Annotated in this window: 116 protein-coding genes and 1 pseudogene (2 of these 117 cut by a window edge); 54 read left to right on the forward strand and 63 right to left on the reverse strand. The window is 43.6% G+C overall.

All coding sequences use genetic code 11. The annotated features are described in order from the left end of the window. Positions 1-808 carry the beginning of a Lon protease family protein gene (locus tag AB4154_RS02915; RefSeq protein WP_017066880.1) on the reverse strand. The gene continues 845 nt to the left of window position 1, outside the view, so the window shows 808 of its 1653 coding nt (coding positions 1-808); it begins with the start codon at positions 806-808; the stop codon falls past the left edge of the window. Between the two features lie 189 nt (positions 809-997). On the opposite strand from AB4154_RS02915, the gene matP reads away from it, so the two are divergent. The 4 genes from matP to AB4154_RS02935 all read left to right on the forward strand — a co-directional run bounded on the left by matP (position 998) and on the right by AB4154_RS02935 (position 3567). Continuing rightward, positions 998-1453, forward strand: a complete 456-nt coding sequence (gene matP, locus AB4154_RS02920; RefSeq protein WP_010440786.1) for a macrodomain Ter protein MatP — start codon at positions 998-1000, stop codon at positions 1451-1453. A gap of 23 nt (positions 1454-1476) precedes the next feature. Continuing rightward, the gene (locus AB4154_RS02925) at positions 1477-1785 is read left to right on the forward strand and encodes a DUF3634 family protein (protein WP_017059672.1); all 309 of its coding nucleotides are present in this window, start codon (positions 1477-1479) and stop codon (positions 1783-1785) included. Between the two features lie 105 nt (positions 1786-1890). After that, complete coding sequence (locus tag AB4154_RS02930; RefSeq protein ID WP_017059671.1) at positions 1891-2202, forward strand: hypothetical protein; 312 nt, start codon at positions 1891-1893, stop codon at positions 2200-2202. Positions 2203-2346: 144 nt separating this feature from the next. Next, positions 2347-3567, forward strand: coding sequence for a hypothetical protein (locus AB4154_RS02935; RefSeq protein ID WP_017066879.1), 1221 nt, complete (start codon positions 2347-2349; stop codon positions 3565-3567). 100 nt (positions 3568-3667) lie between these two features. Here the strand turns inward: AB4154_RS02935 and AB4154_RS02940 are convergent, their stop codons facing one another. The 5 genes from AB4154_RS02940 to AB4154_RS02960 form a co-directional block, all read right to left on the reverse strand. After that, a complete protein-coding gene (locus tag AB4154_RS02940) occupies positions 3668-4270 on the reverse strand; it encodes a DUF2971 domain-containing protein (protein WP_017059669.1) in 603 nt (200 codons plus the stop codon). 338 nt (positions 4271-4608) lie between these two features. Continuing rightward, the gene (locus AB4154_RS02945) at positions 4609-5211 is read right to left on the reverse strand and encodes a porin family protein (RefSeq protein ID WP_372122141.1); all 603 of its coding nucleotides are present in this window, start codon (positions 5209-5211) and stop codon (positions 4609-4611) included. A 938-nt stretch (positions 5212-6149) separates the two neighbouring features. Next, the gene (locus AB4154_RS02950; protein WP_372122143.1) at positions 6150-7871 is read right to left on the reverse strand and encodes an ATP-binding protein; all 1722 of its coding nucleotides are present in this window, start codon (positions 7869-7871) and stop codon (positions 6150-6152) included. Continuing rightward, complete coding sequence (locus AB4154_RS02955; RefSeq protein WP_372122145.1) at positions 7871-9055, reverse strand: FIST signal transduction protein; 1185 nt, start codon at positions 9053-9055, stop codon at positions 7871-7873. The genes AB4154_RS02950 and AB4154_RS02955 overlap by 1 nt, the downstream gene beginning before the upstream one ends. A gap of 114 nt (positions 9056-9169) precedes the next feature. Next, entirely contained in the window at positions 9170-9535 is a 366-nt protein-coding gene (locus tag AB4154_RS02960) for a hypothetical protein (RefSeq protein ID WP_017059645.1), read from the reverse strand. Positions 9536-9787: 252 nt separating this feature from the next. On the opposite strand from AB4154_RS02960, the gene ccoN reads away from it, so the two are divergent. From ccoN to uspE, 10 genes are all read left to right on the forward strand, one after another. Then, on the forward strand, positions 9788-11221 hold the full coding sequence (gene ccoN, locus AB4154_RS02965) for a cytochrome-c oxidase, cbb3-type subunit I (RefSeq protein ID WP_009846707.1): 1434 nt from the start codon (positions 9788-9790) through the stop codon (positions 11219-11221). A gap of 11 nt (positions 11222-11232) precedes the next feature. After that, positions 11233-11853 (forward strand): cytochrome-c oxidase, cbb3-type subunit II, encoded by a 621-nt coding sequence (ccoO, locus tag AB4154_RS02970; protein WP_017059643.1) that lies wholly within the window; start codon positions 11233-11235, stop codon positions 11851-11853. A gap of 9 nt (positions 11854-11862) precedes the next feature. Next, complete coding sequence (locus AB4154_RS02975; protein ID WP_004733679.1) at positions 11863-12036, forward strand: CcoQ/FixQ family Cbb3-type cytochrome c oxidase assembly chaperone; 174 nt, start codon at positions 11863-11865, stop codon at positions 12034-12036. Then, positions 12036-13010 carry a cytochrome-c oxidase, cbb3-type subunit III gene (gene ccoP / locus AB4154_RS02980; protein ID WP_017063857.1) on the forward strand — a complete coding sequence of 325 codons (975 nt, stop codon included), beginning with the start codon at positions 12036-12038 and terminating at the stop codon, positions 13008-13010. The genes AB4154_RS02975 and ccoP overlap by 1 nt, the downstream gene beginning before the upstream one ends. 108 nt (positions 13011-13118) lie before the next feature. Next, on the forward strand, positions 13119-13598 hold the full coding sequence (locus tag AB4154_RS02985; RefSeq protein WP_017059641.1) for a FixH family protein: 480 nt from the start codon (positions 13119-13121) through the stop codon (positions 13596-13598). A gap of 5 nt (positions 13599-13603) precedes the next feature. Continuing rightward, positions 13604-15976, forward strand: a complete 2373-nt coding sequence (locus AB4154_RS02990) for a heavy metal translocating P-type ATPase (protein ID WP_372122147.1) — start codon at positions 13604-13606, stop codon at positions 15974-15976. Continuing rightward, positions 15976-16212, forward strand: a complete 237-nt coding sequence (gene ccoS, locus AB4154_RS02995) for a cbb3-type cytochrome oxidase assembly protein CcoS (protein WP_017059639.1) — start codon at positions 15976-15978, stop codon at positions 16210-16212. Before AB4154_RS02990 ends, ccoS begins: the two co-directional genes overlap by 1 nt. Beyond that, positions 16202-16876: a sulfite exporter TauE/SafE family protein gene (locus AB4154_RS03000; protein WP_102428850.1), complete on the forward strand. Its 675-nt coding sequence runs from the start codon at positions 16202-16204 to the stop codon at positions 16874-16876. Before ccoS ends, AB4154_RS03000 begins: the two co-directional genes overlap by 11 nt. Before the next feature lie 86 nt (positions 16877-16962). Continuing rightward, on the forward strand, positions 16963-17709 hold the full coding sequence (locus tag AB4154_RS03005; RefSeq protein WP_017059637.1) for an FNR family transcription factor: 747 nt from the start codon (positions 16963-16965) through the stop codon (positions 17707-17709). A gap of 132 nt (positions 17710-17841) precedes the next feature. Beyond that, positions 17842-18792: a universal stress protein UspE gene (uspE, locus tag AB4154_RS03010; protein ID WP_017070547.1), complete on the forward strand. Its 951-nt coding sequence runs from the start codon at positions 17842-17844 to the stop codon at positions 18790-18792. A gap of 122 nt (positions 18793-18914) precedes the next feature. Here uspE and ttcA read toward each other — a convergent pair whose 3' ends face one another. From ttcA to AB4154_RS03030, 4 genes are all read right to left on the reverse strand, one after another. Continuing rightward, on the reverse strand, positions 18915-19808 hold the full coding sequence (gene ttcA, locus AB4154_RS03015) for a tRNA 2-thiocytidine(32) synthetase TtcA (RefSeq protein WP_017059635.1): 894 nt from the start codon (positions 19806-19808) through the stop codon (positions 18915-18917). Between the two features lie 320 nt (positions 19809-20128). Then, a complete protein-coding gene (locus tag AB4154_RS03020) occupies positions 20129-20779 on the reverse strand; it encodes a DUF2987 domain-containing protein (protein ID WP_372122149.1) in 651 nt (216 codons plus the stop codon). 122 nt (positions 20780-20901) lie between these two features. Then, positions 20902-21753 (reverse strand): glucosaminidase domain-containing protein, encoded by an 852-nt coding sequence (locus AB4154_RS03025; protein WP_372122151.1) that lies wholly within the window; start codon positions 21751-21753, stop codon positions 20902-20904. Next, positions 21746-22561 carry a membrane protein gene (locus tag AB4154_RS03030; protein WP_017063864.1) on the reverse strand — a complete coding sequence of 272 codons (816 nt, stop codon included), beginning with the start codon at positions 22559-22561 and terminating at the stop codon, positions 21746-21748. The genes AB4154_RS03025 and AB4154_RS03030 overlap by 8 nt, the downstream gene beginning before the upstream one ends. A 329-nt stretch (positions 22562-22890) precedes the next feature. Here AB4154_RS03030 and potA point away from each other — a divergent pair, with 329 nt between their 5' ends. The 5 genes from potA to AB4154_RS03055 all read left to right on the forward strand — a co-directional run bounded on the left by potA (position 22891) and on the right by AB4154_RS03055 (position 28049). Further along, positions 22891-24006: a spermidine/putrescine ABC transporter ATP-binding protein PotA gene (gene potA / locus AB4154_RS03035; RefSeq protein ID WP_017059631.1), complete on the forward strand. Its 1116-nt coding sequence runs from the start codon at positions 22891-22893 to the stop codon at positions 24004-24006. Next, the gene (potB, locus tag AB4154_RS03040; RefSeq protein WP_017059630.1) at positions 23990-24847 is read left to right on the forward strand and encodes a spermidine/putrescine ABC transporter permease PotB; all 858 of its coding nucleotides are present in this window, start codon (positions 23990-23992) and stop codon (positions 24845-24847) included. The genes potA and potB overlap by 17 nt, the downstream gene beginning before the upstream one ends. After that, positions 24847-25617 (forward strand): spermidine/putrescine ABC transporter permease PotC, encoded by a 771-nt coding sequence (gene potC, locus AB4154_RS03045; RefSeq protein WP_017059629.1) that lies wholly within the window; start codon positions 24847-24849, stop codon positions 25615-25617. Before potB ends, potC begins: the two co-directional genes overlap by 1 nt. Before the next feature lie 149 nt (positions 25618-25766). After that, positions 25767-26801, forward strand: a complete 1035-nt coding sequence (locus AB4154_RS03050) for an extracellular solute-binding protein (protein ID WP_017059628.1) — start codon at positions 25767-25769, stop codon at positions 26799-26801. A 210-nt stretch (positions 26802-27011) separates the two neighbouring features. Then, the gene (locus AB4154_RS03055; protein WP_017059627.1) at positions 27012-28049 is read left to right on the forward strand and encodes an extracellular solute-binding protein; all 1038 of its coding nucleotides are present in this window, start codon (positions 27012-27014) and stop codon (positions 28047-28049) included. Positions 28050-28143: 94 nt separating this feature from the next. On the opposite strand, the gene cobB is transcribed toward AB4154_RS03055, so the two are convergent. From cobB to AB4154_RS03110, 11 genes are all read right to left on the reverse strand, one after another. Beyond that, a complete protein-coding gene (cobB, locus tag AB4154_RS03060; RefSeq protein WP_017063867.1) occupies positions 28144-28878 on the reverse strand; it encodes a Sir2 family NAD+-dependent deacetylase in 735 nt (244 codons plus the stop codon). A 256-nt stretch (positions 28879-29134) separates the two neighbouring features. Next, entirely contained in the window at positions 29135-30355 is a 1221-nt protein-coding gene (locus AB4154_RS03065; RefSeq protein WP_372122152.1) for an ammonium transporter, read from the reverse strand. Positions 30356-30732: 377 nt separating this feature from the next. Next, positions 30733-31149: a hypothetical protein gene (locus AB4154_RS03070; RefSeq protein ID WP_004742273.1), complete on the reverse strand. Its 417-nt coding sequence runs from the start codon at positions 31147-31149 to the stop codon at positions 30733-30735. Beyond that, positions 31133-32206, reverse strand: coding sequence for a formate dehydrogenase subunit gamma (locus AB4154_RS03075; protein WP_017068194.1), 1074 nt, complete (start codon positions 32204-32206; stop codon positions 31133-31135). The genes AB4154_RS03070 and AB4154_RS03075 overlap by 17 nt, the downstream gene beginning before the upstream one ends. Positions 32207-32219: 13 nt before the next feature. Next, the gene (fdh3B, locus tag AB4154_RS03080; RefSeq protein WP_004742271.1) at positions 32220-32828 is read right to left on the reverse strand and encodes a formate dehydrogenase FDH3 subunit beta; all 609 of its coding nucleotides are present in this window, start codon (positions 32826-32828) and stop codon (positions 32220-32222) included. A gap of 11 nt (positions 32829-32839) precedes the next feature. Further along, on the reverse strand, positions 32840-35695 hold the full coding sequence (locus AB4154_RS03085) for a formate dehydrogenase subunit alpha (protein WP_372122154.1): 2856 nt from the start codon (positions 35693-35695) through the stop codon (positions 32840-32842). A gap of 10 nt (positions 35696-35705) precedes the next feature. Then, entirely contained in the window at positions 35706-35906 is a 201-nt protein-coding gene (locus tag AB4154_RS03090; RefSeq protein WP_008217926.1) for a twin-arginine translocation signal domain-containing protein, read from the reverse strand. Between the two features lie 78 nt (positions 35907-35984). Then, positions 35985-36623 carry a molecular chaperone gene (locus AB4154_RS03095; RefSeq protein ID WP_017059621.1) on the reverse strand — a complete coding sequence of 213 codons (639 nt, stop codon included), beginning with the start codon at positions 36621-36623 and terminating at the stop codon, positions 35985-35987. Positions 36624-36632: 9 nt separating this feature from the next. Then, positions 36633-38300 (reverse strand): 4Fe-4S dicluster domain-containing protein, encoded by a 1668-nt coding sequence (locus AB4154_RS03100; RefSeq protein WP_372122156.1) that lies wholly within the window; start codon positions 38298-38300, stop codon positions 36633-36635. A gap of 299 nt (positions 38301-38599) precedes the next feature. Continuing rightward, entirely contained in the window at positions 38600-39283 is a 684-nt protein-coding gene (locus tag AB4154_RS03105; RefSeq protein WP_372122158.1) for a DUF3306 domain-containing protein, read from the reverse strand. Next, positions 39273-39737: a DUF3305 domain-containing protein gene (locus AB4154_RS03110; RefSeq protein ID WP_017070541.1), complete on the reverse strand. Its 465-nt coding sequence runs from the start codon at positions 39735-39737 to the stop codon at positions 39273-39275. Before AB4154_RS03110 ends, AB4154_RS03105 begins: the two co-directional genes overlap by 11 nt. 397 nt (positions 39738-40134) lie before the next feature. Between AB4154_RS03110 and AB4154_RS03115 the strand changes: the two genes are divergently transcribed. Then, positions 40135-40956: a formate dehydrogenase accessory sulfurtransferase FdhD gene (locus AB4154_RS03115; RefSeq protein ID WP_017068189.1), complete on the forward strand. Its 822-nt coding sequence runs from the start codon at positions 40135-40137 to the stop codon at positions 40954-40956. Between the two features lie 222 nt (positions 40957-41178). Here the strand turns inward: AB4154_RS03115 and AB4154_RS03120 are convergent, their stop codons facing one another. Further along, positions 41179-42762 (reverse strand): ABC-F family ATPase, encoded by a 1584-nt coding sequence (locus AB4154_RS03120; RefSeq protein ID WP_009846736.1) that lies wholly within the window; start codon positions 42760-42762, stop codon positions 41179-41181. A 451-nt stretch (positions 42763-43213) separates the two neighbouring features. On the opposite strand from AB4154_RS03120, the gene AB4154_RS03125 reads away from it, so the two are divergent. Beyond that, positions 43214-45559, forward strand: coding sequence for an ATP-binding protein (locus AB4154_RS03125; protein WP_372122160.1), 2346 nt, complete (start codon positions 43214-43216; stop codon positions 45557-45559). A gap of 1 nt (position 45560) precedes the next feature. After that, the gene (locus AB4154_RS03130; protein WP_017059614.1) at positions 45561-46448 is read left to right on the forward strand and encodes a mechanosensitive ion channel family protein; all 888 of its coding nucleotides are present in this window, start codon (positions 45561-45563) and stop codon (positions 46446-46448) included. A gap of 130 nt (positions 46449-46578) precedes the next feature. On the opposite strand, the pseudogene AB4154_RS03135 reads toward AB4154_RS03130, so the two are convergent. The 3 genes and pseudogenes from AB4154_RS03135 to AB4154_RS03145 all read right to left on the reverse strand — a co-directional run. Continuing rightward, a pseudogene (locus AB4154_RS03135) lies at positions 46579-47142 on the reverse strand (methyl-accepting chemotaxis protein); the annotation flags it as partial. A gap of 282 nt (positions 47143-47424) precedes the next feature. Then, positions 47425-49452: a cache domain-containing protein gene (locus tag AB4154_RS03140; RefSeq protein WP_017059613.1), complete on the reverse strand. Its 2028-nt coding sequence runs from the start codon at positions 49450-49452 to the stop codon at positions 47425-47427. Further along, positions 49442-50905: a sigma-54-dependent transcriptional regulator gene (locus AB4154_RS03145; RefSeq protein WP_372122162.1), complete on the reverse strand. Its 1464-nt coding sequence runs from the start codon at positions 50903-50905 to the stop codon at positions 49442-49444. Before AB4154_RS03145 ends, AB4154_RS03140 begins: the two co-directional genes overlap by 11 nt. 302 nt (positions 50906-51207) lie before the next feature. Between AB4154_RS03145 and AB4154_RS03150 the strand changes: the two genes are divergently transcribed. From AB4154_RS03150 to AB4154_RS03175, 6 genes are all read left to right on the forward strand, one after another. Next, on the forward strand, positions 51208-52014 hold the full coding sequence (locus AB4154_RS03150; RefSeq protein WP_017068185.1) for a substrate-binding domain-containing protein: 807 nt from the start codon (positions 51208-51210) through the stop codon (positions 52012-52014). Positions 52015-52224: 210 nt separating this feature from the next. Then, on the forward strand, positions 52225-52923 hold the full coding sequence (locus tag AB4154_RS03155; RefSeq protein WP_017059610.1) for an ABC transporter permease: 699 nt from the start codon (positions 52225-52227) through the stop codon (positions 52921-52923). A gap of 10 nt (positions 52924-52933) precedes the next feature. Next, positions 52934-53653 carry an energy-coupling factor ABC transporter ATP-binding protein gene (locus AB4154_RS03160; protein ID WP_017059609.1) on the forward strand — a complete coding sequence of 240 codons (720 nt, stop codon included), beginning with the start codon at positions 52934-52936 and terminating at the stop codon, positions 53651-53653. After that, the gene (gene mobA, locus AB4154_RS03165) at positions 53631-54215 is read left to right on the forward strand and encodes a molybdenum cofactor guanylyltransferase MobA (RefSeq protein ID WP_050634342.1); all 585 of its coding nucleotides are present in this window, start codon (positions 53631-53633) and stop codon (positions 54213-54215) included. The genes AB4154_RS03160 and mobA overlap by 23 nt, the downstream gene beginning before the upstream one ends. Beyond that, positions 54215-56032: a bifunctional molybdopterin-guanine dinucleotide biosynthesis adaptor protein MobB/molybdopterin molybdotransferase MoeA gene (locus AB4154_RS03170; protein ID WP_017071478.1), complete on the forward strand. Its 1818-nt coding sequence runs from the start codon at positions 54215-54217 to the stop codon at positions 56030-56032. Before mobA ends, AB4154_RS03170 begins: the two co-directional genes overlap by 1 nt. Positions 56033-56331: 299 nt before the next feature. Next, on the forward strand, positions 56332-56598 hold the full coding sequence (locus AB4154_RS03175; RefSeq protein WP_017063882.1) for a DUF2960 family protein: 267 nt from the start codon (positions 56332-56334) through the stop codon (positions 56596-56598). A 174-nt stretch (positions 56599-56772) separates the two neighbouring features. Here AB4154_RS03175 and nagK read toward each other — a convergent pair whose 3' ends face one another. Both nagK and AB4154_RS03185 read right to left on the reverse strand, forming a co-directional pair. After that, a complete protein-coding gene (gene nagK, locus AB4154_RS03180; RefSeq protein WP_017059606.1) occupies positions 56773-57681 on the reverse strand; it encodes an N-acetylglucosamine kinase in 909 nt (302 codons plus the stop codon). A 163-nt stretch (positions 57682-57844) separates the two neighbouring features. Then, positions 57845-58591, reverse strand: a complete 747-nt coding sequence (locus AB4154_RS03185; protein ID WP_080582212.1) for a tRNA-uridine aminocarboxypropyltransferase — start codon at positions 58589-58591, stop codon at positions 57845-57847. Positions 58592-58659: 68 nt separating this feature from the next. Here AB4154_RS03185 and AB4154_RS03190 point away from each other — a divergent pair, with 68 nt between their 5' ends. Continuing rightward, entirely contained in the window at positions 58660-59463 is an 804-nt protein-coding gene (locus AB4154_RS03190; RefSeq protein ID WP_372122164.1) for a sterol desaturase family protein, read from the forward strand. 206 nt (positions 59464-59669) lie between these two features. Here the strand turns inward: AB4154_RS03190 and AB4154_RS03195 are convergent, their stop codons facing one another. After that, entirely contained in the window at positions 59670-61715 is a 2046-nt protein-coding gene (locus AB4154_RS03195) for a methyl-accepting chemotaxis protein (protein WP_372122166.1), read from the reverse strand. A gap of 104 nt (positions 61716-61819) precedes the next feature. Here AB4154_RS03195 and AB4154_RS03200 point away from each other — a divergent pair, with 104 nt between their 5' ends. Next, positions 61820-62305 (forward strand): C40 family peptidase, encoded by a 486-nt coding sequence (locus AB4154_RS03200; RefSeq protein WP_017059602.1) that lies wholly within the window; start codon positions 61820-61822, stop codon positions 62303-62305. A gap of 107 nt (positions 62306-62412) precedes the next feature. Here the strand turns inward: AB4154_RS03200 and AB4154_RS03205 are convergent, their stop codons facing one another. After that, positions 62413-62757, reverse strand: a complete 345-nt coding sequence (locus AB4154_RS03205; protein WP_010440912.1) for a DUF3802 family protein — start codon at positions 62755-62757, stop codon at positions 62413-62415. Between the two features lie 585 nt (positions 62758-63342). Here AB4154_RS03205 and AB4154_RS03210 point away from each other — a divergent pair. Together AB4154_RS03210 and AB4154_RS03215 are read left to right on the forward strand one after the other, a co-directional pair. After that, positions 63343-64209, forward strand: a complete 867-nt coding sequence (locus AB4154_RS03210) for a fructosamine kinase family protein (RefSeq protein WP_017059601.1) — start codon at positions 63343-63345, stop codon at positions 64207-64209. Positions 64210-64272: 63 nt separating this feature from the next. Further along, the gene (locus tag AB4154_RS03215; RefSeq protein ID WP_017059600.1) at positions 64273-64476 is read left to right on the forward strand and encodes a CPXCG motif-containing cysteine-rich protein; all 204 of its coding nucleotides are present in this window, start codon (positions 64273-64275) and stop codon (positions 64474-64476) included. Between the two features lie 108 nt (positions 64477-64584). On the opposite strand, the gene AB4154_RS03220 is transcribed toward AB4154_RS03215, so the two are convergent. Continuing rightward, complete coding sequence (locus tag AB4154_RS03220) at positions 64585-65193, reverse strand: riboflavin synthase (protein ID WP_017063887.1); 609 nt, start codon at positions 65191-65193, stop codon at positions 64585-64587. Between the two features lie 161 nt (positions 65194-65354). Here AB4154_RS03220 and AB4154_RS03225 point away from each other — a divergent pair, with 161 nt between their 5' ends. Then, complete coding sequence (locus tag AB4154_RS03225; protein WP_048611045.1) at positions 65355-66725, forward strand: MATE family efflux transporter; 1371 nt, start codon at positions 65355-65357, stop codon at positions 66723-66725. 101 nt (positions 66726-66826) lie between these two features. Here the strand turns inward: AB4154_RS03225 and AB4154_RS03230 are convergent, their stop codons facing one another. Next, positions 66827-67669, reverse strand: coding sequence for a DNA ligase (locus tag AB4154_RS03230; protein WP_065584423.1), 843 nt, complete (start codon positions 67667-67669; stop codon positions 66827-66829). Between the two features lie 311 nt (positions 67670-67980). Here AB4154_RS03230 and AB4154_RS03235 point away from each other — a divergent pair, with 311 nt between their 5' ends. From AB4154_RS03235 to AB4154_RS03315, 17 genes are all read left to right on the forward strand, one after another. Further along, positions 67981-68310, forward strand: a complete 330-nt coding sequence (locus AB4154_RS03235) for an STAS domain-containing protein (RefSeq protein ID WP_050621341.1) — start codon at positions 67981-67983, stop codon at positions 68308-68310. Positions 68311-68372: 62 nt separating this feature from the next. Next, positions 68373-69209 carry an OmpA family protein gene (locus AB4154_RS03240; RefSeq protein WP_017067078.1) on the forward strand — a complete coding sequence of 279 codons (837 nt, stop codon included), beginning with the start codon at positions 68373-68375 and terminating at the stop codon, positions 69207-69209. Further along, positions 69206-71305, forward strand: coding sequence for an SLBB domain-containing protein (locus AB4154_RS03245; protein ID WP_017067079.1), 2100 nt, complete (start codon positions 69206-69208; stop codon positions 71303-71305). The genes AB4154_RS03240 and AB4154_RS03245 overlap by 4 nt, the downstream gene beginning before the upstream one ends. Then, positions 71305-71994, forward strand: a complete 690-nt coding sequence (locus tag AB4154_RS03250) for a tyrosine-protein kinase family protein (protein WP_017063892.1) — start codon at positions 71305-71307, stop codon at positions 71992-71994. Before AB4154_RS03245 ends, AB4154_RS03250 begins: the two co-directional genes overlap by 1 nt. Before the next feature lie 555 nt (positions 71995-72549). Further along, complete coding sequence (locus AB4154_RS03255) at positions 72550-73542, forward strand: ABC transporter substrate-binding protein (protein ID WP_017063893.1); 993 nt, start codon at positions 72550-72552, stop codon at positions 73540-73542. Between the two features lie 147 nt (positions 73543-73689). Further along, positions 73690-74589, forward strand: coding sequence for a proline/glycine betaine ABC transporter permease (locus AB4154_RS03260; RefSeq protein WP_017059591.1), 900 nt, complete (start codon positions 73690-73692; stop codon positions 74587-74589). After that, complete coding sequence (locus AB4154_RS03265; RefSeq protein ID WP_017059590.1) at positions 74582-75814, forward strand: glycine betaine/L-proline ABC transporter ATP-binding protein; 1233 nt, start codon at positions 74582-74584, stop codon at positions 75812-75814. The genes AB4154_RS03260 and AB4154_RS03265 overlap by 8 nt, the downstream gene beginning before the upstream one ends. A 394-nt stretch (positions 75815-76208) precedes the next feature. Beyond that, a complete protein-coding gene (locus AB4154_RS03270) occupies positions 76209-76613 on the forward strand; it encodes an Hpt domain-containing protein (RefSeq protein ID WP_017066737.1) in 405 nt (134 codons plus the stop codon). Positions 76614-76836: 223 nt separating this feature from the next. Then, entirely contained in the window at positions 76837-78348 is a 1512-nt protein-coding gene (locus AB4154_RS03275) for a sigma-54 dependent transcriptional regulator (protein ID WP_136978470.1), read from the forward strand. After that, a complete protein-coding gene (locus AB4154_RS03280; protein ID WP_372122168.1) occupies positions 78329-79435 on the forward strand; it encodes a glycosyltransferase family 4 protein in 1107 nt (368 codons plus the stop codon). The genes AB4154_RS03275 and AB4154_RS03280 overlap by 20 nt, the downstream gene beginning before the upstream one ends. 252 nt (positions 79436-79687) lie before the next feature. Continuing rightward, entirely contained in the window at positions 79688-81064 is a 1377-nt protein-coding gene (locus AB4154_RS03285) for an O-antigen ligase family protein (protein ID WP_136982666.1), read from the forward strand. Between the two features lie 92 nt (positions 81065-81156). Further along, positions 81157-81942 carry a DapH/DapD/GlmU-related protein gene (locus tag AB4154_RS03290; protein ID WP_017068359.1) on the forward strand — a complete coding sequence of 262 codons (786 nt, stop codon included), beginning with the start codon at positions 81157-81159 and terminating at the stop codon, positions 81940-81942. Next, on the forward strand, positions 81935-83053 hold the full coding sequence (locus AB4154_RS03295) for a glycosyltransferase (protein ID WP_372122170.1): 1119 nt from the start codon (positions 81935-81937) through the stop codon (positions 83051-83053). The genes AB4154_RS03290 and AB4154_RS03295 overlap by 8 nt, the downstream gene beginning before the upstream one ends. Continuing rightward, positions 83050-84474, forward strand: coding sequence for a GumC family protein (locus tag AB4154_RS03300; protein ID WP_372122171.1), 1425 nt, complete (start codon positions 83050-83052; stop codon positions 84472-84474). The genes AB4154_RS03295 and AB4154_RS03300 overlap by 4 nt, the downstream gene beginning before the upstream one ends. Positions 84475-84880: 406 nt before the next feature. Further along, positions 84881-85981 (forward strand): glycosyltransferase, encoded by a 1101-nt coding sequence (locus AB4154_RS03305; protein ID WP_372122173.1) that lies wholly within the window; start codon positions 84881-84883, stop codon positions 85979-85981. Continuing rightward, a complete protein-coding gene (locus tag AB4154_RS03310; protein ID WP_229647965.1) occupies positions 85978-87165 on the forward strand; it encodes a glycosyltransferase family 2 protein in 1188 nt (395 codons plus the stop codon). Before AB4154_RS03305 ends, AB4154_RS03310 begins: the two co-directional genes overlap by 4 nt. A gap of 9 nt (positions 87166-87174) precedes the next feature. Beyond that, positions 87175-87834, forward strand: coding sequence for a sugar transferase (locus AB4154_RS03315; protein WP_017059580.1), 660 nt, complete (start codon positions 87175-87177; stop codon positions 87832-87834). Between the two features lie 478 nt (positions 87835-88312). On the opposite strand, the gene AB4154_RS03320 is transcribed toward AB4154_RS03315, so the two are convergent. From AB4154_RS03320 to artP, 12 genes are all read right to left on the reverse strand, one after another. Continuing rightward, positions 88313-88762, reverse strand: coding sequence for a DUF3291 domain-containing protein (locus AB4154_RS03320; protein ID WP_017059578.1), 450 nt, complete (start codon positions 88760-88762; stop codon positions 88313-88315). Positions 88763-88825: 63 nt separating this feature from the next. Next, positions 88826-89107, reverse strand: a complete 282-nt coding sequence (locus AB4154_RS03325) for a hypothetical protein (protein ID WP_123285506.1) — start codon at positions 89105-89107, stop codon at positions 88826-88828. A gap of 194 nt (positions 89108-89301) precedes the next feature. Then, positions 89302-89706, reverse strand: a complete 405-nt coding sequence (locus tag AB4154_RS03330; RefSeq protein WP_017059576.1) for a DUF1801 domain-containing protein — start codon at positions 89704-89706, stop codon at positions 89302-89304. A 65-nt stretch (positions 89707-89771) separates the two neighbouring features. Then, positions 89772-90263 (reverse strand): hypothetical protein, encoded by a 492-nt coding sequence (locus tag AB4154_RS03335; protein ID WP_372122175.1) that lies wholly within the window; start codon positions 90261-90263, stop codon positions 89772-89774. A gap of 26 nt (positions 90264-90289) precedes the next feature. Beyond that, positions 90290-90712 carry a hypothetical protein gene (locus AB4154_RS03340; RefSeq protein ID WP_102333315.1) on the reverse strand — a complete coding sequence of 141 codons (423 nt, stop codon included), beginning with the start codon at positions 90710-90712 and terminating at the stop codon, positions 90290-90292. 527 nt (positions 90713-91239) lie between these two features. Then, the gene (locus AB4154_RS03345) at positions 91240-91689 is read right to left on the reverse strand and encodes a hypothetical protein (RefSeq protein ID WP_022593433.1); all 450 of its coding nucleotides are present in this window, start codon (positions 91687-91689) and stop codon (positions 91240-91242) included. A 1-nt stretch (position 91690) separates the two neighbouring features. After that, positions 91691-92539, reverse strand: coding sequence for a hypothetical protein (locus tag AB4154_RS03350; protein ID WP_078608527.1), 849 nt, complete (start codon positions 92537-92539; stop codon positions 91691-91693). A 164-nt stretch (positions 92540-92703) separates the two neighbouring features. Continuing rightward, entirely contained in the window at positions 92704-93345 is a 642-nt protein-coding gene (locus tag AB4154_RS03355; protein WP_372122178.1) for a hypothetical protein, read from the reverse strand. Positions 93346-93665: 320 nt separating this feature from the next. Next, positions 93666-94334 (reverse strand): arginine ABC transporter permease ArtM, encoded by a 669-nt coding sequence (gene artM, locus AB4154_RS03360; protein ID WP_017068344.1) that lies wholly within the window; start codon positions 94332-94334, stop codon positions 93666-93668. Continuing rightward, the gene (gene artQ, locus AB4154_RS03365; RefSeq protein WP_372122180.1) at positions 94331-95017 is read right to left on the reverse strand and encodes an arginine ABC transporter permease ArtQ; all 687 of its coding nucleotides are present in this window, start codon (positions 95015-95017) and stop codon (positions 94331-94333) included. The genes artM and artQ overlap by 4 nt, the downstream gene beginning before the upstream one ends. Before the next feature lie 3 nt (positions 95018-95020). Beyond that, on the reverse strand, positions 95021-95752 hold the full coding sequence (locus tag AB4154_RS03370) for a lysine/arginine/ornithine ABC transporter substrate-binding protein (protein WP_004733839.1): 732 nt from the start codon (positions 95750-95752) through the stop codon (positions 95021-95023). A 120-nt stretch (positions 95753-95872) separates the two neighbouring features. Then, positions 95873-96601 carry an arginine ABC transporter ATP-binding protein ArtP gene (gene artP / locus AB4154_RS03375; protein ID WP_032545343.1) on the reverse strand — a complete coding sequence of 243 codons (729 nt, stop codon included), beginning with the start codon at positions 96599-96601 and terminating at the stop codon, positions 95873-95875. A gap of 563 nt (positions 96602-97164) precedes the next feature. On the opposite strand from artP, the gene AB4154_RS03380 reads away from it, so the two are divergent. Continuing rightward, a complete protein-coding gene (locus AB4154_RS03380; RefSeq protein ID WP_171733666.1) occupies positions 97165-99000 on the forward strand; it encodes an ABC transporter ATP-binding protein/permease in 1836 nt (611 codons plus the stop codon). Positions 99001-99180: 180 nt separating this feature from the next. Then, positions 99181-99645, forward strand: coding sequence for a thioesterase family protein (locus AB4154_RS03385; protein ID WP_017061819.1), 465 nt, complete (start codon positions 99181-99183; stop codon positions 99643-99645). 155 nt (positions 99646-99800) lie between these two features. Here AB4154_RS03385 and AB4154_RS03390 read toward each other — a convergent pair whose 3' ends face one another. Next, positions 99801-102056, reverse strand: coding sequence for a peptidase U32 family protein (locus AB4154_RS03390; protein ID WP_017063916.1), 2256 nt, complete (start codon positions 102054-102056; stop codon positions 99801-99803). A 173-nt stretch (positions 102057-102229) separates the two neighbouring features. Between AB4154_RS03390 and AB4154_RS03395 the strand changes: the two genes are divergently transcribed. Beyond that, positions 102230-102820, forward strand: coding sequence for a glutathione S-transferase (locus AB4154_RS03395; protein WP_017061817.1), 591 nt, complete (start codon positions 102230-102232; stop codon positions 102818-102820). 223 nt (positions 102821-103043) lie between these two features. Here the strand turns inward: AB4154_RS03395 and AB4154_RS03400 are convergent, their stop codons facing one another. From AB4154_RS03400 to AB4154_RS03430, 7 genes are all read right to left on the reverse strand, one after another. Then, a complete protein-coding gene (locus AB4154_RS03400) occupies positions 103044-103493 on the reverse strand; it encodes a GyrI-like domain-containing protein (protein ID WP_102319784.1) in 450 nt (149 codons plus the stop codon). Between the two features lie 67 nt (positions 103494-103560). Then, positions 103561-103794: a hypothetical protein gene (locus tag AB4154_RS03405; protein WP_371722212.1), complete on the reverse strand. Its 234-nt coding sequence runs from the start codon at positions 103792-103794 to the stop codon at positions 103561-103563. A gap of 8 nt (positions 103795-103802) precedes the next feature. Continuing rightward, positions 103803-104054 carry a Rho-binding antiterminator gene (locus AB4154_RS03410; RefSeq protein WP_372122183.1) on the reverse strand — a complete coding sequence of 84 codons (252 nt, stop codon included), beginning with the start codon at positions 104052-104054 and terminating at the stop codon, positions 103803-103805. A gap of 170 nt (positions 104055-104224) precedes the next feature. Beyond that, complete coding sequence (catB, locus tag AB4154_RS03415) at positions 104225-104857, reverse strand: type B chloramphenicol O-acetyltransferase (RefSeq protein WP_017063920.1); 633 nt, start codon at positions 104855-104857, stop codon at positions 104225-104227. 93 nt (positions 104858-104950) lie between these two features. Beyond that, complete coding sequence (locus AB4154_RS03420) at positions 104951-105682, reverse strand: glucose 1-dehydrogenase (protein ID WP_136974259.1); 732 nt, start codon at positions 105680-105682, stop codon at positions 104951-104953. A 106-nt stretch (positions 105683-105788) separates the two neighbouring features. Then, on the reverse strand, positions 105789-106172 hold the full coding sequence (locus AB4154_RS03425) for a nuclear transport factor 2 family protein (RefSeq protein ID WP_136974258.1): 384 nt from the start codon (positions 106170-106172) through the stop codon (positions 105789-105791). A 51-nt stretch (positions 106173-106223) separates the two neighbouring features. Beyond that, a complete protein-coding gene (locus tag AB4154_RS03430) occupies positions 106224-106940 on the reverse strand; it encodes an HAD family hydrolase (protein WP_372122185.1) in 717 nt (238 codons plus the stop codon). 255 nt (positions 106941-107195) lie between these two features. Between AB4154_RS03430 and AB4154_RS03435 the strand changes: the two genes are divergently transcribed. Then, positions 107196-107528, forward strand: a complete 333-nt coding sequence (locus tag AB4154_RS03435; RefSeq protein WP_017068336.1) for a PBPRA1643 family SWIM/SEC-C metal-binding motif protein — start codon at positions 107196-107198, stop codon at positions 107526-107528. Positions 107529-107647: 119 nt separating this feature from the next. Here the strand turns inward: AB4154_RS03435 and AB4154_RS03440 are convergent, their stop codons facing one another. The 12 genes from AB4154_RS03440 to AB4154_RS03495 all read right to left on the reverse strand — a co-directional run. Further along, entirely contained in the window at positions 107648-108175 is a 528-nt protein-coding gene (locus AB4154_RS03440; RefSeq protein ID WP_372122187.1) for a DUF1349 domain-containing protein, read from the reverse strand. 17 nt (positions 108176-108192) lie between these two features. Next, positions 108193-109221, reverse strand: a complete 1029-nt coding sequence (locus AB4154_RS03445; RefSeq protein WP_017061808.1) for a radical SAM protein — start codon at positions 109219-109221, stop codon at positions 108193-108195. Between the two features lie 138 nt (positions 109222-109359). Next, a complete protein-coding gene (locus AB4154_RS03450; RefSeq protein WP_017061807.1) occupies positions 109360-109584 on the reverse strand; it encodes a hypothetical protein in 225 nt (74 codons plus the stop codon). 132 nt (positions 109585-109716) lie between these two features. After that, the gene (locus AB4154_RS03455) at positions 109717-110232 is read right to left on the reverse strand and encodes an adenylate kinase (RefSeq protein WP_136978486.1); all 516 of its coding nucleotides are present in this window, start codon (positions 110230-110232) and stop codon (positions 109717-109719) included. Positions 110233-110499: 267 nt separating this feature from the next. Next, the gene (locus tag AB4154_RS03460; RefSeq protein ID WP_017061805.1) at positions 110500-110964 is read right to left on the reverse strand and encodes a DUF302 domain-containing protein; all 465 of its coding nucleotides are present in this window, start codon (positions 110962-110964) and stop codon (positions 110500-110502) included. Positions 110965-111115: 151 nt separating this feature from the next. Next, positions 111116-112120: a S66 peptidase family protein gene (locus AB4154_RS03465; protein ID WP_372122188.1), complete on the reverse strand. Its 1005-nt coding sequence runs from the start codon at positions 112118-112120 to the stop codon at positions 111116-111118. Positions 112121-112260: 140 nt separating this feature from the next. Further along, entirely contained in the window at positions 112261-112518 is a 258-nt protein-coding gene (locus AB4154_RS03470) for a hypothetical protein (RefSeq protein ID WP_017066541.1), read from the reverse strand. A 203-nt stretch (positions 112519-112721) separates the two neighbouring features. Continuing rightward, a complete protein-coding gene (locus AB4154_RS03475) occupies positions 112722-113303 on the reverse strand; it encodes an HD domain-containing protein (protein WP_372122190.1) in 582 nt (193 codons plus the stop codon). A gap of 129 nt (positions 113304-113432) precedes the next feature. Next, the gene (locus AB4154_RS03480) at positions 113433-113849 is read right to left on the reverse strand and encodes a VOC family protein (protein WP_017061801.1); all 417 of its coding nucleotides are present in this window, start codon (positions 113847-113849) and stop codon (positions 113433-113435) included. 119 nt (positions 113850-113968) lie between these two features. Next, the gene (locus AB4154_RS03485; RefSeq protein ID WP_017061800.1) at positions 113969-114313 is read right to left on the reverse strand and encodes a VOC family protein; all 345 of its coding nucleotides are present in this window, start codon (positions 114311-114313) and stop codon (positions 113969-113971) included. 77 nt (positions 114314-114390) lie between these two features. Further along, a complete protein-coding gene (locus AB4154_RS03490) occupies positions 114391-114861 on the reverse strand; it encodes a GNAT family N-acetyltransferase (RefSeq protein WP_372122192.1) in 471 nt (156 codons plus the stop codon). A gap of 168 nt (positions 114862-115029) precedes the next feature. Then, a protein-coding gene (locus AB4154_RS03495) for a VOC family protein (RefSeq protein WP_102333299.1) crosses the window boundary here: on the reverse strand, positions 115030-115343 show its 3' portion. The gene runs 94 nt beyond the window's last position; 314 of the gene's 408 nt are visible here — the last part of the coding sequence; its start codon lies beyond the right edge, outside the window; its stop codon occupies positions 115030-115032.

A 115343-nucleotide genomic window follows, 5' to 3' on the forward strand; every position in this document is an offset into this window, starting at 1 on the left:
CAATCAAAGCTTCGTTCAATAACGCGTTGTGCCAAATAGGGCACAGTGGGATATAGCTTTGATCTTCGGTTTCTCTTGCTCCGGCAGTAAGAATGCCAGTCAACGCTTGTTGCGTGATGTTTGGTAATTCATAGCGTTGTTGAAGCCACTTAAGGTAACCAAGATATTGAGTCAGGGTGTCTTCTGAGAGCTTAATGTCCTGTTCAATTTCGCTGAATAGGCAAAAACCGGTTTGAATATCGCTGTCTAGGTAATCAAGGTCACCTAGTTGAGCTCTGTCTCCAACTACAATTAACTTAATATTGTAAGTAAGAGGTAAGGTTGGCGACTGATTCAAGTGTTCAGGGTTACTGCTGATAGGCTCTACAGCTTCACCAAGCAGCGCAGATTTAAGCAGTAACCAGCTTCCTGGGTTTGCCAAGATCAGGTTTGCTGAAACGATCAGATAACCGTTGTTTGCTCTAGCCAGTAGGCCAGGTTTTGTCGCAATAACCTTACCGTCTTTCGATTGAACTTGGTCAAATAGAGAGGCAGCATTTAAAGACTCAGTTTTGATAACCGGCAGAGTGTGATCATCTAAAGCAGTGACTAGAGATTCAACAATCATTTGACGATAGATTGAATTGTCCGGAGCATTTACCAGTAAAACGCGCGAAAGGTTAGACAAGCGAACAAAGCGGGTTAGCGCATCTTTGAATCTATGTTGAATATCTGAAAACGGGAAAGGCGAGATGTCAGGGAATTGCTCTAATTGAGCGCTATATTCGTCGTACTGAGGCGTAACATGTCGCCAATCTACTTGAGTCATTTAAGTTTCTGATTATGATAATGAGGTAGGGAGTATATAGAAAAACCGATCTCGCTTGTAGCTCTATGTGGTAGTTACTAATCACTAAGCTAATATAAGTATGATCTTGGTCTATTCTTTCAAGACAATAATTGTGAAATAACCCATTCTGGGTTACGCTGTCACTAGGATTAACTCTCGAGATTAGACATGAAATATCAGCAACTTGAAAACTTGGAATGTGGTTGGAAATGGAACTATCTGGTCAAAAAGTGGAAAGAAGGTGAATCGATTACTTGCCATATTGATTCAAGTGAAGCTGACGTTGCTGTTCAAGCCTTATTGAAGCTGGAACACCAGCCTACGGGTGTTCTTGAGTGGATCTCTAACAACATGTCTCCTGAGCTCGATAACAAGCTTAAACAAGCGATCAGAGCTAAGCGAAAACGCCACTTCAATGCTGAACAAGTTCATACAAAGAAGAAATCAATCGACCTTGATTACCGTGTATGGGAAAAGCTATCTCAACGTGCGAACGAGCTAGGTTGTACGCTCTCAGATGCCATCGAGTATTTGGTTAGCGAAGCGTCTCGTAGTGAGCAGGCCAGCAAGACGGTGACTAGCCTCAAAGAAGACTTAAGCAAGCTCCTTTCTGACGATAAATAACCATCAACAGTAGTGGTGACATTATGATGTACGTAATCTTAATCGGTGCGGTATTAGTTTTTTGGTTAGTAGCAGTCGATCGACCGGTATTGAAAATTAAATTTAGCGACGGGGCGATCGAACAAGTTAAAGGGCATCTTCCACCGAGCTTTAAGCACAACCTTCAAGAGATTGGTCATAACAATACCTTTAAAGGCGAGCTAAAAGTGTATGCAAAACGTTCTGGTTACAATCTCAAGTTCACTAAAGATGTTCCTAAAAACGTACAGCAACGTATTCGTAACGTGTTCCCGCATAATGGTTTTAAGTCTAAAGGCTCAAAGAAAGCGTAATCGTTGAGAGTTACGCGTTAGCTGGTCAATCCTCATACTAAGTTAATCCTTCATTTCTCTTAAATCTCCGCATACTGTTCTCACCCTCAACAAAGAGAGAGCAGTATGAGATATCTAGTATTACTATTATGTTTTTTATCCCCAGTCGCTTTTCCCGACGATGCATTGGTTAATCCTGTAGCTAAAAAGATAAAAGTCACCGTCATGAAAGGGCTCAACAAGAGTAATGTTGATTTCGAGGGTTATTGCGATCTGATGATTGAGATGAAGCACTCTAAAGGTTATGCAAGAATCAAAAAGGTGAGAACGTCTGGAGATAGTAAAGTTTGCAAGCAGGCGAAAAAACACCTACCGACGAAGAAAAGGTTCAAATACAGCTTTCCAGAAAAGTATATCCGGCTACATATCACACACTAGCCACTCTCAATGCACTATAACTAAATATCCTTAATTTTATTGAAACAATTTCGTGAACCAATCTCTAATTTCTATTAATATTAGTTTTGTTATAAAGGCAGGATATGCCGATACAAGAGCATTTACGGCAAAGGAAAGTCACGGTTGTTGTTAGCAAATAAAAGTTATACCCCTGAAGTAGTTGAGATCTCAAGGAAGGTCTCAATCAATGTTGAAGCTCGCTTTAATCGATGGTTAATCTCACCTGAATATAAGCTCGCACAATCTACAGTAGACACGTTACTAAGTTTGGAAAATAGGTATTGTGATAGTGTCATATTTGATGAATCTGACCGCATATCTCACAATCAACGTATTTTATTGCGCTGCGAGCAGGATAGAGTCAATGCTCATCGTGAAAAAGTCGACGCGAAGCAACAAACCTTACGATACGTTATCGATGATGTCAGCAATGCCGCTTCTGCGCTAATGCTTGAGAAGCTTCAAGGTACCTTAATAAGTTCGTTGTTTTCAGACTTACCCGATTACAATCAGTTCGCTAGTGTTGCGTATTCGCCATCTTTAAACTTTTCCAAACTCCATGAAATATCCGCGAAAAGTAGGCCATTGAGCTCAAGTTTAATCGAGTTTGTTTCCAATCAAGAGTTTGCAGATAAATATGGAAAGAAATCTAAGGTAATTCTCGATCCAAAAGTTGCAGCACGACAAATAGGAATAGAAAATTGTCGTTTATTGTTCCCATTGTTAATGAGTCAACAGCTGATTAAGTGGAATGATGGCAACATTAAACACATCACACCTAAGGTTTGGCAACACTTGGTCGTGACGTCAAATGCGACTCGAATTCGACTTCAAGAAACGTCGGTTAAAGATCCTAACGTAGGCATTTTACTTGGTGTGTTGAGAGTTCTGCCTTTGTTTTTAATTTGTAACCACTTTTCTTCAACGTTTGAAGACGCATTGGTAAAAACGATGCTTGGTTATCGTGAAGCAAGTGACAAGCATGACGAATATTATGCTTGTACTGAGGTGATGCCAAACACACAGTTTCTTGAATCAATGGTCGAGCAGCTAGAGCTTAAGCTACTAAAAAACCTCGTTGAATTTATAGATTGGAGCCCTGGAAATCAGTTCATCAAGAGGGCACTTCTAGAGGAAGTGAATGACATTCCAGTACTTGAGCGAACGGTTTATGGTGCAGCTTTGGCTCAAGGTAGAAAATATTCTGTTTTCGAGGCGTTAGATAATAGTGAACTATTTAACGTTAAGCACCGACCTTATTGGTTTTCAACTGTTCAAATGTCTATCGCGACGATTGAGCAGATGCAAGATAAAGGATTGGGAAAGCTTACGGTGAACATGTAATAAAAAGAGAGAGTCTCATTAATGTCGCTCTCTTTTTTGTTGCGCTGTAACTTTATGTGAATGTCTTGTTTTGGCGCTAAACAGTAGGATTACACTCTACTTAACTGACCACTTCGAAGGTAAACGACTCTTGCTTTGCTATTGCGTGTTTAACAGGGATACCAAGGCGCTGGCAAGTCATCAGAACTTTCAATTTCCTGTCGGCAGGAGCGTGCTCTGACAGAATCACCGAGCTTAGGCACTCTCTATTAAGGTAGAGTTTATTTCCGATCATCTCGTCATCAGGTAATACCCAGCGGTATTCCTTTTCATAACGCCAATTAGAATGCTTAATTTTGAATATCTCAGCTCCCAGTCTTGATGTTTGTAAACCTCTTAGCGATGCCGGGCGGAACATATTCGGTTCGTCTTCATACTGGACTTCAAAACAGTTGAGATTGGCCTCGCCGTTATAGCAGTTGAGATCATACTCGATACACATGCCTTTAAAGTTGTCACCATACTGCGACCATAGTATTGGGTGGTCGTTCGACTGAGAGAAACACATGATCTTAAAGTTTTGTTGAAGCTCTTTGTTGAATGCGTGGTTAGATTCAAAAGGGTTATTAAAAGTTTTAGCGTAATCAAACCACAACGAACACTCGGAAATAGATTGTATGTTTCTGTCGTGGAGCGATCTGAACTTATAAAGTTTAGGCAACATATCAAACACCTAGTTTACAAAATTGCCTGATGTTAACACTTTAATTTACTTTTAAGGATTGAATGCATAGCATTTGATTGCTTAATCACCAAATTTATTCGTATAACTGTTTGATAGATAAAAATTTAAACACGAAATAGTAGCCTGTTAAAGTGGTTTATTTTGCGTTAGGGCAAAGCTTTCAAGTTGTAACTTTTTACAGAAGATACAACGTAACTTTATTTATGGTTGAATTGTCTTGTCAAAGTAGAGGTCGAGTAGGGAAATAGGTGATCAAAATTAAAGCCGAGCTTTAAAAGGACGGCTTTAGTAGTATTGAGCCTACGAGTGAATCAAGTTTAGAAGTGGTACCTTGCACCTAGGTAAGCGGTTTGAGGTGACACATCGATGGATTCAATTTCAACGTTTGCATAGCGGTAACCAATATGGATATCGATGTTGTCTGTTACCATCGCACCAAGCTCAGCACCAACTTGGTAGGCTGCTTCAGACTTAGAGTCTGATACTCCAAAAGCTTTCGCTTCCATATCCATAGAGCCAACACCGGCTAATAAAGATACATACAGATCTAATACGTCACCTTCAACAATAAACTTTGGTTTAATGTTTACGAAGAAAGCATGGCCTTCAATATCCATTAAGTCGTTATAGCTAACTTTTCCGATTTTTCGGTACTCGGCTTCTAGCCCCAGTTTGACGACATCATGTGTATTGAATTCGTAGCCTCCAACCAAGTTATAGCTAAAGTCTGATAGATCAGATGAATCTTCAATGGCGCTGCCACGATATTCTAATTCAGTTTCATTATAAAAGCCGATATCAACACCAGCATAAAAATGACCATGCTCTCTAGGTGAGTTTTCGTTTTCACTAGCAAGCGCCTGCGAGCTGATGCCAAAAAAAGCGGTGAATAGCGCTAGGGCGATTGTACTGATTTTCATGTAAAGCCTTCTAAGATAATAAGTTATTCTGTTCCAGAATATGTTAACAAACAAAAGATACTCTAACTAATTGAGAACTAGCCTAAAGATCTGATTTTAAAGACTTGTTGGTAATAGAAGTGTCATTATCGCAGTTATGAGACAAGTTAATATAGTCCAGACAGAGGTTAATAGAATTTATGTTGCACTGTAACTTACGATTAGCCAAGTCGTTTATAGAAGTTCGTTTTGGATGGCAACGCAGTTTGGTAACAATGACCGTTGGGCATCAGAAAATTCAAAGTTAGTGGTTTGAAAAACGAGTACGGATGTTACTGATGACGTTGATAGTTGATTCAATTTGGTGAAGAACAAGCCAACATAGGTAAACAAGACTAGATGATTCGGGAGTTCGCTTGGTCTTTTGGGACCGTTAAATCTAGCGAACAAGAGTAACCAAGTCTTTTCAGTTTATTGGTAGTACGGACAATAGACCGAGAGTTAGTGGAAGCGTTAATCATCTAGGTTCTTTTGGTAAGCAAAATCAGGTTAATAGCTTTTAACACTCAACCAGCAGAGACTCTGGACTAACTTTGGAGAGGCATCCGTAATTAGAAGTCTTAATTAAGTTTGAGCAGACATGTGATAAAGCCATCACGATTTAATCCAATTAACGCGGAGTCAAAGCCAGCCAGTAATTAAATAGATAGATTCATGCGGCGCTGTACGTAAAATTACGCGAGTAACAGGCCCTGAAACCTCTCAGATTTCAATCTCATTTTTGGTGCGTATTATGTATATTATGTTAAATGGTGTTTGGTATTTATAAGGCAGGTATCTTTGTGCGATGCCCTGCCTCTTGTTTATCTACCAAATCGATGTTCTATTTAACAGTAAGGCTATTTACCATAAAATACCTAATAAACATATTTCCTAATCTTCGATTAAGAATACGTTTATTAGACTTCAAGCATTAATCGATCAATTGCTTCTGTGATCTCTTTAGTTCTTACTGGCTTGGTCACGAAATCATTCATGCCGACATCTAAGCACGAACATTTGTCTTCTACTGATGTGTGTGCTGTTAGCGCAACGATTGGTGTTTTGATGTTTGCGTCTCTCATGTATTTGGTTGTGGTTAATCCATCCATGACCGGCATCGACACATCCATTAAGATAATGTCTATTGATTCGTTGCCTCTTTCAATAAAGCCAATCGCTTCCTCACCGTTGCTTGCGATGAAAACTTCATGGCCTTGTCGCGTTAGGATTAATTTGATCACCATTTGATTGGTTGGATTGTCTTCGACAACTAACACTGAATAACGGCTTCTCAACTTTCGTGAAGATTCATCTTCGTTGTTAGCCAGATTATTCGTAACTCTAGTAAGCACTGGTAGCTGTACTTCAAATTTGGAACCTTTTCCAGGCTCACTCTCTACCGATATGCGCCCGCGCATTAGCTCAACCAGTCTTTTAGTGATAGCCAAGCCTAAACCGGTGCCACCAAATCTGCGTGTGATTGTGCTATCAGCTTGCACAAATGGACTGAACAGCGACGAAAGTTGTTGCGAGCTAATGCCAATCCCTGTGTCTTCCACCGTTATATAGAAAGAGCTCTGCTGGTACTTGATAGAAACATGAACATGCCCATGCTCAGTAAACTTAATCGCGTTACCAATCAAGTTAAATAGGATCTGTGCCAAGCGGCTCGGGTCGATGTAATGCAGTTCACCCTCAGGAATATCGCTGGTTATTGTTAGCGGCAAACCTTTATCGTCTGCTGTCTTCTTTTGTTCAGATAATACAAAAGTTACAGTGTCTCTTACGTTGCTCCATTGAGGAGCCAACGAGAAACACCCAGATTCAATCTTAGAAAAATCCAATACGTCACTGATAATTGCCAGCAATAGCTCAGATGATGTGCTCATATTAAGCAGTATAGACTGTTGTTCTTCGTTCAATGATGTGGATTTTAGGGTGTCTATTAGGCCAATTATGGCATTTAGCGGTGTTCTTAATTCATGACTCATCATCGCGAGGAATTCAGACTTGGCCTTGTTGGCTCTTTCTGCGTCTTTTCTTGCTGTGACAAGCTCTGCGGTACGTTCTCGAACGGTTGCTTCAAGCTTTTCTTTGTTCTCAATATCGAAAACAGCACGCTCTATCAACGGTCGAAAACGGTTTAGTGTGGCCTTAGTTTCAATACTAAAGTGCTTGGTATTCGAGTGGATAAAGATGATGACGGATTGTGTTAGTCCGCTATCGATACCAGTAATTAGAACAGAGTTGATTTGATCGAGGATAATGGGATGTAAGGAATTGAATTCACCCAGAGACTTGGGTTCAAAAAGGATGGCGCATTCTCCATTGATCACTCGAGATAACTTGCCACAATCACTCCAATTCATCTGTTCGAAGACTTTGTTATTGCTTAGCAGGGTTTTGAAACTGCCTTCGTTCCCTACCCTTGATACCACGATAAAGTCATCAAACTTAATGTATTTTTTGAGCACGAACTCGAGACTGGAGAATATCTCAGATATGTTACTTGCCTTACTGATCGCAGAGATGGTTGATAAGATCACCCTGTTCTCTTCAGCCAGCTTTCGCTCACGGGCTTTTAGTTTTTGCAGTTCAATACGTGCTTCTTGCAGCGCTTCTTGACCTTCAGAACCCATTACTTTTTCAACCTATAAAACGTTGCAGACGATACCATTAAATTCCCGTGTGCATTCTCGCCACCAGAGAGCCTGCCTTGTTCACCAAACGTAAATGGACATATGTATGGGAGCCCATTAAGTGCTTGATTTATTTGGTCACAAACCTCATCCATATCTTGTTTAAGGTTCAACATTGGGCCTGCACAAAAGATATTGATCGCCCCTAGTTTCTCTTCAAGATCCATGTCGTTGTAGTATGAGGAGTGAATGATATTCGCGGCGCGGCTAATCAACTGCTGCTTAGACCCTTGCATCAGGTAGATGGTGTCGCCTTCACTGATGTCTGTGAACAGCTCAACCCCATTACACTCCGTCTCTCTGATCGAATGAGACAATTTGAAATATGGGTAATCGTAAGAAGAGCCGACTTTCCTGCCTAATGGGTAGACTGACGACTTTTCGAATATGTAGCCATCATCACTGCCATCTAAGTGGAAATTAGTCCATTCGTTGTAAACGGTGACGGCTGGCCTGTGGTCTATCTCCAACAAAATTCGGTTTCTTACTTTGGTCACGGTGCCTGAATACCGCGTAGGCGTATGACCCGCGCTGAAAGAGGAATAGATGGACTGAGACGCAAACACTACCGTTAAAGACACACCATTTATAGACAGCGACTCTTCGGTGAAGATACTCCAATTTCCGGAAACCTGGTTGTCTGCAGCACTGCCACCAATAATTGGCACTTCAGTACCAAATTTCTTATCGATAGCCGCCATCACCTTTTCTTCGTTACCCGGTGTGGAATGCAGCAAGATAAGATCAGGAATTTCACCTTCTCGGTTGGCGTTCTTGAGTGCTTTGTCTATCGCGCTGAAGGTACTGCGGTCTATGGAGTCGCTGAAATGTTCGATTCCCGTACCATAGGCGTTGATCCCCGAGTCATGAATAATGAGGACGCCAATGACTGGACCAGAATGAAAACCAGTTTCGGTCATAATGCCGTGACAAGTAGTACAGCCATGTATGGGAGTGTTCGGGAGAGCATCTACGAAATATCTCTGCACAGCGAGTGTCGAATACTCTTCTGTGCAGTAGCAAATAAGACAAGCAATATCGTCAGGGTTTTCCACCCCGCTGAGCAACTCATCTACTGCGATTTTATCGTCTAGGGAGTAAGAGACTTTTGATAGAAATTTCATAGATTCTGGGTAACTTTATTAATGCTCTCTTTATAACACTTTAATGCATTGTGTTTCACTGATTTGGTACATGTTTCTATCAAAAGAACCGAGGTGTGCCCCAGTTTCTCTCTGTTACTCCTTAGAAAGGTTTACAGAAAACGTGCTCACCTGTTGTGGAAATGTAACCGTTATTGAGGAGGTCTTATCACTAGTTTGTAACAGCCAATTTGATGGTCCTTTTTCTTCCAGAATTCCGCTTTCATTATAGCTAATGATAAATTTGCCAGTTTTAGATGTTTCGATCGAATACCCTAGGTTATTGCTTGAAACTGAAACATTATGATTATCAATACCAAATTTACAAGGTTTTGAAACTATACAGTTTACTGTTTCGTTATTATCGTATGTTACTGTTCTCCAAGTAAATGCAGCTATTAAAATAACCAACATGACGATAATTTGAACAAGCCTGCCTTTTGTTAGCTTTTGTGCCGCCATTATAATCTTTACTCCTTGTTACAAAGTTCAAAGTTTTTAAATAAAAATCCAATTCCAGACCAAGCGTAAGGTTACTACTCTGTCATTGATTTGTTAATTCAAGTATAGTGTCGCGTTGAAAATGCCACTTTTTTTTAAAATCAGCAAGTGGAAATAAAGCCCTGAATAGGCTGAATTTCCTTTTCTAATTTGGGTGGCATTACGACGTGAGTCGTGTTGGAAGTAAAGTGTAGTAAATAAGAAATTGGAAGCATGCAAATGAGCCAAGAAAAGCAGCTTGAACAAAACTACAACTATACGGTCGTCCGTCAATTTACCCTAGTTACAATTTTGTGGGGTATTGTCGGTATGGGCGTTGGTGTTTTGATTGCCGCTCAATTAGTTTGGCCACAGCTAAACTTTGATACGCCGTGGTTGACGTACAGTCGTTTACGTCCCCTGCATACTAATGCGGTTATTTTTGCGTTCGGTACAAGTGCGCTGTTTGCAACATCATATTATGTTGTACAACGTACCTGTCAGACGCGTCTCTTTGGTGGCCCTCTCGTAGCCTTTACCTTTTGGGGTTGGCAAGCGATTATCCTGTCCGCTGCAATTACTTTACCGTTAGGTTTAACCTCTGGTAAAGAATACGCAGAACTTGAATGGCCAATCGATATTGCTATTACTCTTGTGTGGGTAGCTTATGCGGTCGTGTTCTTCGGAACCATGATTAAACGTAAGACATCGCACATTTACGTAGCAAACTGGTTCTTCGGAGCCTTCATTATCACGGTTGCCGTGTTGCACATCGTTAACAGCCTAGCTGTTCCTGTCTCTGCGTTTAAATCGTACTCGATTTATTCCGGAGCGATCGATGCAATGGTGCAATGGTGGTACGGACACAATGCGGTAGGCTTCCTATTGACAGCTGGTTTCCTAGGCATGATGTACTACTTCGTTCCTAAACAAGCTGGTCGCCCTGTTTACTCTTACCGTTTGTCGATTGTTCACTTCTGGGCTCTCGTGTCTCTGTATATCTGGGCTGGTCCTCACCACCTACACTACACTGCACTTCCTGACTGGACTCAATCTCTAGGTATGGTTATGTCTTTGGTTCTGTTTGCTCCATCTTGGGGTGGCATGATCAACGGTATTATGACTCTATCTGGTGCGTGGCATAAGCTTCGCTACGACCCAATCCTACGTTTCCTAATCGTTTCTCTATCATTCTACGGCATGTCGACTTTCGAAGGCCCAATGATGGCAATCAAAACGGTTAACGCACTATCTCACTACACGGACTGGACTATCGGTCACGTTCACTCTGGTGCGTTAGGTTGGGTTGCAATGGTTTCTATCGGTTCGGTTTACCACTTAGTTCCTAAACTATTTGGTCAAGAGCGTATGTACTCTGTATCCCTAATCAATGTTCACTTCTGGTTAGCAACGATTGGTACGGTTTTCTACATTGTAGCAATGTGGATCTCTGGCGTGATGCAAGGTCTGATGTGGCGTGCAGTTAACTCTGACGGTACATTAACTTACAGCTTCGTTGAATCTGTAGAAGCGTCTTACCCGTTCTACTTTGTACGTTTCTTAGGTGGTTTCATCTTCCTATCTGGTATGTTCTTAATGGCATACAACACGTACAAAACTGTTTCTGCACCTAAAGATAGCCTTAAAGCTATCCCTCAACCGGCTTAAGGAGATTTAGAATGAGCTCAAATTCAAATAATCGCCATGAGTTGGTAGAGAAGAATGTTGGCCTACTAGCGATTCTTATCGTTATTGCTATCAGTTTTGGTGCTTTAGTAGAAATTACCCCACTTATTTTCCAAAAGCAGACTACTGAACCTGTAGAAAATCTACGTGTTTACTCTGCTCTGGAAATGGAAGGTCGTGATATCTACATTCGCGAAGGTTGTAACGTATGTCACAGCCAAATGATTCGTCCTTTCCGCTCTGAAACTGAACGTTACGGTCACTACTCTGTAGCTGGCGAAAGCGTTTGGGAACACCCATTCCTATGGGGTTCTAAGCGTACTGGTCCTGATTTAGCGCGTGTTGGTGATCGTTACTCTGATGAGTGGCACCGCGTTCACCTTATCGACCCTCGCGAACTTGTTCCTGAATCAAACATGCCTGGTTTCCCATGGCTTGCTGAGAATGTACTTGATGGCAAATTGACTAAACAGAAGCTTGAAATCTTCCGTAATCAATTTGGTGTTCCTTACACAGACGAACAAATTGCTAACGCTAAACAAGATGTTGAAGGAAAAACAGAGATGGATGCAATCATCGCTTACCTTCAATCACTTGGCCACGCAATGAAATAAGGAATAATTATGGACATTATTACATTTCAAAGTGTTTGGACTGTTACTGTTTTTGCTTGTTTCATCGGCATCGTTTGGTGGGCTTTCGGTAAAAATCGTAAGTCGCGCTTCGACGAAGATGCAAACCTAGTGTTCGCTGATGAAGCACCTGCGAAAGATAAAAATCAAGGAGTGACGAAGTAATGAGTACATTCTGGAGTATTTGGGTAACAGTAATCACAATCGGTACATTGATTGGCTGTGCAGCCTTACTTCGTTGGTGTTCCAACGATAAAACAGGTGTAGAAGAAGGTCAGGATATGGGCCATGAATACGATGGTATTCGTGAGCTTAATAACCCGCTACCTAAATGGTGGACATACCTTTTCGTTAGCACAATTGTGTTTGCAGCTGTTTATCTAGCTCTATACCCAGGCCTTGGCAACTTTAAAGGTCTACTAGGTTGGACGAGTTCAAACCAAACAGTTCGTAGCGTAGAAGAGTCTCGCTCTGCAATCGCTGCTGCGCAAGCAAACAAACAGTTAGACGCATACGCGAAAGAACTTGATGATGCTGACACCTACTTTGGTGAAGCTTTCAGAAAGCTAGCTCACGACGAAAACGGTCTACGTTCTGTCCCTGACATTGCATCAGATGCCGATGCAATCAAAGTGGGCCAACGTTTGTTCCTACAAAACTGTTCTCAGTGTCACGGCTCTGATGCACGTGGTCAGAAAGGTTTCCCGAACCTAACTGATGACGCATGGCTATATGGTGGTGAACCACAAGCTATCGTTACTACCATCATGCATGGTCGTGTCGGTCAAATGCCAGGTTGGAAAGACGCTCTTGGCGAAGAAGGCGTAAAAGAAGTAGTTAGCTACACGCTTAGCCTTTCTGGTCGTAGCGTAAACGCACGTGAAGCAGAGGCTGGTAAAGCGCGCTTTGTAGTGTGTGCAGCCTGTCACGGTACTGATGGTAAGGGTAACCCTGCTGTTGGCGCACCTGACTTGACTGACCGCGACTGGCTATTTGGCGATTCTCGCGCTGATGTGACGGAAACAGTCATGTACGGACGTTCTGGTGTAATGCCGGCTTGGAAGGACATCCTTGGTGAGGATAAGGTTCAGCTCGTCTCTGCCTACGTCTGGAGCCTCAGCAACTCAGATAAAGAGTAACATAATAATAACAGCCCCTTCTTAAGGGGCTGTCTTTCTTTTACAGTTATAACCTTAAGTGTTTGTAAAAATTAGTTTTATTTCATTGTATATATTGAGAATAATAATATGGAACAACCTTGGTATAAGCAGTTTTGGCCGTGGTTTTTGATCTTCCTAACCGTTGGCGTTTCTATGCTAACATTGGTTCGAGTCGCGATACTTACCAACCATTCAGTTAACGTTGTCACTGAAGATTACTATAAAAAAGGTAAAGGTATTAATGTCGACATTTCGAAAGTAAATGTTGCTAAAGAGCTTGGCTTATCAGCTTCAGTTAGCGAGAAAGGTAACTCAGTTATCATTACTCTCGACAAAGGCAAGCTAGACCACTTCCCTGCTATTAGCGCAATGTTCGTACACCGAACGCTGCCTGACCGTGATTTTACTCAGCTACTGACCGCTGATGCGAGAGGCAACTACACGTTGACTCTGGACCATGAAATGCAAGGTCCATGGTTTATCGAGCTTTCTCCGCATGATTCTGAATGGTTAGTGCAAGGTCGCATGAACTTCCCTATTGATACTCCTACTCAACTAACGAACTAAATCTTATGTGTGAATCCTGTTATCACTGCGGTGAAGATGTACCAGCGGAAACGGATTTTAAAGTAGAAATCTTAGGATCGGTGCGACCTATGTGTTGTCCGGGTTGCGAAACCGTAGCCCAGACAATCGTTGATAGCGGCCTGGTCTCTTACTACCAATATCGTACCGCTCCAGCTGAAAAAGCGGATCTCGTGCCAGAGCAACTTCTGGCACTCAGTCATTACGACAACGAAGATGTTCAATTGGAGTTCGTACGTAACTCTGAAAACACCTCTGAAGTGACATTGTCACTAGAAGGTGTCTCTTGTGCTGCTTGTGCTTGGCTTATTGAAAAGCAAGTCTCTTCAAAGTTAGGGGTTGTTAGTATTCGTGTTAATACCACGACTAACCGCGCCCTGCTCAGTTGGGACAACACTCAGACGAAACTGAGCGAGCTGTTGTCTGCAATCCATACCTTAGGCTACAAAGCCGCACCTTTTGAGGCTGATCAACAAGAAGCCGCCTATCATCGATCGATGAAGAATTATCTCTATCGTCTTGGCATTGCTGGTTTAGCAACCATGCAGGTCATGATGCTGGCTGTTGCGCTTTATCTTGAAGTCTTTGGTAACCTTGAGCCCGAATTCAAAAGCTACTTCCGTTGGGTGAGCTTAATCTTTGCAACACCGGTTCTGCTCTACTCTGCATTGCCTTTCTATATCAACGCGTGGCGTAGCCTCAAAGGTCGAACATTGGGTATGGATGTACCTGTGTCGATCGCTCTTTTGTTTGCCTACGTTGCAAGTTTGGTCGCAACGTTGACAGAGAAAGGTGAAGTATTCTTCGAATCTATCTCGATGTTTACCTTCTTCCTACTGCTTGGTCGTTTCCTTGAAATGCGCGCTCGTCGTAAAGCCGCCGCTGCTAGTGGTAACCTGCTTAAGCTCGTTCCTGCTATGGCAACAACGTTAGATGGCGAACAAGTTCCAGTCAAAACCTTAAAAGTTGGCGACCAAATTCGCGTTCTACCGGGTGAGCACATTCCTGCCGATGGCAAAGTATTGTCTGGCAGAGTTCATATCGATGAATCGATGCTGACTGGCGAATCTATCCATGTAGTCAAAAACGAAGGCGATACCGTCTTTGCTGGTACATTGAATGGTGATGAATCATTTGAATTGGAAGTAATGACGTCAAAAGCGGATTCGGTGATTTCCAACATCGTTCGCCTGCAAGACGAAGCGCAATTGTCTAAACCTCGAATTGCAGAAATTGCTGATGTTGTGGCTCGATACTTTGTTGCGGTGATCTTAATCATTTCGTTCGGTACTTGGTTCTACTGGCACCAAACACGACCAGAAGACGCTTTCTGGATCATGCTTTCGGTATTGGTCGCAACGTGTCCTTGTGCTCTGTCACTTGCAACACCGACGGCGATTACTTGCTCAACGTCTCGCATGGGTAACTTCGGTATTTTGCTGCGCAAAGGCCACGTATTCGAAACCTTGTGCAAAGTAAATCACTTGATCATCGATAAAACAGGCACATTGACTGAGGGTGATATTCGTATCAGCCAAGTTGAAACCTTCGCTGAACTTGATAAAGACACTTGTCTCAAAGTAGCGGCGAGCCTGGAACAACACGCTAACCACCCTATCGCTAAAGCGTTTAAGACTCATATTTCAGATGATATCGAAGTAGAGTCTGTCAATAACGTAATTGGTTCAGGCATCACTGGTGAGTGGAACGGCCAAGAAGTTGCGATTGGTAGTAGCGAATTCATTTTAGGTGAAGCTCAACCATCGGAAAGTAACGGTATTTACTTGTCGATGGCGGGTCGTCATATCGCGACGTTCACTTATGAAGATCCCATTCGTAAAGAAAGCATCGAGTTTATTAAGCAATTTAAAGAAGCGGGCATCAAAACAACTCTGCTGACTGGCGACTCTTTGATCAACGCGAAGCCTGTTGCTGAAGAGATCGGTATTACTGATATTGTTGCTAACGCGAAACCTGAAGATAAACTTGCTTACTTGAATTCTCGAGATGCCAGTGACATCACTATGATGGTTGGCGATGGCATTAACGATGCCCCTATTCTTGCAGGTGCCCACCTTTCTGTCGCTATGGGCGGCGGTACAGACGTGGCGAAAGCTTCTGCGGATATGGTGTTACTGGGTGATAAGCTCGATAGATTACTTAAGTCGCGTACTTTGGCGTTAAAAACACGTAAGATAATTCGTGAAAACCTAGCTTGGTCATTAGGATATAACTTACTTATCCTTCCATTGGCTGTCGCGGGTTTGGTTGCTCCATACATTGCCGTTGTGGGCATGTCTGCCAGCTCTATTATTGTTGTGTCTAACTCGTTAAGGCTTTTAAAAGAGCAAGGTAAATAATGGAAAGTTTATACATCCTGATCCCCATTGCGATTGTACTGGTGTGCATCGCTGTTGGTATTTTTCTATGGGCGGTGAAGAGCGAACAGTTTGAAGACCTAGAACGTCAAGGTCACAATATACTGTTTGATGAAGACGAAAAGGCTCACAACCATTCTGATAGTAAACCTGTCAAGAATGAGAAAGCTAACAGCGAAAGCCAAACTAACGTAGACAAAAAGAACGATGACGCCTGATTGGATCGGAGCCTTTGTTGTTGGATTGATCGGCGCAGGCCATTGCATGGGAATGTGTGGTGGTATTGCGTCGCTTCTTTCGATTGGCAACAGTAAACCTTCCCCTGTTATTCCCCTACTTTATAACCTAGGGCGCTTGCTAAGTTATGCCGTGATTGGTGGTGTGATTGGCGGTGCAATCTCTTCGATAGGTCAGCTAAGCGATTTTAACGCTCTGCTAGGTTGGCTGCGATTATTTGCAGCTGGCTTTATGATCGTCTTAGGTTTGTATATCGGTAAATGGTGGTTCGGCTTGTTGTTCTTTGAAAAAGTCGGGCAGAAACTATGGCGCTATATCTCTCCTTTAGGTAAATCATTTCTACCCTTGAAGCACCCTAGCCATGCTTTGCCGTTTGGCTTTATTTGGGGTTGGCTACCATGTGGCTTAGTTTACTCAATGCTTACGTGGGCGGCCGTATCAGGAAGTTGGTACAACGGTGCAGGTATCATGCTTGCTTTCGGTTTAGGTACGCTTCCAGCAATGCTCACAGTAGGTATGGGCGCTAATTTCCTCAAAAAAATGCAACAAGCTGACTTATTTCGCCAATTAGGCGCAATTTTAATCCTCCTTTATGGTTTCTATACCGGATATATGGCATTGCAGCTCATTATTTATACCGTATAGGCAATCTTTAAATCCGGTTTTTTTACTACCCAACTGGATAAAGGAATGCTAAAATATTGACGTATATCAAATAGTGAAAGATTGTTATGATTTCTGAAAAGCCTGTGACGAAACGTGTTCAGTCTGGTGGCTGTGCGATCCATTGCCAGGATTGTAGTATTAGCCAGCTCTGTATTCCGTTTACTTTGAATGAATCTGAACTCGATCAACTTGATCAGATCATTGAGAGAAAAAAGCCTATTCAAAAAGGCCAAGAGTTATTTAAAGCCGGTGACGAGCTTAAATCTCTATATGCTATTCGCTCTGGAACGATCAAGAGCTACACGATTACTGAGCAAGGTGATGAGCAGATTACTGCGTTCCACCTAGCGGGCGATCTTGTTGGCTTCGATGCGATTACTGGTGACCAACACCCTAGTTTCGCACAAGCGCTAGAAACTTCTATGGTATGTGAAATCCCATATGAGATTCTTGATGACCTATCAGGAAAAATGCCTAAATTGCGTCAGCAAATTATGCGCCTGATGAGTAACGAGATTAAAGGTGACCAAGAAATGATTCTGCTTCTTTCTAAGAAGAACGCGGAAGAGCGTCTTGCTGCATTCCTTTACAACCTTTCGACTCGCTTCTCTCAACGTGGCTTCAGCCCGCGTGAGTTCCGCCTAACGATGACTCGTGGCGATATTGGTAACTACCTTGGTTTGACTGTTGAAACAATCAGCCGTCTTCTAGGTCGCTTCCAAAAAGCAGACATCTTGAGCGTTAAAGGCAAATATATCACTATCGAAGATCACGATGCGTTGATGGAACTTGCTGGCGTTTCAAAAGAATAGTCTAGATATCAATGATGTAGTTCAATAATGAGCTACATCATGTTTCTCTCTTAAAACCTCTTATATTTCTCTTAATCTCTCCATAACTACGCTACATTATTTATATGTTCGGTCTGAAAAGTAGGCTTAGTTATGAGTATCTATAACAAAATTTTAGTTGTCGCAGACATTAATCACGATGAGCAACCTGCTCTAGTTCGTGCTATCCAACTTGCTAAGAAAAGCACCTCAACAAGCCACATCACTTTCTTTTTGTCGATATACGACTTCTCGTATGAAATGACATCTATGCTCTCTATCGATGAAAGAGACGCAATGCGCAAAGGCGTAATTCACCAACGCGAAATTTGGATGAATAAAGTCGCAGAACCTTACCTAGATGATTCTATTGAATTTAATGTACAAGTGGTTTGGCATAACCGCCCGTACGAAGCGATCATTGCTGAGGTTTACAGCGGCGAGCACGACATCTTAATCAAAGGCACGCGTAAGCACGATACCTTGGAATCTGTCATCTTCACTCCAACCGATTGGCACTTATTGAGAAAGTGCCCTAGCCCAGTGCTATTGGTTAAAAACGATTTCTGGCCAGATCACGCGAAGATTTTTGCTTCAGTTCATGTTGGTTCTGAAACAGAAGCTCATTTAGAGCTTAACGATACGATGGTCGACAGATTACTAGAGATCACCGGTCGTTTGGATGCTGAACCTTTCTTGGTGAATGCCTACCCAGTGACACCTGCGAATATCACCATTGAACTGCCAGAGTTTGACCCAACGTCTTATACTGACGCGGTTCGTGGTCATCACTTAACGGCAATGAAAGCATTGCGCCAGAAGCATGGTATGTGTGAAGAACAAACTGTGGTTGAGCAAGGCTTGCCTGAAGATGTTATTCCTCGCGTCGCTTCTGAAAATAACGCTGCGATGGTGATTCTGGGTACAACGGGTCGTACTGGCTTGTCTGCCGTATTTATTGGTAATACAGCGGAACATGTTATCGACAAGATTAACTGTGATGTGTTGGCTCTTAAACCGTCTGGTTACGTGAGCCCATTAGACCCTAACCTTTCGAAAGGTTAAGTCATAGAAAAGTTTAACTTATAAAAAAACGCCTCAAGCATTGCTTGAGGCGTTTTTGTTTATCTAGAGCAACGCCATTCCAAACACAGAATGGCAAACATCATCTTTATCCAATCTAATGGTTAAACATTCGTTACGTCGATGAACATTGACTCATCAATGTTAGATGATGAGATTTCAGCTTCTTCGAATTCGTATGCTTTGCGGTCTTCACTACGGTCCAGTGGAAGGTTCACGAAGTCAAACAGCTCGCGGTCAGCCAGTTGGCTTGGACTTACGTTCTGGATTGATTTGAAGATCTTCTCAACACGACCGGGCGTTTTCTTATCCCAATCAATTAGCATCGCTTTAATGTTCTGACGCTGTAGATTCTCTTGAGAGCCACATAGGTTACAAGGAATGATTGGGAACTCTTTGTGTTCAGCGTATTTGATTAGGTCCGTTTCACGACAGTAAGTCAGTGGACGAATAACAACGTTACGACCATCATCTGAACGAAGCTTTGGTGGCATAGCCTTTAGGCGCGCACCGTGGAACATGTTTAGGAACATGGTTTCAACGATGTCGTCTAGGTGGTGACCCAGTGCGATCTTAGTTGCGCCAATCTTCTCTGCGAATGAGTACAAAGTACCACGACGAAGACGAGAACATAGGCCACACGTTGTTTTGCCTTCTGGCACTTTCTCTTTAACCACTGAATACGTGTCTTTATCTACGATGTAGTAAGGAATGTTCAGCGTTTCAAAGTACTCAGGAAGAATGTGTTCAGGGAACCCAGGTTGTTTTTGATCTAGGTTTACTGCCACAACATCAAATTTGATCGGTGCTGCTTCACGTAAACGTAGCAAAATATCTAGCATCGCAAATGAATCTTTACCGCCACTAATACATGCCATTACTACGTCATTCTCTTCGATCATGTTGTAGTCGATGATGGCATTTCCAACATTTCTTCTCAGACGTTTCTGAAGTTTGTTGAATTCAAGTGTTTCTTTTCTATTATCGTTTTGGTTCATTGCGACTCTCACACCGTCGTATTACCGACTGTAGATTGCTAGTGGGACTGTTTTAGGGCGTGGATTATACGGATTTTTATTTAATGTTGAAATAGTAACGGCAGGATAAACAAGCTGAGTAATAGAAAGATTCTGCTTTTATTGTTCGATAAGCTCCCTAGCTGGTAGAGAAACGCGGTTTCACATGCTCTCGGTTGGTATCGCAGATAAAGAAAAGCAGCCTGATCTAATTCGATGAGGCTGCTTTAAGATATGTCGTAAAAGCTTAGGGGAATGATTCCGCTAAGCTTTTACTTCACTAACAATGATTCCGTTAAAAACTATTGCGCGGGAATGTACGGCAATACGCGAACTGTTGGTTCTGGTAACGTGATGCTGTCACTTCCATGAAATTCTTCTAAGGTGAATTTCGCTCGCCCTTCTTTGATTGGTAGTTGCTTACCATTTGAAAGCTCGATGTTGCCTTCCAGCTTATTAGCGAACTCTAGCGTTAACCCTTGGATATCTGGCGTGAACCAACCAGAGAACATGCCGCTGACGTCTTCAAGCATCGCCTGCATCTGTGGCAATAGATTTTCTATCTGTGTAACTTCAACAGTTCCAACTAAAGGCTCTTGAGTCATCACGACCAAAGAATACGCACATTCTTGTTCTTGAGTTTGTACAAAGATAAGAGGGTTTGCTGAGCGTAGGTTTTGATCTACCGGTAGAAGCAGTTCATTGGCCGGAGAGACTTTTAGCTCTTCGTAGTGCTCTTCTTTTTCCATCCAAGCTTTGCTGATGTGACAGGTTTGCTGAGCTTGTTGATCAACAAAGAAGACCGCAACTTTGACATCATCATGCCCTTCTTTGGTGTTGTTTTTCAGCTGAGTATAAAGCTTAGAATACGTGAACATGTATTCTTGCGCTGAAGCAGGAAGAGAAACCCCAAGGCTTAATGAGGCTAATAAAGCGAGTGCTGTCTTTTTCATTATTATAATCTTGTCGAAGTTGAGCGTTTATAAATAGAAAGAGCAGCCAATGAGCTGCTCTTTTTGTGATATTACTGGTATAAGCCGACTATCGAAGGCAACCAAGTTGGTATCAAAATGAGTTACTTTTTCCAGTATACCTCGTTGTGACGGATCATAGCTTGTAAATCAGTCACATAGTCGGAACCTCGCTCAGAATATTTTAACAAGCCATTGGTGAGCTCTGTCGCCGTTGCGGTTGTTAAAAGATCATCACCTTGCGCATCAAGTTTTGCACGAATCACTCTTAGATCGGCGTAAGCACGATTACGATTAAGGTTCATGAAATACCGATGTACGGATTCTTGGCTTGAAGAGAATGTTGCGACTTCATGAGAGCTACCTTCGTTACGTTGTAGCGGAACAAGGCCACAACCTTTGGTGTAACACCAGTGTCCAAAATAGTTATTTGCTTTAGTGGCGAAACGAGATGTACCCCAAGCTGATTCATTGGCCGCCTGAGTTAACACAAGCGCTTCAGGTAGCACGTTTACACGATTCAACATTTCTTTCAGCCAAGCGTCATCTAAGCCCGATGAAGGTACAGGCAGGCTATACAGCTTCCCTAGTCTCTTTGCGTATGACGCGTCTTCAGAGTCAACATTGTTCAACCCCGTCTCTGAAAGCTTGGTTAGAAACGCACGTTCTTTGGTGATTCGCTTGTTTTCGATGTTGATACTTGGGCGAAGATAAGAAAAGAAGGTGTCTTTCTTTTTATTTACATCTTCAATCGCTGCGAAATCTGGCTTATCAGAAGAGACGGTCAAGTCACCAAAGTTTTGCTCTGAGTCTGAAGCCTTTTGCCCCGCTCGCCTGTGCTCTTCTTCTTGTTGGTAAAGCATTGGGCCAACTAACGAGATCGAGCCAACTAAGGCTAATGCTGTCACTTTTAGCGCAAGTGATTTACTTGCGCTTAATTTAGAGTTGTTATGCATCGAATACCTGTGGGTCTTTATTGTTGCTACCGTTGTGGTCGTCGTCGCTCTTTGGTCTGTCTGACGCGATCAGTTTGAGTTTAATGCCAAACATCTCGCGGTAAAGAATCCCTTTCACGTGGAAGAAGAAAGGTAAAACGAAGATAAGGCCAATGCCGTACATCATTGCCGCGACGATGAACATCAGCATTACTAATAGGTAGATAGAAGCAACGGTGAAGATTTTTTTGTTGACAGCACGCAGAGAAAGCAGCAGCGATTGCATTGGCGGCACTTTCTTATCACAAATCAGCAGAATCGAATGGCTGAACGCCAGTGAGAAGTAGATAGACAAGAACGGCAGAATCATACCTGCGATGCCTTGAAGCATTAGGCTAAACAAAGTCACTAGAATAACCGGAACCGTAAACTGCAAACCTTTACCGATGTGGCGTACTTTGGTTTGTAGGCCAGCGGCGTGGCTCATTGCCATTAAACAGATACCGGCATAGATAGGCGCGCTGATCACTTCATAGCTAAAGTTCGCAATAAAAATCGATTCAACGATTTGTGGCGTGAACGACTCTGGGTCGATAACCGCATCCAAGATAACCGCAGGATCACCAAGCTGTAGTTTTAGTGCGATATAAAAGATAGCGAGCTGCACAAACATCAAAGCAATAATCGCTGGGGAAAACGAAAGAAAGTGACTTATCGTATGTTTCCAAGCTTCTTGGAATACAGCCGTTGCTTTGAGCTCATAATCGCCAGAAAGTGCACGGTTGATACTACCGCCCAAATTAAAATCTTTTTCGATGTCGTTGTTCATATTGATACCTAGGTGTGCCGATTAAGCGAAGCCACCTAACTTATTGATAAAAAATTACCTTCATTATACTCATATGTCGGATACAAACTAAAATATGAATCTGTAACAAGGCTTGCTTTTGCGTCTTAATGGTTAATAATTAGACACTTGTTAGGGTGTAGACCCAGTAAATAACAGTATGGTAAAGGATGTTTACTTTTACCTGCGAAATTTTTTATCTTCGAAAGGTAAAAAATGCTTTGAATTCACGTTTTTGGTGATTATGATGCGCGCCTTAAAGGTGTATAGCAACAGGTCTCAAATAGAACCAAGGTGGAGAAAAACAGACGTTGAACGCTAAAAAATCAGTAGGAAAGCCAGTAGTACAGCTAACTGGCATCAGTAAAAGTTTCGATGGTAAGGAAGTCATCGGCAATCTGGATTTAAACGTAAATCATGGTGAGTTTCTCACGATTTTAGGCCCATCAGGTTGTGGTAAAACAACCGTGCTAAGAATGATTGCGGGTTTTGAAACGGCAGATAGTGGTCAAATACTATTAGCTGAACAAAACGTAACCCAAGTTCCTGCTGAACAAAGGCATGTAAACACTGTATTCCAAAGCTATGCCCTATTCCCGCATATGACCGTTTTCGACAATGTGGCATTTGGCTTACGCATGCAGAAAGTTCCAAACAGCGAGATTGAACCTCGTGTAATGGATGCTTTGAAAATGGTGCGCCTAGAACAAATGGCACAACGAAAGCCACACCAGCTATCTGGTGGTCAACAGCAACGTATCGCAATCGCTCGTGCTGTCGTTAATAAGCCTAAAGTTCTTTTGTTGGATGAATCTCTATCTGCTCTGGATTACAAACTACGTAAACAGATGCAAATCGAGCTGAAACAATTACAACGCCAACTTGGTATCACGTTCATTTTTGTAACGCATGACCAAGAAGAGGCGCTGTCTATGTCTGACCGTATTATTGTTATGCGTGATGGCGTGATTGAACAAGACGGAACACCAAGAGAGATCTACGAAGAGCCTAAGAACCTATTTGTAGCGCGTTTCATTGGTGAAATTAACGTATTCGAAGCGACAGCGAAATCTCGTCAAGATGAAAAACGCATTGTTGCGACAATCGAAGGTGAAGAGTCCATTATCTATCACGATAAAGACGTAACACCGGGTCAAAAACTGCAAGTATTGCTTCGCCCTGAAGATCTTCGAATCGAAGAAATTAAAGAGTCAGAGCAACGCGGTATTGTTGGCCACATTGTCGAGCGAACCTATAAAGGCATGACATTAGATTCAGTCGTAGAACTTGAATCTGGTATGCGTGTCATGGTTAGCGAATTCTTCAACGAAGATGACCCTGATGTTGATCACTCACTGGGCCAAAAAGTTGCAGTAACTTGGGTTGAGAGCTGGGAAGTGGTATTAGAAGATGAGCAAGAAGTTTAATTTACAAAACGCAATTGTTGCTTTAATCACAGGTTGGTTAGTGTTGTTCGTGATGATTCCAAACATCATGATCATTGGTACTAGCTTCTTAACTCGTGATGAAGCGAACTTGATCGAGATGACCTTCACTCTCGATAACTACGTGCGTTTGGCTGACCCGCTGTATTTTAAAGTGTTGATGCACTCTTTCTATATGGCAATTGTCGCAACCCTACTTTGTTTGATTATTGGTTACCCATTCGCTTACATCGTGGCAAAAATGCCGGCGAAGTGGCGTCCAATCATGTTGTTCCTAGTGATAGTACCATTCTGGACGAACTCTTTGATTCGTACATACGGATTAAAAATTGTACTGGGTACGCAAGGTGTCTTGAACAAAAGCTTGTTAGCGTTAGATATCATTGATAAACCGCTACGTATCATGTACTCAGAAACCGCAGTAATGATCGGTTTAGTGTACATCCTACTTCCGTTTATGATTCTGCCGCTGTATTCAGCGATTGAAAAACTGGACGATACGTATTTAGAAGCGGCTAAAGATTTAGGTGCGAACAAACTGCAAACGCTATTGAAAGTGGTACTACCACTAACAATGCCGGGCATTATTGGCGGCTGTTTGTTAGTGCTACTGCCAGCGTTAGGTATGTTCTACATCTCTGACCTATTAGGCGGAGCTAAGAACCTATTGATTGGTAACGTGATTAAGAGCCAAGTGCTCAACGCTCGAGACTGGCCGTTTGGCGCAGCGACGAGTATCGCACTGACCATGGCAATGGCTGTGATGCTGTATGCCTACTACCGAGCAGGTAAGCTATTGAACAAGAAAGTGGAGCTAGACTAATGGGGCGCACAGTTAAGTTCAGCTTTATGGCGCTGGTATACGCCTTTCTATACCTACCTATTATCGTATTGATCGCTAACTCGTTTAATGCCAATAAGTTTGGTATGAAATGGGGTGGCTTCACCACTAAATGGTATGACGCGCTTATTAACAACGACAGCCTAATGCAGGCTGCGTGGCACTCGATCAACGTAGCGGTGTTCTCAGCAACAGCCGCAACGATTGTCGGGAGCCTTACAGCAGTAGCCCTATTCCGTTACCAATTTAAAGGTAAAGGCATCGTAAATGGCATGCTGTTCATCGTAATGATGTCTCCAGATATCGTAATGGCGATTTCGCTTCTTGCGCTATTCTTGGTAATGGGTGTTCAACTTGGGTTCTTTACCCTACTTGCTGCTCACATTACCTTCTGTCTACCGTTTGTTGTAGTAACGGTATACAGTCGCTTGAATGGCTTTGATGTGAAGATGCTAGAAGCAGCAAAAGACTTAGGTGCAAGTGAATGGACGATTCTAAAACAGATCATTCTGCCTCTTGCTAAGCCAGCGGTTGCTGCGGGTTGGTTATTGAGCTTCACTCTGTCTTTGGACGATGTAATCATTAGCTCTTTCGTAACCGGCCCAACGTATGAAATCTTACCACTGAAGATTTACTCAATGGTTAAAGTGGGTATCTCTCCTGAGGTAAACGCCCTAGCAACAGTGATGTTAGTGGTGTCGTTAATACTGGTGATCATTTCTCAGTCATTAGCGAGAGAAAAAATCAAGTAAGTCTCCTACTCTATATAGAGACTGGCTTGATTAAGAAGTTAAGAGACTTCAAGTTCAAAAAAAGTGTTAATCATAAACAGAATGGTAAATTGCCATTCTGTTTTTCTATCTACTGCCTTCGGGCAACGTTTAGTTTGGAGCTAACGTCAATGAAAAAATGGGCTACTCTATTAGCTGGTAGTGCATGTGCGCTTTCAATGTTATCTGCACCATCATTTGCAAAAGATAACAAAGAATTGGTATTCATGAATTGGGGACCTTACATCAACAGTGAGATTCTAGAACAGTTCACTGATGAAACTGGTATCAAGGTGATCTACTCGACTTACGAGTCGAACGAAACCCTGTACGCAAAGCTAAAAACACACAACAAAGGCTATGACCTAGTTGTGCCGTCGACTTACTTCGTATCTAAGATGCGTGACGAAGGTATGCTACAAAAGATCGACAAAACTAAGCTGAACAACTTCAAGAATCTAGATACTAACTATCTAGATAAGCCGTACGACCCAAGCAACGACTACTCTATTCCACACGTAGTTGCGATCACAGGTCTTGCTGTTAACACTGACATGTACGATCCAGAAGATTTCCAAAGCTGGGCTGATCTATGGAAGCCAGAGCTTGAAGGTCAACTGATGATGATGGACGACACTCGTGAAGTGTTCCACATCGCACTGCGTAAGTTAGGTTACTCTGGTAACACAACCAACGAAAAAGAGATCGACGAAGCGTACGCTGAGCTACAAAAGCTTATGCCAAACGTTCTAGTATTTAACTCAGACAACCCAGGCGCGCCTTACATGTCTGGTGAAGTGGGTCTTGGTATGCTGTGGAACGGTTCTGCTGCTGCAGCGCAAAACGAAGGTCTACCAATCAAACTGGTTTTCCCTAAAGAAGGCGGTATCGGTTGGGTTGATAACTTTGCGATTAGCTCTGGTGCGGTAAACGTAGAAGCAGCTCATAAGATGATTGATTTCCTACTTCGCCCTGAAATTGCTGAGCAAATTTCTCGTGACACAGGCTACCTAACGGCCGTTAAAGCGTCTAACGAGAAGTTCAAAGATAGCCCTGCGCTATTCCCATCGCAAGAAGACCTTGATCGTGTTGAATGGCAAGCTGCGGTTGGCGATAAGACAGTGAAGTACGAAGATTACTTCATGAAACTTAAAGCAGGTCAGTAATTTAGCTTATTATCTAACTGTGGCTAAGTAACCAGTTTACTTAACAGGTCAACGTAGATAATCAATAAGTTAAAAATAAGAATATCAATGAATAGGCAGCTTAGGCTGCCTATTTTATTATATCGCTGCTATAATATAGCGCGATTTTTCGAAATCCTTTACCTTGGGTTCACTACCCAGCTCCAAATCAAACAAATGAACGGAACAGTAATGAAAAAAACACTGTATACCGGCGCATTGTGTGCTGCTACTTTACTTTCTACACCCTCTTTCGCAGCTGACCAAGAACTGTATTTTTACAACTGGTCTGAATATATTCCAAATGAAGTACTAGAAGACTTCACAGAAGAGACGGGCATTAAAGTCTACTACTCAACTTATGAGTCTAACGAAAGCATGTACGCTAAGTTAAAAACTCAAGGTACGGGTTACGACTTAGTGGTTCCTTCTACTTACTTCGTTTCTAAGATGCGTAAAGAAGGCATGCTTCAAGAGCTTGATAAAACCAAGCTAAGCCACTTTGCAGATTTGGATCCAAATTACTTAGATAAGCCATTTGACCCAAATAACAACTACTCAATCCCATACATCTGGGGTGCGACGGGTATTGGTATCAACTCAGACATGCTAGACAAGTCTTCAGTTAAAAACTGGGGCGATCTGTGGGATACGCAGTGGGAAGGTCAACTGATGATGATGGATGACTCTCGTGAGGTTTTCCATATCGCTCTATCTAAACTGGGCTACTCTCCAAACACGACTAACCCTGAAGAAATCAAAGAAGCCTACGAAGAACTTCGTAAGCTAATGCCAAACGTATTGGTATTTAACTCAGATTTCCCAGCGAACCCTTACCTAGCAGGTGAAGTGTCTCTTGGTATGCTTTGGAATGGTTCTGCTTACATGGCACGCCAAGAAGGCGCAACGATTGACATTATCTGGCCAGAAAAAGGCGCTATCTTCTGGATGGACAGCCTAGCAATTCCAGCAGGCGCTAAGAACACTGAAGCGGCTCATAAGATGATCGACTTCCTTCTTCGCCCAGAGAACGCTGCGAAAATTGCTCTAGAGATCGGTTACCCGACACCAGTTAAAACCGCTTACCCTCTTCTTCCTAAAGAATTTGCTGAAGACAAGAACGTTTTCCCACCACAATCAGTGATGGATAACGGTGTGTGGCAAGATGAAGTTGGTGAAGCGAGCGTTATTTATGACGAGTACTTCCAAAAACTTAAAGTAAACAACTAAGTTATTGTTAGTTAAGAAGTTAAGTAAATAAAGCGGCGTAAGCCGCTTTATTTTTTCAGATTCAGAAACTGATGTGTGTTATTAAAGACAAGGCTTAGGCCGTTAAAGAACCTTTCTCTGTACATAATAACTCGCCAACCAGTTTAGGCACCTCGATACTCGCCTTGCCGTAGCGCTTCTCTTCAAATTCACTTTCAACCGCACTTGGTTCGAGGTTTATCTCGATAGTATGTGCACCATGCATTTTCGCATCGTGAACAAAGCCTGCCGCTGGATAAACAACACCTGAAGTTCCGATAGAGATAAACAGATCCGCTTCTTCCAGTGCGGAATAAATGTCGCCCATTCTTAGTGGCATTTCGCCAAACCAAACAATATGTGGACGCATTTGTGCAGGGATTTGGCAGCAATGACAAAGTTCACCCGTTTCAATATCGCCTTTGTGCTCTACAACTTGATTGGATTCACTGCAACGCGCTTTTAAAAGTTCACCATGCATGTGAATAATGTTGTTGCTACCGCCTCTCTCGTGCAAATTGTCGATGTTTTGAGTAATGATGGTAACTTTGCCATCAAGCTTGTCTTCGAGCTCTCCTAGCGCCTTGTGGGCTGAATTGGGCTGAATGCTCTCACTTTGCAGGCCGTGACGACGCTTGTTATAGAAGGCTTGTACCAAGTCAGGATCTTTTGCGAACCCTTCAGGCGTCGCTACATCTTCGATTTTGTGGTTTTCCCATAGCCCGTCTTGTGCTCGGAATGTTTGTATCCCCGACTCTGCAGAGATGCCAGCGCCAGTAAGAATTACGATATTTCGATATGGGAAATGCATATAACGTCCTTTTAGATATGTCACTTTGTAACAGCTTAGCACTGTTCAAATTCCAACAATAGTTTTGGGGATTAGACCATAGTCTTAGGCAACTGAATTCATTGGCTATTTGTGACATAACTCGCTTGATAGTTGTGGTTGTTGTTACTCAAATTCTCTGTTTTGCTATCCATAGAAACAAAAAAGCGACCGAAGCCGCTTTGTTCTGTTCAACAGTTGTCTACTTGATGTGCTTTACCCCACCAAGTGAACAACGTTAGTCTTCGTTGATAGAAGAGATCTTATGGATAGAAAGATCCGCACCGTTGAATTCATCTTCTTCACTTAAGCGTAGGCCTGTTAGTTTGCTCAACACACCGTATACGATTAACGCGCCGACGAAAGCAACAGCAACACCTGCGACTGTACCAATCAACTGAGAAGCAAAGCTCACGCCGCCTAGACCCCAGAAAGCTTGTTGGCCGAAGATACCAGCAGCAACGCCACCCCAGGCACCACATACGCCGTGTAGAGGCCATACACCCAGTACATCATCGATCTGTGTTTTGTTTTGCATATAAGTAAATAGGTAAACAAACAGCGCACCTGCCACACCGCCCGTCACCAAAGCACCAAGTGGGTGCATCAAATCTGAGCCCGCACAGATAGCGACGAGACCAGCCAAAGGACCATTGTGGATGAAGCCCGGGTCATTTTTACCTGCAATTAGAGCCGCAAGAATACCGCCAACCATGGCCATGAGAGAGTTCATTGCCACGAGACCGCTGATGCCATTGATCGCTTGAGCTGACATCACGTTAAAGCCAAACCAACCCACACATAAGATCCAAGAGCCTAGTGCTAAGAATGGGATATTCGATGGTGCGAAGTTGGTGTGTTTGCCTGCACGGATTCGACCTTTACGCATCCCTAAGAAGTAAACTGCGACCAAAGCAATCCAACCACCTACGCCGTGAACCACTACCGAGCCTGCGAAGTCATGGAACACGTAACCAAACTGACCTTCTAGCCAATCTTGGAATCCAAAGTTGCCGTTCCAAATGATGCCTTCAAAAAATGGATAGATCAAACCAACCGTAAACAGTGTCGCAATCAAAATTGGATAGAAACGAGCACGCTCTGCGATACCACCAGAAACAATCGCAGGAATTGCCGCTGCGAATGTCATTAGGAAGAAGAACTTAACCAGTTCATATCCGTTGCCTTGCGAAAGTGTTTCTGCGTCTGCAAAAAAGTGTGCACCGTAAGCAACCCAGTAACCGATAAAGAAGTAAGCAATGGCGGAGACACCAAAGTCGGAAAGGATCTTAACCAGCGCGTTGACTTGGTTCTTCTTTCGCACGGTACCGACTTCGAGAAACGCAAAGCCAGCATGCATCAGGAAGACCATGATTGCGCCGAGTAATAGGAATAAAGTATCTGAACTTTGGGTAAGGGTTTGTACTGCACTATGAACTTGAGTCACCGTTTCACTCATTAAAGCATTCTCCTTCGCTTTATCTGATTTGCACTGATATCGTGCGATTCAATGTTGTAATTAATTAAAGACTCAACATTGAACGCAAGATGTGTTCCAAGTGTGAAGGGTAATTTTCGTGCAACAGCTTCTTTCTTTAAGTTGTTGATTATTAATCTCTAAATATTTAGGTGCACTTTTATGGTTCTTAAAAACCAAAAAAAATCACAACGACAATTGCACCAAATAAGGGAGTTGCACCATATTGAAGCGGTCAATGGATAGATTCAATACAGAGAACAGCTGACTACTATGTTTCGAGCCGGAGACCTAAAAACAAAAAGCCCAGTGAAATAATCATTGGGCTTTGCTTTTGAGTTTTAGCTAACGCACTGGCGTTACAGGTTTGGTCCTGTTGATGGGTTTTGCGGTAGGTTTTGACTTAAACGCTGCATACCTTGATACATGCGGATAAACCAGACCACAATCGCAACACCACCAAACAGCATGCCTACATACGGAATGTAGTAAGCGATGTCATCGATAATATGGTTTTGATACCAGTAATCGTTCACACCGATTAACACCCCGTTAGAGGTCGCTACCGTTACGATAAGAACGACGAAGAACGTCAGGTTCAAGAAGAAAGAGCGAATTAATCCGTAGTAATGAGTATCCACTACTTCACCATCTTCGCCTTTGTCTAAACGATAACCCGCGTAGATAATCGCAATCACACCAGAGATAAGACAAGTAAATGGCGTAAAGCAGCTTAGTATGTAAGCGACCCAAATACCTTTATGAGGTTTGTTCATTCTTATTCACCCCTTCCGTTTTCTCTGTTGCTGCGTTAGCGCTTTGTTCAACGCCGTTTTTCTCTTGTTCCATCACTTCTTTGTACCAAAGATCATGGTGCTCTTTAGCCCAAGTCTCATCAACTTCGCCTGTTACCATGCCTTCTAGTGCCCCTTCCATACCGAACAAGCCGATGTAGATGTGGAACACAAAGCCACAGATAAGGATCAAAGCAGCCAACATGTGGACTAGGTTTGAAAGCTCCATATCACGACGCGTTTGACCGAAGATTGGGAAGTCTAAAACCAAGCCACTGATCGCAGCCACACTACCCATTACAATCAATAGCCAGAACAGCGCTTTTTCACCCGCGTTCGAAAACTCTGCAGATGGATGAGAACCTTTATGTTTCCCAACCATACCGCCCAGTTTCATGAACCACTGTACATCGACCATCTTGAAAATAGACTTGCGCCACCACTTGATGAGAACAGCCATCAACAGCACATAGAAAATCGGGCCGATGTAGTTGTGGTATTGCTTCGCCAATAGAACGATGAAGCCCCAAAGGTCTGTTGGAATGTACGGCTTCAAGAAGTGCTTACCGTAAACCAACATCAAACCACTGAACGCCAGTGTTAAGAAGGTAAACGCCATACTCCAGTGCAAGGCACGGTCTAGTCGAGACCAACGTTTGATCTTACGGCCTGTTCTTGGCGCGCTTAGCATTAGCGGGCCAATCACAACGTACATCAAAGTCACGAAAGCAATACTGCCAAAGATAGCGACGGCACCGGCTGGTGACATCCACTTCTCTTTCAATATGTACCACGTTTGACCTGGAGTACTGATCAACACACCATGCTCAGCTGATTGAGATGTGGTGTAACCTTCCTCACCGTTTCTCACTTGTCGCCAAAAATCGGCGCCAGCAAGTTGTGTGATTTCTCGTTGAGCAGAGCTCGATTGAGTTTGTGATGAGTTCGTCTCAGATGCATGACTCATAGGAGAAAGCATTGTTAGTGCTGCCAACATTGGCAGCACTACAAGGAAGAGACGCTTAAACATTGTAAGCATATGTCTCTCCTACTTAGCTCTTAGTCGCATCGTAAGAAAGGTCGTTGCCGTCTGTCCAACCTGCACCTTTCGCACCACGTTCAACAACACGCTGACGGAAAACATCAGAAACTTTCTCTGCGTCACCCGCTAGCAGTGCCTTAGTTGAACAAAGCGAAGCACACATTGGCAGTTTGCCTTCAGCAATACGGTTCGCACCGTATTTTTGACGCTCTTCAACAGAACCTGGCTCTGTTTCTGGGCCGCCAGCACAGAAGGTACACTTGTCCATCTTACCGCGCTCACCAAACGCTTCCTGTTTAGGGAATTGAGGTGCGCCAAACGGACAAGCAAACAAGCAGTAACCACAACCAATACATAGGTCTTTATTGTGAAGTACGATGCCGTCTTCTGTATGTTCAAAACAGTCTGCAGGACAAACTGCCATACATGGCGCATCAGTACAGTGCATACACGCTACTGAGATAGAGTTTTCACCTGGTTCGCCATCGTTCAGTGTCACAACGCGACGACGTTGAATACCCCATTCCAGAGCATCATCATTTTCATTCTTACATGCAGTGACACAACCGTTACATTCGATACAACGCTTGGTGTCACAAAGAAATTTCATTCTAGCCATTTTAAGACTCCTTACGCTTTACGAATATTACAAAGGGTTACTTTCGTTTCCTGCATCAACGTGACAGGGTCGTAACCATATGTGGTTGCTGTATTGGCTGCTTCACCAATAACGTAAGGATCGGTGCCTTCAGGATATTTAGAACGCAAATCTTCGCCTTCGAATTTACCACCGAAGTGGAACGGCAAGAACGCTAAACCCGGTTTAACACGACGAGTAACCATCGCTTTCACCTTGATTCGGCCTTTCTCTGCACCTTCAACCCAAACATCATCACCATCTTTGAAGCCAATGTCGTTTGCGTCTTTCGGGTTCACTTCAACAAACATCTCTTGTTGAAGTTCTGCTAGCCAAGGGTTTGAACGTGTTTCTTCACCACCACCTTCGTACTCAACCAGACGACCAGAAGTCAAAATGATTGGGTATTCAGCAGACTTGTCTTGGTCTTGAATTGACTTGTACAACGTAGGAACACGGAAAATCGCTTCTTTGTCATCCCAAGTTGGGTAATCAGCAACAAGATCACGACGTGGCGTGTAAAGTGGCTCACGGTGTAGAGGTACGCGGTCTGGGAATGTCCAAACAATCGCACGCGCTTTCGCATTACCAAACGGGATACAACCATGCTTGATAGCCACACGTTGGATGCCACCAGAAACGTCAGTCTTCCAGTTTTTACCTTCAGCAGAGGCTTTTTCTTCTGCTGTTAGGTCGTCCCACCACCCCAGTTGTTTCAGCAGTTTGTCACTGAACTCTGGGTAACCATCTTTGATTTCGCTGCCTTTTGAGTAGCTGTCTTCAGCCAATAGGCTTTGACCTTCAAATTCGACACCGAAACGAGTACGGAAGTTACCGCCGCCCTCAGCAACTGGTTTAGACGTATCGTAAAGGATATGCGTACCTGGGTGTTTCATTTCTGGGTTGCCCCAACATGGCCAAGGCAGACCGTAAGTCTCGCCATTCGCTGGGCCGCCTTCTGCAGCAAGCGTGGTTTTGTGGAACGTGTGCCAGTTTTGTTGGTGTTCTTTCAAACGCTCTGGGCTTTGACCTGTATAGCCGATCGTCCACATACCTTTGTTGAATTCACGAGTGATGTCTTCAATCAATGGTTGATTGTTCTCAACACGGATGTTTTTGAACAGTTGATCAGAGAAACCAAGCTTCTTAGAAAGAAGGTACATGATTTCGTGGTCAGGCTTAGATTCGAACAGAGGATCAACAACCTTATCACGCCACTGTAGAGAACGGTTTGACGCCGTTACACTGCCGTAGGTTTCAAATTGAGTGGTTGCTGGAAGCAAGTAAACGCCGTCGGTGCGATCGTTCATTACTGCCGCGACTGTTGGGTATGGGTCAACGATAACCATCATATCCAGCTTCTGCATCGCCTTCTTCATCTCTGGACCACGAGTCTGAGAGTTCACTGCGTGACCCCAGTAGAACATGGCACGGATGTTTTCGCGTTGGCGAATCTTGTCTTTGTCTTCAAGTACGCCATCAACCCAACGAGATACAGGAATACCTGCACTGTTCATTGGTTTTTGACCGCCGTATGCGTTGTCGTCGAAACGGCCTTTCACCCAGTCAAAGTCGATATCCCAAACTTTTGACCAGTGACGCCAAGAACCTTCAGACAAGCCGTAGTAGCCTGGAAGTGTGTCTGACAGTACGCCAAGGTCGGTTGCGCCTTGTACGTTATCGTGACCACGGAAAATGTTTGCACCGCCACCTGACTTGCCGATGTTACCTAGCGCAAGCTCAAGTACACAGTAAGCACGTGTGTTGTTGTTACCCGTCGTGTGTTGAGTACCACCCATACACCAAACGATACAACCCGGACGGTTTTCAGAAAGCAGTTTTGCTGTGTGGTAAACGTCTTGTTCACTTACGCCAGTAACGCGCTCAACTTCAGCTGGGCTCCACTTCGCGACTTCTTCACGGATCTCGTCCATGCCGAATACACGTTGGCGGATGAACTCTTGGTCTTCCCATTTGTTAGCAAAGACATGCCATAACACACCCCAGATAAACGCAACGTCTGAACCTGGGCGAAGAGAAACATAGTGATCAGATTTCGCAGCAGTACGCGTACGACGAGGATCCGCAACAACGATCTTACAGTTGTTCTTCTCTTTCGCGATTAAGATGTGCTGCATCGCAACCGGGTGAGCTTCTGCTGGGTTCGAACCAATGAACAGCATCGATTTACAGTTGTGCATGTCATTGAACGAGTTTGTCATTGCACCGTAACCCCAAGTGTTCGCAACACCGGCTACTGTGGTTGAGTGACAAATACGTGCTTGGTGGTCAACGTTGTTGGTGCCCCAAAGCGAAGCCATCTTACGGAATGCATAAGCTTGCTCGTTACTGTGTTTCGCACTACCTAGGAAGTAAACTGAATCAGGGCCAGACTCTTTACGAAGTTCTAGCGCTTTGTTACCGATCTCTTCAATCGCTTGTTCCCAAGAAAGCTTCTTCCACTTACCGCCTTCCAATTTCATTGGGTACTTAAGACGACGTTCACCGTGGCCGTGCTCACGAAGTGCTGCACCTTTCGCACAGTGTCCACCAGCGTTGAATGGGTGATCGAATGCAGGCTCTTGACCTGTCCATACGCCATTTTGAACTTCAGCGTAGATACCACAACCCACAGAACAGTGAGAACAGATAGTACGTTTCACTTCTGTTTTCGCTTCTGGATCGACTGATTTAGCCTGTGCTTTCTTCATCATACCTGGTGCAAATAGACTTGCGCCTACCACTGCGCCACCAGCAGCTAATGAAGTGTTTTTCATGAAGGCACGTCGAGACACACCTAGCTGATTGGTTTCTTTGCTCACACTATCGGAGCGTTTGACAAGTTTCATCCGTTATCTCCTAAAGTGTGTCGTAGTAATCGCGAATGTGTTGCGTCTCACGATACCCTGTCTTCTTCACGTCTTCTTTCGAAATTTCAACAGTTTCTGAAGCGGTTGCCACTTTAGTTGTACCAGCGACAACGGCACCAGCAACGGCTGCAGTCGTCAAGCCTTTGAGTAGATCCCTACGGCTTGTATTTATATCTTTATTATCTTTCATCATTGCTTCCTTACCTTACGGTAGATCTTTTTTTGGAGGCTTAATGCCCCTCTATCGATATAATCGCGTACTGCTCGATTACTCGTAATCAGTGACGTTTTTCACATCAATCTTTAATTTGTGCTTACTGCTTTTTGTATTCACGCTAAAACGCACTTGTTCTAACGTTAAGAATGCTTCACACAGTTGAGCGGCCGATTTGTAGAAGTTCGCGCTTTCTGCCCCTTCAAGCTGACGCGTGAAAGAGTTAAACCAAGGGCCAAGGTGCTTATTGAATACCGCCTGTTGCAGTGCTTCTTCTTCAGCCGTTAGCATCGCCATCACTTCACACAGTGCTGCGATATGATCTTCCGGCTCTTTCACTTGATCGTCACGCTCAATGCCTAAAAGCTCTAAGTCATGACGAATCTCTGCCAATGGTTTTTCCATCATGGCGCCAGTGCGATGCCAAGAACCAAATGGAACGACTTCTCCACGCCCAATACCGATGAACAAATCTTGATATTCGTCTTCAAGAGCTTCACGGTTTGATTCTGTTGCCGCTTGTTGAATTGCAATCCAAGCCTTTTGCATTGCGCTTTCAGACGCTTCAATATCGAGTGTTTTTAGAAAGTCGATCACCTCTTCAGAAGGTGCGCTGCGAAACAGTGCGGATAGAACCAAATAGATCTCAGTTCTTAGTGTCTGTTCTTGTGCCTGATCCAAATTCGTTTCCAAGGCTAACTCCTAGTATTTCAATTGTTTCAATGGGTCTTGAGCCATTGAATCGAACATATCCACCACACGGCAGTCTTCACACATAGCAATACGATTAATCGTTGCTTCATCTGAAAAGTGAGAGTGACCGCGTAACTTGTTCTGTAACATGTCAATCATAGACTGAGGTGCGAATGGTTTATGGCAACGTACACATTCCGCAGCTTTCTCTTCATGAATCACAACTGCTTTTTGACGTTCTTCTTTTACCCAGTTCATACGAGGCGTAAGAGTCAGAACATTTTCAGGACATGCCTTTTCACACAAGCCACATTGAATACAGTCTTGTTCTACAAATTTAAGTGATGGGGAAGCCCCGTCGGTATGAAGTGCACGTGTCGGACACACAGCCACACAGCTCATACATAACGTACAATCTTTGCTATCACACGAAACGTTGCCGTAAGGTGCGTTTGACGGAAGCTCAACAATATTTTCAACAGGAATACGAGCTGAAGACATCGCATCAAGTGCTGTAAATAGACGTTGGCGCTTGTTGCCTTGAAGATCGCCAAGTGCAAGGTCGAATGAATCCACACAAAGTGTTGGAGGACATTCACGTAGAGATTCTAAGTACAGAATATCGATGGTTTCTTTTGGAATACCGATTTGATCTAGTAGTTCTTGAGCAATCCCTACTTCGTTATTCAGAACACGAATGATCGTTTCTGGCATAAAGCGAGATGCGGCAAACAGAACCTGAGTTGCGCCATTAACTAAAGCTGCAAACCAAGTATCGATACCAATAGATGGCAGTTCTTCTACGACAATTGGAATCACGTTATCTGGTAGCGCTTTAAGAGCCATCACGTTGTAAGTCTCATGACGTGAGCTACAGATAAGTACGATTGGATCCAGACCACCCGCTTGCTCGTAGTTAGCTAGCGTACGTTCAATGAATTTTTGAGTATCGTCAGGGTTAGGTAATGCGTAAGAGATAGCTTCTGTCGGACAGCTCGTTGCACACGTACCCACGCCTTGACATAGGTAAGGGTTAATCTCGATCTTATGACCCGTCTTATCTGAGCCTTCACTTGAAAGTGCACCAGCAGGACAAGCATCAACACAACGCTCACAACCTTTAACACCACGAGAACTGTGTGCACATAGGTCTGTGTCCAAACGGAAGAACTTAGGCTTATCAAACGTGCCCATTAACGTAGGAATTTCTTCTAACGCTTCAGCCAGTTTTGGATAACCACGACCTACTGGGTAATAACCAGGAACAGGCACTTCTTCAGTCATGCAGCTATTCAGACATAAGTCCAAAACCACATCAAAACAGTCATGATTGATTGCTACTTTTGCAAGGTTATTGGTTAGGCCTTTGTTTTCGATTAGAACTTCGAACGTACCAAGGAACCCTGAAACCTGAACAGCATTTGCGTAGTAAAGCTCTGACTCAGTATTCGTTGCCTTCACACCATCTGTCGAAAGCAGTGTTAGGCTTGTTAACTGAGGTAATTGAGCCGCAGCACTTTCAATGATCGCAGTTGGACCAATAACAAGTGTATTACCGCCGCTTTCGTAGCTAACAGTAGGTGGAATCAGATTTGTTAACTCAACTGTATTTTCAAATGCATACAGTCTTGCTTTAGCGTTATTTGAATTTGCTTGTTCTAATAATTGTTTAAGCATTGCTCAGTTCCATCTTTGGACATGGATAATCTGTTCAACCTTTATTGTAGTAAGCGAGAGAGAACTTGCTGAGTAATCCGTTAACAACTAACCCTTTAGCCAGTGTGTCGTTCGTCAGACCGTGAACTCGTCTATCTACAAAAAAGTTGATAATGAACGTTATTTTGCAAATGCCATGCCAATTTAATATGCCTTATATTTCAGTGATTTAATCCTATATAACGTTTATTGTGCGTATAAAAAAACCGCTTGGGACATTTTGTCGCAAGCGGTTCATTGAGTGTTTAGTCAAAATGTACCTATTCTTTGTGTGGTATATTTTGTCCCACCTCTTTCAGGTCTGCTTCGTCTGACATTGTAGCGTTATTATCCGATACTGTGTTTTTATACAGTTCTTTTTCTTGTTCGGTTATTTCGGCACTTTCTGACGTTTCAAGTTTATTATCAGATACCTCAAGATCGCTTTCAGAATTTTCTAAAACTTCACCTTCGTCTTTATTATCAATGATTTGCTCTTCTTCTGGCGCAGTTTCTTCTTCCGTTTTGTCTTTAACCCAATCACGCAAGGTTTCCGCAACCCCTTCAGAAAGAGACTTCAAATTACTGTAATCGTCGTCGTAATCATCTAAACCATCACGAACGTTGAATTCTTCTGAGAGGAATAATTTACGCAATGCCGCTTTTTTTACGCTTTCTGAAGCTTCTGACACCAATAATTGAGCAGCAGACAAGTCTTCAGTGGCTTCTGGTGCGGGATCTTGAACGTCAGAAGCATGAACTTCTTCATTGGTTGCTGGAGACTCATTTTCTAAAGCCTCACGGTCTAATGACTCCGATGTTTCTGCGTCTATAGATGAAGCAGCAGACGAAGTCTTTGCGGAAGTAAGCTCAGTTTCCTCAAGCGTTTGTTGCACTTCTAAAGGTTGGTCGGTTGATTCATCAAGCTTTCGTTGAGACCAACGGCTAAAAAAGTTAGTTGCCATTTGATCGACCCGCGCCTTTACGTTTCTTACGTCTTGCTTCTAATAACTCACCATGACGACCGATGAACGCTTCCATCCAAGCTTGTACAGGTAACGGAATGTCGTATGAAAGGACTTGGTTGTCACCGTCCATGTATTGCCCTGCAACGGTTTGTGATGCTGTAAGTAACTGAATGACGGGCTTAACGCCTGAATCGACATTATCCATCACTAAGAAAAGCTTAGGTTGCTGAGAGCTTAGGTTGAAACGATAGTCTGTACGCTCGTCTTTGTGCAACTGAAGCAAACATACGTCTGGGGTTTCATGTTCAGGTGATAATTCAAAACCGATGAGTTCCCATTGAGTTGCTACCCAAATGCCAGTTTTGATCTCTTTCTCTATTCTTTGGACACCTATTGGCCAAGCTGATTCTGTTTTTTCGTAGTGTTCTTGGAATTCTTTTATCTCAGACATACTGCACCCAATTGATTTTCTTTATTCTGATCGTACGTAGGACATTTTGTACTTCGCATAATCATATACCCTCTACAAAGCAATAAACACGCCAATACATTTTAAGTCCTGCTCCGTCTTTAGTGCGTTTGTCGTAAAGTTACCCCTATAACGTTAGTCGATCGCGCTGGTTTGAGACAGTTAGTCTCGGTGAACTCTCATATTTTGCGCTATTTTAATCGAATGCTTCATGTTTTCTCGAATAGCCGCTATTTTGGAATGAGAATTGCTAAATGCTTGAGTTAAAGCTAAGACTGACTAAGTGACAGAGAACGCATGTATTCTAAAGAGTCGTATGATGACTCTTGCCTAACTTCTTATCCCTTATAATCGCTATCTCATTAAGTAGGACGTGACTGTGGTAAAACCAAACATAATAAAAACCAGTGAAAACCCACTTCAGACCATCGAAGTTGAAGTGTTTGATGAATATGGCGAAAAGCTAACGAAACAAATTGCGTGCGAGCGCCCTCTTACCGTTATGTTGAACTGGAAAGAGATCGTAACTCTAATGACATTGGGTTCACGCCCGGAAGCATTAGTCTTGGGTTATTTGAAAAACCAAAGCTTCCTTTCTGATCCAGAAGCCGTTGAATCAATCATCATCGACTGGGAAACCAGCTCAGCAGCGGTTATCACCAAAGAAGATACGAGCCAACTTGAGCAAGCGCTTAAGAAGAAGACAGTTACCTCTGGCTGTGGCCAAGGTACCATGTATGGCAACGTGATGAAGCAATTGGAAGATTACCAAGTGCCTCAAACCAAGATTAAGCAATCTGAAATCTATACGGCTCTAGAAGCGCTGACTCATTATAACGACACCTACAAGAAAGCGGGTGCGGTTCATGGCTGTGCTGTTTGCAAAGACGACAAGGTTCTATCGTTTGTTGAAGATGTTGGCCGACACAATGCCGTTGATACATTGGCTGGTGAGATGTGGCTTAACAAAGAGACAGGTGAAGATAAGATCTTCTACACCACAGGCCGTTTAACGTCTGAGATGGTGATTAAGGTTGCGCAGATGGGAATCCCTGTTCTACTGTCACGCTCTGGCGTTACACAAATGGGCTTAGATTTAGCGCAGAAGTTCGGCATCACTACGATTGCTCGCGCTAAAGGTTTACGCTTCCAAGTGTTCACGGGTGCAGACAAGATTGACTTTGATGTGAAAGGTGAATAATCAGCAGTCGGAAAAAAGCGTAGGTTTGATTGGTGATTCACTAACCGCTTCTAATTGTAAAGTTCTGATGTAAATAGTTAGTGACCCATCAAGGATAAATACATAGAAACTTAGCTAGATACAAAAACGCCGTCATGCTTTTTAGTATGACGGCGTTTTTAATTTTCAATTTATAGCTTAATTTCCAACGCATAGAGTTGAAAACTAAGGCTAACTTAAAGCTTAGCCGCGTGCTTTCAAGAACTCAGCGTAAGTACCGCGGAAATCGTTGATCTTGCCATCTTTGATTTCAAGGATACGAGTTGCAAGCGAGTCTACGAATACACGGTCGTGAGATACGAAGAACAATGTGCCTTTGTAGTTCTCAAGAGCCAAGTTAAGCGCTTCGATAGATTCCATATCCATGTGGTTTGTTGGCTCATCCATTAGCAGGATGTTTGGTTTATGCATCATGATCTTACCAAGAAGCATACGACCTTGCTCACCACCAGAGATAACCTTTACAGATTTCTTAATGTCGTCTTGACCAAATAGCATACGACCTAGGAAGCCACGAACAACTTGCTCGTCTTCGCCTTCTTGGCGCCATTGGCTCATCCAATCAAACAAGTTCATGTCTGTCTCGAAATCGTGTGCGTGATCTTGAGCGTAGTAACCGATGTTTGAGTTTTCAGACCACTTGTACTCACCTGTGCGAGGCTCAAGAGCGCCAGCTAGTGTGTTAAGTAGTGTTGTTTTACCCACACCGTTCTCACCGATGATAGCAACACGCTCACCTACTTCGAAAATACCGTCGAACTTGTTGTATAGGTCTTCTTCAAAACCTTGAGATAGGTTTTCAACCACAAGTGCGTTACGGAATAGCTCTTTAGACTGTTCGAAACGGATGAATGGGTTTTGACGGCTAGACGCTTTAACTTCGTCTAGTTGGATCTTATCGATCTGCTTAGCACGTGACGTTGCTTGCTTCGCTTTAGATGCGTTAGCAGAGAAACGAGATACGAACGTTTGAAGTTCAGCAATTTGTGCTTTCTTCTTAGCGTTGTCAGACAGTAGACGCTCACGAGCTTGAGTCGCAGCCGTCATGTACTCATCGTAGTTACCTGGGAATAGACGAAGTTCGCCGTAATCAAGGTCAGCCATGTGTGTACAAACAGAGTTTAGGAAGTGACGGTCGTGCGAAATGATGATCATTGTGCAGTTACGTTGGTTTAGCGTATCTTCCAACCACTTGATGGTGTCCATGTCCAGGTTGTTCGTTGGTTCGTCAAGAAGCATGATATGCGGGTCTGCAAACAGTACTTGAGACAATAGAACACGAAGTTTCCAACCCGGTGCTACTTCGCTCATCAGACCGAAGTGCATTGATTCTTCAATACCTACCGCTAGAAGAAGCTCACCAGCTTTAGCTTCTGCCATGTAACCGTCCATTTCAGCGAACTGAACTTCAAGGTCAGCCACTTTCATGCCGTCTTCTTCGCTCATTTCTGGCAAAGAGTAAATGCGGTCACGCTCTTGCTTAATAGCCCAAAGCTCTTTGTGACCCATGATAACCGTGTCGATTACCGTGAATTCTTCGTAAGCAAACTGGTCTTGGTTTAGCTTAGCAACGCGCTCGTTTGGATCGTAGCTTACGTTACCAGCACTTGGCTCAAGTTCACCAGATAGGATCTTCATGAACGTCGATTTACCACAGCCATTCGCGCCGATTAAACCGTAGCGGTTGCCTTCGCCGAACTTAACTGAAATATTTTCGAAAAGTGGCTTAGCGCCGAATTGTTGGGTGATATTTGCTGTGGAGATCAATGCCGTTACCTTTTTAATGTGAAAAACGCCGCAACGTTACTTCTTCGGGGCTTTAACTGCAAGTCTTGATTGCAATTACTCGCCATTAAGTGAGTGATAACCTAGCCAAATCATAGTTTGAGCTGACTCACATTTTTGATTTTCTATTTGTCGTTAAAAAACCATCTACTTTCAGGAAAAACAAAATATCGAACAGCCCCCCATAATGGGCGGTATATAACGTCCCAAATCATGCCAATCATTGAATATATCGTATACTGATTGGTCACAGTAAAACTAACCCGATCAAAGCAACAAAAGACATAGGCAAGACTAGCCTAATCTCTGACAATTTCATGACAAAACCAGCCCAAACGGGAATAAAGTACTCGCCCCCGATACGGGGTTGGATTTCACAAAGTAAGATTAACTAACTATAGTAATCCTAACCTCATAATTCTAAGAGACTTTTATGCGTTCACTTTCGCGCTTCTTAATCTTCACTTTGGCCATTATCTCTTGGCCTAGTCATGCCAACTTGGAATATGACTTACAATCTCAGCCGCAGGTATCCGATTCTGCTGTTGATCTCGATGATCGAATTGATTCGTTACCCGACCCCCTCTTTATGGAACCGTCGGACAGACGCCAAGTCAATATATTGCTCGCTGAAGTGCTACAAGTTCAAAAGCAGGAAATCAAAACCTTCGAGCAACAGATAAAAGCCTACAGAGCGAACAACGACACCGATCAATGGTTTGCCGTTCAAACCAGTTACGTCACTTTGAATAGCTTGAATGTGAGCAAGCAACACCTGTTAGAGCAGACGAATTCCGCTAATAAAGAGCGCCTAACGGGTTTTGGCCCCTACGGCGTAACTCAATTTAAGCAAGAGTGGGAATTAACCAAGCTCAACATTGAGTATCTTGTTTACTTCCAAATTCGTAGCTTTAAAGCGCTCGTTAAAGACATCTTTATTTCGCCAGTGCCTGTGATTGGTGCATCGTTAAAAGTGTTGTTTATCTATTTTGGTTTAGCGTGGTGGCTTGCCAATAGCACTCGTTTGATTGAGTTGTTCAGAATTAATTTTCTTGAAGCGAAAACGAACCCTCCATTTTTAGTACGTGTGATCTGGTACATCAGCCGCGCTGATCGTGCGATTGCTTGGTTAATTGCGATTACGCTTTCTCTAAGAGTGCTCTCCAGCATCCCTAGCCTGCAACACCTGATTTTCCTTGAGATCTTCACTTGGTGGATTCTAGGTGGTTCGATTGCTATCAGCTTTACTTTGGAATTTGCGTATCGTTTGGGCCGCACATCCAATCAAGAAGTGATTGCGCTGCGCCTATCGACCATTCGCCGTTATGTTTGGAGCTTCATTGTTGCGGGTGTGACTTTGCAAATATCGAGTATCACGCTAGGCAAAGGCACTATCTATAGCTGGATCTACAGCGCCCTATTTTTCTGGTTTGTACTGGTTACCATTTCAGTGCTTAGATTATGGCGTGCGAAAGTCTTCGATACGCTGCAACACATCTCTGATCGTCCGGTATGGGTGAACTGGGCAGTAAACCGCAAGGATACCTTCTTACTTAATATATTGGCGACGGCCATTGGCATCGTATGGTTGAGTGTTTACAACTTCCAACACCGCATCATGGCCTTACTGTCTAATTACACACTGTTTAGCCAAGCTTTGGCGTACCTGTTTAGAATTGAAGTGGCTAAGCAGTCTGACCTTGACAAGAATCAGCAAAACTTGGTTCGAATCAAAGGCGATCAAACCTATGAATACATTCTTCCGGGTAATATCGACAGCACGCTGATTGATTACGCCGGTGATGAGGTTAAGCAACTGTCTCGCTACTTGATGTCAGACAGCCCTGCTATCTGTATTGTTTCAGGTGAACGTGGTGTGGGCGCAACAACGCTGCTTTATACACTGCTGCACAAAGTCTCTAACGCTGAACCTGTCTACGTAAGTTGCCCTTACGCTGGTTATCAAGAGCTGTTAGCGCATCTAGCGGTGAGCATCGGCTTGGAAGAAAAAGCGACTGAGATTCAGATCTTGGCTCACCTTCGTAAAAGCAAGACCACGTACTTGATTGCGATCGATAATGCACAACGTCTAGTTAAGCCAATGGTTGGCGGCTTGTCTGATCTGATACGTTTAACCAATCTACTGCGTCGTTCTAAAAAGAACCACCGTGTCGTGATATCGATCGCCAAATCAAGCTGGCGGTTTGTCGATCGAGCGCGTGGCGAACGTTTGCTGTTTGACTTGGTGTGTTTCCTTCCGCGTTGGACAGAGAAACAAGTCGGTGAGCTTCTAAATAGCCGTATTAATACGGAGCTTGAGAAGCCGTTATCGTTTGATGGTTTGGTGGTGCCTAAACAGTGGGACCAAGATGACATGAGCGAGGAAGATCGCGCACGCCAAGGCTTCTACCGAATCTTGTGGCATTACTCTGATGGTAACCCTACCGTTGCGTTGCGCTTCTTCCGACTCTCATTGAATCGAAACAAAGATACCGATCAAGCCGTGGTGCGCTTGTTCCATGTACCAGAAGCACAAGAACTAGAAAACATGCCAAAACCTATGCTGGCTGTGCTTCGTTCTATCGTGCAGTTGGAAATCGCGTCTCCGGAAGTCTTGTCTGATTGTACGCAGCTAAGCACGGCTGAGATAACCGGCATTCTGCGTTACTTTGAAAGCCGTGGTTATATTGGTTGGCATGAAGAAAAGGCTCGAATTTCCGAGCACTGGTTCCGCCACATTACTAACGTTCTCGACCGTCAACATCTACTGGTGAAGTAAAATGAAGAAGTTATTTATCCTACTATTTGTTGGCTTGGCAAGTGCTGTCAGTTTCCCGATCTTTGCGACGGAAGAGTTAGCCAATGTAGAAAACATCTCAAAGATAGCGAGTCTAGTGCGATGGAGCGGCGTGTTCTTCTCCATGATCGTTATTGCGGCGATGTGGTTACTGCTTAAGTTTATCAACTCGATGGTGACCAGTTTTGGTAGCCAATTCGTGCAATACCGAATGCTGCTACAGAAACTGCAGTCGTTTACTCAGTTCTTTATCTATGTGAGCACAGGTCTTATCGTGTTCATGATGAGCTTTAGAATCAACGACCAAATACTGGCTTTGATTGGTGGTACCCTCGCCGTGTCAGTCGGCTTTGCGCTTAAAGATTTGGCAGCTTCATTCATCGCGGGCATCACGGTAATGATTGATAGGCCCTTTCAAGTTGGTGACCGCGTCACGTTCGAAGGCAACTACGGTGATATCATTACCATTGGTTTGCGTTCAGTGCGAATGAGAACCCTGAACGATGACATCATTACCATTCCGAACAACAAGTTCTTAAATGAAGTGACCACCAGTGGTAACTACGGTGCGTTGGACATGCAGGTGGTGATTCCGTTTTACGTTGGTATGGATGAAGACATCACCCTAGCCCGCGATCTGATTCAAGAAGCGGCGTCTTCAAGTCGTTATATCCACTTGCCGAAACCTGTAACGGTTTTGGTTAAACAGACGATTACCGATAACTACCTAGCAATACAGCTAACTTGTAAGGCTTACGTTGTGGATACTGCGTATGAGAAGCTGTTTGAAACCGACATTACTTTGCGTGTGATGAAAGAGTTTAAGAAGCACAACATCAACCCACCGAAAATTTCAGTAGCGGCGCATTAGGCTTGATGCTTTAGACGTTTGTTGCTTATAGCAAATGACTAGCCATAAATAAAAACACCTCCGAACTTATCGCAAGTGCGGAGGTGTTTTTTATGAGCTTTTTATCTTTAAGCTAATAGTCCTATTGATGCTAAACCTTAAAGTATTTCAATTGCTCAGTAAGGTGTTCTGTAGTGTTCGCCATTTTCTGACTGTCTTCTGCGAGCGATTGTGAGGCTTGGAGTACCTCATTTGCAGCGAGATGAATCCCAGTAACACTTTCACTCATTTCAGTGGCTACCGTGCTTTGCTGCTCCGAGGCTGCGGCAATTTGTGCCACCATGTCATTGGCGTTATGCAGTTCATTCACAATCACATCGAGTTGTTGACGAGTTTCGTTAGACGCGACAACACTGTGATCAACCTTCTCGTTACTGCTTTGCATTGCCTTAAAGGTCCGTTCTGCTTGTTGAGTCAGTTTCTCAATCGTGGATTGCACTTCGTTAGTTGAATTTTGAGTGCGGCTAGCAAGATTTCGAACTTCATCAGCAACCACTGCGAATCCTCTGCCTTGCTCTCCTGCACGTGCCGCTTCTATTGCTGCGTTGAGCGCTAACAAGTTCGTTTGTTCTGATACATCACGAATCACACCAACGACTTGGCTTATTTCAGTCACGCCTGATTGCAGATCTCTGACTAAGTTATTCGCGTTACTTAATTTCATAGCTGACTGACTTTATTATTTGTTTTGATTATGGATTTTCGGTCAAGGTATCAAAATTTCGTACAGTTCAGATGATATGCATCAAGATCAAAAGATATACACTGTGTTACATAACCAAAAAGAGGTGCTCGTCAAACCGAAAGAGGTTGAGATTTGGTTTGCGATAGATTAGTAGTGCGGAATTTTCGTGCTTGGGCTAAAACGTTCGTGTAATAGCCCAAGCGCGTTAGAAATATTATCAGATGATAATATCAGTGAATGAGTTCTTAGAACTTATAGGTTTGATACAAGCAATTGAGGTGTCGCTTTCTGTTGAAGATAGATACTAAAGCAACTTCCCTTACCTACCTCAGATTCAACTCGGATCTCGCCGCCAGTTTGGCTCAAGATACTCTGAGATACTGACAACCCTAAGCCCGTGCCATCTCGTTTGGTGGTATAGAAAGGCGAGAAGATACGTTTCAGTTGTTCTTCCTTAATACCGCAGCCTTCATCTTGAACATGAACGATAGCGCCATGAGACACACCATTTTCAACCCAGTCTTCACTCGAAATGGTTAACGTGCCCTGACCGTCCATTGCATGAATCGCGTTCATTTGTAGGTTAACCAGAATCTGTAGCAATTGGTTTCGATTGACCTCGACTGAGGTTTTAGCGTTCAGCTGCGATACGTACACAATGCCTTTCTTCTTCGCACCTGTTTTTACGAGCGTAATACTTTCATCCACTATTGGGTTGATATGTTGCCACGTAATTTCGTCTTGTACGCCGCCGTGACGGCTGTATTGAAGCAGGCTTCGTGTGATATTTCGAATTCGGTCAATCTGCTCCATGATCGCGTGGACTTCCTCATCTACACGGCTCACTTCATCGCCCAGTTCAAACTTCATCAGTTCAACGTTGCCAAGAATCACGGCGGTTGGGTTATTGATCTCATGAGCAATACCTGCCGTTAATTCACCTAACGCGGCCAGTTTTTCATTGACCACCAGCTTATCTCTGGCTTGATTGAGAAGCTTGATGTGCAGTTCGAGTTCTTCAGTTTTCTCTTTCAAACTCGCGGTACGAGAATGCACTTTGCACTCAAGTTCAGACGCCGCTTGTTGAATCTCTTGATTGCGCTCGTGCAGTAGATCCAACATCTTGTCGAATTGTTTAGCGAGCAGTGTCAGTTCGTGTTGATCATCCAAACCTAGCGTACCAATTCGCTTGTCTTGCCCCATCTGGACTAGCTTGACGACCTTATGAATGCGTTCGATTGGGTTGAAAAGATCACGTGCGCCACGGTGAACGATCAAACCGGATGCCAACAGAAGCAACACAATGGTAATGCTAATTTCGCCAAGGTTGGTCAAGTACGTTTCTATCAGCGGCCAAATCAAATAACCGGTGTAAAGCATACCAATCACATTATTAAACTGGTCATGGATTGGTTGGTAAGCTGTGATGTACCAAGCATCGTAAACATACGCTCGATCTAGCCACTCTTTACCTTCATTCAAGACTTTCGAGTGAACCTCGTGAGAAACACGTGTACCAATGGCGCGCCCTACACTGTCTTCACTGCTCAAAGGCACGTTGGTGCTAACACGAAGATCATCAAGGAAAACCGTGACCGTTCCTATATGACGATTAAAACCTTCTCGTTGTGGATAGATAAGGTTACTGATTTGGTCAACAAGTTGAGTACTGTTATTCAGTAAGATCCCACCATCCAGAAAACCAATCACATGATCATGTTCATCTTTGATGGATACAACGGTTCGGCTTACCAATCCGCGAGTCTCGACCTCTTGCCCGTTGAGCATCGGAACTTCCGCTTTTTTAGCGAGGTCACGATCGAGATAATTGAGTTCATTACGGCTTAAGACACTGAAAAATGAAGGCTTGTGAGTTAAGTTTAGATATTCGAGTTTCTTTTCCATGCTCTCGACACTGCGCCAGCGCAGAAAATCGAGCTCATAGCGAGATTTGTTCTCAGACACCCAGCGAGTTAGCTCTTCGTGTGAAAGATCACTCGCGAGTTTGGTTCGAAAGTTATAAGACTCGGCGAACGCACGAACGTTGTATGCTTGCTGATTTTGGATCAGGTGAATACTGTTATCGGCAACATCCAAGCGTTCATCAACATCAATCAGAGCGCCCTGCCACGTGTAATGTATTGACCAATACAGTGTGATAGCCACAAGCGCGCACAAGGTCAGAATGATCGGAGCTGATGTTAGGAATAATAATCGGTAGCGAACCATGGTTTTGAATCGGAACGCCCACTTTGACCACCAACGACGTCTAATCGGCATATTCAGAGCCTTCTGTGTTCCAATCTTTGTACTTACGCTCTAGCGTTTTACGTGCGACGCCAAGATCTCTTGCAGCTGCCGATTTATTGCCATCATGAAAACTAACCAGCTGTTCTATATGAGATTTTTCTACTTCTTTGAGTGTCCAAGTGTTTGGATAACCCTCGGCAGCGTCTGCATTATTCAAGTTTGGCATTTCCGCACCATGTGACACCGTCACTGAAATACTAGCGGGAACAGCATCACCATTAATCTCGCGCCAATAGTGTGCTGGTGGCTTGTCTAAAAGAATGCATCGTTCGACTAAGTTTTTAAGTTCACGAATATTTCCCGGCCATTCGTATTCGTTCAACGCCAAGATATCTTCATGTGCCCAATTTGGAACTGGCATGCCAAGCTCGCTCGATAAAAGACGAGTAAAGTATGGAACAAGTTCAATCAGGTCTGACGGGCGCTCTCTCAATGGCACCACATCAATCTTAAGTACATTGAGTCGGTAGAACAGATCGCGGCGGAAATGCCCTTTATCGACCTCTTCTTGAAGATTTCGGTTGGTCGCCGCCACCACTCGTACGTCAACGGAAATTTCCTTCTCGCTACCGACTGGACGAATGGTTCTTTGCTCTAACACGCGTAACAATGCAGCTTGCATTGGCAGTGGCATTTCACCAATTTCATCAAGGAACAAGGTGCCACCACTTGCGACTCGGAAAAGACCTTCACGGTTTTTCTTCGCACCAGTAAATGCGCCTGATGTATGTCCAAACAGTTCACTTTCTAGAAGTTCTGGAGCAATCGCACCACAGTTGATTGGCACAAATGGACCTGTGCGTTTACTGGCTTCATGTACACCACGAGCAACCAGCTCTTTGCCGGTACCCGACTCACCTTCTATCAAGACGGACGCTCGAGACGGTGCAAATTGACTGATCAGCAATTTAAGTTGTTTGGTCTTGTCTGAATTGCCAATCAGTTCAGTCTTGATATGACGACTCACATCACGCTTCAACGCGTACTGCATTCTTTGGTCGAGTCGCTTATCCATACAACGCAGAACCGCTTGTATCATCTGTTCGAGGTTGAACGGCTTAAGAATAAAATCTGAAGCACCAAGCTTAAGCGCGGATATGGTCATCTCTAGATCGGCATAACCCGTCATGAAAATCACATCGGCGCGTTTGTCGTTGTCGTTAAACGCCTCTTCCCACTCAATGCCAGAGCGGCCTGGTAGGTTGATATCAAGGACAATCAGATCAAAATGTTCGCTCGAACGCAGCGTTTCAGCCTCTTCAACCGATCCTGCGCTCGACACCTTGCCAAAGAACTTACCCAGTGCTTTCTTTAAGATAGCCTGCATACCCAATTCATCATCGACCACCAAGACGGAAAACGCCTGATACTGAGTCAATGTGTTCGGGTTGAGATTGGATGCAGATGAACTAGGTAAAGACATAATGATTAGCCGGTGAGAAAAGTTGGGACAGAGTGTACCAATTAACCTTTTCTCCAACAGGGACAATGTGCGACATTTTGTCCTAGCTCATGTTTTGATTCATTTTAACGGGGTAAAAGACTCAGTTTTGTCCGAAATAACAGCAATTTAAAGAAATCTGATGCATTATTTGTTGGCATTAAGATTGCTTATAAGGTGTAGATTTCTAATTACAACAATTAGCGTCTTATGCACATGCCCTCTTTGAGCCCTTTAAAATTGAAGGCATGTCATTCATTTATAACAGAATGGACATAATAATAATGAAAGCAATTCCCCTAACTATTGCAGCTCTATCTATCGTCAGTTACACGGCTAGCAGCGCGGAAGACACCACTCATATTAAGTTGGCGACAACCACAAGTACTTATCACTCTGGTCTACTGGACTACTTATTGCCTGAGTTCGAAAAAGATTCTGGTATCAAGGTTGATGTTCTAGCTGCGGGTACCGGTAAATCACTTCGCATGGGCGAAAATGGTGATGTTGATTTGGTAATGACTCACGCACCAAAAGCTGAAGCGAATTTCGTAGAAAAAGGCTACGGCGTTTTACCTCGTAAGCTGATGTACAACGACTTTGTGATTGTGGGCCCTCAAAGTGACCCAGCAAAAATTGAATCTCAAAAAGCTGTAGCTGATGTATTCAAAGCAATCGCAACCAACAACGCGACGTTTGTGTCTCGTGGTGACGATTCAGGCACGCACAAGAAAGAGATGGGCATTTGGGCACAGACCAAAATGGAACCAAACTTTGGTGGCTACCGCAGTGTTGGTCAAGGCATGGGCCCTACTCTGAACATGGCGTCTGAAATGCAAGGCTACACCATGACAGACCGTGGCACATGGTTGGCTTACCAAAACAAACTGGATCTTAAAATCCTTTTCCAAGGTGACAAGAATCTATTTAACCCTTACCAAGTGATTCTGGTTAACCCTGAGCGCTACCCAAGCATTAACTACCAAGCAGCGAAAGTATTCAGTGATTGGTTGGTGAACCCTAAAGGTCAGAAACTGATTAACGACTTTAAACTGCATGGCAAACAGCTGTTTGTAGCGAGCGCAGAGTAGTTTTTCGTCAGCGTAGATTCGTTTATAACAAGCTGAGAATGGTTTGTTGTAAGTACTAATTCCAATTAGCACTACGCTTAACTAACCAGTTAACTGAAGCATTTAAAGAAACAATAGCTGGCCAATATAGGCTCAATAATATTGTGTCAGCTATGATTAACATCAGTCATTACCGATAAAGACCTATTATCGATTCACACGAGATACTTCATGACCCTATGGCAAACAACGATTGATGCAATGAACCTACTAGTGAGTTTTGACCACGAATTGTGGAAAATCGTCGCGGTATCTTTCAGCGTATCTTTGTCCGCCATCTCATTAGTGATTATTCCTGCAATCATCATGGCTTTCTTATTGGCTTATACCGAGTTCCCCGGGAAGTGGGCATTATTATCGGTGATCAACACCCTGCAAGCTATCCCAACCGTGGTTATCGGTTTGTTGATGTACATGATGCTCTCTCGCTCTGGCCCGTTAGGTGATTGGGAATTACTGTTCACCCAAAAGGCGATGATTCTAGGTCAGATGCTGATCTGTTTCCCAATCCTAGTCGCGATGATGCACGGCGCTCTGCAGGCCAGTGACCGCCGAGCGGTTGAAACGGCGCGCACGCTTGGCGTATCAACGACTCGTGTGGCGTGTACGTTAATTTGGGAAACGCGCTTCCCTCTTTTAGCTGCAACTATCGCTGCCTTCTCTCGTATCGTCACTGAGGTTGGTTGTTCAATGATGGTCGGTGGCAACATTATGGGGATGACAAGAAACATCCCAACAGCTATCGCTATGGAAAGCCACAAAGGCGCATTCGCTCAAGGCGTCGCCCTCGGTATGGTGTTATTAGCATTGGCATTAGCCCTTAACTTTTTCCTTTCCAGTGTGAGAGGAAAAGGCTATTTAAGAACTTAGGAACGCTGTCATGAGTATAAAAATAACAACGCAGCAAATTTCAATGCGCTACAAAGAGCGTGTTTTGTTCCATATTCCCGAATTGTCGATCGGCCCCAACGATGCCATTTATCTCAAAGGAGATAATGGTGTGGGTAAAACGACCCTACTTAAAATATTGTCTGGATTGATTCAGCCCAGCTCTGGCCGCATTCAGTCTCCGACACAAAGCTGGCAGCAGATCTTATTCCCTAGGCTCAAGTTCAAAGACATTATCTACCTGCATCAAACCCCCTATCTTTTTGATGGCTCGGTGTACCAAAATGTCGCTTATGGCATTCGCTTTAACAAAGAGAGCCAAAAAGATAAGCGAGCTCAAATAATTAATGCATTGAGAATGGTAGGTTTAGAAACCCTGGCAGATGAGCATATTTCTGTGTTGTCTGGCGGTGAGCGTCAACGCGTAGCAATGGCTCGAGCTTGGATTCTTAAGCCTTCAATCTTGCTTATGGATGAACCAAGTGCTTCTTTAGACAAAGAATCTATTGAAAGATTGGTGATTATGGCCGAAGATCTTCTTCAGAGAGGCGCGAGTTTAGTCATCACCAGTCACCAAACTAACGCGTTAACCGATTTATGTAAGAAGCAGTGGTGGATCAAAGACAATACTTTGACCGAATCCCCGCTTCTGCAAGTTATTCAGAAAGATAAAGCACAAGAGAATATTTATGTTGCTTCCAACGCAAACTAGTTGGGTTATTTTGGCTGGCGGACAGGCCAGCCGTATGGGCGGAAAAGATAAAGGACTCGTTGAGCTCAACGGTTCTCCGCTTATTCAATACGTTATAAACAAGCTGTCACAACAAGATGTCAGCATCACTATCAATGCCAATCGTAACTTAGACAGTTATAAAGCATTTGCTCCGGTTGTTTCCGATTCTTTCCCTGACTACCCGGGTCCGTTGGGTGGCATTCATGCTGGCCTTAAAAACGCGAACACCGACTGGGTTGGCTTTGTCCCGTGCGACAGCCCACAAATCAGTGACGACCTTGTTGAGCGTTTTTGTTCTGCAGTTAAAGAAGACAGCGACATTCTTGTCGCGCATGATGGCGAATTTAAGCAACCTGTATTCACCCTATTCCACAAGCGTGTTCTACCAAAGTTAGAAGCGTTTTTGGAACGTGGTGATCGTAAAATCATCTTGCTATACAAAGAGTGTGTTACCGAATACGTTGATTTCAGCGATTCTCCTAACTGCTTTGTTAATCTCAACACGCCAGAAGAACTCACCCAATTCGGAACGCTTCAATAATGAAAGATTCTAAACAACGCCCTAACCTTCCTTTATTGGGCTTTGCTGCTTATAGCGGTACAGGCAAAACGACCGTACTTGAAGCCCTGCTTCCTCTGTTGACTGATGCGGGTTTAAAAGTTGGCGTGTTAAAACATGCTCACCACGATTTTGATGTCGATAAGCCGGGTAAAGACAGTTACCGCTTACGTAAAGCGGGCGCGAACCAAATGTTGATTGCTTCTCGTAATCGTCACGTGATGATGACAGAAACACCAGAAGCCGAAGCAGATTTTTATTACCTGCTGACTCGATTTGATACCAACACGCTTGATCTGATTTTGGTTGAAGGCTGTAAGAACATCGCCTTCCCTAAAATTGAACTGCACCGAGATGAAGTGGGCAAACCTTGGTTATATCCAAACGATAACAACATTATTGCTATCGCGGCAGACAGCCAAGTTGAATCAGAGCTGCCACAAATGGCGATCAGCGACTTAGAAGCGATTCGTGATTTCATCATCGATTACGCGCAGTCCTTTGACCTTGTCTCTACAACAGGCAGAGCCGTGTCATGCTCACCTTCAAAAGACGCAGCGCCAGCTGTTTGTTGTGATTCGTTCTCTCCTGCAGGTTTAACCGTTACTCAAGGCCAACAAAAGATTGTTGATAGCATTGACGCACTCGATCTCACAGAGAGTGTTGAATTACTGCAAGGCTACGGCCGCGTGCTGGCTGAAGATGTGATTTCGCCAATCAACGTTCCTCAGAATACCAACTCTGCAATGGACGGTTATGCAATTCGTAGTGAAGATCTAGAATTGGACAGTTACAACATCGTTGCTGAAGTCATGGCGGGTCACAGCTACGAGCAAATCGTGCAACAAGGTGAAGCCGTTAAAATCATGACCGGCGCACCAATGCCAGAAGGCGTTGATGTTGTCGTGATGCGTGAACAAGCCGTCCAAGATGGCGATAAAGTTAGCTTCCCTGATGCTAAAATCTCGGTTGGACAAAATGTCCGTATGGCAGGTGAAGATTTAGAAATCGGCCAACCTGTCTTTACACGTGGCACACGCATTGAAGCGCCAGAAATGGGCATGATGGCGTCGTTAGGTTTTGGTACCTGCCCTGTTCTGCGTAAAGTGAAAGTGGGTGTGTTCTCTACGGGTGATGAAGTTCAAGCGCCGGGTCACGAGCAAAAACCAAACTCTATCTATGACTCAAATCGTTTTACTATTATCGGCATGCTTCAAAAGCTCGGCTGTGACATCGTCGATTACGGCATCATTGAAGATGATGAGCAGAAGATGATGGATGTGCTGCATTCTGCGTCGCTTGAAACCGATATGGTTTTGACTTCTGGTGGTGTGTCTGTTGGTGATGCGGATTACATCAAGCTTGCGTTAGATAAACTGGGTGAAATCAACTTCTGGCGTATCAACATGCGTCCAGGTCGCCCATTGGCTTACGGTAAGATTGAGAACAAGCCGTTCTTTGGTTTACCGGGTAACCCTGTTGCTGTGATGGTGTCATTCATTAACTTTGTTGAGCCTGCGATCCGCAAGCTTCAAGGTCAAACGAACTGGACACCAGTAAAAGCAAATGCTGTAGCAACTGAACAACTGCGCTCACGCCAAGGCCGTACTGAATTTAGCCGTGGTGTGTTCTCGATGAATGAATCTGGCGTGCTTGAAGTGAAAACAACGGGCAAGCAAGGTTCAGGTATTCTGCGTTCAATGAGTGAAGCGAACTGCTTAATCGAAATCTCTCCAGCAGTTGATACTGTGAAAGTTGGCGAGACAGTGACGATCATTCCTCTGCAAGGTCGCGTTTGATTCAAAACAAACACCTAAATTGACTTAGCAGCTTTTTAATTAACTTAGCTGCTTTTTAAATGATTTGGAAGATCTTCGCCAAAACATAAACGAAGCCCCTATATAGATTTTTCAATGTTAAGGGGCTTTTGTTTTTTTCGTTCGTGAAAAAACAACCTGTTCGTTTCCTAAAAGACAAATAGCTTAAATTACGCTAAACGTTTAGAACGATAATCTTAAGATTTCTTACCATTACCTTGAGCCACGTACGGTTTTTATGTAGAGTGCGCGCAAAGTAATAATTCTATTGGAGAGCAACCATGGCTCGTACCATTCTGTACACTTACAAAGACGAAGACAAAGAGTTACTGTTTTCAAAACAAGAACACCGCACGATCCAAGAAGCTGTTGCTGCAGCTGAAGGCATCGATATCTCTGAGTATCTAAAAACTGAGCAACAGCTTGAGTTGATTTCTGATACTAAAGCGGTTCGCAACTACCAAGACAACTACTTCCGCAAGCTTGGCTTTACTAAGCTTACGTTGAAGCAAAAAGACAATCTTGGTGTTGGTAAAAAGAAGAAGTAAGCCCTCTTGGCTCTTTTCTTGATATGTCGTTTCTAGCTTTTCGTTTGTAGTTAACAGCTAACAGCTAAAGAAACCAAAGCACCGAACAATAAAAAATGCCGCAACCTCTTTCGAGATTGCGGCATTTTTATTTGTACTTTTTAACTATCTAACCTTAGCTAGCTTAAGTCACGATTACTTAATGTTAAGGAATGCAGCACCACGAACGCCGCCTGAATCACCATGCTTCGCTTTGATGATCTTTGGACATTTCGCTACAGACAGTAGGTATTTAGGGATACGCTTTGGCATCTCTTCGTAGATAAGTTCGAAGTTTGAAAGACCGCCACCCAATGCAACTACGTGTGGATCAAGACCGGTAAACAGGTTCGCGAAACAGATAGCCAATAGCTCCATGAAACGATCAACGTGATCAGCCGCTTTTGCTTCACCTTCGTTGTACGCTTGAATGATCTCGATTGCTTTCTTCTTCTCGCCGAAGTAGTGCTCGTAAATCAATTCAAAGCCACGACCTGATAGGTAGCTGTCTAGACAACCTTTCTTGCCACAACCACAACCGAGTAACGGTGCGTTGTCGCCAAGGTGGAACCAAGCATCAATAGGAAGACGCATATGGCCCAGTTCACCAGCAACGTGGTTACGACCAGAGAACACTTTGCCTTCGTAAACTAACCCGCCACCAAAACCAGTACCTAGAATTAGGCCTGCTACTGATGGTTCGTCTTTAAGCTCGTCATCCCACGCTTCTGAAAGCGCAAAGCAATTCGCATCATTTTCAATTTTCACACTACGACCAATAAGTGCTTCTAGGTCTTTACGTAGTGGTTTCCCCGTTGAAGCTGGCACGTTAACAACCAGCATTGTGCCGTCGTCAGCATCTTCCATACCAGGAAGACCAAGACCAATTTTACCTTCGCAAGAAAATTCACTGTCGTACTTCTTCACCAAACCGGCAATCGTATCAAGTAGCAGTTGATAATCTTCAGTAGGCGTTGGTACGCGTTCTGTTGCTACTCGCTCAAGTTTTTCATTGAACGCACCAAATTCAATTTTTGTGCCGCCAACATCGAAGCCGTAATACATGAAATCTCTCCAATTTTTCCCTAAATTCGGGCAAATAAATTTTTCAAATTAAACATCTAGGACGCATTATCCATAACACTCCCCCTACAAACCGTGATGGATAACAAACTTATCTCGTGTTCGAATCTGTTTGAACAACAAGTCAGCACAAAGCGGTTAAAGGTTAGAGTGACGTCTCATTTTTAGTGTGCTCTATGAAAGCGTTCAGGCTTGGTTTGGTTGGATCGGACTTATAACGCGTCTTACTTAGCATGTAGCTTTCACGAAATGTCTCAAACCACAGCTGTAAAGTCTTTGCGCCCTGCTCTTCACCAGCCTGTTTCAAAACCAAGCTCGCTACTTCTGCAGTCGAGAGATGTTGTTCGTTGTCTGACTTACGCATCATGTATTGCGAAACCGATTCTGGTTCGATCGACAACACCGGTAAGTCTTGCAGATACTCTGAACGACGGAAAATACGTCGTGCTTCACGCCAACTACCATCAATAAAGATCAGCAGCAACGTCTTGTTCGAATCTCGCATTTCAGCAAGATCTGCAACCACACGCGATTTGTCATCGGTATAATCTTCAGGAAAGACCACGACTGGCTGATATTTATCGTCTTTCAGCACATCAAGCATCTCTTGATTTGGTTCAGTGCGGTGCCAAAGGTAGGCATAGCTGTCTTTAACGGTATCAAGGATTAAACGGCCGGTATTACTTGGTTTGAGTATTTCGTTGTCCGATAAGATCAACATGGTCGCGACGTTCGTATTTACGTCTGGTTGATGTTCACAGATACAGCTGTCTTGTTTGATTTTACAGAACTGACATCGAACCACTTTACACCCGCGCGCGTTAAACGGCTTGGTAGAAAGAGACAAACGGTGTTGATATAAACGGTGAAAAGCGTGGATTCTCATGGACAATAACGATAAATCTAGAAAAGTGGCACGATTGTACTTACAGTGTCCCTAGAATGATAGAAGGAATTCCCATGCAAGACCCATCACTGCTTCGCCTTGTTTTCTTTATTAGCGCTTTTGTTTTGTGTGCGTTGTGGGAATATCGTGCGCCAAGAAAAACGTTGACTCAAAATAAATGGTTTCGTTGGGGAAATAACTTCTCATTAATGGCGCTTAACAGTGTTTTATTGGCGACATTAATACCTGTTGCGGCATTTCAAGCGGCACTGATTGCGGAACAAAATCAATGGGGTCTGTTCAATAACATTCGCCTACCCTTTGAAATCACCGTGTTCCTTTGTGTCGTGTTATTAGATCTTGCCATTTACACTCAACATTTAGTCTTCCACCGTATCCCTGTCCTGTGGAAACTTCATCGCGTCCATCATGCCGATTTAGATATCGATGTCACAACTGGTACCCGCTTCCACCCCATCGAGGTGATTTTATCTATGTTAATTAAAGTCGCGTTGATTTTCGTATTGGGTGTGCCCGCACTAGCGGTTGTGATATTCGAGGTTGTGCTTAATGTGAGTGCTATGTTCAATCACAGCAACGGTCGTTTACCTTTATGGTTCGACAAGCAGCTTCGTAAAGTGATTGTGACACCAGACATGCACCGCGTTCATCACTCGGTCATTGTTAAGGAAACGCACTCAAACTTTGGCTTCTTTTTATCAGTGTGGGACATCTGGTTTAAGACTTACCGCGCCCAACCCAAGCTTGGTCATGACAAGGTGCATATTGGTGTTCCCGAGATTCAAGATGGTAAAGAGCAACGGCTAGATTTAATGTTACGTCAGCCATTTGCACGATTCCCGACAACGAAAGATTAAGTTCGAATTCAGTTGAGTCTCAAGCTTATATTGAGACCAACCTTAGCTTAATACCAAAGTTATCTTAATCCGAAAACAAAACGCCCTTAGATTCTTGTGAGAACTTAAGGGCGCTTCTGTATCGATAGTCGTTATAAGCGTAGTTAATGATTAAGTACTGCTAGTGCTTAAACTCTTTCGCACACTAGCTTAACTATCACGCTCGTCTATTTCAGCACGTACTTATGAAGCATGGCTTGTTGGTGCCCTGCTATCTCTCCGACTTGCTCTGAACTCTCGATCATAGATTCAAGTTGCAGCTTAGTATTCTCGCCCTGCTCAGATACTCGAGTGATTGAATGGGTAACATCGACAGTTGCACGAGCTTGTTCTTCGGTAGCCACCATGATTTGCTCAACACGCCCTTTGATCTGGCTAACCGCAAATTCGATTTTCTCGAAGGCTTGTCTTACATCGCCACTGGTTTCCAGTGCATTGGCCATCTCACTTCTCGATTCCGTTACAGAAGCACGTGAGCGATCGGCTGCCGCTACTAGTTCGTTCATCATGCTACGAATATTGGTGGTTTGCTGGGATGTGCCGCTCGCCAATTTACGCACTTCGTCTGCAACTACCGCAAAACCTCGACCTTGTTCACCTGCTCGCGCCGCTTCTATCGCAGCGTTCAGTGCCAATAAGTTGGTGTTTTCAGCGATTCCGCTGATCATATCGACCATTTCACGAATCTGTTTCACTTGACCATCCAAGTCAGCCATCGACTCTTCACTCATGCTAAGAGATTGCTCAAGCGCTTGTAATCGTTGTTGGTTAAGGCCAACCACTTGGCTGCCACTCACTGACTCATCTTCTGCTATTTGAGCATCGTCGTTCGATGCGTTAGAAATACGAGCAATCTCACCAATCGATGCTTCCAGCTCAGTAATGGTGGTGATCATATTCTGAAGTGATTCGTTCTGTTCGTTCAAGCTCGAATTGGTTTGCTCTGCAGCGTCATGGCTTACTTCAGCCGTTTGATAAAGCGTCTCACAGTTACGCGTTACTAAACGAACCGAGTCCGCGGTGGAATCAACGACCGTATTGAGTTTTGAAGTGATAACTTGCAGCTCTAGCGGCCCAAGCAATTCACTCTGTTTAGAGAAGTCATGATCTGCAAGTGAACTCAACTGTTGAGTAATGTTTTTTAGCCCTTTATTCATCCAACGGCGTAACACGAACCATGAAATCACAATGATTACGGCAATAACCAGCCCACTGATAAACAACACACGATCAATATTGGTGATGGTTTGATTTACAACCAGTTCGCTTTCATCAATCAGATGGGAAGCGGTAGAAGACAACTGATTCAATGTGCTTATGACTGTATTCGCGAGGGTGATAACTTGCGTTAAGTTCTGCTCTTGCTGCTGAACCAGTTCGAGTTTCAAGAGGATCTGTTTGATCACGCCTTCTTCGGTAAAGCCTTCTTTCACCATCTCGTAAGGCGCCGTCAAGCTCGCGAACTCAACGATGTCTGGATGCCAATCGGCAAAATCGCTGTAAGCCAAGTTAAGGCCTGCGATTCGGTTTCTCAATTGACGGTATTCGTCTTGTGCTTTATCAATGTCAGGTTGCATCATCAACATCAAGAAGGTGTTCGCCATAGCAGACGCACTGGATGTGAATCGGTTCGCTGCATCGCTCGCTTCTGGGTTGTCTTCAACCAAGAATGAGCTGATTCGATTCATTTCTGGTCCGATAGATCCAACGCCATAACGGAACTCGCCCATTTTACTGTCGATCAGATTTTGCTTACTTTGAATCTCAATCTGCGCCAGCAGTACCGTGTTGGTCATAGCTTGCAGTTGCGCCATGTCATCGACAAGGATTTGTTGTTGCTCTAAAGAGATCGCATCAGGAAAAGATTGGGAAATAAAAAGAAGTTCCTCTAGCGTGGTATTGCTCTCTGTCGCGAGTTGGTCAATTGAGCCCCTTGTGGCATTCAGTGTATCTAAGTCGGTTGATTGGGTGCTGTAAGTGAGAAGTTTTACTTGTTCTAATACGCTTTGCGTTAATTCGGCGTTATGTAGAGCAAGGGGTAATGCTTGTTCCGAGAGTGCATCAAAATGTCCCCCGACCCGTTCAACGCCCCGAATGCTAACCATTGATAAAAAAGTAACAAGTAAAAGAATGGAAATAAATACAGCAGTGACGGTTTGAATGAGCGAGAATGTATAACGTGAGGGTTTTATTGATAAATTTGTGTCGGGCATGTGGAATCCAGTTTGACTACGAAAAGAGATATCCTTAAGTTAGGTCGTATACTAGAAGTCCTTGATGACGTTTTTATTTCAGTTTTTTGTCAGAAGAGTTACATATGAAAATCAGAAAAATGGCTGTAGTTACAATAACTTTAGCAACATTGGCTGCTTGTAGCTCGTCACCTTCGCCTTCTCAGCTTAGTCAAACCGCACAGAAACCCCTATCAAAGTCAGAACAATTGACTACAAACGCTTATATGAGCGTGTATGAACAGTGGAAAGGCGTGCCATACCATTTCGGTGGGACCTCATTTCGAGGTATAGATTGCTCTGCTTTTGTTCAAATCGCCGTGCAAAATGCGACTCAACAAGCTCTACCAAGAACCACAAAAGACCAGAGTAAAAAGGGAAAAGAAATTGCGTATGGGCAGGCAACAAGCGGTGACTTGGTGTTTTTCAAGACTTCGATGACGGTGCGACATGTAGGCGTTTATTTAGGAAACAACCAATTTCTACATGCCTCGACATCGAAAGGTGTCATTATTTCTAGGTTAGATAACCCTTACTGGGCATCCAAGTTTTGGCACTTTAGGCGTTTATAGCGGTTCGAAAGATAAACCGCTGAGCGAGGTAACTCTAGAAAGATACGACTTAAACGCCCGTTGTTATTATGCTGATTAATTACGACGATAAATGAGCAAACAAACCGTTAATCGTATTTAGCAACAGCAGTATCAAACAGGTTCTTCACTAACGCGATGTACTCATCGAGGAATACAATTTGTTCGTTAGTCGCTTTCTTAGCCCACACACCCGCTAATACTTCACCAAGATCCGCTACTACGGCATCTGCTTCTTTCAAAAGTTGAAAACGAACGCTCGAATGCAACTCTGGGTTTTGCTCGAAAATAGCCATGATGTTTGTTGAAATCATGTCGGTAACAATGTCTTCGACACTTTCGTTTCCAGTATCACCATTACTATTGGTAAACACATCAAGGTTGAATGATAGGTGCTCGATTAAAGCCAAATAGCCATCGGTTTCTACAACCACAATAATTCTCCGTTTTAAGCTCTAGAGCAGATTAATACGTACTTGCCTAATACTATGTAAATGAAGCTATTTGTCATCACTTTATTGCCCAAAACTACATTTAAATGATCCTAGTTAGTATTTCAGCTTAAAATTAAATCGATATAGCTTTATGTGGTATACCTGCCTACTTACGACACAAGTCAATTCACGCCAACAAAGTGTAAGACAAACTTTGAAGCAAAGTATTGCGCCAGTTAACAATAGCCCTTTCAACTAACTCTAAAAGCTCATTTAATTTAGTCGCTAGACAATAACAAGCTCAAATCACTTTTCCAGTTTGTTGCGTTCAAAACCGTTTCGATTGTGAGACCAGTTCCAAACTATTTCATCACGTCAGGTTTTCAATTTATGTTTGTATTTCAAAGAGCTTGAATCAGTTCAAGTTCACAATTCGGCCAATTGATTCTACGTAAGATGAAGAAGAGCTAAGAACATTGACGAGTGCGTCTATAAATTGTTCAGATTTATCCTAAACTATTGCTATTAAACAAACAGTATTTCTAACCTTCAATCTTTTTAACTTTCAGTCTTTGAGGATTTCCTATGTGGCAGGCCATTTCTCAACAACTTTCAGATACTCTTCTATTTAACTTTCAGATTACTGAACGTACCAAGGTTTCTGGTGGCGACATTAACGATTGCTATATGATCAGCGATGGTAATGAGCGTTACTTTGTGAAAGTGAATCAGCGAGAATTTTTACCTAAGTTTGAAATTGAAGCTGAGAACTTACGCTTGTTAAGAGAAACCTCCACTGTTTACGTTCCTGAGTTGGTGCTTATTGGCAAAACCAAAGAGTGCTCGTTCATTATTCTGAATTACTTGCCGACCAAACCGCTCGAGACGGGCAACAATAGCTTCGATTTCGGCGTTCAGCTTGCGCGGCTTCATCAATGGGGCGAGCAAAAAGAGTTTGGTTGCGACCAAGACAACTATATCGGCAGCACACTTCAACCCAACCCTTGGCATAAGAAATGGGGTCGCTTTTTCTCTGAGCAACGCATTGGTTTCCAACTGCAACTGCTCAAAGAGAAAGGCATCGAGTTTGGTGATATCGATGACATCGTTGATGTGGTGAATATGCGTCTTGCTGGCCACAACCCTCGCCCTTCTTTGCTTCATGGGGATCTTTGGAATGGCAATGTTGCTAACTCTGCGTTTGGCCCAATTTGCTACGACCCTGCTTGTTACTGGGGGGACCATGAGTGTGATTTGGCGTTAACTGAATTGTTTGAAGGTTTCCCTAAAGAGTTTTATGAAGGTTACCAGAGCGTCAATCCACTCGACGTTGGCTATACTGATCGGAAAGACATTTACAACTTGTACCATCTTCTTAACCACTGCAATCAATTTGGCGGCGAATATTTAGCACACACTGAAGCATGCATTCAGAAGATACAGGCCGTTTAATACCAATTACAGCTGTTTATAACCGAATACGATTGGTATCAGTTACAGTGAGGAGAATTTGCCATGCATAAATACACAGAGAAACATGTCTCCTGTCCGCATTGTGGGCACGGTATTAACATCACGCTTGATGCATCTAATGGTAGCCAAGACTTCTATGATGATTGTCCAGCGTGTTGCAATGCCATTCATTTGGATATGCAGGTTGACGAAGTAAGAGACAGAATCAACCTTTCGATTGATGCCGATGATGAACAAGTATTCTGACAATCAGTTTCTCGTTTAAACCATGATCAAAAAAGAGCACCTCACGTGCTCTTTTTTAATTTGGTCATCGGTGTGATTTTATTGCCACCGATTCAATGCGCTTAGTGGCTATTTCTGGTTCGCTAATACACGCTCGACAGTATCAACAATTGCCTGCGTTTGTGGATCGAACTCAATGTTCACTTGGTCGCCTACTTCACGGCCGCCAAACAGAGTACGATTCAGAGTTTCTGGGATCAGGTGAACAGAGAAACGGTTCTCTTCCACTTCACCAATCGTCAATGAACAACCATCAACACCAATGTAACCCTTACTCAATACGTACTTCATCGATTCTTCTGGTAGTTCGAACCAAAGTGTACGGTTGTTTTCTGTTTTAATCACATCGACTAGGTTAGCCATCAGAGTAATGTGGCCAGACATGCTATGCCCGCCAATTTCGTCACCAAACTTTGCTGCACGCTCAACATTCACTTTGTCACCAACATTCAGTTGGCCTAAGTTCGTCAATCGCAATGTCGCTTGCATTAAATCAAAAGCAATCTGGTTACCTGAAATTTCCGTTACCGTTAAGCAACAACCGTTATGAGCTACTGAAGCACCAATGGCTAATCCTTCAACCATTTCATCGCTTAGCTCAATGGTATGAGTTTGAAACGACTCTTTTTTGTTGATAGCAACCAGTGTTGCCATACCTTGAACGATACCTGTAAACATAAGATTCCTATTTAGCATTCTAATAACAGTTTTTCATAGCAGTTATTGTGACATTTCTTTATGATTCGTCCAGTGGAAGCTTAAGATCATTGTCTCTGATTCCTTCAGAATGTCCTTTCCTACACTATTATTCTAATTTTCCCTCTTATTTGGAGTTGTTTGTGCATCGTTACAAAGAAGAATCCTCGAATCTAATCAAACTTGCGACCCCAGTATTGATCGCATCCGTTGCACAAACTGGAATGGGTTTTGTTGATACCGTAATGGCCGGTGGCGTAAGTGCTATCGATATGGCGGCGGTTTCGATTGCAGCAAGTATCTGGCTACCATCAATCCTATTTGGTGTTGGTCTATTGATGGCGTTGGTTCCTGTCGTTGCACAACTGAATGGTTCTGGTCGACAAGTAAAAATTCCATTCGAAATTCAACAAGGCGCATTTTTAGCGCTCGTCATCTCCCTTCCAATCATTGGTGTGCTTTTTCAAACACAATTGATATTGGAGTGGATGGACATTGAACAACTCATGGCGGAAAAGACCATCGGCTATATGAATGCGGTGATGTTTGCTGTACCTGCGTTTTTGTTGTTCCAAACATTGCGAAGCTTTACCGATGGTATGTCTTTAACCAAGCCTGCGATGGTGATTGGTTTTATTGGCTTGCTATTAAACATCCCGCTGAACTGGATGTTCGTATACGGAAAACTTGGTGCTCCTGCTCTGGGTGGTGTTGGCTGTGGCGTTGCAACGGCTATCGTATATTGGGTGATGTTTGCACTGCTATTCGCTTACGTTTTAACATCAAAGCGTTTGGCGAAAATCAACATCTTCGGTACGTTCCATAAACCGCAACTTAAAGCTCAAATTCGTCTGTTTAGACTTGGTTTCCCTGTGGCGGCCGCTATCTTCTTCGAGGTAACTCTGTTTGCGGTGGTTTCTCTGTTAGTTGCACCATTGGGTTCATTGATTGTTGCCGCGCACCAAGTCGCGATCAACTTCTCTTCGCTGGTCTTCATGATTCCAATGAGTATCGGTGCAGCCGTGAGTATTCGTGTTGGCCATAAGTTGGGCGAAAACAACACCGAAGGTGCGAAGATCGCGACACACGTGGGTATCATTGTTGGTTTAGTGACAGCCTTAATGACAGCGGCGTTAACTGTCCTGTTCAGAGAACAGGTTGCATTACTTTACACAGAGAACACTGCGGTAATTACCGTTGCAATGCAGTTGCTGTTGTTCGCGGCGGTTTATCAATGTACTGATGCCATCCAAGTTATCGCTGCAGGTGCTCTGCGTGGCTACAAAGACATGCGTTCAATCTTCAACATTACCTTCGTTGCTTACTGGTTGCTTGGCCTTCCTATCGGCTACATCTTAGGAATGAAAGATTGGATTGTTGAACCTATGGGCGCGCACGGCTTCTGGATTGGTTTCATCGTCGGTCTAACGTCAGCCGCGATTATGCTGGGTATGCGTCTACACTGGATGCACAAGCAGGACGATGACGTTCAGTTAGAATTTAGTTCTCGCTAGATTCGTACTCGCTAAGTCGGTCTATCTGATTTCGAATAAAAAAAAGAGCTCTGATTTTCAGGGCTCTTTTTCGTTTAATGGTCAGGTAGATCGTATCTGCCTTAATATTCACTCTTCTCTCGAACAAAGCGCGCAAACTTGGGTTTTCCGTTTTGAGTAAAACCATTGTAACGAAAGGTAATACGGCTGCCGATCTCTGGCGGTGCGAGTCTCATTTGGTCACTGAACCCGCTGCCTATATAAAATTCCACACCCTCTTCTGTGTGAACCAAGATTGAACCCATCATCCCTTTATACTTCCCTGTCCCACCCTTGTAGCCAATAACTGTGGCTTCGGCATCATGATGCCTTTTCAGTTTTAACAAATCATTACTTCGGCCTGCTTGATAACGACTGGTGATTTTTCTAAGCATCAAACCTTCGCCATTACGCTCATCGACATTATCAAGTTGATGAAACAAAGCCTCTTCACTGTGAATTGGTACATGTTCTATGTAGCTGACATGAGATTCTCCAATCACGCTTACCCAATGCAAAATGTTGTAATAGCGCTTTTGATAATCTCCCGCAGCGCCTGGCATATCAAACAGCATGAAATCGATTTGGCGCCATGCTGTGTCACTCGGCGTATGATCGAGAACGGTAGATTGAACAAGGTGGAACTTGCCCCTTCCTGCCCACAACTCTCCTTCGAGATGGACCTTAGGCAAGTTTTCAGTAAACCACTTGGGTGAGTAAATGCGATTACCATTGCGTGTATAAAGATGTTGTCCGTCCCAAAGAGCCCGAATCCCATCAAGCTTTTCACTCTTCCAGTATTCAGAAACATCAATGCCTTGTTGGTATGTATTGGCCAGTACCAAATGGTCGGGAGGTAAATAGGATGAATGAGAAGAAAGCGAACACGCCCATAGAGTTGCTATCGCCAATTTAGTTAATCTCATCATCTGCTCCGTATTGATATCTGTAGTAGTCAACAAACGCCTTTAATCCTAAGCGTTCTGACACGTAGGTAGACAACCTTTGCTAGAAGATGCGATCCACTCATCAACCTTATCTAACCTTTTCATTTATTCATTAAATTAATGACCTATAACTCTCATATATTCCGCCGTTTTTAGTTCTCATATTGAGAAACGTCTTTTCTCAATTTGAGATAGGAATTCGCACTAAACATAACTTATTGAAAAATAACAACATAAAAGTTGGCACATTCAGTGCAGTTGTCCATACATACTTAAAAGGAGATATCGCAATGGAACTACGTAAGATTGATTTAAACACAACGACACTGACACTTTCTATTTTCGGTGATCTGGATGCAGCAGGCAGTCGTGATGCACAAACCGACATCGATGATGTGATTTCTAACGATGGTCACCCTGAAATCGAAGTTGATTTTAGCCAGGTTGAGTTTTTAGATTCATCTGGTGTTGGCGCGATTGTTTATATGTTCAAACGTCTGACTGAGCGCGAACGCAACATGCGACTTGAAAATGTGACTGGTCAGCCTCTTGAAATTATGAACCTACTACGTATTGGCCACGCTATCCCAGTAAATTCAAAAAATCCTGCAAATTCATGAAGACCCACTAAGCTAGAAGTAACAAAAAATAATAAGAAAAATTAGAAACATAGGACGTTGGCATGAAAATACTGAAAAACTACATAGCCCTTTCTCTGTCCGCTCTCGTTCTGGGTGGCTGTACGAGCTATCCTGAACAAGGCACAGGGGGTTTGGCTGAAAGTTACGATTCTATTAACTATCAAAACTCAGACTTCTCTCCTGTCATGCCAGACGAGCCTCTTGGTCCAGAACATGGATTACGCTTTGATTGGCAGCTCGCTAAATTGCACCTTGATGCTTTGATCCAAGAAGGTGCTCGTTGGTGTTTCCCAGCTGCTGTTGTTCAAGCAATCGAAAAGCAAAATCGTATTGCTCGTGAACTTCAAGGCGGTCTACTACTGGATGCAGCCAACGACTTAGTGATCCAAAGAAAACGCCTAAATGAACTTGAGGTCCAACTGGATTACGTAACTTCACAAGCCCGCTGTGAGCCACCAAAAAATGAAAATCAATTTAGAATGCAACTGTCGGTTATTGAACAGTTGTATGACCTGCTTAATGTTGACAACCAATTTGCGGAAAACTCGACTGAAGTAAATCCTAAATATATGGGAAGACTGGCCGAGGCGACCACTTTACTTAAAGAACACAAATCCCTAGACCTTGTTGTTACCGGCCATGCTGATGCAACGGGTGCCGAAGAATACAACGACAAGTTAGCACTTGGACGAGCGAAACAAGTCGAACGCTACCTGACTATTTTTGGACTAGGCGCTCAACGAATCAAAGCCGTCTCTGTTGGCGAAACCGTCCCTCTTTTTGAAGGTGAATCCGACGGCACGCGTTTAACGAACCGCCGAGTAAGTATTGAAATTGTCTCGCCTAAGAATGCCGAGAAAATGGGAGGTGGATTATGAAATCCTTGATCGCTTTTATCATCACCCTATCGTTATGCTTTGCGAATGTCGTCAATGCTAACGATGAGTTTTCAGACGCGGTTCAAGTCGGTGATCTAATCCAAGTTAACGTACCCGGTGAAAGTACCTTAAACACGGGGTTCCAAGTGGATAAGCGTGGCCGTATTACTCTTCCAGAAGTAGGCGCTGTGTTTGTTGCGGGTTACGACAGCGAACAGCTTAACAAAGTCGTTCTAGAGTCGCTGGCAACCGCTTACAAAGATCTTTCGAACGCTTCAGTCTATGTAAAAGAGCAGCAAATCATCATCTACGTGCAAGGTTATGTAGAACAGCCTGGCGAATACACGCTCTCATTAGGTTCTAGCATCCAAATGGCACTTTACGCTGCGGGTGGTTTACGCCCGGGCGCGCAACTGGATAAGCTGATTCTTAAGCGAGGCGCAGATAAGAAAGAGTTTAACTACAAACGATTCCTTGATTCAGGAGACGAGTCAGCATTACCTACTCTTCAATCACTGGATTCACTATTCGTTCCAGCTTCTCCATTAGTCGGTAACATCGAGCAAGAGTTTGACGCAGCAAAGCTTGCTAACTCAGGTGACAGTGCTGATTCTCGTAACTCCATCAAAGTGTTTGGTGAGGTGAACGCGCCGGGTTCGTTCACTTACAAAGAGAACACCGACCTTGTCGACGTACTTATGCGTTCGGGCGGCGTAACTCGTTATGCCAGTGTTGAGCAAATCCGAGTGATTTCGAACAACACCCCAACGCTATTCAACCTAAAACGTTACTTAGATTCTGGTGACGAAAGTCTGCTTCCAATTTTACGCCCGGGTGCGACCATTTTCGTTCCCAAGCAAGAAGAAGAGATCAAATCCGGCGCCAACATGGTTTACGTAATGGGCGAAGTCGCAGCCCCTGGTGCTTTTGAAGGCAAAAGAGACGCGACCTTTATGGATATCTTGGCGAATGCGGGCGGCCCAACTCGATTTGCAGAGTCACGACAAATCCGTGTTATCAAAGCAGATGGCAGAGTGCTTAAATTCGATTTAGCGGCTTACACTGAAGGCTTACCTAACTCTAACCCTCCTAGCATCAAAGCTGGTGACGCGATTTTCGTTCCCGAGAAAACCGACATGAACGAGAAGTCTTGGTTGAAAATCACGCCAGACAGAGCAGTTAACGTGATTGGTGAGGTGAATCGACCTGGTCGTATTGAATGGTCAGATGAAATGAATTTCATGGGATTATTGGCACACGTCGGTGGCCCTACGCTACGCGCTGACACATCGAAAATCGAAGTTGTTACTGGTAGAAAGCTAGTTGTGTTTAACCTTGATGATTTTATTCGAAATGGTGCGCCACGTGACCAAATGCCACAAATCCGAGCGGGCTCTATCGTGCGTGTTCACGACTTGCCACAAGATCCTTCAGACAATAAATCACAATGGGTTCGTCAAAGCTCTGATGCTTCGATCTACATCTTTGGACAAGTGAATGCACCCGGTCGTTACCGCTTCACCAAAGACATGCACTTCCTTGATATCTTGTCTGCGGCTGACGGTCCAACAAAGGATGCCGACATCCACAACGTTCGAGTAACGCATCGTGACAAAACCTATTCGCAAGTAAGCAAACTTAACTTATCACTGTACTTTGAAACCGGTGACGAATCGTTACTGCCAAACGTAACCACTGGCGACACGATTTACATCCCAGAGAAAGGAAAAAACTGGTTAGATACACCGAAAGAAGAAACCGTTCGTGTGCTTGGTGCGATTAACAATCCGGGGCGTTATGTGTTCAACGACAACATGACCATTCTAGATATTCTGGCAGAAGCAGCAGGACCTACCGACAATGCTTATGTAGAAAAAATTACCATCGTCAATATGTCTTGCTGCCAAGGTCAGGCTCGTACTTTTGACCTTGTTGAATTCAGCAAAACGGCGAACATTTACAACTTGCCGGTGCTACGCGCTGGTGACACGATTTACATCCCAGACCGTCGCGAAAGCTTTATTGAAAAAGCACGCGTCGGACTTGATGACATACTGCGTATCACCACCACCATCGTATTAATAGGAGCTTTATAATGACAATTTCAGCGACCCATGCCGAAGTCGAGCAACTGTATTTAGCTTCTGAACTTAACGGCCAAAAATCAATATGCGTCACCGCCTGCCATTCAGGTGACGGCGTAACATCTATTGCAACCGCATTAGCCGAGCGTTTTCTTCTTGCGGGTCATTCAACGCTTTATGTTGATCTCAACTTATTCAACCCTGCTTTCAAAGATTTGAATATGCTAGAAGATAATCAGCAAGGTCAACTGATAGAACATGTTGAATCTCAGCGTACGTTTATCGGTGTCCCTGCTCCACAAGTTGCTTCAACGCAATTGGCTTATAAAGATCCGACAACGTTACAAAAAGTGGTCAACAAATGGTTAGAGAAATACGACAGAGTCATCATTGATACCTCACCGCTTCTCAACATAAACAAAGGCAATATTCCGGCGCAGTCTGTCGCGAGCGCTTGTGGCAGTACACTAATTGTTGTCGCCTATGGAGAAACGTCGAGTCACCACCTAGAACAAGCGAAAAAGCTGCTTGATGCACAAAGTATCAATCTAATGGGCTGCGTGATGAACATGAAACAAAAGCCTAGCTTTGCACAAGAGTTGGTCAGACAAATCAATCGAATGAAATTTATCCCCGTTAAGCTTCGCGATAGCTTGGCAAACAAGCTGTATCAAAATGAGTTTTTGAACCTTCCTATGTAACTTTCTTTTGCTACTTTCTGGCTGTCATTAAAACCATGACAGCCGCCAATCGTATTAGACTTCAAGCTCCAACTGCTCTGAATGATTCAAAACCAAATTGGGTGTTTTTGGCGAAATTGTTATTAAAAATAAGATTTTAAAAACCATTCAACGCATTTCACACACGTCATTCATGGTCTTACCACCTTTAAATCCCTTCAAAAATAAACAGCCCCACACCTAACTTTAGCGGTAATGTGACACAGACGGTTAAAGTGCCATGTAAATCGCATCAAAGATGGAATTCGTACGATTATTCCCTAAGATTATAAATAGAGGTGGTTTTTGACGAATTTGTAATAGTTTGACAAAGTTATCCGATGGCTGTTGAAACACAGTGGATGAATTGGCAAATCACACTTCACTGACTTTGCACGTTTATCTATTCAAACTTCACCCATCCCTCCTTCTGCTCAAATGGTTCAAATACACGGAAAGGATCACCATCGAGCAATTTAGATAATCAATTTACCTTGGTTACCTTAGTTGTATTATTAAAGAGAAAGGAAACTCAATATGAAATACAAGTTAAGCTCCGTATTTTTGTTAGTAGCAGCAGCCAGCGGTAATGCTAACGCTGGAGAATGTGGCAGCGTAACAATCGCAGATATGAACTGGAACTCTGCAACACTGATCGCCAATATCGACCAATTCATCCTTGAACATGGTTATGGGTGTGATGCTGAACTTATCCCTGGCGACACTATGCCAACAGGCACGTCTATGATCGAAAAAGGCCAGCCTGATGTTGCACCTGAACTTTGGAGCAACAGCTTAAAAGACGCATTAGATAAAGGTGTTGAAGAAAAACGTCTTCGCTACGCAGGTAAAGCACTTGTGAACGGCGGCGAAGAAGGCTTTTGGGTTCCAGCTTACCTAGTAAAACAGTACCCTGAAATGGCAACCATCGAAGGCGTACGCAAAAACGCAAGCTTATTTAAACACCCTGAAGACCCAGATACATCTGCATTCTACAGCTGCCCTGCAGGCTGGAACTGTCAGATCAGCGCCGGAAACCTGTTTAATGCTCTTGAGCTAGAAAACAGCGGTTTCACGATTGTTGATCCAGGCTCGAGTGCCGGCTTATCTGGCTCTATCGCAAAAGCTTATGAACGTGAAGAAGCTTGGTTTGGTTACTACTGGGCACCGACGGCTGTGCTAGGTAAATACGACATGGTTAAAGTCGACTTTGGCAGTGGCGTTAATGAGGAAGAGTTCCTTAACTGTACCACTAAAGAAGATTGTGAATCGCCAAAAGCGACCATGTACCCGCCTTCACCTGTTCACACGATTACCACTGAAAGTTTTGCGTCACGTGCTCCTGAAGCATACGACTACTTTACTAAACGTGGTTTCACGAACGACAAAATGAACTCGCTACTTGCTTGGATGGAAGACAACCAAGCTGATGGCGAAGAAGCGAGTCTGCATTTCTTAAGTGAATTCCCAGAAGTATGGCACCCATGGGTTTCTGAAGAAGTGGCTAAGAAAGTTGAAGCAGAGCTGTAAGAGCTTGATTTAATAACAAGTAATTACGCTTCAACAATAAAACAGAAATAACGTCGCTATACTTGATGTTATTCATGATTCGGAGCCCTTTTCATTAGCGATTTTCTTATCGCATGGACAAGTGGCTCCGAACTATAAGGATATAAAATGGCTGACAGCAATTGGTTATCAAGCTTTCCAGAGATGGAACGCGGTGATTTACGAACCATAAAAAAGACGCTAGATGGCGCATACCGTGAATTTTCCCGTGAATACGGCGAAATGATTGAATCTCTCTTTGACCCTCTTCTTTCATTCCTCGTTTGGTTTGAAAAACTCCTTATCTCAACACCTTGGATTATAGTCCTGGCTGTGTGTACCAGCCTTGTCTACGCAGCAAGCCGTTCTTGGAAACTGGCTCTAGGCTGTGTAGCTTCTCTACTTCTCATTGGTTACTTTGGAATGTGGGAAGACACCATGCGGACGCTCAGTATCATCACTGTATGTACCTTGGTTTCAATATTCTTGGGCATTCCGATTGGTATTGCGATGGCTCGTTCAAATCGAGCTCAGTCAATTGTTACGCCGATGCTCGATATCATGCAAACCATGCCTGCGTTCGTTTATTTGATTCCAGTGGTAATGCTACTGGGCATCGGTAAGATTCCAGGGCTAATCGCCGTGGTTATCTACGCGATCCCACCTGTAATTCGTCTAACTAACCTAGGCATACGCTTAGTTGATAAAGAAGTCCTTGAAGCCGCTACCGCTTTCGGTGCGAGCAAAAAGCAACGCTTATGGGGTGTTCAACTTCCTCTAGCAATGCCAACGATCATGGCGGGTATTAACCAAACCATCATGATGGCGCTGTCTATGGTTGTTATCGCATCCATGATTGGTGTGAAAGGCCTAGGACAACCGGTTCTTAAATCGATCACCAACCAATACTTCACATTAGGTTTGATGAATGGCTTCGCCATTGTGGCCCTCGCAATCCTTTTTGACCGCGCTTCACAAGCGTACGCAAGAAGAACTAATGCGCATTTAGGAGGATTCAAGCATGACTAAACCATTGATTGAAATTAGTGGTCTGTACAAGGTGTTTGGACCGAAACCAATGTCTGTTATGAACCGAGTTCAAAACGGCGAACACAAAGATCAGATTCTTGCGGATACGGGTCATACCGTTGGTTTGAAAGAGATCAACCTTGAGATTAACCGTGGTGAAATCTTCGTTATCATGGGGCTTTCTGGCTCGGGTAAATCGACGCTGATTCGCCACTTCAACCGTTTGATTGACCCGACTCAAGGTAAAATCATGGTTGAAGGCATTGATGTGATGAGCCTCAACACTAAACAGCTAGAAGAGTTCCGTCGTCATAAAATGTCGATGGTATTCCAACGCTTTGGCTTAATGCCTCATCGCACTGTGGTTGAAAACGTTGCGTACGGGTTGGAAGTACAAGGCATCAAAAAAGAAGACCGTTTAGCAAAAGCCAACGAATGGTTAGAAACCGTGGGCTTGAAAGGTTACGGCAAGCAATACCCTGCGCAACTTTCAGGTGGTCAGCAACAACGTGTTGGCCTTTCTCGCGCTCTGTGTACTAACGCTGAAATCTTGTTAATGGATGAAGCCTTTTCGGCACTCGACCCTTTGATTCGAAGTGAAATGCAAGATCAGCTTATCGAACTTCAAGAGAAGCTTCATAAGACGATTGTTTTCATCACACATGATCTGGACGAAGCACTCCGCCTAGGCGATAGAATCGCAATTTTGAAAGACGGCGAGTTAGTACAACAAGGCACACCACATGAGATTCTGCTAAATCCAGCCGATGATTACGTGGAAGCGTTCGTGAAAGACGTTAACCGTGCTCGTGCACTGACCGTTGAAACCGTTATGCAGCCTCCTCTGTATCGAATCACATCAGAAACAATTGAAGGTGCTTTGGCACAAATGAAGATGCTTAAAAACGATTACGCTTATCACGTAACAGATGACGGCTATCAAGGCCTAGTCACACAAGAAAGTCTACAAGACGCCGTTGAAGATTCATCGGTACATGATTTTAGTGATGAGATATACGAAGAAGTCCCTGCCATCTTACCAGATGCGGTGATTGAAGAAGTGCTACCGGACACTATGTCTTGTGACTACTCTCTTCCAGTTGTTGATGAAGACGGTAATCTAAAAGGTGAACTCGAGAGAAGCGCTGTTGCTGATATCTTCTCAGAAAGTAGCGAGGAAGAAGTAGAAGCCGACCCAAAGCCAAAAATTGATAAAGCTTCGTAGTCCTACTTTTCGTGATTTAAAGCGCGGCTGTTTAAATTATCATTGTTTGGGTTATCGTTATTTGAGTTATTGCTATTTAGATTAGCCTAAACTACATAAACCGCTCTAAGACCACTGTTGTTATTTCACTGCAGTGGTCTTTTTTATTTGTATCGGGCTCGTTTTCTTCTGAGATCTACCCGCACCTTAGGCTTTATAGGCACCTAAGTTTATATTTCATAAGAGAAAACAAAATAAAATCAGTCCGTTAGGTTTGTCACAAACCCAATAGCAAGATGAGTGAGATGCCAATTAAATGCTCTATTTGTACGGCAACCAGTTGAAATTATTCTAGAAAATGACTAAAACTTAATAGTATTAACAGATATTAAGCTCAATAAAAGGACTTAGTTTGATGAATTCTACTTTAGCGTCAGACGCAGCTACAAATCTAAACTCACAACAAGTGAGCAAGCTTGTCGATGAAAGCGTTCTGGAGCAAATGATTCGCGATACAAGTGCGGACATTATCCCTATCTTGATCGACCATTATGTCGAAGAATCACAAACACGCTTGGTCGCTATAAAAGAGGCAGTCACGCAGAAAGACGCTCAAACACTTGAGTTCGAGGTCCACACTCTCGGCAGCACAGCGCTTTCGTTAGGTAATCGCCCTTTAGGTGAATTAGCTCGAGCTTTAGAAAAGCTATGTTTAGAACAGAGTCATGATGCGGCATTTCGACAAGTTGATGAATTACTAGAGCTCGCAGAGCGTTCAATAAAAGCCTTGCTTGAAAGGAAAGAGGCAGGCTTCAGCTAGCTTTGCATGTTCATTATCGGTATCAGATTAAAAACTCAAAACAGTCGTTATTAATATAGTCGCCATAAGATGGGCTCCATCATGAACAGCAATGCGAGAAGTTATACAGGCCGCTTCTTAAAAGATTGCATGTGGTAGATAACAAATACACAAGACTCGTATTGATGGTTGCATATCACTATGTTATTGATTGGTTAGGATAAAGTTTCAAAAGGAATACACAATGCGCCCTAAGGTATTGTTAGTTGAAGACTCCACCTCACTCGCCGTACTCTACAAGCAGTACGTAAAAGACGAGCCCTATGATATTTTCCACGTCGAAACCGGCGCGGAAGCTAAGACCTTCATTGAAAGGCACTCTCCACAGCTTGTGATTCTCGACCTTAAGCTTCCTGACATGCCAGGCGAAGAAGTCTTAGATTGGATTACTGCTAACGAAATACCGACCGCTGTCATCATCGCGACAGCGCATGGTTCAGTAAACATCGCGGTAGACCTTATCCAACGCGGTGCAGAAGACTTCTTAGAGAAACCCATTCAAGCCGATCGACTCAAGACCTCTGTTAGCTTGCATCTAAAAAGAGCGAAACTCGAAAACCTCGTCGATAACATGCAAAGCAAATTCGATCGTGATCGTTTTCATAATTTCATTGGCTCTTGCCTACCCATGCAGGCGGTTTACAAGATCATTGATTCGGTAGCACCAACCACTGCCAGCGTGTTTATTAACGGCGAAAGTGGTACAGGTAAAGAAGTGTGTGCGGAAGCGATTCACCAAGAGAGTCAGCGTAATGGTAAACCCTTCGTGGCCATTAACTGCGGCGCTATCCCTCGAGACCTAATGGAGAGTGAAATCTTCGGTCACGTTAAAGGTGCGTTTACCGGTGCGACAACCGACCGTAAAGGTGCAGCAATGCAAGCGCATGGCGGTACCCTATTTCTCGATGAGCTTTGTGAAATGGAACTGGAGATGCAGAAGAAGCTCCTCAGATTTTTGCAAACTGGTACGTTTACTCCACTCGGTGGCAACCGCGAGATTAAAGTGGATGTCAGAATTATCTGTGCGACCAACCGCGATCCACTGGTTGAAGTAGAAGAAGGACGTTTTAGAGAAGACCTTTACTATCGTGTTCACGTTGTGCCTATCGAGATGCCACCGCTTCGCGAGCGAGGGAGTGACATTGTCACTCTTTGCAATCATTTCTTGAAGCTGTACGCGAAGCAAGATAAGAAGAAGTTTAAATCAATAGACAAAGAAACGCAGAATCTACTTAAACGTTATGCGTGGCCAGGCAATGTGCGTCAATTGCAAAACATCATCCGTAACATCGTGGTGTTGAACAATGAAACGAGCGTGACTAAAGACATGTTACCGCCTCCGATTAATAAAGTAGATGCCGCTCCATCATCTAAATCAGTGACACCAATTCGAGTAACTGCGCCTCAACCTGCAGTTGTTGAAGCACCAGAAGCTAAGTTGCCACCGATTACTCCGGAAGAGTTGGAACAATCGTCAGTTGCTCAAGCTCACAACGAGCCGATGACGCCTGCATTTACCACAAGCGAAGGTGCTATTCGTCCAATGTGGCAAATAGAACGTGAAGCCATTCAACATGCCATCAATCATTGCGATGGGAATGTGTTAAACGCTGCTGTGCTGTTAGAACTTAGCCCTTCTACTGTTTATCGTAAGAAACAGGCTTGGGAATCGGAAGATGAGTACAATCAAGCCTAACCAAGGTATACTCGACATAAACCTTCATGAGATTTGGCTGTTGATCGACAGCCAAACTTTTGGAGGCATAGAAACGCATGTTTTAGAATTAGCACAAGGCCTGATATCGGAAAGCGCTCAGTATTCAGAGGCTGTTCGTATCGTTCTTTTGACTAAGTTTAATCCTGAAGCGATCATCGTTGAAAAGTTGAATGCGCTGAACATCCCTTTTAGTTACCTCTCCGATTTAGCCTCATGTTCTGTAGATTCAAATGGCAATAGCGCGACACAGCTGAAACGTGCAGTTCAACATTATCAACCAAGGCTTATCCATGCTCATGGTTACAAAGCCAGTTTGGTCAGCAAGTTAATCAAGCTTCCGCCTCGTTTCAACAACACAAAGCAAATCACCACTTATCACGCAGGTGAAACCCCAACAGGCAAAGTATGGCTTTATGATTGGCTCGACCGTTACAGCAGTTTTCTTTCTGATCAGTCGCTCGTGGTCAGTGAAAAGATTAAAGCGAAAGTGCCGAGTAAAACCTATCAATTGAATAACTTTGTTAAAGTCCCAACAGGGTTAACAAACTCCCCTTCATCAAGCCCATTCCATGTTGGTTTTGTGGGGCGATTGAGCCATGAAAAAGCGCCTGATCGATTTGTTGCATTAGCCAAACAGTTTCCTGATGTTCGGTTTGAGCTTTTTGGTGACGGGCCAGAAATGGACATCTTAGTTAAATCGCAGCCTGATAATGTGACCTTTCATGGGCATCAGACCAATATGGACGACGTCTGGAGCCAAATCGATCTGTTAATCATCCCTTCTCGCTTTGAAGGCTTACCTATGGCGGCATTAGAAGCCATGATTCGTGGCATTCCCGTTCTCGCCACCTCAGTTGGTAACTTGCCTCAACTCATCGAGCATCAAGTTAACGGCTACCTTGCAAATTCAGAAGCTGAGCTAGAACAGTTTTTATCTTTGTGGATGTCATTGACGAACGAGCAACGTAACTCTCTCAAGAGTCACGCGATAGAAACCGTGAAAAACCAATACTCTCCACAAGCCGTTGTCCCGCAGTTGTTGGAAATCTATCAACTCGACCGTTAATTCTAGCCTTAGTCGATAACTGGTTATTTGGGCTTGATGATTTAAGTACTTTAGTCAGTTTTATACTGATTCTCAAAATGACAAAACTCACCTCAAGGCTACGCCCTCACTTAATAATCCAACATTAAATCAGTAAGTTAAATAAAATGCATAACTGGCACTCACTTTGCAATCTTTAACATCAGGCGTAACTACGTCTTAAAAAGATTACGAGCCGAGTCCTAAAGAGTTTATTTGCCAATAGAGGTCACAATGGTCAACCCTGAAGCCAATAGATTGCCAGTCATCATCACGATCAGCACCTTGTGTGTTGGGCTTGGTGTTGTTTGGTACTTTGTGCCTCACCCTGCTGTCATTGTGGCGCTCGCTCTTGTGCCATTGGCCGGGTTATTCGTGTTAAACAAAACATTCTGGTTAGTTCTATTGTTCGTTGTCTTTTCATTTTTCCGAATTCACGAAGCTATACCTCAGCTCTATTCGCTAAAAATACCGCTGATGCTTTCATTAGGCGCTCTGTCGGCTCTTCTATGGCATGCATTAATCAGTAAAGAACTTAAAATCTTCTGGCACCCTTGTTTAAATTGGCTCGCCATATTTTGGGTATTGGTTTTCATTGGTATTATCTTCGCGTCCAATAGGCCAATAGCACTAGCAGAATTCAAGGGCGTTTATTGGAAAATTATAGTGATGACGCTTGCGATTACTTGGCTAGTAAACACCACGGAAAATCTCGCAAAAACCGCGATGACGATTATCTACGCTGGCGCTTTAGTCAGCTCTATTGCCGTGTACAACTCAGTAAATGGTATTGGGCTTGTCGAGGGCTCACGCGTGACTATTGGCCGCGATTTTGGCTCTATGTTAGGTGACCCGAACGACCTAGCACTGGTACTGATGTTCCCACTCGCCTTTACAATAAGCCAAGCCACCACGACTGGCATCTCACGATCCAAACGTTTAATCAGTGCCTTAGTTTGTCTGTTACTGCTCGCCGCCATTATTGCCACTCAAAGCCGTGGCGGATTACTGGGTTGTATTGCGGTGATTGGTATTTTTGCGTGGAAGCTAGTGCGCTCTAAAGTTCTCTTAATCTCAGTGGGAACTGTCGCGGCCGTGGTGCTCTATTTAGTTGCTGGTATCTCAGACAGATCTTCTGGTGGTGCCGCTGAACAAGGTATCGATGAATCTGCAATGGGTCGAATCTATGCTTGGGAAGCAGCAATAAAGATGGCAGTTGAGAATCCACTGACCGGCGTAGGGTTGAACAACTTCTTCTCGAACTACTTCTTTTACAGTTCGCATTGGGACGGACTGAATCACGCCGTTCACAGTACCTGGTTTGGTGTGTTGGCAGAAACAGGCTTTATTGGTCTGATCATTTTTGTCTGCCTTATCGTTGCTTTGATCAAAACCTCTCGCTCTACGCTAACGAGGTTAAAAAACTCGGCCACAGAAATCGCCCCCGAACTCAATGCGGTCGCCTATGCGATCTATGCAGGTCTGATTGGAACAATCGTGTCGGGTACATTTTTGACTCAAGGCTTCAACTGGCCGATTTATATCCTCGCAGCACTCACAGTTTGCGTCTCAAATGTATCTCAAACTGCCTGTCAAAATGAGAAAACCTAAAAGACACATTTTAACCTATTGAAAATATTATATTTATTAGATGGCACAATATATGAAAGTACTTCTATATAACAAAAAAGAGGATTTTCATTATGACGTCAGTATCTATACATCAATTCAAACATTGGCTTAAGTTTCATCCTAATTCTCGAATTAGAAATGTGTTTTTCATTTTGAAAAACATCAGAAGCGCAGAGCTACCTACCCCTAAACTATTTAATCGCTGTCTATATCAAGCGCACAAGCTAGTGGTGAATCTGGTTTCTGGCTTTACGCGATTCTTCTACTGGACTCCGGCTTTCAAAGGTCGTGTGGCTCAATGTGGCAAACGCCTGTATTTGTATGGTGGACTGCCTTTCGTCAGCGGTCCGGTGCAAATTACGATTGGCGACAACTGCCGTATCTCTGGCCACACGACATTCTCTGGTTGTACTCAGCCACTTGAAGGCTTGGAACACCCACTATTGTCGATTGGCAACAACGTCGACATTGGTTGGCAGTCGACTATCGCTGTTGGCGGTAAAGTCGTTATCTCTGACAACGTACGAATCGCAGGCGGCGCTTTTCTATTTGGATACTCTGGACACCCGCTTGATGCAAAACGCCGAGCGCTAGGTGAAGGTGACGACCCTCAGCAAATCGGTGACATCATTCTTGAACCCGATGTTTGGTTGGGCACGAATGTGACGGTCAAAGGTGGCGTAACCATCGGCGAAGGTGCCGTAATAGCCGCAGGCAGCGTAGTAACAAAGAATATTCCTGCCTTCGCAATCGCAGGTGGCAACCCAGCTCGAGTTGTCGGTCACATCAAACCCGTTGAAGTGACAGAATCCGATATGTTCGATTCGTTAGAGACTCATGGAGGTGACCATGCGTGATTTAATCGTATTTGGTGAAGACTTTGGTGGCCTGCCTTCATCGACTCAACATTTAGTTCGTCACCTTGCTAAGCAGCACAAAGTCTTATGGGTCAACTCAATTGGCTTAAGACAACCGAAGCTGTCCGCCAAAGATGTTAGCCGAGCGTTCAACAAGTTGTTTGGTAAAACCAAGGCCGTAACTCAAAACATGCTCGACTCTGAGGGACACGACAACATTACTATCGTTAACTTAAAGACAATCCCTGCGCCTGCTTCTAAATTTTCTAGAAAGTTGGCTCAGCAAATGATGTTGCACCAACTAAAACCGGTTATTGCAGAGCTTAATCTTAACGCGCCTATCCTATGGACTTCTCTTCCGACCGCTGTTGATTTGTGCGGACACTTAGGCGAGTCATCTGTGGTCTATTACTGCGGTGATGATTTTAGCGCGCTGGCTGGTGTTGATCATGACACCGTTGCACAGCACGAATCAGAGCTAATCGAAAAATCAACGCTTATATTCGCGGCTAGCAAAAAATTGATGGGTAAATTTCCAAAGCATAAAGCGCACTTGCTACCACATGGTGTCGACGTAGACCTATTTTCAACACCCGCACCAAGAGCAAAAGATTTACCAAGCAACCACCGCCCTATTGCTGGTTTTTATGGCAGCCTTTCTAAGTGGCTTGATTATGAAATGATTGATCATGTTGCGAATGCGATGCCGGAATGGGACTTTGTTTTCATAGGTCCAAACGAGCTTGATACGCTCATGCTGCCTAAGTTGAGTAACGTACATTACCTTGGCCCTCGTCCACACCACACGCTACCAAGCTATTCTCAACACTGGGATGTGAGCTTGTTGCCGTTTGTTGATAACGAGCAGATCCGAGCGTGTAGCCCACTCAAACTAATGGAATACCTTGCGGCGGGCACACCCATTGTCACAACACCGTTCCCTGCTTTGGTTCCATATCAAGGGCACGTAACCACGGTTGGCAGTGCCAACCAAATGATTTGGGCGCTTGATCATGCACGCGAGCTAAGCAACTCACCTATCTCTGTCGTCGAACAAGAGAGCTGGCAGAACCGTGGTAACTTCGTACATTGGATGTTGGAGCTATTATGAATAATCTGAAATTGCGGTTATTAGTCATCATCAATGCGATGTGGCGCCAACGCTACGTTATCGTTCTGCCAATGCTTATTTTGCCCTTTGTAGGCTTTGGTGTGAGCAAGTTGGCTCCAACTAAATATGACGCGCATACCAGTATGTTGATTCAAGAAACGGCCAAGATGAATCCATTCTTGGAAGACATTGCCGTTTCGACGATGCTCAAAGATCGACTTAACGCATTGAGAACACTGCTTCACAGTCGACATGTGCTTTACTCGGTCGCTGATGAACTGCAATTAACCACGCCAGATATGCCTGAAATTGAGAAACAAGAGATCATTACTGACCTGTCTCAACGTCTAACGGTGACTCAGCTTGGAAAAGATTTTCTAAAGATAAGTCTAACGTCGAACACACCAAATGGAATGGAAGCGACGCTGCGCTCGGTAAGTGAACATTTCATTGAACAGTTACTCGCACCGGAACGTTCATCGATTGAAGATTCAAGTAACTTCTTGAAAATCCATATCGACAAACGTAGCGCAGAGCTTGCAGAAGTAGAAGAAGCGCTAGCTGCATACATGAATGAGAATGTTCATTCGACGCCTGAGGTACAGAGCCAAAGTTTGAATCGCTTAGCTTCACTCAAACAAACACTGGCAGAAAAAGAGGCCGAGTTATCGGGTGTCGAAAAAAGTTTAGGGTCAATCGACCAACAACTTTCAAGAACCAACCCTGTGATCGGTAAATTAGAAGACCAGATCATCGACATTCGTAGCGACCTTACCTTGTTACAAGCTAAATACACGGACAAGCACAGTGCTGTGCAAGCTAAAGTGCGTGAGCTAGACAGACTAGAGAATGAACGTAAGAGTTTGCTCGAGGTAACCCAGCCAACGATGAACAGCGACCAGCTTTGGGACATCGCAAGTAGTACGACACTGAACAAACTTTCTGATACCCAACCTCTTCTGGTCACTCAATTACACAGCCTACAGCTGGTTCGTGCTCGCTTTGAGTCTTTAACTGAAGAGACCAAAAGCCTTCGAACTATGATTTTCGAATTAGAACACAAGGCCAATAACTTCGGCGAAAATGCAAAAGAGATGTACCGCCTTAAACGTCAAGTTGAAATCAAACGTCAACTATATGATGAACTGACAGAGCGTTATGAAATGGCTCAACTAACGGGTTCGCTTGGTGTATTCGAGCAAAACAAACGTGTGAAGATTATCGATTTGCCTTTCACACCGAGTGTCAAATCTAACATGCCGACTTTTGTTTTTATTCTGGCTGGATTCGTTGCAGGTATCGGTTTGGGTATTGGTTTAGCGGTATTGTTTGAACTGTTTGATTCTTCAATCAAACGCAAAGACGAAATCGAAGATATCTTGGGTGTCCCTGTGATAACGGTGATCCCTAAAATGAGCTAGTCAGCCTCAAAGCCATTTTTGACTAGCTAGATTCACAGCTTTCTAATTTCCTAGCTTCGTGCTTTCTAGCTTTCTAGCTTTCTAGCTTTCTAGTTTCGTGCATCCTAGAGCAAAACGCCAACACTCGGTTGGCGTTTTGTTTATTTAGAGCCCCAAGTTCTAATGCTACTTTCGATTTCCCCAAGCACCACGATTCAAATAGCAATTCAATCGTATTTTGTTTTGATTCCCATTTTGAGAAATGAAAACCGCACTGGAATTGAATAACATAAGCAACTGAAAAATAAAGATTATTTAGTTGGCACAACTTCTGCAATCTCCTTGTGTAGTTAAACGTTTTAAAGAATTTACTTCAATAGAAACGTCAGAAAGGCGAAACAACAATTATAAAGGCAGGGTCCAAACTATGAATACGCATTTAACGAAGCATGGCAAAAAGATCATACACGTTGTTCAGCACCTTGCACCGGGTGGATTAGAAACCCTAACTCTGGATTTGCTGCGCCTTGCTAAACCAACAGACCAAATGTTGATTGTCAGTTTAGAGGGTACTAAACAAGAGTCTATAAACAACTGGCCGAAGCTAGAGCCATACAAAAAGCAAATCGTCTTTTTGGATAAAGCACCAGGCGTACAATTCAATATCATTATTAAGCTAATTAAAGCCTTCAATGCGATTCGCCCTGATGTGGTTCATACCCATCATATTGGCCCACTGTTATACGCTGGTTATGCCGCTCGCGTAACCGGGGTTCCAACTCGAATCCATACCGAACATGACGCTTGGCATCTGAACAACAACAAACGTCGTCGATTACAAGCGCTTGCTTTAAAAGCTGCTCAACCAACGTTAGTTGCCGACGCGACACGTGTTTATAACCAACTACGCACTGCTTTTTCTTATGAGAACATCATTACCATCAAAAATGGCGTTGATTGTGAGAAGTTTAAGCCAATGTCGAAAGAACACGCGAGAGCAAAACTAAACCTGCCGACAGACAAACACATCATCGGTTGTGCAGGTCGACTAGAACATGTCAAAGGCCAAGACCAACTTATTAAAGCACTGACTCTTTTACCTGCAAACATGGTTGTCGCATTGGCTGGCGGCGGTACTAAACGCAATCAACTAGAGCAACTGACTAGCCGCTTGAATCTGAGTGACCGAGTCATCTTTCTTGGCTTAGTTGAAGACATGACCACGTTTTACGGAGCGTTGGATACGTTCTGCCTACCTTCACGCCACGAAGGGCTGCCGCTTTCTACACTTGAAGCTCAAGCATGCAATATTCCAACCGTCGCAATGGACGTTGGTGCCGTCGATGAAACCTTATGTCCAGTCAGCGGCGCCCTCGTCAAAAGCGGCAGCATTGTGGGGTTAGCTAGTGCGCTATTAGAAAAGCAAAATGAACGCTTTTTGTCACCTCGTCGTTACGTACTCGAAAACTTCGACATCATCAAAATGGTTTCGTCTTACAACGACATCTCAGAAGGAGCTTACGCATGATTGATTGGTTGCTTGCGGGACTTTGTTTGTTTTCAGGTGCGTTGATTGTCTATCATCACGCAGCCTACCCTTTGTTACTGCGTTGGTATGCGAAAAGCCACCCCGCACGCAAAGTTGAAGAGAGTCATCGTTGCTACAAAGAGGAACAGCAAGATTGTACGTTGCCGACCATCACCGTTCTTGTTCCTGCATTTAACGAAGAACAGTGGATCGCAGACAAGATTCGTAACCTTGCTTCACTCGATTACCCCAAAAAGAAGCTGCAAGTCATTGTCGCTTGCGATGGTTGCACCGATAACACAGTCGCCATTGCACAAATGACCATACAAGAAGCGATGTGCAGTGATGTCTATTTTGAGATACATGACCATCAAGTAAACCGAGGTAAAGTCGCGGTTGTTAATGAAGAAGTGACACGTATAACCAGTGATATCACGGCGATGAGTGATGTTTCTGCCCTTATTTCATTGGATGCTTTGCTTATAGCTGCCGCTCATTTTGAAAGTGACAAGGTTGGAGTGGTAAACGCAACGTATCAACTTTGTCCAACAGGCAATGAAGGCGAAAACACGTATTGGCAGTACCAAACCGCGGTTAAAGAGTCTGAGGCTTCGTTAGGTTCTAGCTTGGGTTCTCATGGCGCTTTCTACTTGTTTAGAACACACCTGTTTGAACTGCTTCCACTCAACACTATTAATGATGATTTCATCTTACCGATGCAAATCGTTAAACAAGGTTACATCGCCGAATACGAAACCCAAATGGTTGCATTAGAGCTAGAAGAATCGAACCTAGAAACGGACTTCAAAAGAAGACTTCGTATTTCAGCGGGTAACATGCAACAAGCGATTCGATTATTTGCCTTGTTCAGCCCGAAGTTCAAAGGCATCGCGTTTGCGTTCTTTTCAGGAAAAGGACTTCGCCTGCTCACTCCCTATTTAATGATTGTGTGCTTAGTGTGCTCAATCTTACTTAGCAACTACTTGGTATTTGAAGCGCTGTTATGGGCTCAAGTTGCCGTTTATACCATTGGCGTCCTTGGCTGCATCTTGCCAAAGCGTCTAGTAAACAAACCTATTTCATTAATCTCTTATTTGATAGTTGGACACTACGCCAACTTCATTGGTGGCATTCGTTACCTAATCGGACTAGAAAACTCACCTTGGACACGAGCAAATCATTAAGGACTTATTATGATTAACATTGAACAGCTATCTACCCAAAACCTATACCAATACAAAATCTCACGTGCTAAACGTACTTTCGATTTTGTAAGCTCACTGATTGCTTTGATTTTGCTAGCGCCCGTATTTCCGTTGATTGCGATGGCGATTGCACTCACTTCTCGTGGCCCTATTTTCTACCGTCAATTGCGCGTTGGTAAATCGACACCGGAGAAAATGGAAATCTTTGAGATCATGAAATTCCGTAGCATGTACGAGGATGCAGAAACTCGCTCTGGTGCAGTTTGGGCTACCGCGAATGACCCACGAATCACGCCTGTTGGCCGCTTTTTGAGAAAGACACGTCTTGATGAACTGCCACAACTGATCAATGTACTGAAAGGTGAAATGTCTCTAATTGGCCCGCGCCCTGAACGCCCTACTTTTTACACCAAACTAGAGAACGAAATTCCTTACTTTGCTGACCGTACATACGGTGTAATGCCTGGTATTACAGGGCTTGCACAAGTAAATCAAGGTTACGACACCTGTATTGATGATGTACGTCGTAAAGTAGGTTTTGACCACAGTTATGCACTAAGCCTATGTTCGGTTAAGTCTTGGATTGCCGCTGATCTCAGCATCATCTCTAAAACAATCATCGTAATGGTAGATGGTCGAGGTCGCTAAACCAGTATGGTCTAAAGTGAGAGAACCAGCTGCTTAGTCCAAGGTGAAAAATAGAGCAGTCTTGTCCAATGTGAACACAAGGCCAGCTTTGATAGTGATTTATCGGCTGGCTTTTTACTGCCTCATTCATATATCCCAAGTACTAACGTTAGTCGAAAAGCAGCTTAAGTGCTTACAACCTAAAAAAGCTGTGCACTTTAAAACGTACAAAAGAGACCGTGGTTTTCTGCTTTATTGCCTTGGTGACACACAGTTCCAGATCATGGAAATGGGTTACCACAGCCATACATTTACTGGTAATGTAGCAAGCATTCGAAAACACGTTAAGAAGGTTTTGAAACGAGAGTTCCCTAGAAGCAATAAGGTTTGGGTGGAATACTATCAAGCTGTCGATGATCCATCCAACGTCAACAACTCCCACACCCAACAGATGCCCCTGTTTTAGTTTCAATGGAACATAACGTTGGTTGGATGAACGCTACTTTGGCGCTTCTGACTCTGTAAAATTGGTTTTAAAAGTGAAGGCATACGGCGTATCACCGATTTCTCTGAGGTGTTCAAGTCGCTCTATCGCTTCTTCGAGTGTGGGAATACGGTCTTCTTCAATCCACCAAAGAACATAAGTATCTTCAGGTAAACGATGAAACCAATCCCCCTTTCGGCGCATAAAATCACGGTGGTGTGTGCGGAACATGAAGTTCTTTAACGAATCTACAGAGTCCCACACCGACATGTTCACAATCATATTAGGATCATCGAAAGCTTGGATATTGGTGGCGTCACCAGATTCATCTTTCAGACGCCAAACGAACCCTTCACTGCTTTCTGCGATTCCATTAACCAACTCTAAGTTATCGACAAACTCTTTGATTTCCGGCGCATCTAACGGATATTTCGCCAAAGCAATATTTAACTCAGCTAACTTCATAACATTTCTTCCTTGATAAATTATGAGTAAATTTTTCTAGCACGCCGACTGATTCTTATAAAACTAAAGAACAGCCACGCCTTCAACTTCAATCACTGAGTTCACATTAGCGCGCTCGATTATCTTGAGTAACGTCGTTTGGATTAGTTCATTATCTCGGATTTCGGTTTCACAAGAAAAACGCTCTTCTTGGACACCATCACCCTCACTCAGCATAAATTGAACTGCGACTTCCGTTGCGAGATCTTTGGTCGTTCCGTAGTACGCTAACGTGATTTTAGGGTATCCGTGGTCGCCTTTTTTAACCTGCTTTGCGATACGTTTTTTGGCTTTATCTAAATTCATACAACTTCCTTTTAAGTTTGAAATACAAGGTGACTAGAACACCTTTTTAAACGGTAAGCAATACAATCAGCGTTGGTTATAGAGATTCCCTAGCCTGTTGATACTAATCAAGATGGTACAGTCTTAGCACTTTAAAGAGTGATAGCTAGAACACAGAAAACCTGTTTAAGAAATATAATGACAACATATAAGAACTACGCGCCAAGAAGTGGGAGATGTTTTCGTTGCTGATAAGTTAAGGCTAACTCCAAGCACTGCTTGATTGGTGCCTTGGGAAGTGGTTCAGTCAGTTTCAAGACGATTGCCCGATTACCTTGAAATACCAATGTGCCATCGTGCAATTCTCTGAATGTGTCGATTAGCTTCGTTTGGCAGTTAAAGAACAAGTAATAGTTGTTTGGCGATTTTAATTTCCAATCGATTCGAATTGGACTGCCCGTCTTAACGCTGTAACTCGGCTCGCCCCATTTCAGAGACTCTTCGACTTCACCTAAATCCAAATCAGAGCAAAGCTCAAAGATTAATGAACGCAACTCTTCAAGCCGAGCTCGAACATCATCGGGATACTCGTCGAAATGTGTTTTGATTGCTCTGTCCATTCAACCTCCGATTCATTTGTTGTGATATTAAAGTCCAGCTCACTTAAAGCATAGAACCTTAAACATTAGCCCAACTTTAAACGAAAAGTGCCAAGCCTCGTAAATCGATTTTGAGTTATCTGTTCGTTAGCGGTTTTCAAGGCCAGCTTTAGACCGTCTGTATCCTTACAACCAATGTAAACATGTTTTCCATTGCTTAGGCTTAACTTCAACGCTGAACCTATCGATGCATTATACAACCAGCCATCGCTCAGCATTCGGATGCCAATACCTTGATACCACTTGCTTTGATAGAACGATGTCTCGGTAATGTCTGACACTTCTACATTCTTACGCAAAAAGCCAAAGCCGAAATACCAACTTAGTACATTGTCTTTGACCTCAATGGTCATGGAGAAAAAGAGCAAAGCAATTAAACCATTGATGGCGTGAGCGACTAATGTCCCGGGGTTATTATCCGAGGTAACGACAATGAAAGCACTTATCGCAACAAGGATGAGCAGCAATCCCTTGTTGGATTCCTTACTATAAAACACAGTGGCAACTCCTATAGACAACGAACAATCCACTAACTAGCCAACAGTTATCTTACTGCAGCCTTTCTAAAAAATCGTAGCAAGTAATGCAGGCATACTCCCACAACCAAACCAAGTAGCATCGCCTTGATACTACCAACCCAAAGTATCAAACCAGAATAACCTTGTCCCGGACCTAAGCCTTGTTTATTAATCACATCGACAAACATAAAACCGTTCCACAGCACATGCAGTGAGGCTGTAAATCCATGCACACAAATTGCGATGGTTCCAAGTAACTTGTACTTGTTAATAACTGGTGCGCCACAAAAAATGACAACAAGCGCAAATGTAAAAATCAGAGGGCCAGACAGTACTAAAGTGAGTGTGATTACTTCAACGTGGCTCTCTATGCCATAACTGTATGTACAAAATACCATTGTCATTGAAAACAAAAGCGAAATGAGTGCGAACCATAGCGTTCTATTCATTGGGGTTCCCTGCCTTAATAGTGGGTTTAGGACAAATTCGATAATCGACAGGAAGAACTAATTACCAAAAATACGGCATGAGAAATGCCCTTGTTACACGACTATTCGATGGACAACTCAGACTTTCATAAACCCAATGTAACGGAAGACTTAGAACACAAGCTAGGCAATATAGCTTCGGCTATATTGAACCACGAGCATAGACTGAAGACAGGTGCTACGACGGAACAAGTAAGGTAGGCTCTACTCATCAAACGATGAGCAATCCACGTATATCAGCATGAGAACCGACGACATTACTTGCTTCATCTATGTAATAACACTATCCCTTAAATAACAAGAAAGGCTCTATAAATGCGGGAGCAGAAACTTCTACGCTCTTATTGACAGAGGGGGTCATATCGCCGCATTAAGGTGTGAGCAACGCTACAACTAAACCTAACCATAGCACCATAAACACAAAACCCAACGATGACACCGAAAATGCCAAGCGTTGGGAATCACTCTTAAATGCTTTGTTAAGTGCCCTACCACTTACTCGAAAAGCCGATCCTTTTTAGTCGCATTTCTATGAGAGCCATCTCAACATAGTTAGACTTGTTTGAATATATATTATCTTTATACTCGAATACTAAAGGGAGTAAGTGTTCAAGAACTTCCTTTTCAGTATTTAACTTATACTTTAGGCTCTTAACTTTACGAAAGTATTGAAAAAGAAAAAAACACGAACCCATTAGTAACGTTGCAGTCAATAGACAAGTGAGCAGGAAAGCCCACACTTCAAGTTTTTCAATCAAGAATGTGCTGTCATAAAGAAAAAAACCAGCAGCCAAAGTGGCATAAATACCGACCATAGATACCATAGCCATAGTGCGAAGATTTACAATCCTCGTGTTTAGATCCTCTATGGTAGCAGAAACTGATTCCGCCATTTCCAGCAAACTCTCTAATTCATTTTGGCTATCTTTCTCGGTCATTCTATTTTTCCGTGCTTGATTGTAACAAAGCCATATTATCGACAAATACTCTTAGATAATTACGCTGTTTCGTTACACTGTCAATCTGTGATGTAACCTTTTCACCATTCCACTCAAAAGCTTCGGGTTGTGCACATACTGGAATAGCAATTACTTTAATATTTGCTTTACCGATAGCTTGATATAGCTCGGTAATTACGTCTGCGAACACACTACCACAATCAGGATGATAGTATTGCTTAGCATCTTCAACACTTGACTCATATAAGTCCACCTTGTTTACAGCAATCGCTATCCAGTTTGGACCACGCCCATTACTTTTAGAAAGTTTGACTGACTCTAGAAGCCTCTTAAACTCCTCTAGCTCAATTTGAAGATTATGGTCACGAACCTTAGATACGCTATCTAGTTCCTTATGCTCAACCATCGTTTTTCTGATTGAGTCATCTCGAACGGCAGTATAACCCCAATCTACAACATGAATTATGCCTTCTAGCGAATCACTTGAATTTAGTGCAAGATCAAGAGCTTTTGCTCGTTCAGCATTGTTCTGTCCAGGAATAACTGAAACAAGTTTTGTCCAATCACCGATAGTAATTGGCTTAACTTCAACTTCGTTACTAGTACCTGGCAACTGCCAATCAAGGCTGTTGGCTTCCCCATGGTAGTGAGCGGCAAGCACACTTTTTCCCGCTCCAGGTCTGCCAGTTACAATAACATCAGCACTACCCTTACCTAACTTAATCAAAGCTTTGATCCAATGCTCATGGATCGCATGCCTATACTGATAAGCGTAAACTACAGGCTTTGCAACTGTAGGTACTAAATCAGTCCAACTTTCGCTATTCATAATTATCTCTTTTATGTTTATTTTTCAGTATTTTAATTGCAAAATTATCTAAAGTCGAATGTGATCTTTAACGGCACTTAGCCGCATTAAGGTGTGAGCGACGCTTGGCTATACTTGAGCGAAGCGAAACTGCCAAGCGTTGCGAATCACTCTTAAATGCTTTGTTAACTTGCCAGCCATTGAAGCAGGACTGTGATCTGATTTGTAGCCATAGCCAGCAAACCCAAGATAGCCTTGAAGGAATCTTTAAGCCCAAATACAGCTTCTATTACGGTAATGACAGTGAGCATTAAAATCAGATTATTCGTCCTAGTCTGAAGCAGTTGCTGCTGACTCTGGCAGTAGTAATCATGCCACCAAGCATTTTCCTTAGAGTAAGGCTCATCGAAGTCATGGTCTCTGTGGTGCTGGTATGTGCGAATCACCTCTCCCTCCTTATCAGGGATAAGCTGACAGTGAGTACCTATAGAGCCTTCGTGCCAAAAAGTGTAACGGTCGAAGTATAAATCAAACTCTTCACCGGGATTCAATGCTTTGATTTTTGGTGTCGATAGAGCTTTTTGTTCAAAGCCTCCCATCAAGCCACCGCCTGACGTTATTTTGAATTCAGAAATTGTTGCACCAGAAAAAGGCTCAGTACCAATATTCTTAATTTTTAAGCCATACTCAAAGGGCTCATTCTGAACAAGAAAAGGATATTTTCTCGTATACAATCGTTTTCTGATCGGTCTATGTATAAATTGGAGACGAAGATCTACCTGCTTTTTTGGTAATAGCTCCAATTGTTCTTCTTGTTTTTCTTCCACTAAATACTCCTAATTCAAAAGCAAGTTAACAGCTATTAGACAGAAAAATTCTGCATTTAAATATAGGATTTTTCTATCTAGTTTCATATGGGCGGAACTCTACCACGATTAATCACAGCAATTCAGTGACTTAAAACATAGATACGTTCATTGAATGACTAAATGCAGAATATTTCCGTATAGTATGAATATCGCAAAACTGCGCAGAACTGGATATAAAAACAGTACCACTACACATACCCCAAACACAAAAAAGCCTGCCATCTATGCGAACATAAATGGCAGGCTTTATACGTTAGTTAAGCTTGTGTGTGGCTAGCTTACGCGGCTTCGAATGCGAGGGCTTTCTTCTCTACTTGGCGGAAGATCAGCGTTAGTATGCCGTTTACTGCTAAGTAGAATGCGCCGGCGATACCAAACACAGTAAGTGTGTCGTAGGTTTGGCCGTTAATACGCTGAGCGTAACCCATCAAATCCATTATGGTGATGGTGCTTGCCAGTGACGTGCCTTTGAAGACTAGAATCACTTCGTTCGAGTAAGCTGGAACGGCGCGGCGTAGTGCGTATGGCAGTAACACTTTAAGCGTTGCGATTTTGTCCATGCCGAGTGCGCGACATGCTTCCCACTGCCCTGCTGGAATGGCGTTGAATGCGCCTCTGAACAGTAGCGTGCTGTATGCCGCGGTGTTCAAAGCTAATGCTAACATTGCGCAGAACCAAGGTTGGCTTAACCAAGTCCACATGAAGCTTTCACGAATCCAATCGAACTGACCCGGGCCGTAATACACCAAGAAGATTTGAACCAACAATGGTGTGCCAGTGAACAGCGTGATGATGCCACGAGTGAACCAGTGAATCGCCGGTATTCTTAGAATTAGCGTTACCGTCATCAGCAGTGACAAGATACAACCAACAAGCAATGAAGCGCCTGTGAGTTGAAGACTGGTCACTAAGCCTTCAAGCATTTGAGAGAGGTATTGTTGATTCATGCCATTGCCCCTTTGTTACCCAAACCTTGAATAGAGAACTTACCATCAATCACTTTTACCAATCTTTGTGTGATTAAAGTGATGACCAAGTAGATTGCTGCTGCTGTCGCGTACCAAGTAAATGCTTCGTGCGTTGCAGCGGATGTTAGTTGTGCTTGTTTCAGCAAATCTGTTACGCCAATTAGCGAAACTAATGCAGTGTCTTTCAGTAACACTAACCATTGGTTGGTTAACCCTGGTAGTGCGTGTCTTACCGCTTGAGGTAACACGATACGAAAGAATGCACGAGACTGAGAAATACCAAGTGCGCTTGCTGCTTCTCTCTGCCCTTTGCTTACTGCTTTCAAAGCACCACGCAAGGTTTGTGACGCGTAAGAAGCAAAGATAAGTGACAGTGCAACAACACCAGATAAGAACGGGCTCACTTCGATGAAGTCGCCAGTGATCATGAACAGAACTTGTGTCGAACCAAAGTAGATAAACAGTACGACCAGAATTTCTGGTAAACCACGAACAATCGTCACAAATGCAGTCGTTGGCCATTTGATTGCAATACGACGAGACATCTCACCACTTGCAAACAAAACTGCTAGAACCAATCCAACCAATAGGCTTACGAACGCAAGCTGAACAGTCATCCAGCCCGCTTCGACGAGCCCTAAAGAGTAACCCGTTAATTCCATAAATTACTTACCGAAGTACTTGTTGAAGATCTTGTCGTATTCGCCGTTCGCTTTCACTGCAGCAAGTGCAACATTAAGCTGGTCTACAAGTTCTTGGTTGCTCTTGTTTACTGCGATACCAAAGCCGTTACCGAAGTACTCTTGGTTTGTTACTTGGTCGCCAACGTACGTTAGGTTGTCTTCTTTCTTGAACCATTCTGCTACAACGGCTGTGTCACCGAATACAGAATCGATACGACCGTTTTTCATGTCGATGAATGCATCTTGGTAGCTTGAGTAAGGTACCGCTGTTACGCCAGTCATTTGCTCAAGTAGGAAGCTCTGGTGAGTAGAACCGTTTTGAACGCCAACACGCTTACCTTCTAGTGCTGCTTGGTCTGCTACTTTGCCTTCGAAAGAAATGAATGCTGCAGAGTTATCGTAGTATGCGTTAGAGAAGTTCACTTGTTTAAGACGCGCTTCTGTGATGTCCATTGCCGAGATAGCCGCATCGTAACGTTTGAATTTAAGTGCAGGGATCAAGCTATCGAATGCTTGGTTGTGGAAAGTACACGTTGCTTTCAGCTCTTCACAAAGTGCGTTTGCTAAGTCTACGTCAAAACCCTGAATTTGGTTGTTCTCATCCATGTATTCGAATGGTGCGTACGTTGCTTCCATCGCGAATTTGATTTCTTCTTGAGCTGCTGCGTTAAAAGAAGCAAGGCCGATAAGTGAAGCTAGTAGAATCTTTTTCATTTTGTTACTCCGAATACTGTGTAATAGCGGCCTGTGGCCATTCTTATAATTTGATTGTTTTAATTGATGTTGTGTTTAGCTAGATCTAGTGAGTCAACTTTCTTTTAATAAGTGACTTACTTAATGAGTCAGATACTCGGCAAACTCAGGTGTCTGCGGATTAACGAATGAATCGCTGGTGCCGTGTTCAACGATGTACCCTTTCTCTAGGTACAGAACGTGGCTAGCAATCTTCTTCGCGAAATCGACTTCATGCGTCACGACCACTTGGGTAATGCCCGTTCCGCTCAATTCTTTAATAATGCTCACGACTTGGTTGGTGATCTCAGGATCAAGCGCCGCTGTTGGTTCATCAAACAACAACACATCCGGTTTCATCATCAGCGCACGTGCAATCGCAACACGCTGTTGTTGACCGCCAGACAGTTGAAGTGGCCAAGCGTCTGCTTTGTCGGCAAGTTGAAGTGTCTTTAGGACTTCTTGCGCTTGCTTAATCGCTTCTTGCTTATCCAAACCCGCCACTTTGGTTGGTGCTTCAATCAAGTTTTCCATCACCGTCATGTGTGGCCATAAGTTGTATTGCTGGAACACCATGCCGACTTTACGACGAAGTTTAAGCCCCTGCTTCTCTTGGATTTGGCTTGAAAAATCGAATTGCTCATTCGCAATGTCTAGTTCGCCGTTGTCCGCGATTTCAAGCAGGTTCAATACACGCAGTAATGAACTCTTGCCCGCGCCGCTTGGGCCAAGCAATACCAAGGTTTCGCCACTCTCACAGTCGAAACTGATGTCGTGAAGAACTTGGGTATCACCGTATGATTTGTTGATGCTCTTTACTTGAATACTCATGCCACAATACTGCATTAATTGTCATTTGTTGGTTATTCTATTCAATCCGATGTTTTATGCAAGAAAAATGTATAAAAAACTACTTTGTTGAATTTTTGTAACAAATATTCCACAAAAAACAGTCGCTATAACTGGTCTTACAACCAAAACTTACAAGTCATTGATAAAGCTAATATCGAGATAAATAGCAAACGTTTTGCTATCAATTTATAAATCATCGCACGGTTGCTTGTTTATGTGTGCACTCTCCTATCAACGCTAATTTACTTGCATAAAAATTAGGGTTAAATAGCTTGGTTTCCTATCCAACTGACTGGATCAAAATGCTTAGTTTTCCTTTAAGGTCGTTTCGAATTATTCACTTAGTGTTGATGAAATATTGGAAATTGAGTTTCCTAGGGAGCGTCACAGCGCAATAAATGCTTTAATGGGTTCAATTCTCAACAACAATTACTGCCCAGCGAACAACGCGCAGTACAGGCAATAAGTCATAAAGCAATTAGCCATAAGCAACAAGCAACAAGCCATCTATTTTTAAAGCGACAACACATTAAGGCAGTCATATGCAAAACGATGTCTCTTCTACGCTCGACTCGAACCAGCGACAGACTCAGCGATCGACTCAACAAGCGCCAGAACCCAAACCTGAGAAAAAAAGCCTCAGTATTTTGTTTGAGCTGAGTAAATTCATTCAGCCTTATAAAGGTCGTGTTATTGCTGCGTTGATCGCGTTGATCTTCACAGCGAGCTTAACCCTTTCAGTCGGACACGGTATTCGTCTTCTTATCGACCAAGGCTTCAGCCAACAATCGTTGTCAGACTTAGGCAGCGCGATTCAATTCATCATGGTGGTGGTCGTGCTGATCTCGATTGGTACTTTCTTCCGCTTCTACTTGGTTTCTTCTGTTGGGGAACGTGTGAGTGCAGACATTCGCTTATCGGTTTTCAATCATGTCGTGACGCTGCACCCGAGTTACTTCGAAACCAATGGCAGTGGCGACATCATGTCGCGCATTACAACGGATACTACTCTGCTTCAAAGCATCATAGGTTCATCGTTCTCTATGGCGATGCGCAGCGCGTTGATGTGTATTGGTGCAATCATCATGCTGTTTGCTACCAACATTAAGTTGACCTTGATTGTATTGGCCTCGGTGCCGTTTATCTTGATTCCGATTCTTGTGTACGGGCGCCGTGTAAGAGCCCTATCTCGCCAAAGCCAAGATTCGATGTCTGATGTGGGTTCTTACGCAGGTGAGGCAATTGAGCACATTAAAACGGTGCAAAGCTACAGCCGAGAAGAGCAAGAAAAAGCATCATTCGCGGTTGAAGTTGAAAAGGCGTATGAGATTGGTCGCCAGCGTGTAAAACAGCGCGCGATTCTTATTTCTGGCGTTATCGTGATTGTATTCAGTGCTATCGCAGGCATGCTTTGGGTTGGCGGCAGTGATGTCATCAACGGCACCATGTCGGCGGGTGATTTAGCGGCGTTTGTGTTTTACGCAATCATGGTTGCTTCGTCATTAGGTACGATTTCAGAAGTGATGGGTGAACTGCAACGCGCGGCAGGTGCGACCGAGCGATTAATCGAGGTCCTACAAGTTGAAAGCCATATTGTTGCGCCAGTTGCGAATCCAACTTCGCTTGCTAACGTAACGCCAGAAGTTGCATTTGATGATGTGACCTTCTGTTATCCATCAAGACCGGACCAACCCGCAACAAGCAACCTCACGCTTACTGCCCATGAAGGCAAAGTGTTGGCACTGGTTGGCCCGTCTGGCGCAGGTAAAACTACCCTGTTCGAACTGCTGCAACGTTTCTACGACCCACAAGTGGGTAAGGTCACCTTAGGCGGTGTTGAACTGAATCAGTTTGATCCTAACGAGCTAAGAAAGCAGATGGCATTGGTGCCGCAACAACCTGCTCTGTTCAGTAACGATGTGTTCCATAACATTCGCTACGGCAACCCGCAGGCAACAGACGAGCAAGTGATCGAAGCGGCGAAGAAAGCGCACGCACACGAGTTCATTCAAAACCTACCTGATGGCTACAACAGCTTTCTTGGTGAACGTGGTGTAAGGCTTTCTGGTGGGCAGAGACAACGTATTGCCATCGCACGTGCCATCTTGAAAGATCCAAATATTCTATTGTTGGATGAAGCAACCAGCGCACTAGACAGTGAAAGTGAGCATCACGTACAACAAGCGTTAGAAGAGTTAATGCGTGGCAGAACGACGATCATTATCGCCCATCGATTATCAACAATTAAACACGCCGACCAAATTGCGGTGCTCGATAAAGGACAACTAGTAGACATCGGCGACCACCAGTCTCTCATCAATAGCTGCGAATTGTACCAACGCTTGGTTGAGCTGCAATTCAAACACCTTAGTGCGTAACCATTGAGTGGATGTACAACTAAGTCACTGACATTGTGTGGTTTCAAGCTTCAAAAACTTAAATCACGCGTGTTGCAGTTTTGTTAATTTAGCGGTAGGGTTTTTATTCCAATAACAACTTATTCCGATGAAGGATAAGTAAATAACGTTAATTACACAGATAACAATAAGAGAGTTCGCATGGAAGCACTATTATCTGACTACCCGGTAGTAACAGAAATCCCTGTCGCTTGGGGAGAAATGGACGCACTCAATCACGTTAACAACGCTGTATATTTTCGCTATTTCGAAACCGCTCGCTTAGATTTTTTCAAGCACGTCGAGCTGATGGAAGAGATGGCGATTACCAAAGTTGGTCCTGTTCTTGGTGACACTTACTGTAAGTATTTCCGCCCAGTCACGTATCCAGATACCTTGATGGTCGGCTCACGTGTTACCGATATTCAAGATGACCGATTCACCATGGAATACGCGATTGTCAGTAAGGCTCAACAGAAACTGACGACCGTTGGCACTGCGACTATCGTGATGTTTGATTTTGCTTCGAACCAGAAAGCCCTGCTCTCGCTGCGCTTAACCAATGAAATCGAAAAGATGAACACGTTGAAAAGCCCATGCTTCAAACAAGAAGCCGTGACAGAATAACGTATTCGTTGGTTGAGAAAGATTCAGAAAGTTTCAGACATTAAAAAGGCCACTCGATTGAGTGGCCTTTTGTTTATTGGTTCAGAGTGCTTAAAAGAAGTTACGCGTTATAAGCCTTGAACGCTCTCGACCTTGGAAGCTATAAACCTTGCAGCCTATAAACCTTGCACGTACTGAGCATTAGTTCGAACTTCAACCATCTGCTCTAGGTTCTGTTGTGAACCTTCAACGCCGTTCAGTAGCGCTTCGAAATGCTTGATAAGTTCAACTTTGTCTTTCACTTCTTTAGAACCTGCACCGATGTTGGTTAGGTCAATGAAGAACTCGTCGAACAGACCAGAGAAGTCAGTTACTGCGTCGTGGTTCAAGAACTGCTCGTGGTTGTAAATGCTTGGGTAGCCACCCTTCTGTTTATCAACCGCAAAAGAGATGCCTTTCACGTTGGTAATCGTGGTCGCTTTCTCACACTTCAACATACAACCTGCTTCGATGCTTGGCTTGTTACAACCCACGGTTCTTTGGAAGAAACACTGACGGCTGGTCATCATCAAGATTGGGTGGTAAATGCTGTAGAACAGTTTGAAGTTCTCTGGGCGACGAATATGACGAATCTGACCTTTGTTGATCTCGTTCGAAATGAATGCGCCTGCACAGTTCAGCTCTTCTTTCAGAGTAACCAGTGCGTGAGAGTTGGTCGTGTTCATGAACGGGCCTGCAACCCACTCAATACCCATCTCGTAAGCTTTGTAAGCAATACCCGTGTTGTTGGTTACGATGCGAGCTGGCTTGATCTCTTCAAGAATACGAACCGCTTCGTCGTAATCTTTACCGATCAATACCGCTGGGAACCAAGGAATCAAACGTGGGTTTGCTGCCAAGATGTCGATGTACTTGTTACAACGCTTCTTGAAGCTTTCTGGAAGTTTGAAGTAAACATCCGCGTCAGTCACGTCACACAGGTGTAAGTCTTCTACATCGGCGATAAGCATCGACATAGTCGGCTTCTCGTTCACTTTAGGGTGCTGAGGCAGTGCTGGCACTTCAACGTGCTTAATCACTTCCACAGAGCCGTTCAGAATGAAGTCGATCTCGTCTTTTAGGTCTGAAACTTCTTTTAGAGGAATCAACAAGCCTGCATCCACTTCACTGAAGTCGTGGCTTTCTAGCGTGTGAACTGCACTCTTCACGTTTTTGAATCGCTTCTCAAGTAGCTCTTGAGTAATCGCCTTCTCTTCAACCGCTTTCAATAGCGATTTAGATTGAAGAGTAAAGTTCTCTTTTGGCGTGTTCACAGTCACCGTAAATGGTTGACCCACTTTTGCGCTGAACGACAGTGCTACTGGTGTCTTGCGAATATCAAGGAACTCGATCTTGTCACGCATTTCGTTACCAAGAACGTCTTTCGCTTGGTGAAGTTCGTTGGTCACTTCTTGAATCTGTACAACTGAGATTTCGTTGTTCTGCTCCGTCGCTTTTTCAACAGCGTAGTTCATGCTGTTGTCGCGCGGGTTATCGATGAACATGTCTTTCGTTAGGTTGCCCTTTAGGAAAGAGTTGGTGAAATCACGGTTGAATACTTTGTGTAGGTTCGAATCGTCTTCGATCAACAAACCACTTTCTACAAAGCTATCAATCTGTTTACGCCATGTGTCTACCACAGTGTAAACGTAGTGTGCGCCTTTAATACGGCCTTCTACTTTCAATGAGTCGACTTTCGCATCAACCAATTCAGGTAGGTCGTAGTAAGCTGAGTTATCTTTCAGGTTAAGTGGGAACTTGTTGCCCGCGTTGGTGATTTCGTACTCATCACGACACGCTTGGCTACAACGACCACGGTTACCTGAGTTACCCACACTTACTGAGCTTGAGTAACATTGACCAGAGAATGCGATACACAGAGCGCCGTGTACGAACACTTCGGTTAATACGTCGTGATCGTGTGCCACTTCCGTCAGCATCTTGATTTCAGGCAGGTTCAACTCACGAGACAAGTTAACGCGCGTCGCGCCAATCTTAGACAAGAACTTAATCTGACCTTCGTTGTGCGTAGTTAACTGAGTCGACGCGTGAACGTCTAACGATGGGAAATGCTTCTTAACCAGGTTGAATAAACCCAAGTCTTGAACAATGATGCCGTCCACTTTGGTGTTCACAAGCTGGTTCAGCAGTTTGGTGATGCTCTTAGTCTCGTGCTCCAGTAGCACAACGTTAAGAGTCAGGAACACTTCACAGCCGTATTCATGAGCAAGGCGAATCACACCATTCAATTCGTCTAACGACAGGTTAGAGGCTCTGTTACGAGCGTTGAATGTGTCTAAACCACAATAAACTGCATTAGCACCCGCTACGATGGCGGCTTTTATCGCTTCTACATCGCCACCTGGGGCTAATAACTCAATTTTTCTGCTCATTTTTGAAGTCGCTCACTTACTTATAATTTTTAAGCCGCGTATTCTACCCACATCACGATCTCTTTACCACCGTACAACACTTTTCAAACTAAATGACCTCAATAATGCCGAACGAATCCGATCTACCTATCCTTTATTCTTTACGCCGTTGCCCTTATGCAATGCGCGGACGAATGGGCATCGCACTATCACAGCAAAAAGTGTTACTTCGAGAAATCGTTACCAAAGACAAGCCTAGCGAACTATTGGCCAGTTCGCCAAAAGGAACAGTGCCTGTATTGGTGTTACCCAATGGACAAGTCATTGAACAGAGCTTGGATGTGATGAACTGGTCACTTCAACAAAACGATCCTCAAGATCTTCTGCGTTCAAGCAATCCAACGCTTAGCGAACAAGTTCAGCAGCTCATTAAAACCAACGATGAAGAATTTATTGGTCACTTAGAAAGGTATCGTGCATCGGTTCGTTACCGAAACATCGATGTTGAACAACGCCGACAAGCCTGCGAAACCTTCATTAAGCAGTTAGAAGTGCGACTTACCGATCAGCCCTACTTTTTTGGAGAAAGCCCAAGCTTGGCCGATTTTGCGGTGATGCCTTTCGTCAGTCAGTTTGTGCGAGTCGAAAAGAAGTGGTTTGTGAAATCGGAATATCAAAACGTAGGACGTTGGTTAAGAGCGCACCTTGAAAGTAAGCTCTACACCCAAGTCATGAAGCAATACCCTTTGTGGAATGAAACCAAGCAAGATTGTCTTTTTGGATAACTTAAGAGAATTTTGGGTGACTTAAGGGTATCTAGGGTGATCTAGGGGAATTCTGGAATAGATAATTCCTAGGTATTAAAGTAGTTACGTGACACTGTATCTTCTTTGTAAAGAACAGATATTCAAAGGCTTAACTGGGATTCCGTTGTCTCTTTACCTGTAACTACTGTCTCTTAACTGGCAAACACAGTCTAAGCTAAGCCTTTTGTTCATTTTAACCTGATCACTGAATCGCTATCGAAATCTCGACTTCAGTTTCACCTTTGTATAGTTCAAAATCTGTCGTGTAAGTTCTCACATGTGGGCAGTCAGCAGCGCTGAAATACGCCCACACTTCACCCCATAGGTCGATCACAGCTTGTGGTAATTCACCTTCAGCAGAAAACGTTAAGTATTTACCTGCTTGTATTTCGGTTTCTACAAGCGTATCAACATTCTGATCCGTAAGTGCATTAGTACACGCGATAACATCAAATTCGCCCGTAAAGTCAGACTCGTAGTTAGTGTAAACGCCATACACTTTTGAATCCGGTGTTAATTTCGGAAATGCTTGGTCAAAAAAGCCCTGCCACAATTGCCCTATCTTGGCTCTTGCTGGGTCCATCTCATCGGTATTGGTGGTTCTTACTGAAAAACCATACGCCTTTACGGCTTCTATCGTTTCAACTTTCATTCGTTCTATTCCTAAGCCAATTGACGATCTAACTGTATTGAATCCAATGTTTTATAAGATAACGATGCTAATCTTGTATCTCTTTATGGCCACATTTTTCACAGACAAGGTGACGAGAAAACTCATCCATTGACGCGACAAACGGGCCAAGGAACCAACCTTTTATCATGCCTGCCCAAAACTCACTTCGCTTTTGGTTAGGTTTGTCTGCAAACGCACTCGTCTTTCTGACCAACACAACAACATGTTGTGTCTCTTCTCTGCACGCGGTGCAATAGCATTGTTCTATGGTGCTATTCATTTGAAAGCCTATGACGTTTTGAATGAAACATGCTGAAAGTGAGGGTTGTCGACACAGACATCCAATGTCGCTATTTGAGTTAATACGAAAAGTTGTTGCTCGCCTTGAGTACTGACTTTAATGCACTCTTCACGGCTGTCATTGCGCTGGGTATCTAACCCGACACATTCAATCTTCTCGCCAGACTTCAGCGTTAACTTGATTGGGTATCGGTGCATACACACAATTTCAATATAATCGTAATCGTTGCAACTAATCATAATACCCCTCCAATTCATCCACCACGCTAATGCGACATGCCATACTATTCAATATCTTTACAATCAATAAGTTACTCGTATCACAATCGCATTGCCATAATCAGATTATTGAGTAATTTGTTAAATTTAATCTCGTTCTCACCATTCACATTTCATCTGTGAACGACAATTTAAGGCTTCAAGAATCCTTTCCAATAATGGTACAAACCACCAATGTCTGAAGAACACATTAGCGACATTGCGCCTTTGATTTGTTCTTCGCTCCATTCCCACCATTTCATTTCTAGCAACTGAGCGATTTCAGTCTCATTGAAACGATAACGGATATGGCGTGCTGGGTTTGAACCGACAATCGAGTATGGCGCGACATCTTTAGTCACAACCGCTCGACTTGCGATGATGGCTCCGTCACCAACCTTAACACCACTCATGATCATGGCTTCTGTACCAATCCACACATCGTTACCAATCACGGTATCACCAGAGCGTTCAAAGCCGTCTATCGCACCTTCAAACTTCTCATCGTCTTGATAGAAAAACGGGAAGGTACTCACCCACTGGTTTTGGTGGCCTTGGTTGCCCGCCATCATAAACACGGCGCCAGAACCAATCGAGCAGTAGCTGCCAATGATCAGCTTATCGATGTCGGTTCTATCCGGTAATAGGTAACGCGCACAGTCATCAAAGCTGTGGTTATGGTAGTAACCCGAGTAATAGCTGTGCTCGCCCACGATGATGTTCGGGTTGGTCACTTGTTCTTTGAGTGACTTTCCAACAAACGGGCTTTCAAAATAGTTTTTCATGGTTGTACTCTTAGTTTCGTTCTTTTAGTTAGGTACTTTTTTTGCGTGTTGATGGTTGTAACTTGTTTATATTAGTGTAAAGGCAAACGTGCCCTATCGACCGCCTGCAATATCAATAAACGAGCCGGTGACATACGAAGCTTCGTCTGATAATAACCACGCGATAGAGTTCGCGACTTCTTCTGGTGTGCCACCTCGTTGTAACGGTAACTGCGAAGCTAGTCTGTCTACGCGATCTGGCTCTCCGCCGTCTGCATGCATCTCAGTATAAATACAACCTGGCCTTACGCCATTCACTCGGATATTGCGTGAAGCTAATTCAAGCGATAAGCCTTTGGTGAGTGAATCCATCGCACCTTTCGATGCTGCGTAATCCACATACTCAAACGGTGCGCCAGTGCGAGAAGCGGCAGACGATACATTCACAATCGAACCTGCGCCATCGGCTTGTTTGATAAAGGCTTTACTGCACAGAAAGCAGCTTGATACGTTGGACTTCATCACCTTTTCAAAGCGATCCAATTCAATATCAACCAATGGTGACTGGGTAAACAAGATCCCGGCATTATTAACCAAGTGAGTCACTGGACCTAGCTTGTTACGAGCAATCTCGAATAAGGATTTCACGTCCGATTCAACAGACACATCCGCACGCACACTAATCGCGGTTCCGCCTTGTTCGCGAATCTCATTCACTAGATCTTCAGCTCGCGACTCATTGTGTATGAAGTTAACGCATACAGCATAGCCTTGACTGGCCAACAATTTAGACGTCGCTGCGCCAATACCTCGGCTTCCGCCGGTTACAACCACTACCTTGTTCAATGAAACCTCCTAATGCCACTTGTTTGTTATAACCTGATTTTTCGATGAAACCTGATTATTCGATACGACCTAGTTGTTCGTGACAAACTGATCGTGTCGATACAAATTAATTGCTCGACACAACCTGAACCCACTGCGATCGCCACGCCGGCGCTTCGAATGGGTCTGGCCAAAACTCAGTTTGCTTTTGAATTAAACCATCAACAACCGTGTGAAAGGTGATCACTCGGTCTTTCAGCACACTGTCAGTAACTGAAATGTCCGTTACTACCGTATCACCTTCACAGACAATTGAATTGAGCGCGAACTCCCAAACACCATTAGCTGGGTATTCAGCATTGACTGCCGTGAAGTTGTCGCGCCCTACCGTCAATTCAGACGACTGCGGCCAATAGCCTTCAAAATCTGCGGTTAACCATTCACCTGCCTTTGCAAAATCATTACTGCGCATTGCATCCCAAAATCCCAATACCACTTGTTTTGGTGTCATTATTCTTCCTTAAAGTTATTTACGTGTGGTGATTTTTAAATGTCTGCTTCGTTATGCGTACTTGCTAATGATCGTTAAAAGATCATCGACACTGTTAGCAATGTAATCGGGCTTGGTTTGCCAATTTTCAGGCTCCGATCGGCTATAACCTGCGGCTACGGCAATCACTTTTGCATTGTTACCCAGCGCGGCTTCAATATTGCGAGCAAACTGTGTGTCCGCTTCATGGTCACCGATGTACATCAAACAAAGCTCGTTAGTCGGATCGGCGCCAAATATGTTCTCGACACATTTCACACCACCAAATGGATGGGGTTTTTGGTTGCCGCTCGAAACATCGTCATAACCCACTACCGATTTAAACAAATCACCAATGCCATAGCTGTCGAGCACACCACGAATATTCAATTGAGAGTTTTGAGAGCAGATCCCATGAGGAAGATGAGCAAACTGATTAACCACGGTTTCCATTCCTTCAAACAAGGCGACGGCTGTTTGGTTTTTCTCTTGATGCTCTGCCCACATTCCACCAGCGATCAACATTTCATCGTGTGATAAGCCGTAATAGTCGATATATAAGGCTTGCCAGTTTTTAGCCCCGTGGTTGGCTTCATGATAAAGCGCTTCGCTGAGCAAATATTTAGGTAAGTTATCACCTGACAAGTGTGGTGCGACTAAAGAGATAATATCTTTTGTGATTGCGATATTCTTTGGAACGGAATTGACTATGGTTCCATCGTAATCCCACAGGATGGCATCTAACTTCATACACTATCTCTTTGTTTCGATTAGTAATTTGAATTTATCATTCATAAGCCTATTTAGGGCAATTTTATTGTCTTGAATTTCGAAATTTGTCGAATAGAAGCAAAGCTAGAGAACAAACCGTTACTAGCAAACAAAAACCAAACAGTGTTTGCTCACATCACTGCTTTATCAATTGCAATATATGCGTATAATCCCCGCTCCATTGCGCTATCGCCGTTAAAAATAGCGCCATTCAACATTTTTAATGAGTACCCAATGTCGAAACTATTTTTCAAAGGCCGTATCGAAACAAGACAGAACCACGTTCTTGCTGGCTACAACGTAAACCGCGATGTGAAAGCGGGTACTGAAGAATCTCCAATCGCAGTAATGGTTCAAACTGAAGCGCGCAAAGCAGAAGTTGAAGCACTAGCCGCTGAAAATACTATCTTCGTTACTGTTACAGTCGACGCAGACAAAGAAGAGAACACCATCGAGCTTGATACTCTACTGAACAAGCCAAAAACGATGACGTTTGAAAAGACCCCTAACCGTAACGATCCGTGTTCTTGCGGCAGCGGTAAAAAATACAAGAAGTGTTGTGCATAAGCGCTTTGACTTGAAGAATTTAAAAACGGACCGGTAGCAATATCGGTCCGTTTTTTTATACGCTAAGCAAGCTTATTCAGCGTAAGACAAATTATTAGGCGTCAGACAAACTGAAGCCACTAAATTTGGCGAAAATTAGGCGTCGCCTTACTGCCACTGAACGTATAAAGCATCACACCCTGTTCACTGCCTACTAACGAATCAAACGTGATCACTTCCTGCCATTGTTGTTTTTCTAACGGGCGGAAATGAGCGCTGACTTTTCCGCCTTGTTTGACGAGCTTTACCGACACACTAGATTCACTAAACAACAGACGTTCCTTGATCTGTGGCTGACCATTTTGTTCTACAACGAACACCAATGAACGCTCGCCCATGAACATCTCTTTGCTCACTTTAATGTAGTTGTCGTTATCCCAGTAAATACCTAACCCAGCTTGTTCAAATGCGAGGTTTGGATCTAATTGAACCGTCACTTCTGTGCTGTAATCCGAGCTAGATACTGGATGAACGAAGATATTATCAACATCAGCTGAACCCGCACCAAAGATATTGCCCTCTTGCACTTGCATCGTCAGCACGCCGTTTTCCAAAGACCGATGTTCCGGATTTTCATTTCTGATTTGCCAGTTAACGAGGTTATTCATGTTATTAGTCCTTGCTGCTAGATCATGCGTTGACGGAGTTGGTAAAACACATTGTCGAGTTCATCGGGATTTTGCTTTTGAATGCGATTAAGCTCTCTTTGTACAGAATCGTACATAAGTTGGTTATCCATGTCTTTCAATGCGGCGTAGTAATGAATGCGACGTCCCAAGATAAAGTTATTCTGGTCATTCTCACTCATCATATTGAAACGGTCTATTGTCGCTAAGAACTTCGCTTTATCCTGTGGCAGCTGTCCGTTCAGTTCCATCAACAAATTAATACCGTGATAGTTACCATAGTTGCCCGTCACGCGGTTTAGTTTACTGATCAATTGATATTGTTCTTCAAGCATTTCACGTTCGCTAAGTGGCGTGAACTCTCCATTCTGCACCAGTTCATCCAATTCAGTTCCAGGCTTCACAGCAAGCGACAGAATGCGTATTTCATCTGGGTTGATTTGGTTAAGTAAGGCCGCCGTTTCTTCAACATGCTGCGCCGAATATTCTTTACCACCCAAGCCAAGGATAATGAAGGTCATCATCTTCATACCCGCTTGCTTCGCGTATTCGGTCGATTTCAAAATAGATTTCGGAGTAATGCCTTTTTTCATCAATTTGAGAACATCAATAGAACCCGATTCCATACCGCAATAAAGCATGTTGAGCCCTGCATCACAGATGGCTTTCATCTCTTCAGGCGACTTCTTAGTCATGCTTTGCGCTCGTCCATAAGAGCTGATCTGCTTTAACTCTGGGAAGGCTTGTTTGAGTGTATTCAACACATCCAGCAAGTCTTCGGTATCCATAGTGAATGAATCACCGTCTTGCAGAAAACAGGTCTCAAATTTACGGTTCTTATAGAATGCTTTCGCAGCCCAAATGTCTTTCTTAATCTCTTCAACGGGACGAATTGCAAACTCCATCCCCTCAAACAGCGTACAGAATTTACATTTGTTCCAAGGACAACCTTGGGTGGTGCGAATCAATAAGCTATCCGCTTCTGAAGGTGGGCGAATATGCCCTTGTTGGAACTGATACTGTGTCATTTGAATGCCCAATAATTAACTATTCGCATAGACTACTAGAAGTTCATTCAATGAAAAACACGGTACAATTTGAATTATTATCAAATGAAAACGGATAATTAAAGAAGAAGAATGTTGAAGTATTAAGTAGGTTAAAGGCTAATCAAGGTTGTCCGGTGTACGTAAATTGGTTCCACACTTTGTACATTTATAGTCACCGTTTCCGCCACTTGAAGCTAGCGACGATAAAATCATTCCAAGCAACCCTGGCTTCTTTTCATGTTGTGGCGCTTTTTCGGCTTGGTTACTGAACATAGTGTACTTGTGCAGTGTCAGTTCCTTACAGTTACTACAGAACGCTCTCGTCTTCTCACTTCCATACATAATATCTATCTCCTTAACTCAAAGCACAAACTAAACATATGGCAAATATGCCACACGTAGAGTTAAATCTAAATATTTTCATGAAGTTATGAGTAAGTAAGAGCGTTTTAAAGAAAAGTAAACTCTCGACTGTTAAGTGAAGTGTTGGTGAACAAAGTTATTCAATTCAGTCACGCTTCTGATGATGTAAACCTCTTTCTCTTTAGCGCGCAATTCTAACTGCGCTCTAAAGTCGTCATTCCAAAATTTAGGACACAGTTGTAGTGTCTTATAGCTTTGTATCGTGCCTTTTATCACTGAGCTTCCAGCAGGCCAGCCTTCAGGTTTAACAAATAAACCTTTGAGCATTCTCTTGGTTACAAACCAGTAGCTAGTTGAATAAGGAATGTCGATATAAACCAAGGTATCAGCTGCATCTAAACGTGTGTTGAACGAGCCTAGAGGGCCAAAACCATCGATGATCCAGCTTTCTGACTTAAGTATGCTCTCATGAGCCTCCTCAAATACTTCACGTTCAACAAACTCTCCGTTGGCCTTGTAAACAATAGAGTCCAACTGGTGAAGCTCTATCCCTGTAGCTAGTGCTAACGCCTTGCTGACTGTGGACTTTCCACTCCCAGGCTTACCAAAAACCGCGATCTTTTTCATATGACTTCCTCTATTCAGATAAAACCCATAAGACAGCGACAAAAAACCCACCTTACGGGTGGGTTCGATAAACAAAGCGCATCAACAATCCCACCATTCTTATGGAATGATGATAATTCGTTGGTTAGATGGCGCTAAATTCAGTTTCATAAAACTACTTTTATATATTGTTGCTTAGTTGTCAATGCAGCCAAACGTTGATTGGGAAGCTATATCCTCGTCAAGTCGCACCCATTAATAGTCTTAATGAGTGCTAATTGGTCTTGGTTATTTCGCTTTCTTTTTCGCCACTGTCGCTTCTGATAGCTTGCTTAGTACACCCGATACTTTCTTAACGACCTCGTCACAGCCATTGATCGCGTGACGCTCTACCAAGTAATTAGGATCGTTGTAAGACAACCATACTTTCTTATTTGAATCTTCAGTGACTAACACCTTCTGCGGTAAATCTATCGCGACTTCTTGAGCACATTGCATTAATGGTGTCCCTACTTTCGGGTTACCAAAGATGATGACTTCCGTTGGTCTCAATTCAAGATCGACCTTACTCGCGTTTTTCTGGTGGTCAATTCGCGCAAACAATGTCAAACCTTTGCTTATAGCGAGTTCTTCAAAGCGGTCAGCGGTCTCTTTCACTGAGTAATTACTTTGGTATTTAATCAAACCATCAGAAGCCGCAGCTAAAAATGATGCAGAGAGTAAAATGGCGCATAGTGGTAGTAATTTTTTCATCGTCACCTCAGAGATTTAACCTAATCAAACTTACATTCATAGCGCCACTTCTAAAATCAGCGACGTAGCCCATGTCAGTATAGACGCGATTCGATTCTCAGTTTGCAGAGAGGATCACTTTTCTAATGCGTCTTATTATCATCAGTTTAGGTTAACTCGACGCTAACCATTGGCTTTGAAGCTTGAATGTTTGGTCATCAAAATCAATAGTGCCTTGCACACCTAGTGGCGTGACTAGCATGGGATGGGTGTGACAACTGTCGAAGCCATACAGGATCGGGACATTTTTACCGTTCAGCACTTCAAGAAGTACATCGAGTGGTGTTCGCCCTGTCCCTTTGTCATCAAACAACTCATGTTTGCCGAGTACAATAGCGCCTACTTTATCGAATACTCCGCAAGCCAATAAGTGCGCGAATGAACGCTCGACCGCTTCAATGCCTTTTAGTGAATCTTCAATAAGCAGAATATCGCCAGACTGAATTTCTGGCATGTATTCGCTGCCCCAAATCCCGGCCATCGTACTCAGGTTGCCGCCAATCACGCGACCGCTTACTTGACCTCCTCCCATGAAGTGCCATTCGTTATTGTAAACTGGCTTTGCAGAGTCTTGAGTTTCCCAATCGTGTTTAATGTCCGTCCAACTCTCAGGCATCGTGTACTGATGTTGGCTTGAATCCGAGCATAAGATGTCAGTAAACGATTGGAAGGTTTCGTCGACTAATGGCGGGAACTCACCAAATGACGCAACAAGTGCAGGGCCATAAAAAGTCACCAATCCAGTTTTGGCGTAGATGCCTAACAGTAATGCTGTGGCATCTGAATAGCCGACGATGATCTTAGGGTCGTCTCTAAGGGCATCATAATCGATGTATGACAACAGTGAGTTACTGTTGTTACCACCAATGGTCGACATAATGCAGCGCACGTCAGGATCTCGAATGAGCTGATTGAGTTCTTCGGCTCGCGCTTGAATGGAACCAGAACGATACCCTTCTGACTCTCCAGTTAACAAACCTTCAACTAGAATGAAGCCCTGCTTTTCCAAATAACGTTTAGCACGAGCAAATCGATTAGGTGCAAAGACCGTTGCGGGCGATGACGGTGAGAAAAATCCGATTTTGTCACCAATATTTAAAGCTTTTGGGTATATCACTCGTTTGTCCTCCATAACAAAATTGGAATAATACGCCTGACTGAAACTCACTAATTCTTAAAGCAAACGAGTTCTTTAAGCGAGTTGATTTCGGGGTTAGAGCTCAAAAAATTAAGGTTGAATCAAATTTTCATCCCCAATTAATGCCACGATTTAGTCCCACATTTCTCACACTGGTATTCGTAATCACTGTCTACATAAAAACCGGGAACATTATGATCACCTCTAAACAATAACGTCACCAGGTACTCCATCAACACGCCTAACTTCCATTGTTTCTTTTCAGATTCAGCGTCCGCTTTAGATTCAGCATCGGAAGCGCTAACAGCAAGGTGCGGGGTAAGTGCGTCGCACTGCTCACAGTGATAAGGGTGTTTAATATACTTATTATCAAGCATTTATATAAGCCAACTGATATTTATAAATTTGATACATACTAACAACTTATCACTCGGTTCTCGAACTTATTGTTGTCCACTAGAGTTTTATTAGAAAGAAATGAGACACAAGGTAAGTGCCATGCATCTTGAATCAGTTACCATCGAGATCTCCCTCATTGAAAAGCTAAAGCTATTCTTACGCTAAGGTATGAAATTAACTTTTACTTTAATAGCCCTTTTTCCGCAGCACCTTCAAGTTGCACTTCTAGCTCTTTCCATAAGGCACGACTGCCTTTAGAAATACGCTCGCCATTAAAGGTCAGTACTTTGTCTTTGGATATGTTGTGCTTCTTCCAGCTGTGACCATCACCATGGATGTTATGAAGCAAAGGTGGCACTCTATCGATCGCCTTACCAAATCGAGCTTCCGGTGACTCACCCGCTTCGAACTCAAGCCATAACTCCAAATACTCGCTTCTTGAATGGCTCGGCAATGATTTCAGCAAGCGCTCGACGCAGTTTCTCTCTTTGAGCTTGTTTTCTTCGGTTTCACTGGCATAAATGATGGTATCTCCCGCATCGATTTCCCCAAGGTCATGAATCAGCAACATCTTCATTACTCGGGTAATATCGATTTCTTCATTGGCATAGTCTTTCAACATAAGAGCGCTCAAACAGACGTGCCAACTGTGCTCGGCCGAGTTTTCATATCGGTCCAATCCAACTGGTTTCGTCTGTCGATGAACATCCTTTAATTGTTCAATTTCGACCATGAATTGCAGAATGCCTTTGATTTCTTCCACGATAAGCTTCCTTAACTTAAGTTGATGATTGAGCGGTGCGGAGGGTTAACCTAGCGACAAAGAAGCGTTACTCCCAATGAACCGACATTTTGTAATACGCAACACCCGATGGTTGTGGGCTAAGCTTATCTACCTGTTAGCCATAGGGTGTTCAGGATTTAACTGAAGCAGATCCCACAAGTTACCGTAAAGATCTTCAAACACAGCAACGGTGCCGTAGCCTTGCTCTTTAGGCTCTCGGACAAAGTTAATGCCCAAAGACGTCATACGTTCGTAATCACGCCAGAAGTCATCGGTGTTTAAGAATAGGAATACGCGTCCACCAGCTTGGTTGCCGATGAAATCGAGTTGCTCTGGCTTGGAAGCTCTAGCAAGTAACAGGCTCACACCGGTTGAATTTGGTGGAGCAACAACAACCCAGCGCTTATCTTCTTCTGGCAGATACGTGTCTTCGATGAGATCAAACTTAAGCTTGTTTACATAGAAATCAAGCGCTTCATCGTAGTCTTTTACCACGAGTGCAATGTGGACAATATTCTGTTTCATAACATACCTTGTTGGGGTTTTAGCTGCGTGGAATGATGCCATGAAGCAGGTAAAGACACTAGGTGTCGCATCATAAATCGTAGTATCTCGTCCGTCACAATCTAAAAGGTATACATCATTTATAACTGCCAGAATCCGAGCTCGACGCCACCTTGAATGACAATGGCACACATCCCGTGACGTGGTAACTCCATTGGCGGCACCGCAACTTCGGCGCCTAGTTTCTCGGCTGCAGTTACTGCAGACTGAATATCCTCAACCAACGTGTAATGACGAACAGTTGGTTCTTCAGTTTCACGAAGCGGTGCTCGAATGCCAATTACCCCGCCATTAGATAGCTTTGCAGTGCGCGCCCCACCAAGGTTCACATCTGCACCACTGAATTTCACGTTGTAGAGCTGAGCGTATGTTGCACAAACGACATCGACCTCTGGGGTAACCACTTCAAGATATTGAACCTTCATCAAATTTCCTTCTCGTGTTCTTTAAGACTCTCAACCTGCATACAGCTGTGCAGGTGTTTCTCATCAATAATTTATTACTAAACAATTCGACCGCGCATGATAAATTGCGGGCCTGCTGCGCCACCTAAATACTGTTGATTGATATCTTCGAAGCCGCCTTTCTTATAACAGTTGAATGCTGCCGGATTTTTGCAATTCACAGTTAAGTAAATCGACTCATACGCTGAGTAATTCGCTTTTAAATACGGAAACAAAGCCTTCACCGTGCCTGTTCCTAAACCTTTACCTTGCTGGTTTTTATCAAGCACAAAAGCTCTCAAGCCAATGCTTCCTTCAGGGCAGAATTCGTAGTGCTCTGCGTAAGCGATATCCAGCTTAAAGAAACCCACAACTTCGTTATCAGACTTAATCACGTGCAAGTGCGTCTTTTCACTGCCGTCTAATAAAAACTCTGCAGCTGTACCAGCGAACTTAACCTGTTCATCGGCGAGTTGGATGGCCTGAACTAACGCCACATGTGAATCTTCAAGCCTTTCGATAGTTATCATTGTTGTTCCTTCTGTATAACACGCACGAAAAACCGACTAGAGCTCATCGCTAGTGTCTCGAGAACCGTAGTTTGGGAAATGCAACCTTAGTACTCAGTTAATACGTTTAGTCCATCCAATAATTTAGAGCAAAGACCAGCATTTGGTATCCAACCAAAAGGTCATGACTTAATGAATATCTTGGCAGAGCCTAAAGAGATAACCGTCAGGAGTTTGAACGATGAACTGCTTCTGAGTCGCGATCGAATCCCCACATTGATAAGACTTTGACTCTAACGCTAAGTAAATAGAATCAGCGGCGCTTTCGTTAACTCTCTGATAAAGTGGTTCGATATCGATAACATCCCATTGGAAGTTAACACCACGCCCTAACGGAAACTCCAGATCACCTGAAAGCCATTTTCGACTTTTGCCCGCAATCCCTTCAAGCATCACATCAACACCGTCAAGCGTTAGATAAACAAACTCTTCATCTGAGCGCT

Origin of the sequence: Vibrio sp. 10N.286.51.B11, from assembly GCF_041469245.1 — a bacterium.
In the GTDB taxonomy this organism is placed as follows: Bacteria; Pseudomonadota; Gammaproteobacteria; order Enterobacterales; family Vibrionaceae; genus Vibrio; species Vibrio crassostreae_C.

Coding starts and splice junctions, on each gene's coding strand:
- AB4154_RS02975 (WP_004733679.1), top strand. CDS start 11,863: ATGGACATTATTACATTTCAAAGTGTTTGGACTGTTACTGTTTTTGCT.
- AB4154_RS03250 (WP_017063892.1), top strand. CDS start 71,305: ATGACAATTTCAGCGACCCATGCCGAAGTCGAGCAACTGTATTTAGCT.
- AB4154_RS03085 (WP_372122154.1), bottom strand. CDS start 35,695: ATGAAACTTGTCAAACGCTCCGATAGTGTGAGCAAAGAAACCAATCAG.
- artM (WP_017068344.1), bottom strand. CDS start 94,334: ATGAATCAACAATACCTCTCTCAAATGCTTGAAGGCTTAGTGACCAGT.
- AB4154_RS03410 (WP_372122183.1), bottom strand. CDS start 104,054: ATGATTAGTTGCAACGATTACGATTATATTGAAATTGTGTGTATGCAC.
- AB4154_RS03380 (WP_171733666.1), top strand. CDS start 97,165: ATGCAAAACGATGTCTCTTCTACGCTCGACTCGAACCAGCGACAGACT.
- AB4154_RS03395 (WP_017061817.1), top strand. CDS start 102,230: ATGGGCATCGCACTATCACAGCAAAAAGTGTTACTTCGAGAAATCGTT.
- AB4154_RS03235 (WP_050621341.1), top strand. CDS start 67,981: ATGGAACTACGTAAGATTGATTTAAACACAACGACACTGACACTTTCT.
- ccoS (WP_017059639.1), top strand. CDS start 15,976: ATGGAAAGTTTATACATCCTGATCCCCATTGCGATTGTACTGGTGTGC.
- artP (WP_032545343.1), bottom strand. CDS start 96,601: ATGAGTATTCAAGTAAAGAGCATCAACAAATCATACGGTGATACCCAA.
- AB4154_RS03445 (WP_017061808.1), bottom strand. CDS start 109,221: ATGACACAGTATCAGTTCCAACAAGGGCATATTCGCCCACCTTCAGAA.
- potB (WP_017059630.1), top strand. CDS start 23,990: ATGAGCAAGAAGTTTAATTTACAAAACGCAATTGTTGCTTTAATCACA.
- AB4154_RS03260 (WP_017059591.1), top strand. CDS start 73,690: ATGGCTGACAGCAATTGGTTATCAAGCTTTCCAGAGATGGAACGCGGT.
- AB4154_RS03290 (WP_017068359.1), top strand. CDS start 81,157: ATGACGTCAGTATCTATACATCAATTCAAACATTGGCTTAAGTTTCAT.
- AB4154_RS03210 (WP_017059601.1), top strand. CDS start 63,343: ATGTGGCAGGCCATTTCTCAACAACTTTCAGATACTCTTCTATTTAAC.
- AB4154_RS03220 (WP_017063887.1), bottom strand. CDS start 65,193: ATGTTTACAGGTATCGTTCAAGGTATGGCAACACTGGTTGCTATCAAC.
- AB4154_RS03425 (WP_136974258.1), bottom strand. CDS start 106,172: ATGACACCAAAACAAGTGGTATTGGGATTTTGGGATGCAATGCGCAGT.
- mobA (WP_050634342.1), top strand. CDS start 53,631: ATGTTGCTTCCAACGCAAACTAGTTGGGTTATTTTGGCTGGCGGACAG.
- AB4154_RS02925 (WP_017059672.1), top strand. CDS start 1,477: ATGATGTACGTAATCTTAATCGGTGCGGTATTAGTTTTTTGGTTAGTA.
- AB4154_RS03055 (WP_017059627.1), top strand. CDS start 27,012: ATGAAAAAAACACTGTATACCGGCGCATTGTGTGCTGCTACTTTACTT.
- AB4154_RS03065 (WP_372122152.1), bottom strand. CDS start 30,355: ATGAGTGAAACGGTGACTCAAGTTCATAGTGCAGTACAAACCCTTACC.
- AB4154_RS03140 (WP_017059613.1), bottom strand. CDS start 49,452: ATGCCGATTAGACGTCGTTGGTGGTCAAAGTGGGCGTTCCGATTCAAA.
- AB4154_RS03230 (WP_065584423.1), bottom strand. CDS start 67,669: ATGAGATTAACTAAATTGGCGATAGCAACTCTATGGGCGTGTTCGCTT.
- AB4154_RS02930 (WP_017059671.1), top strand. CDS start 1,891: ATGAGATATCTAGTATTACTATTATGTTTTTTATCCCCAGTCGCTTTT.
- AB4154_RS03030 (WP_017063864.1), bottom strand. CDS start 22,561: ATGAACAACGACATCGAAAAAGATTTTAATTTGGGCGGTAGTATCAAC.
- AB4154_RS03300 (WP_372122171.1), top strand. CDS start 83,050: ATGAATAATCTGAAATTGCGGTTATTAGTCATCATCAATGCGATGTGG.
- AB4154_RS02950 (WP_372122143.1), bottom strand. CDS start 7,871: ATGGGTTCTGAAGGTCAAGAAGCGCTGCAAGAAGCACGTATTGAACTG.
- AB4154_RS03340 (WP_102333315.1), bottom strand. CDS start 90,712: ATGAATAGAACGCTATGGTTCGCACTCATTTCGCTTTTGTTTTCAATG.
- AB4154_RS03440 (WP_372122187.1), bottom strand. CDS start 108,175: ATGAATAACCTCGTTAACTGGCAAATCAGAAATGAAAATCCGGAACAT.
- AB4154_RS03005 (WP_017059637.1), top strand. CDS start 16,963: ATGATTTCTGAAAAGCCTGTGACGAAACGTGTTCAGTCTGGTGGCTGT.
- AB4154_RS03075 (WP_017068194.1), bottom strand. CDS start 32,206: ATGCTTACAATGTTTAAGCGTCTCTTCCTTGTAGTGCTGCCAATGTTG.
- AB4154_RS03240 (WP_017067078.1), top strand. CDS start 68,373: ATGAAAATACTGAAAAACTACATAGCCCTTTCTCTGTCCGCTCTCGTT.
- matP (WP_010440786.1), top strand. CDS start 998: ATGAAATATCAGCAACTTGAAAACTTGGAATGTGGTTGGAAATGGAAC.
- AB4154_RS03370 (WP_004733839.1), bottom strand. CDS start 95,752: ATGAAAAAGATTCTACTAGCTTCACTTATCGGCCTTGCTTCTTTTAAC.
- AB4154_RS03000 (WP_102428850.1), top strand. CDS start 16,202: ATGACGCCTGATTGGATCGGAGCCTTTGTTGTTGGATTGATCGGCGCA.
- AB4154_RS03190 (WP_372122164.1), top strand. CDS start 58,660: ATGCAAGACCCATCACTGCTTCGCCTTGTTTTCTTTATTAGCGCTTTT.
- artQ (WP_372122180.1), bottom strand. CDS start 95,017: ATGGAATTAACGGGTTACTCTTTAGGGCTCGTCGAAGCGGGCTGGATG.
- AB4154_RS02960 (WP_017059645.1), bottom strand. CDS start 9,535: ATGGCGGCACAAAAGCTAACAAAAGGCAGGCTTGTTCAAATTATCGTC.
- AB4154_RS03450 (WP_017061807.1), bottom strand. CDS start 109,584: ATGTATGGAAGTGAGAAGACGAGAGCGTTCTGTAGTAACTGTAAGGAA.
- AB4154_RS03020 (WP_372122149.1), bottom strand. CDS start 20,779: ATGAAAAAGACAGCACTCGCTTTATTAGCCTCATTAAGCCTTGGGGTT.
- AB4154_RS03485 (WP_017061800.1), bottom strand. CDS start 114,313: ATGAAGGTTCAATATCTTGAAGTGGTTACCCCAGAGGTCGATGTCGTT.
- AB4154_RS03070 (WP_004742273.1), bottom strand. CDS start 31,149: ATGAACAAACCTCATAAAGGTATTTGGGTCGCTTACATACTAAGCTGC.
- AB4154_RS03265 (WP_017059590.1), top strand. CDS start 74,582: ATGACTAAACCATTGATTGAAATTAGTGGTCTGTACAAGGTGTTTGGA.
- AB4154_RS03305 (WP_372122173.1), top strand. CDS start 84,881: ATGAATACGCATTTAACGAAGCATGGCAAAAAGATCATACACGTTGTT.
- AB4154_RS03255 (WP_017063893.1), top strand. CDS start 72,550: ATGAAATACAAGTTAAGCTCCGTATTTTTGTTAGTAGCAGCAGCCAGC.
- AB4154_RS03480 (WP_017061801.1), bottom strand. CDS start 113,849: ATGAAACAGAATATTGTCCACATTGCACTCGTGGTAAAAGACTACGAT.
- potC (WP_017059629.1), top strand. CDS start 24,847: ATGGGGCGCACAGTTAAGTTCAGCTTTATGGCGCTGGTATACGCCTTT.
- AB4154_RS03110 (WP_017070541.1), bottom strand. CDS start 39,737: ATGTCTGAGATAAAAGAATTCCAAGAACACTACGAAAAAACAGAATCA.
- AB4154_RS03345 (WP_022593433.1), bottom strand. CDS start 91,689: ATGACCGAGAAAGATAGCCAAAATGAATTAGAGAGTTTGCTGGAAATG.
- AB4154_RS03430 (WP_372122185.1), bottom strand. CDS start 106,940: ATGAAGTTAGATGCCATCCTGTGGGATTACGATGGAACCATAGTCAAT.
- AB4154_RS03125 (WP_372122160.1), top strand. CDS start 43,214: ATGCGTTCACTTTCGCGCTTCTTAATCTTCACTTTGGCCATTATCTCT.
- AB4154_RS03090 (WP_008217926.1), bottom strand. CDS start 35,906: ATGAAAGATAATAAAGATATAAATACAAGCCGTAGGGATCTACTCAAA.
- AB4154_RS03270 (WP_017066737.1), top strand. CDS start 76,209: ATGAATTCTACTTTAGCGTCAGACGCAGCTACAAATCTAAACTCACAA.
- AB4154_RS03275 (WP_136978470.1), top strand. CDS start 76,837: ATGCGCCCTAAGGTATTGTTAGTTGAAGACTCCACCTCACTCGCCGTA.
- AB4154_RS03175 (WP_017063882.1), top strand. CDS start 56,332: ATGGCTCGTACCATTCTGTACACTTACAAAGACGAAGACAAAGAGTTA.
- AB4154_RS03405 (WP_371722212.1), bottom strand. CDS start 103,794: ATGAATAGCACCATAGAACAATGCTATTGCACCGCGTGCAGAGAAGAG.
- AB4154_RS03160 (WP_017059609.1), top strand. CDS start 52,934: ATGAGTATAAAAATAACAACGCAGCAAATTTCAATGCGCTACAAAGAG.
- AB4154_RS03460 (WP_017061805.1), bottom strand. CDS start 110,964: ATGAAAAAATTACTACCACTATGCGCCATTTTACTCTCTGCATCATTT.
- AB4154_RS03245 (WP_017067079.1), top strand. CDS start 69,206: ATGAAATCCTTGATCGCTTTTATCATCACCCTATCGTTATGCTTTGCG.
- AB4154_RS03155 (WP_017059610.1), top strand. CDS start 52,225: ATGACCCTATGGCAAACAACGATTGATGCAATGAACCTACTAGTGAGT.
- AB4154_RS03470 (WP_017066541.1), bottom strand. CDS start 112,518: ATGCTTGATAATAAGTATATTAAACACCCTTATCACTGTGAGCAGTGC.
- AB4154_RS03050 (WP_017059628.1), top strand. CDS start 25,767: ATGAAAAAATGGGCTACTCTATTAGCTGGTAGTGCATGTGCGCTTTCA.
- AB4154_RS03195 (WP_372122166.1), bottom strand. CDS start 61,715: ATGCCCGACACAAATTTATCAATAAAACCCTCACGTTATACATTCTCG.
- AB4154_RS03455 (WP_136978486.1), bottom strand. CDS start 110,232: ATGAAAAAGATCGCGGTTTTTGGTAAGCCTGGGAGTGGAAAGTCCACA.
- AB4154_RS03310 (WP_229647965.1), top strand. CDS start 85,978: ATGATTGATTGGTTGCTTGCGGGACTTTGTTTGTTTTCAGGTGCGTTG.
- AB4154_RS03320 (WP_017059578.1), bottom strand. CDS start 88,762: ATGAAGTTAGCTGAGTTAAATATTGCTTTGGCGAAATATCCGTTAGAT.
- AB4154_RS03215 (WP_017059600.1), top strand. CDS start 64,273: ATGCATAAATACACAGAGAAACATGTCTCCTGTCCGCATTGTGGGCAC.
- AB4154_RS02990 (WP_372122147.1), top strand. CDS start 13,604: ATGTGTGAATCCTGTTATCACTGCGGTGAAGATGTACCAGCGGAAACG.
- cobB (WP_017063867.1), bottom strand. CDS start 28,878: ATGCATTTCCCATATCGAAATATCGTAATTCTTACTGGCGCTGGCATC.
- AB4154_RS03490 (WP_372122192.1), bottom strand. CDS start 114,861: ATGATAACTATCGAAAGGCTTGAAGATTCACATGTGGCGTTAGTTCAG.
- AB4154_RS03295 (WP_372122170.1), top strand. CDS start 81,935: ATGCGTGATTTAATCGTATTTGGTGAAGACTTTGGTGGCCTGCCTTCA.
- AB4154_RS03150 (WP_017068185.1), top strand. CDS start 51,208: ATGAAAGCAATTCCCCTAACTATTGCAGCTCTATCTATCGTCAGTTAC.
- AB4154_RS03200 (WP_017059602.1), top strand. CDS start 61,820: ATGAAAATCAGAAAAATGGCTGTAGTTACAATAACTTTAGCAACATTG.
- catB (WP_017063920.1), bottom strand. CDS start 104,857: ATGAAAAACTATTTTGAAAGCCCGTTTGTTGGAAAGTCACTCAAAGAA.
- AB4154_RS03280 (WP_372122168.1), top strand. CDS start 78,329: ATGAGTACAATCAAGCCTAACCAAGGTATACTCGACATAAACCTTCAT.
- ccoN (WP_009846707.1), top strand. CDS start 9,788: ATGCAAATGAGCCAAGAAAAGCAGCTTGAACAAAACTACAACTATACG.
- AB4154_RS03325 (WP_123285506.1), bottom strand. CDS start 89,107: ATGAATTTAGATAAAGCCAAAAAACGTATCGCAAAGCAGGTTAAAAAA.
- AB4154_RS03315 (WP_017059580.1), top strand. CDS start 87,175: ATGATTAACATTGAACAGCTATCTACCCAAAACCTATACCAATACAAA.
- AB4154_RS03285 (WP_136982666.1), top strand. CDS start 79,688: ATGGTCAACCCTGAAGCCAATAGATTGCCAGTCATCATCACGATCAGC.
- AB4154_RS03435 (WP_017068336.1), top strand. CDS start 107,196: ATGTCGAAACTATTTTTCAAAGGCCGTATCGAAACAAGACAGAACCAC.
- AB4154_RS03350 (WP_078608527.1), bottom strand. CDS start 92,539: ATGAATAGCGAAAGTTGGACTGATTTAGTACCTACAGTTGCAAAGCCT.
- fdh3B (WP_004742271.1), bottom strand. CDS start 32,828: ATGGCTAGAATGAAATTTCTTTGTGACACCAAGCGTTGTATCGAATGT.
- AB4154_RS03025 (WP_372122151.1), bottom strand. CDS start 21,753: ATGCATAACAACTCTAAATTAAGCGCAAGTAAATCACTTGCGCTAAAA.
- AB4154_RS03330 (WP_017059576.1), bottom strand. CDS start 89,706: ATGGACAGAGCAATCAAAACACATTTCGACGAGTATCCCGATGATGTT.
- uspE (WP_017070547.1), top strand. CDS start 17,842: ATGAGTATCTATAACAAAATTTTAGTTGTCGCAGACATTAATCACGAT.
- AB4154_RS02940 (WP_017059669.1), bottom strand. CDS start 4,270: ATGTTGCCTAAACTTTATAAGTTCAGATCGCTCCACGACAGAAACATA.
- AB4154_RS02945 (WP_372122141.1), bottom strand. CDS start 5,211: ATGAAAATCAGTACAATCGCCCTAGCGCTATTCACCGCTTTTTTTGGC.
- AB4154_RS03145 (WP_372122162.1), bottom strand. CDS start 50,905: ATGTCTTTACCTAGTTCATCTGCATCCAATCTCAACCCGAACACATTG.
- AB4154_RS03105 (WP_372122158.1), bottom strand. CDS start 39,283: ATGGCAACTAACTTTTTTAGCCGTTGGTCTCAACGAAAGCTTGATGAA.
- AB4154_RS03130 (WP_017059614.1), top strand. CDS start 45,561: ATGAAGAAGTTATTTATCCTACTATTTGTTGGCTTGGCAAGTGCTGTC.
- nagK (WP_017059606.1), bottom strand. CDS start 57,681: ATGTATTACGGCTTCGATGTTGGCGGCACAAAAATTGAATTTGGTGCG.
- ccoO (WP_017059643.1), top strand. CDS start 11,233: ATGAGCTCAAATTCAAATAATCGCCATGAGTTGGTAGAGAAGAATGTT.
- AB4154_RS02985 (WP_017059641.1), top strand. CDS start 13,119: ATGGAACAACCTTGGTATAAGCAGTTTTGGCCGTGGTTTTTGATCTTC.
- AB4154_RS03100 (WP_372122156.1), bottom strand. CDS start 38,300: ATGCTTAAACAATTATTAGAACAAGCAAATTCAAATAACGCTAAAGCA.
- AB4154_RS02955 (WP_372122145.1), bottom strand. CDS start 9,055: ATGAAATTTCTATCAAAAGTCTCTTACTCCCTAGACGATAAAATCGCA.
- AB4154_RS03390 (WP_017063916.1), bottom strand. CDS start 102,056: ATGAGCAGAAAAATTGAGTTATTAGCCCCAGGTGGCGATGTAGAAGCG.
- AB4154_RS03400 (WP_102319784.1), bottom strand. CDS start 103,493: ATGAAAGTTGAAACGATAGAAGCCGTAAAGGCGTATGGTTTTTCAGTA.
- AB4154_RS03170 (WP_017071478.1), top strand. CDS start 54,215: ATGAAAGATTCTAAACAACGCCCTAACCTTCCTTTATTGGGCTTTGCT.
- ccoP (WP_017063857.1), top strand. CDS start 12,036: ATGAGTACATTCTGGAGTATTTGGGTAACAGTAATCACAATCGGTACA.
- ttcA (WP_017059635.1), bottom strand. CDS start 19,808: ATGAACCAAAACGATAATAGAAAAGAAACACTTGAATTCAACAAACTT.
- AB4154_RS03385 (WP_017061819.1), top strand. CDS start 99,181: ATGGAAGCACTATTATCTGACTACCCGGTAGTAACAGAAATCCCTGTC.